Consider the following 81,490-nt stretch of genomic DNA (forward strand, 5'->3'; position numbering starts at 1 on the left):
CCCCCCCCCCCCCCCCCCCCCCCCCCCCCCCCCCCCCCCCCCCCCCCCCCCCCCCCCCCCCCCCCCCACTCCTACAGAGGTTTGTGTCTGGCCTGAAGACCTGTTTAAAAACGACCTCCATCTGTACTGAAAGCGCTACAGCGGAACGATATCGCTACACCCTCCCCTGATCACCGCTGTGCAAGGCTTTGATCCACTTAGGCTTTTTTCTTCGCCTCTTGCTGTAGCGATTTCGCTACAGTCATCAATCTATCGTGCTTCGCAATACCAACTAAACCATTGATTTATAACGATAAAAAAACATTGGCCGCGAAATTGCTTAGTAACCCGCCATAAAGCAGGGCTTTAGCCCAAGCATTCCATCGCGTCCACCAGACAAGTCTGGCCCCCTTAGGAGTTTCCATGAGCGAGTTGCGTTTTACTGAAGATCACGAATGGCTGCGCACCGAAGCTGACGGCAGCGTCACTGTCGGCATCACCGCCTTCGCACAGAACGCCTTGGGCGACGTGGTTTTCGTACAACTGCCTGAGCTGCAGTCCTACGACAAAGGCGCCGAAGCCGCCACCGTGGAATCGGTAAAAGCCGCCAGCGGCGTGTACATGCCACTTGACGGCGAAGTGCTGGAAGTGAACCCGGCACTCGACACCAGCCCTGAACTGGTCAACGAAGATCCGCTGGGCGAAGGCTGGTTCTTCCGCTTTAAGCCAACCGACGCCTCGGCTGTCGCCAAACTGCTGGATCAGGACGCTTACGACCGTCTGATCAAAGCCAACGCCGAAGCCTGAGGAGCGCTGACATGACTCAAGTCAACCTGACGACCGCCAACGAATTTATCGCCCGCCACATCGGCCCGCGTTCCGGCGACGAGCAAGCCATGCTCAACAGCCTCGGTTTTGACTCTCTGGAAGCCCTGAGCGCCAGCGTCATCCCGGAAAGCATCAAAGGCACCAGCGTCCTCGGTCTCGAAGACGGCCTGAGCGAAGCCGATGCCCTGGCCTTGATCAAGTCCATCGCCGGCAAAAACCAGCTGTTCAAGACCTTCATCGGCCAGGGTTACTACGGCACCCACACGCCGTCGCCGATCCTGCGCAACCTGCTGGAAAACCCGGCCTGGTACACCGCGTACACCCCGTACCAGCCAGAAATCTCCCAGGGTCGTCTCGAAGCGCTGCTGAACTTCCAGACCCTGATCAGCGACCTGACCGGCCTGCCGATTGCCAACGCATCCTTGCTCGACGAAGCCACCGCCGCCGCCGAAGCGATGACCTTTTGCAAACGCCTGAGCAAGAACAAGGGCAGCCACGCCTTCTTCGCGTCCGTGCATTGCCACCCGCAAACCCTCGACGTGCTGCGCACCCGTGCCGAGCCGCTGGGTATCGACGTGGTCGTTGGTGACGAGCAGGCACTGACTGACGTGACACCGTTCTTCGGCGCCTTGCTGCAATACCCGGCGAGCAATGGTGACGTCTTCGATTACCGCGAACTGACCGAACGCTTCCACGCCGCCAACGCGCTGGTCGCCGTCGCCGCCGACCTGTTGGCCCTGACCGTGCTGACCCCTCCGGGTGAGTTCGGCGCCGACGTGGCCATCGGCAGCGCGCAACGCTTCGGCGTGCCGCTGGGCTTCGGTGGCCCGCACGCGGCTTACTTCTCGACGAAAGATGCGTTCAAGCGCGACATGCCGGGCCGTCTGGTCGGTGTCTCCGTGGACCGTTTCGGCAAACCGGCCCTGCGCCTGGCGATGCAAACCCGCGAGCAGCACATCCGCCGCGAGAAGGCCACGTCGAACATCTGCACCGCGCAGGTTTTGTTGGCCAACATCGCCAGCATGTACGCCGTGTACCACGGCCCGAAAGGCCTGACGCAGATCGCCAACCGCATTCATCACCTCACCGCGATTCTGGCCAAGGGCTTGAGCGCACTGGGGCTGACGGTCGAGCAAGAAAGCTTCTTCGACACGTTGACCATTAAAACCGGCGCCAACACTGGCGCGTTGCACGACAAGGCTCGCGCCCAGCAGATCAACCTGCGCGTCGTGGATGCCGAGCGTCTGGGCCTGTCCCTCGACGAAACCACTTCGCAAGCCGACGTGGAAACCCTGTGGGGCCTGTTCGCCGACGCTAAGGCGCTGCCAGACTTCGCCGCCCTCGCCGGTTCCGTGGTCAGCACCCTCCCGGCCGCGCTGGTTCGCCAATCTCCGATCCTCAGCCACCCGGTGTTCAACCGTTATCACTCGGAAACCGAGCTGATGCGCTACCTGCGCAAGCTGGCCGACAAGGACCTGGCCCTGGATCGCACCATGATCCCGCTGGGTTCGTGCACCATGAAACTCAACGCCGCCAGCGAAATGATCCCGGTCACCTGGGCCGAGTTCGGTGCCCTGCACCCGTTCGCCCCGGCCGAGCAAAGCGCCGGTTACCAACAGCTGACCGACGAACTGGAAGCGATGCTCTGCGCCGCCACCGGTTACGACGCGATCTCCCTGCAACCGAACGCCGGTTCCCAAGGTGAATACGCCGGCCTGCTGGCAATTCGCGCCTATCACCAGAGCCGTGGCGAAGACCGTCGCGACATCTGCCTGATCCCGTCCTCTGCCCACGGCACCAACCCGGCCACCGCCAACATGGCCGGCATGCGCGTAGTCGTCACCGCGTGCGATGCCCGCGGCAACGTCGACATCGAAGACCTGCGCGCCAAGGCCATCGAGCACCGCGAACACCTCGCAGCATTGATGATCACTTACCCGTCGACCCACGGCGTGTTCGAAGAAGGCATCCGTGAAATCTGCGGCATCATTCATGACCACGGCGGCCAGGTGTACATCGACGGCGCCAACATGAACGCGATGGTCGGCCTCTGCGCCCCGGGCAAGTTCGGCGGCGACGTGAGCCACCTGAACCTGCACAAAACCTTCTGCATTCCCCACGGTGGTGGCGGCCCGGGCGTTGGCCCGATTGGCGTGAAATCGCACCTGACCCCGTTCCTGCCGGGTCACGGCACCATGGAGCGTAAAGAAGGCGCGGTCTGCGCGGCACCGTTCGGCAGCGCGAGCATTCTGCCAATCACCTGGATGTACATTCGGATGATGGGCGGCGCCGGCCTCAAGCGCGCTTCGCAGCTGGCGATCCTCAATGCCAACTACATTTCCCGTCGCCTCGAAGAGCACTACCCAGTGCTGTACACCGGCAGCAACGGTCTGGTGGCGCACGAATGCATCCTCGATTTGCGTCCGCTGAAAGACAGCAGCGGCATCAGCGTCGATGACGTCGCCAAGCGCCTGATCGACTTCGGTTTCCACGCCCCGACCATGTCCTTCCCGGTCGCCGGCACGCTGATGATCGAGCCGACCGAAAGCGAATCCAAGGAAGAACTGGACCGCTTCTGCGACGCCATGATCCGCATCCGCGAAGAAATCCGCGCGGTGGAAAACGGTACGCTGGACAAGGACGACAACCCGCTGAAAAACGCCCCGCACACCGCCGCGGAAATCGTTGGCGAGTGGACGCATCCGTACAGCCGTGAGCAAGCGGTATACCCGGTTGCGTCGCTGATCGAAGGCAAGTACTGGCCACCGGTCGGTCGCGTCGACAACGTGTTTGGCGATCGCAACCTGGTTTGCGCTTGCCCGTCGATCGAAAGCTACGCTTGATCCATAGGGGGCGGTTCACTGCCCTCACAAGGACACACCGGTTCTGTAGGAGCGAGGCTTGCCCGCGAAGAGGCCATCACGGCCGCTAAAAGCTTCGCGGGCAAGCCTTGCTCCTACAGGTCGTGTGGTGCTCCTCATAACAAGAAACCGGAGAACAACCATGTCGTTAAGCGTGTTCGACCTGTTCAAGATTGGCATCGGCCCTTCCAGCTCCCACACCGTCGGCCCGATGCGCGCTGCTGCGCGTTTTGCCGAAGGCTTGCGCCGTGAAGGGCTGCTGACTGCAACCGCCTGCGTCAAAGTCGAGCTCTACGGCTCGCTCGGCGCCACCGGTAAAGGCCACGGCAGCGACAAGGCCGTGTTGCTCGGCCTGGAAGGCGAACACCCGGACACCGTGAACACCGAAACCGTCGCCGCCCGTCTGCAAGATATTCGCGGCAATGGTCGCTTGAACCTGCTCGGCGAACACAGCATTGCGTTCAACGAGAAAGAACACCTGGCGATGATCCGCAAACCGCTGCCCTATCACCCCAACGGCATGATCTTTCGTGCGTTCGACGCGGCGGGCCTACAGGTCCGCAGCCGCGAGTACTACTCGGTCGGCGGCGGATTCGTGGTCGATGAAGACGCCGCTGGCGCCGACCGCATTGTCGAAGACGCCACGCCGCTGACCTTCCCGTTCAAAAGCGCCAAGGACCTGCTCAGTCATTGCGCCACGTACGGCTTGTCCATCAGCCAGTTGATGCTGACCAACGAAAGTGCCTGGCGCCCGGAAGCGGAAACCCGCGCCGGCCTCCTGAACATCTGGCAAGTGATGCAGGATTGCGTCGCCGCCGGTTGCCGCAATGAAGGAATTCTGCCCGGTGGCTTGAAGGTCAAACGTCGGGCCGCTGCGCTGCATCGGCAACTGTGCAAGAACCCGGAATCGGCGCTACGTGATCCGCTGTCGGTGCTGGACTGGGTCAACCTCTACGCTTTAGCGGTCAACGAAGAAAACGCCAACGGCGGGCGCGTCGTCACCGCGCCCACCAACGGAGCAGCGGGCATCGTACCGGCGGTGCTGCATTACTACATGCGCTTCATCCCCGGCGCCAACGAAGACGGCGTCGTGCGCTTTCTGCTGACCGCCGCCGCCATCGGCATTCTCTATAAAGAAAACGCCTCGATCTCTGGCGCCGAAGTCGGTTGTCAGGGTGAAGTCGGCGTCGCCTGTTCCATGGCGGCCGGCGCGCTGTGCGAAGTGCTTGGCGGCACGGTGCAGCAAGTGGAAAACGCAGCGGAAATCGGCATGGAACACAACTTGGGCCTGACCTGCGACCCGATTGGCGGGCTGGTGCAAGTGCCTTGCATCGAGCGCAACGCCATGGGTTCGGTGAAAGCCATCAATGCCGTGCGCATGGCCCTGCGCGGCGACGGTCAGCACTTCGTCTCCCTCGACAAGGTCATCCGCACCATGCGCCAGACCGGCGCCGACATGAAAAGCAAATACAAGGAAACCGCCCGTGGCGGTTTGGCGGTCAACATTATCGAGTGCTGATGCCCACGCGCATCCGCACACTTTTTCAGGAGCTGAATATGTCCACCGAACAATTGCTGAAAACCCCGCTGCACGCACTGCACATCGAACTCGGCGCGCGCATGGTGCCGTTCGCCGGGTACGACATGCCGGTGCAATACCCGTTGGGCGTGATGAAAGAACACCAGCACACCCGTGATCAGGCCGGGCTGTTCGATGTCTCGCACATGGGCCAGATCCGCCTGACCGGCGCCAATGCCGCCAAGGCCCTGGAAACCCTGGTGCCGGTGGACATCATCGACCTGCCGGTGGGCATGCAGCGCTACGCGATGTTCACCAATGAAACCGGCGGAATCCTCGACGACCTGATGGTCGCCAACCTGGGTAACGACGAACTGTTCCTGGTGGTCAACGCCGCCTGCAAGGATCAGGACCTTGCGCATCTGCAAAAGCACATTGGCGACCAGTGCACAATCGAACCGCTGTTCGAAGAACGCGCGCTGCTGGCCCTGCAAGGCCCGGCCGCCGTGACCGTGCTCGCTCGTCTGGCGCCTGAAGTCGCGAAGATGACTTTCATGCAGTTCACCCGAGTGAAACTGCTGGGTGTCGAATGCTTTGTCAGCCGTTCGGGCTACACCGGTGAAGACGGCTTCGAAATCTCCGTACCGGCCGCCAACGCTGAAGCCTTGGCGCGCGCGCTGCTGGCTGAGCCTGAAGTGGCGGCCATCGGCCTCGGCGCTCGCGACTCCCTGCGCCTGGAAGCCGGCCTGTGCCTCTACGGCCACGACATGAACACCGAGACCACTCCGATCGAGGCCAGCCTGCTGTGGGCCATCTCCAAGCCACGTCGCGCCGATGGCGCACGGGCCGGCGGCTTCCCTGGCGCAGAGACTGTGTTCGCGCAACAACAAGCCGGCGTCAACCGCAAGCGTGTGGGCCTGTTGCCTCAGGAACGTACACCGGTGCGTGAAGGCGCGGAAATCGTCAACGAAGCAGGCGACATCATCGGCGCTGTGTGCAGCGGTGGTTTCGGCCCGACTCTGGGCGGACCTTTAGCCATGGGCTACCTCGACAGCGCTTATATCGCTATTGATACACCCGTATGGGCGATTGTTCGTGGGAAAAAGGTGCCTTTGCTTGTAAGCAAAATGCCATTTGTTCCACAACGCTACTATCGCGGCTGATTGACTGTTTCTATAAGTAACGCGGTTGCGTTAACAGTGCACTAATGTGTAACGCAACCGCCATAAAACAGTGCATGTCTTTGGCTCTAAGCTTCGTTTATGAACGTTGCTTATAACGTTCGAAAACAATTGAACAACCCGATCGAATAAGCCCGCACTAGTGGACACGCTATCGCCATCAACCTGAGCAAAACCGGGGCTCTCACAGGGCTTGTTTTTTCTCACGTAGTTGGCGTAGAGTTTGTTCACTGTGTTTGCATGGGTCGCTTGGAATCGTGACCTGGGCAGTAGCCTACAAGTTAGCTACATCCCGTTCGACGTCTTCTTACTCTCCTGCAACCAGCCCCAGTACTCTTTCATGAGAAGGAGACTGTCATTAATTTTTGCGTCAAAGGAAATAAGAAATGTCCCAACGTCAGAGCGGTACCGTCAAGTGGTTTAACGACGAGAAAGGTTTTGGTTTTATCACTCCAGAAAGCGGTCCGGATCTGTTCGTGCATTTCCGCGCTATTCAGGGCAACGGCTTCAAAAGCCTGAAAGAAGGCCAGAAAGTGACTTTCGTTGCTGTGCAAGGCCAGAAAGGCATGCAGGCTGACGAAGTACAAGCAGAAGCCTAATCTTCTGTAACGAAAAAGCCCCTGATGCTGACATCAGGGGCTTTTTTGTGCGCGTAAATCCGTAAAATAGCTTTTTTTCCGTCCAGAGGCTGTCATGTCGAAACACCTGCTCAACCCCCAGGGCGACTTTCCCGCCGCCACCCTGGGCCGTCGCCTGGCAGCGATGTTCTATGACTTCCTCTTGTGCACCGCCCTGCTGATCGTCACCAGCGGCATTTACAAGATGATCCAGATGGCGATCATCGGCGAAGACAAAATGCGCACATTGACCGAATCCGGCGCGCTGGACGGTGATCCGCTGCTATCGACGGTGTTGCTGTTTGTGTTGTTTGGTTTTTTTGCCAAGTTCTGGACCTGGTCCGGTCAGACGCTGGGTATGCAGGTGTGGTGCATTCGCGTGCAGAACGCGGATGGTTCGTCCATCAGCCTGTGGCAGGCGCTGCTGCGGTTTGTCGTGTCGATCGCATCGCTGTTGTGCGTTGGCCTTGGGTTCTTCTGGTCGCTGTTCGATAAACAGAAACGCAGCTGGCATGACATGTACTCGAACACGCAGCTCGTGCGCATTCCGAAGAAGAACAAGTAGCTGCGGGAAGCAAAAACCACTGTGGGAGCGAGCCTGCTCGCGATGGCGGTGCCTCAGTCAACATACATGTGACTGACGGACCGCCATCGCGAGCAGGCTCGCTCCCACAGTTTTTATCCCACAGTTTTTGCGAGTACTTAAGCGTTACCGGCCAGTTTCATCCGAGCAGCCTGGGTGAAGTCGAGCATCCGCTTCAACGGCCGAATCGCCTGCGGAATCAACGCCGGATCCACAAAGATCTCGTTCGTCCCCTCCTTCAAGCACTTCAGCGTGCGCTCAAGGGTGTTCATCGCCATCCACGGGCAATGTGCGCAACTGCGGCACGCTGCGCCGTTACCAGCCGTTGGGGCTTCGATGAAGACCTTGTCCGGGCACAGCTGCTGCATCTTGTAGAAGATGCCGCGATCGGTGGCGACGATCAGGGTCTTGTTCGGCAGGCTCTGTGCCGCCGCAATCAACTGACTGGTGGAACCGACGGCGTCCGCCAGCTCGATCACCGAGGTCGGCGACTCCGGGTGCACCAGAATCGCGGCGTCCGGGTACAGCGCCTTCATGTCTTCGAGCTGCTTGGACTTGAACTCTTCGTGAACGATGCAGGCACCGTCCCACAGCAGCATGTCCGCATCGGTCTGGCGCTGGATATAAGTGCCCAGATGCTTGTCCGGGCCCCAGATGATGGTTTCGCCGTTATCCATCAGGCTTTCGACGATCTCCAGCGCGCAGCTGGACGTTACCACCCAATCCGCCCGGGCTTTGACCGCCGCCGAGGTGTTGGCATACACCACCACCGTGCGTTCCGGATGCTGATCGCAGAACGCCGAGAACTCATCCACCGGGCAACCCAGGTCCAGCGAGCAGGTCGCTTCCAGGGTTGGCATGAGAATGCGTTTTTCAGGATTGAGGATTTTCGCGGTTTCGCCCATGAACTTCACACCGGCGACCAGCACAGTCTTGGCCGGGTGAGCACTGCCGAAGCGCGCCATCTCCAGTGAGTCGGAGACGCAACCACCGGTTTCTTCGGCCAGGGCCTGAATCACCGGATCGCAATAGAAGTGAGCAACCAGCACTGCGTCCTGAGCCTTGAGCTCGGCAGCGATGGCGGCACGGTAAAAAGCTTCCTCCTCAACGGTCAGCGGCTTGGGCTGCTTGGCGTCGAGGTGGGCTTGAACCAGAAGGCGTTCGGAAATTTGCGTCATGTTCGCAAGACCTGCAGGCGCTTTCGCGCGAAAGTCGAGTATACACCCGGCTCCGGACCCTTCAGGGTACCGCCGGGAGAGTGAGTATCATCAGGCACGGACAGCGGTGAAGCTGCGCAAGGCTACAGAATATCGCTCGGAGACAAAAGACCATTTCAACCAGAATCCGATATTTAACAGGGTGTTACTCAAATCCCGAAACACGTAAAAATTGCCAACACTGACAGTGTGCAATGCTGATCCGCCAAAACCCCCAGCTGCTTATTAAAAAACCAGGGGTGCAATAAGATAAAGCCACAGAGCAGAAGGTACGCATACGCAATCCCCACATAAAAATACAGCAACAGCAAACAAACAAACAAACAAACAAACAAACAAACAAACAAACAAACAAACAAACAAAGCATGCGCCTCGTTTTGACATAGGCCGCAATAGCCAACATAACAAAAAAGTATGACAACTGAGATTCCGGCGTTCTCAATGCCGATTGTTAATATACCCAACCATAGCCCCAAAGCCATACTCTCTGGTCGGATGCGCTAGAAGCGGATTACCGAAATTAAAAAAATCGGAGCGAACAAAATGATAACACCATATATCAATGCACGCCCACATTCAACTTACAGCTCACGAAGAATAAAAACAATTAGAAAAAATGTGAGTGGCGTTAAAACAAAACCAAAAGAATATTGACTTCGCCCCCACTTAACCCCAAATACTGGAGGGTATACACAATCGCACCGGATGCCCAGCAACCGGGCACCGTCAACGACCCCAAAGCTCCTTAATAACTGAGGTAGGTTTCTTCATCCCAAGCGTTAACATAGATGAAATTTACAGACTCAAAGTAGGCGTAAATCATAGGGAAGGCGTAAGACAGATATGCCAACACCACAAAAAGCACGCTCAGCCCCCCCCCGGATACTTTCTTTGATGCCTGCTTCAATGCTACGAAAACATAATGCAAAAATCCCATATCAGGAAAGCAAACCTTAATACGCCAGTTTTGGAGACACTTACTTCAACATACTACTTACTTTTATCATAGGTGCCATATACCCGCCTCATTAACATAACCGTGCTGCACTCACTGTCGAGAAGATTACCCAACAGCTCGCGCCAAAACCTCCACCACTTTATCTTGCTGCTCGGACGTCAGGCCAACCCAAAGAGGCAAACGCAACAAGCACTCTGACAGTGCGTTGGTGACCTCCATGGAACCATGAACTCTTCCGTAGCGCTGCCCCGCCGGTGATGAGTGAAGAGGCACATAGTGGAATACGGCATAGACATCGTTACGCTTAAGCTCTTCCAGAACAGCTTGTCGATCAACACTTGGTGCCAGCAACACGTAATACATGTGCGCATTGTGCTGACAATCATCCGGGACGATTGGACGACGCAACAATCCCTTCCGCTCCAGTGGAGCAAGTGCAGTATGGTAATAGTCCCAGATCGCCAAACGTCGATTGGTGATGCTGGTAGCTTCTTCAAGTTGTGCCCAAAGAAATGCAGCGATCAACTCTCCAGGCAAAAAGGAAGAGCCTACTTCTTGCCAAGTATATTTATCTACCTGACCACGAAAGAAACGACTGCGATCAGTGCCTTTCTCTCGAATGATTTCTGCGCGTAACGACAGTTGCGGCTCATTTACCAAAAGAGCACCGCCCTCGCCCGAAATAACGTTCTTCGTTTCGTGAAAACTAAAAGCACCAAGATCACCGATGCTTCCAAGAGCCCGTCCTTTATAGGCAGACATCACACCTTGAGCAGCATCCTCAACGACTTTGAGTCCATGTTTACGAGCGATGTGCATGATCGTGTCCATCTCACAGGACACACCCGCATAATGAACAGGAACAATCGCCTTGGTGCGTGGAGTAATAGCCGCTTCAATCAGCGTTTCATCCAGATTCAATGTGTCTTTACGAATATCTACAAATACAGGAATAGCACCACGCAGCACAAAAGCATTGGCGGTTGAAACGAAGGTATAGGAAGGCAAAATCACTTCATCACCAGGTTGTACATCAAGTAACAACGCGGCCATTTCAAGTGCAGCGGTACAAGAGTGAGTAAGCAGCGCTGTATTACAGCCGGTGGCCTGTTCAATCCAATGATGACAGCGCTTGGTAAAAGATCCATCACCAGCCAGCATATTCCCGAACTTGGCCTCTGCTATGTAGTACAGCTCTTTACCCGTCATATAGGGACGATTGAATAGTATCTTTTCAGTGCTCATGCCTGCTCCGACTAGGTAAGTCTCTGCCACTTCCACTTTGTCTCAGTATGTCAGATGAGCCTGCCATTACGAACGGCCACGTCAAAAAATAGCCCAGCCATGGTCTGCATGGATTACGCGCCTGCCAAAGCCATGTACCACCGCCCGCATCGCGCCGCGCACTTTCTTCCGGACAAAAAAAAATCCGGAAATCCTCACTTGCGTGGGCCTTCCAGACTTTTAAAACTGCTACAAAAATGGTGGGTCGTGTGGGATTCGAACCTACGACCAATTGGTTAAAAGCCAACTGCTCTACCAACTGAGCTAACGACCCGCTGTGTGGTGGCGCGTATAATACTGATTTTTAAGGACTATTCAACACCTAATTTGAAATAAATCAAAAATAAGGTGTTGGGTCGCTCACGCCGGCCGCTGCAAAGCCTTCTGCACGCAGTCGGCAGCTGTCGCATTTACCGCACGCACGACCATTATCGTCCGCCTGATAGCAGGAAACGGTCAGCCCGTAATCGACCCCCAGCTTCACGCCTGCCTGGACGATCTGTGCCTTGCTGAGGTTCTGCAGTGGCGCCTGGATGCGGAAGCCATTGCCCTCTACACCGGCCTTTGTCGCCAGATTGGCCATGCGCTCGAAGGACTCGATGAATTCGGGACGGCAGTCCGGGTAACCGGAATAATCCACCGCGTTCACGCCGATGAAGATGTCGCGCGCGCCGAGCACTTCAGCCCAACCCAGCGCCAGAGACAGAAACACCGTGTTGCGCGCCGGCACATAAGTGACTGGAATGCCTTCCCCCAGCTCTTCAGGAATGTCGATGCTGCTGTCGGTCAGTGCCGAGCCGCCCATACCGTTCAAATTGAGGCCGATCACCTTGTGCTCGACCACGCCCAGGTCGCGGGCAACTCGTTCTGCGGCGTACAACTCTGCTTGTGACCGCTGACCGTAGTCGAAGCTCATGGTGTAGCAGCTGTAGCCTTCAGCGCGGGCCATGGCCACGACCGTCGCGGAGTCGAGACCGCCGGACAGCAGGATGACCGCACGTTTTTCAGCAGTGTTCAGTTGTTCAGTCATCTCAGCGCCCCGGCTCGTCATTCCAAAGATATTTATGCAGCTGCAATTGCAAACGCACTGGCAGGTTGTCCGCCACCACCCAGTCAGCCAGATCCCGCGCATTCAGGTCATGGTGGCTTGGCGAAAACAGCACTTCGCCCGCACGCGTGTCCAGGCCGTACTGAATCAGCTTGGACACCGCCCAGTCGTAGTCTTCCCGCGAGCAGATGACAAACTTCACCTGGTCATTGGGCGTGAGCAGTTCGATGTTTTCGTAGCGGTTGCGGTGTGCTTCTTTCGACCCTGGGGTTTTCAGGTCGACAACGCGACTGACCCGGGAATCTACCGCCGAGATATCGAGAGCACCACTGGTTTCCAGTGACACTTCGTAACCGGCGTCACACAACTGCTTGAGCAATGGGATGGCATTGGGTTGCGCCAGCGGCTCGCCACCGGTGACACAGACGTAACGCGGACGGAAACCGGCCACTTGCTCGAGGATGTCGTCGAGGGGGCGAATGGTGCCGCCGGTGAACGCGTAGGCGCTGTCGCAGTATTGGCAACGCAATGGGCAACCGGTCAGGCGCACAAAAACTGTGGGCAGCCCGGCAGTCCGCGTTTCACCCTGCAACGAGTAGAAAACTTCGGTGATTCTCAATGTGTCTTGCATAGTCGCCACGGGCATAACAGCTAAACAGGCTGTCCGCCTCCGTCAGGCACTTCAAGGAACCCCGCCAACGCGCAGATCCCAAAAAGCGTGTTTCAGAAAAAGGGCGTGAATTCTAACGAAAAAACCCGCGACAGGCGCGGGTTTCTTCAAAACGGGTAAAGCAGCCCTTACATTTTTTGCAGATCACGCTGGGCCAGCTGCGCAGCGGAAGTGCCCGGATACTGGGACACAACCTGTTGCAGAATGCCTTTGACCTTGTCGGTGTGACCGAGGCGGCGTTCTACATCAGCCAGCTTGTACAGCGAATCAGGCACTTTGGGGTGCTTGGGGTATAGCTGCGAAACCTTGGCAAATGCCTGACCTGCACCTTGCAGATCGCCTTTGGCCAAATTGACTTCGCCCAACCAGTATTGGGCATTGCCCGCGTACTGGCTGTTCGGGTACTTGCGCAGGAATGCGGCAAAAGCCTGACTGGCCTTGTCGAAGTCCTTGGCTTTGATCAGGTCGAAGGCTGCATCGTAATACAGTTTTTCCTTCGCCGGATCAGCCGGTTCGCTACCCGCAGCAGGTGCTTGAGCGGCGGCCGCTCCTGCACCTGCGCCAGCGGCGGCACCGGGGGCATTCAAACTGCCACCGGTGGAAGAATTATCAGGAGTCGCGGCTGGTGCAACGCCGGTTCCTATGCGCCGATCAAGATCCTGATATCGCTCCAGGCTCTCTTGCTTCATGCGCGCTACATCATTCTGCAGAACTTCGATCACACCCTGTTGGCGTGAAATCTGCTCCTGCATGGATTGCAATTGGTTGAACAGCTCGCCCTGTGCCGAGACAGGGGTCGAAACCCCTCCCCCGGCATAGGCGCCGTTCGTACCGTAACCCGCAGGCGGATTGCTACTCCCGCTATTGTTATAGCCGGAGTCGTTATCGACCACAGGAACCGCAGCCCACACCGCAAGCGGTGCGAGGCTGAGAGCCAAAACAGTTACAGCACGACGGCACGTTCGCATGACGAATTACTTACGCAGTTCGACGCGACGGTTTTGAGCCCAGGACTGCTCGTCGTTGCCGGTAGCAACTGGACGCTCTTCGCCGTAGGAAACCAGTTCCAGCTGAGCTGGGGAAACACCTTGCAGTACCAGGTAACGCTGAACGGCTTTCGCACGACGCTCGCCCAGTGCCATGTTGTACTCACGAGTACCACGTTCGTCGGTGTTGCCTTCCAGAACAACGCGAGCGCCGTTTGCTTTCAGGTCTTTGGCGTGAACGTCCAGAGCGCGCATGGCTTCTGGCTTCAGGTCCGAGCTGTCGTATTCGAAGTAGAAGGTAGTGATTGCGCGCAGAGCAGCTTCTTCGCTCAGGGAGCCATCAACGGCACCAGTGTTTGCGCCGTAACCAGCGTTTGGATCAACAGCGCCTTCACCGGCATTGTCGCCGCCTTTGGACGAGCAACCTACAGCTACAGCCATGGCCAGAGCCAGCGCAGCAAATTTACCAAACTTCAGCATTTCCATCGTGAAACTCCTAATGAACCCCAGTGTGTTAAGTAAAACGTGTAGCGCCGCGTCAGTTCAGGTAAGGGGACCAGGAAGGTTCTCTGACTTCGCCTTGTGCGGTAGGAAGCGGGAGCCTTACGCGTCCATTAATGGACACGAGCATCAAGACTCCCCGGCCCTGCTGGCGGGTGGCGTAGATTACCATGGTGCCGTTGGGCGCAACAGTAGGCGACTCGTCCAGAGTGCTATCAGTGAGGATCTTTACACTACCGCGCTGCAAATCCTGGGCCGCCACCTTGAAATTAGTGAAGCCATCCTGGCGGTGAATCATCACCAGGGTCTTTTCATCAGCCGAAAGTTTAGGGTTGGCGTTGTAGTTACCAATAAAGGTCACGCGTTCCGCACCGCCACCACCGACGCTGGTTTTGTAGATCTGTGGCTTGCCGCCACGGTCGGAGGTGAAGTAGATGGTCGAACCATCCTTGCCCCAGAACGGTTCGGTGTTGATGCCGGGACCATTGGTGACGCGAGAGATCTGACGCGAGCCCAGGTTCATCACGTAGATGTCCGGGTTACCGTCTTTCGAGAGTACGAATGCCAGGCGATTGCCATCCGGCGACCAGGCAGGCGCGCCATTGAGGCCTTCGAAGTTGGTGATCTGCTCACGGCGACCGGTGTCGATGTTCTGCATGAAGATACGCGGACGCTTCTGCTCGAACGAAACGTAAGCGATGCGCTTGCCGTCCGGTGCGAAACGCGGCGACAGGATCGGCTCGCGCGATTGCAGCAGAGTCACGGCGCGGGCACCGTCATAGTCCGAGCGTTGCAGCGTGTAGCGCGTGTTCTTCTCGGAGAAACGTTCGGCCGTCACGTACAGCAGGCGTGTCGAGAACGCACCTTTGATACCGGTGAGTTTTTCGAACGACTGATCGGCGATGTAGTGCGCCATGTCACGCAGTTGATCGACGCTGCCCGACACGCTGCCGGTCAGCACTTGCTGTTCGGTGGCGACGTTGAACAGAGCGTATTGAACCTGCAGGCGACCGCCCGCTGGAACGATGCTGCCGACCATAATGTACTGAGCGTTGATCGCCTTCCAGTCACGGAAAATGATTTCGCTGGCCTGGCTCGGCTGGCTGATCATGTTCTGCTTTGGAATCGGCGCGTAGTAACCCGAGTTGCGCAGGTCGTTGCCGATGATTTCGGCCATGTCATCCGGCAGCACGGCGCCGCCCTGGAAACCGAATGGCACTACGGCAATTGGAGTTGCCTGGGAGCTACCACTGCTGACCAGGATATTTTTTTCATCTGCTGTGGCCAGTCCTGCAAAGCAGAACATGACGACAAGCAGTCCTCGAAGAAGGTTTCTCACAAGGCTAGATCCTCAGGTGTGAATGTCATCTTGAATGAACGATAGGGTGCGAAATCAGCTGGCTTCAGACCCTGCATTTCGGTCAATCGACCAATATTTTTTACCGCCGCTACCGCTGAACTGTCGAACGGTACATCACCGCTGGACTTGGCAACCGATACGCCGGAGATTGTTCCATCAGGCAGCATGTTGATTTGCAGAATCACTTTCATGCCCTTGCGGGCCGACGGTGGCTGCGCCCAACCTTCGGAAGCACGCGAGCGAATCAAATCGTCGAAGTTACCCGCGACTTCATCACCCGTTTCATCCGCCAAGGCCTGCTGACGCTCCGTCGTGTCGGAAAGCAGATCGGCCAGGGCCTGAGCTTTTTTCTCATCGACGGATTTACGCGCCGCTTCCTGCGATTTTTTCTTCGCAGCATCGGCAGCAGCTTTCTTCTTCGCGTCTTCGGCGACTTTCTTCTTCGCCTCTTCAGCTTCGGATTTCTTCTTGGCGTCTTCCGCGGCTTTCTTCTTCGCGTCTTCGACAATCTTTTTCTTGGCTTCTTCAGCGGCCGCTTTCTTGGCCTCTTCTTCAGCCGCTTTCTTGGCTTCTTCTTCAGATTTCTTCTTGGCTATATCAGCCAATTGTTTCTCTTCGGCCTTTTTGGCTTCGGCGGTCTTCTTCGCTTCATCGGCTTTCTTGGCTTCATCAGCCTTTTTTGCCTCTTCCGCTTTCTTGGTCTCGTCGGCCTTCTTGGATTCTTCGGCTTTTTGAGCCGCATCTTCCTTCTTTTGTTCCGCGGCCTTGATCGCTTCCTGTTCGATCTTTTTCTGTTCCATCTGTTCGACTTCGGTCTGACGCGCGGCGGATTTCTTCGCCTCACCCGCAATCTTCTGATTGGTCTGGGTGGTCGCCTGACTTTTCGATTTCAGTTGGTACAAGGTCGCCTGGACAATCGGCTTGGCCGGCGGCAACTCCGGTGTGAAGGCGAAACTGACGAACAGCATGCCGAACACCAGCACGTGCAAGACAATCGCCAGGACACTAGGCCAGAAGTAGCTTTCCGAGGCGGACGGCTCTCGCATTTGCTGCATCAGGGTGCCTCGGTAATCAAGCCAACATTACCGACCCCGGCTTTCTGCAACCCGCCCATGGCGCCCATCACGGAACCGTAATCGACGGTCTTGTCACCGCGGATGAACACCTGGGTGCGCTTGCCGCCTTCAGTACCGGCGCGAATGATCTTGGTCACCGCGTCAGTCATCTGCGGCAAGGTCATGGCCTTGTCCTGTTGCTTTTCAGTGTCGACTTCGCTGCCAAGGTTCCAGTAGTAGGTCTTGTCAGCCTTGATCGAAATGGTCAGGACCTGGGTGTTGTTGTCCTGCGGCAAGGCTTCGCTGGAAACCTTGGGCAGATCAACTTTCACGCCCTGATTGAGCATCGGAGCGGTCACCATGAAGATGACCAGCAGCACCAGCATCACGTCGATGTAAGGCACCACGTTCATCTCGGCAACCGGCTTGCGCTTTTTGCGAGCTCGAGCGATTAAAGCCATTGGAAATTACCTGCTTATTCTTCGCTGGTGTGCACTTTGCGGTGCAGGATCGCCTGGAATTCATCGGCGAAGGTGTAGTAACGGCCCAGCAGGGTTTCACTGCGAGCAGCGAAACGGTTGTAAGCGATAACGGCCGGGATGGCTGCGAACAGGCCGATCGCGGTAGCAATCAGTGCTTCGGCGATACCCGGAGCCACGGTGGCCAGGGTCGCTTGCTGGGCAGTGGCCAGGCCACGGAAGGAGTTCATGATCCCCCAGACCGTACCGAACAGACCGATGTACGGGCTGACGGAACCGACGGTAGCGAGGAACGGCAGGCTCTGTTCGAGCTTTTCTTCTTCGCGGGAAATGGCGACGCGCATGGCACGGGCCACGCCTTCCATGACCGCTTCCGGGTCAACGCCTGGCTGCTGACGCAGACGGGAGAATTCCTTGAAACCGGCACGGAAGATCTGCTCGACGCCCGAATCCGGGTCCGGGTTGCTACCGGCCTGACGGTAGAGTTTGGACAGGTCGATGCCGGACCAGAAGCGCTCTTCAAAGCTCTCCAGGGCACGTCGACCGGCGCGCAGCAGGTTGCTGCGCTGAAAGATCATGATCCATGAGGTCACCGATGCGGCTACCAGGATCAGCATTACCAGTTGCACCACGATACTGGCATTGCTGACCAGGCTCCACATGGAGGAATGGTCGACGACGTTAGCTTCCACGCTTTATCTCCTGCTTTGAGTGTGTACCCGCGCCGCTCACGTCGGCAAAGGCCGCACGTAGAGCTTCGGGAATGGCCCGGGGTTTTAAACTTTCAGTGCGCACACAGGCCACCAGAAACTGCCCTTCGCAGAGCAGCGCATTATCCGTGGCTCGCCTGACCTGCTGTTTGAAGCGCAGGCTGACACGGTTCAATTCGATTACTTCAGCGCTTACCAGAAGTTCGTCGTCCAGTCGCGCCGGCGCGTGATAACGCGCTTCGCTGGAATGCACGACAAACAACAGGTCCTCTCCTGCCAGCTGGGACTGGGCAAAGCCCAGATCCCGGAGCCGCTCGGTTCGAGCCCGTTCCATAAACTTGAGGTAATTGACGTAATACACGATGCCGCCCGCATCGGTGTCCTCGTAATAAACGCGACAACGAAGTGCGAAAGGCTCAAGCCCGTTTTGCGCGCGCATACTCTAGTGCTTACTCCTCAGGTTGCCAATCCGGCCAGGCAACTGTTTTTCATTGATTCGCGGCTTTCTGGCAAAAGCACGGTCCTAGGACCGCGCAAATCCCGAATAAATCGGCCCGAAAGGTGATTAATCGTCTACCGCATCGAGGAACTCGTCTACAACGGGCATCTCGCCCAATCGTGACGGAATGTTTAAACCGAAGTGCAGATACGCGTGCCGAGTGACCACTCGCCCCCGCGGCGTGCGCATGATGTAGCCCTGCTGGATCAAATATGGCTCCAGCACGTCTTCAATGGTGTGACGCTCTTCGCTGATCGCAGCGGCCAGACTGTCCACACCCACCGGCCCACCGTCGAACTTCTCGATCATGGTCAACAGCAGGCGCCGGTCCTGGTGATCGAAGCCACGCTCGTCGACGTCCAGCAGGTTCAAGGCCAGGTCGGCGATCGGTTTGGTGATGTGGCCCTTGGCACGCACTTCGGCGAAATCCCGAACCCTGCGCAACAAACGGTTGGCGATCCGCGGCGTGCCACGGGCACGACGGGCGATCTCAAAGGCGCCCTCCGGGTCCAGCGGCAAGCCGAGGATGTTCGCCGAACGACTGACAATCGTCGCCAGGTCGGCGGTGTTGTAGAACTCCAGGCGCTGGACGATGCCAAAGCGGTCGCGTAACGGGTTGGTCAGCATGCCGGCCCGCGTCGTCGCCCCCACCAGGGTGAACGGCGGCAGATCCAGTTTGATCGAGCGCGCAGCCGGCCCTTCACCAATCATGATGTCGAGCTGGAAATCTTCCATGGCCGGGTACAGCACTTCCTCGACGATCGGTGAGAGCCGATGGATTTCATCGATAAACAGCACGTCGTGGGGTTCAAGGTTGGTCAACAGCGCCGCCAGATCACCCGGGCGCTCAAGCACCGGGCCCGAAGTGCTCTTGATCGACACGCCCATTTCCTGGGCGATGATGTTGGCCAGGGTGGTTTTACCCAGACCCGGCGGGCCGAAAATCAGCGTGTGATCCAGGGACTCGTTACGCCCGCGTGCGGCCTGGATGAACAACTCCATTTGCTCGCGAACGGTCGGCTGGCCAATGTACTCGGCCAGGCTGACGGGGCGAATCGCCCGGTCCTGGACTTCCTCGCGGTCGCGAGGGCCGGGCGTGGCGGCAATCAGACGATCAGCTTCAATCACTTAGATCATTCCCTTCAGGGCACGACGAATCATGTCTTCACTGCTCAAACCTTTCTCCTTGATCGCGGAAATCGCCTTGCTGGCTTCCTGCGGCTTGTAGCCCAGGGATATCAGCGCGCTGACCGCGTCATTTTCGGCGGTGGCAACCGGCGCCACATCAGGCCCGCCCGGCTGGTTCGGCACCAGGGCGAACATCGCCGGCACGGTTTCCCAAGCCTTGAAGCGGTCCTTGAGTTCCACCAGTAAACGCTCGGCCGTCTTTTTGCCCACGCCCGGCACCTTGGTCAGCGCCGAGGTGTCCTGGGATTGCACGCAACGCACCAGCTCATCCACTTCCAGGCTCGACATCAATGCCAGGGCCAATTTCGGCCCCACACCATTGAGACGGATCAACTCGCGAAAAAAGTCTCGCTCACGCTTGCCGAAGAAGCCATAGAGTAACTGCGCGTCTTCACGTACGACCAAATGGGTGTGCAAGGTCAGCGGTTCACCGACCGACGGCAAGCGATAGAGCGTGGTCATGGGCACTTCCAGCTCATACCCCAGACCGTTTACATCCAGAATCAGGTGCGGCGGCTGTTTCTCAGCCAGTGTGCCGCGCAAGCGTCCAATCACGTTTCAGATCCTTGAGCGTTGGCCAGATCAATGACTGGCGACTGACAGAACAAGGGGTTTGCGCCGACAACACAGGCGCAAAACCCTCATTCGCTAAAAATGATTGCTGATGCTATCAGAGACGCAGGCGCCCGCCACGACTGCGTGCCGTTCCCAGGCCATGGGGCAACAGGCTGGAACGGGTATGCGCGTGGCAAATGGCAATGGCCAGGGCATCCGAAGCATCGATTTGCGGCTTGCTGGTCAATTTCAGCATGTGCATGACCATCATCTGCACCTGCTCTTTATTGGCGGCACCGGTGCCGGTCACTGCTTGTTTGACCTGGGTTGCGGTGTACTCAGCGATTTCCAGGCTTTCTTCGGCACCCGCCACGATCGCGGCGCCCCGGGCCTGACCAAGCTTGAGGGCAGAGTCGGCATTGCGCGCCATAAAGACTTTTTCGATGCCCATGGTCACCGGGCCGTAGGTCTGGATGACTTCACGCACACCGCGATAGACGATTTGCAGACGCTCATGCAGTTCGCCGGACCCGGTGCGAATGCAGCCCGACGCCACATACACGCAACCACGCCCGGTATCGCGTACCACGCCATAACCGGTGATGCGCGAACCGGGGTCGATACCAAGAATTAAAGTCATAACGCCTGCAGCTCAAAAATGATGCCTGCCGGCAATTGCTTGCTCGGCGTAAAGGCAGAAGCCGGACATGCCTGGCGGTGAAACATCACCGCCTGCACTTCCGGCTTCAAGAGTATTGCAGATCAATCAACCCAGCTGTGCGGCCACAGACTCTGGAATATCCGCGTTGGAGTAGACGTTCTGCACGTCATCCAGGTCTTCAAGCATGTCGATCAGCTTGAGCACCTTCTCGGCGCCTTCCAGGTCCAGTTCAGCGCTGGTGGTCGGCAGCATCACGACTTCCGCATCATCACCTTTGAAACCTGCCGCTTCCAGTGCGTTACGCACGGAATAGAAGCCGGCGAACGAGGTGAACACGTCAATCGAACCGTCTTCATGGGTGACCACGTCATCGGCGTCAGCTTCCATGGCCGCTTCCATCAGCGCGTCTTCATCGACACCTGGCGCGAAGGAAATCTGCCCCTTGCGCTCAAACAGATAAGCCACCGAACCGTCAGTCCCCAGGTTGCCACCGCACTTGCTGAACGCATGGCGAACAGCAGCTGCGGTGCGGTTACGGTTATCGGTCATGCACTCGACCATCACCGCCACGCCACCCGGGCCGTAGCCTTCGTAGGTCAGTTCGACCATGTCGTCGGTATCGGCTGCACCGGCACCGCGGGCGACTGCGCGATCAATGATGTCGCGGCTCATGTTCGCACCAAGCGCCTTGTCCAGCGCCAGGCGCAGGCGCGGGTTGGAACCCGGATCACCGCCGCCCTGACGGGCCGCAACGGTCAGCTCACGAATCCACTTGGTGAAAATCTTGCCCTTCTTGGCATCCTGACGTTCTTTGCGGTGCTTGATGTTCGCCCACTTGGAATGACCCGCCATATCTCGCTCCGAATTTCTCTTTGAAACATCGCCCGCCGCGCACGTTGTGTCGGCCAGCAACAAAAAATCTCGACCTAAAGAAAAGGCGCATCCCGGAAGGATGCGCCTTTGCGGTCAGCTTTACTCAGCCTTTGGTGTTTCGCGCAGACGAATGTGCAGTTCGCGCAATGCCTTGGCATCTACAGCACCCGGTGCCTGAGTCATGACGTCAGCCGCGCTCTGGGTTTTCGGGAAAGCGATCACTTCACGAATCGACTGGGCGCCGGTCATCAGCATGACCAGACGGTCCAGGCCGAAAGCCAGGCCACCGTGCGGCGGCGCGCCGTATTTCAGGGCGTCGAGCAGGAAGCCGAACTTCTCTTCCTGTTCCGCTTCATTGATACCCAACAGGCGGAACACGGTCTGCTGCATTTCCTTGCGGTGGATACGGATCGAACCGCCACCCAGCTCGGTGCCGTTCAGAACCATGTCGTAGGCACGGGACAGAGCGATCGCCGGGTTGGCTTCCAGTTCTTCCGGGGTGCACTTCGGCGCGGTGAACGGATGGTGCAAGGCGGTGAAGCTGCCGTCGTCGTTCTCTTCGAACATCGGGAAGTCGACAACCCACATCGGCGCCCACTTGCAGGTCAGCAGGTCCAGGTCGTTGCCGACCTTGATCCGCAGCGCGCCCAGGGCTTCGCTGACGATCTTGGCTTTGTCGGCGCCGAAGAACACGATGTCGCCATCGACCGCGCCAACACGATCGAGGATCACGTTGAGGTTGGCTTCAGGGATGTTCTTGACGATTGGCGACTGCAGGCCTTCAACACCTTTGGCGCGCTCGTTGACCTTGATGTACGCCAGGCCCTTGGCACCGTAGATGCCGACGAACTTGGTGTAGTCGTCGATCTGCTTGCGCGGCATGCTCGCAGCGCCTGGAACGCGCAGGGCGGCAATACGGCACTTCGGGTCGTTGGCCGGGCCGCTGAACACCTTGAAGTCGACGTCTTTCAGCTGGTCTTCAACGTCAACCAGTTCCAGCGGGTTGCGCAGGTCAGGCTTGTCGGAACCGTAACGACGCATGGCTTCTTCGAAGGTCATGTGCGGGAAGTCGCCGAACTCCAGGTCCAGCACTTCCTTGAACAGGTTGCGGATCATTTGTTCGGTGATGGCCATGATCTCTTTTTCATCGAGGAAGCTGGTCTCGATGTCGATCTGGGTGAATTCCGGCTGACGGTCGGCGCGCAGGTCTTCGTCGCGGAAGCACTTGGCAATCTGGTAGTAACGGTCGAAGCCGGCGACCATCAACAGTTGTTTGAACAGCTGCGGCGATTGCGGCAAGGCGAAGAAGCTACCGGCGTGGGTACGGCTCGGCACCAGGTAGTCGCGAGCGCCTTCTGGCGTGGCACGGGTCAGGATCGGCGTCTCGACGTCGAGGAAGCCGTTTTCGTCGAGGAAGCGACGGATGCTGGTGGTCATGCGCGAACGCAGACGCAGCTTCTCGAGCATTTCCGGGCGGCGCAGGTCGAGGAAGCGATAGCGCAGGCGGGTTTCTTCACCGACATCGGAGAACTCGTTCAGCGGGAACGGCGGGGTTTCCGACTCGTTCAGCACTTCCAGTTCATAGCCCAGCACTTCGATCATGCCCGACGCCATGTTGGCGTTGGTGGCACCCGCCGGACGCAGGCGAACCTTGCCGGTGATCTTCACGACGTATTCGCTGCGCACGCGATCGGCGGCGGCGAAGCTCTCGGCGCGGTCCGGGTCGAACACCACCTGGGCCAGACCATCACGATCACGAATATCGAGGAAAATCACCCCACCGTGGTCACGGCGACGGTGCACCCATCCGCAAAGGGTAATTTCCTGGCCTTCCAGGGCTTCGTTCAGTTGGCCGCAATAATGGCTGCGCATCATGGTAGTGGTTTCACTTCTCGTAATCGAAATTCGGTTGGAGGCCTTGCAGGTGTTGCAAGAGCTCGCGCGTGTCGTTCAACTCAGGTTCCAGACCTTAGTCAGCTTTGTCGCCGCCGGCCAGATTCTTCTTGGAACCGGTCTTGAAATCGGTTTCGTACCAGCCGGTGCCGCTCAGTCGGAAGCCCGGCATGGACAGCATCTTTTTAAGCTCTGGCGCCTGGCAGGCAGGGCAGTCGACCAGCGGTGCTGCGCTGATCTTTTGAATGGCTTCCAACTGATGACCACAGGAAGCACATTGATAGTCGTACATCGGCATGGGGGTTGTCTCGGCGATCAGATTGCTACCGCGCACGCTGGGTTTTGCGGCAAAGAGCGGGATTATATCCATTAAATGCAGCCTGTGCAGCCGTAAGACTGCACAGACTGACACTCTGTCCGATCACCTGCGTGGCTAGGGCATTGCGACGCTGCCCCCTTCTTTCAGGCTGTGCACGACGCAGACAACCCGCACCAGCCCGGTAAAGTTCTTGACCCCGCCATGACGCAAGTGCACTTCGCGATCCACATGGGACAGCAGCGCACTGACCGTACAACAATTGACCTTGGCCATATCGCCCAGAATATCCCAGTACACCTGCTCAAGCCGCAAGCAGGTGGCAAAGCCGTTCAACCGCACCGACCGGGATAAAGGCCGGGCCAGCCCCATATCAAATTCGCTGACAAATGGATCAATCCTTATCTCCTTGACCGGACTGACCCTCCCCTCGCTTCGCCTGTCTTCGTAATCCATATCGTTGACACTCCTTTGTCATCCTTGCCTTCTGTAAGAGCACTCTCCGTGGCCCTATAAAAGCGCAGGCGCAAAGGTATATCCAGATGACTTTATGACCATCGACGTAGGATAAGCCAACAACTGAAGGGCGATCATGGAGAGCGTCCTAGGCCGGCTATTTTCCTACGCCGCCAGACGATTTTTAACGAGCTTAAAAGCGATTTGAAGAAGGCAAAAGACCGCGAATAACACCCGACGGGCGTCATTCGCGTAGTGACGATATTACTGATCCAGCAGAGACCGCAGCATCCATGCGGTTTTTTCGTGGACTTGCATGCGCTGGGTCAGCAGATCAGCCGTCGGCTCGTCGCTGACTTTTTCCAGCAGCGGAAAGATTCCGCGGGCGGTACGGGTGACCGCCTCTTGCCCATCGACAAGCTGCTTGATCATGTCTTCAGCGCTCGGCACACCGGCTTCTTCTTTAATAGAAGACAGCCGCTCATAAATCGAATAGGCGCCGGGAGCAGGAAACCCAAGGGCGCGAATGCGCTCGGCAATCGAATCGACGGCCAGGGCCAACTCGTTGTATTGCTCCTCGAACATCAGGTGCAGGGTCCGAAACATGGGACCGGTGACGTTCCAATGGAAGTTATGGGTTTTCAAATACAGCACATAAGTGTCCGACAGCAGACGCGAAAGCCCGTCAACGATGGACTTGCGGTCCTCTTCACTGATACCGATATCGATTGCCATGTTTTTCCCCTAAAGGTGATGAGTTCATCCAACAGGTGCAGGACCACTCTAGCAAGCCTGCCACCCCCTCGCCGCCCGGGATTGCACAATGACCTGCGACAAATCGCCCCGCGAAGCACCGCTGGACTGCCTGATTTGAGTAGCTGCAGGCTTTGCTGTTAAATAGACCGTGTGTCGCGACCGCCTATTTTTCGGGGGCTGCGCATAGGCTGGTACCGGGTACGTGTCCAACGCCTCTTATTGTTCTGAAGCGAACCGTGCTCCATCAGCTCTTCCTTGTGATCCGTCTTAACGTGAGTTAATCAAAATGTTGAAAATCGTCCACCTGCTAATGGGCGCAGCAGCTTTGCTGCTGTCCTTCATCCCTAGCCTGCAACCCGAAGCTGCTCCTTACCTGCAACAACCCGCTGCGCTGTACCTGGCCTTTTTCGGCCTGCTTAACCTGACCCTCGCTCCGGTTATCCCTTACTGGAACAAAGGTCCTCGTCACCAACTGCAAAACCTGGTCAGCGCCCTGCTGGTCCTGGCCGTCGTCCTGCAAACCCTGACGTTGCTCGCGCCGATGCCTGTCATCGCCGGTCAACCTGCCGTCCTGTTCAGCCTGGTGGCTGCACTGATCGCCGTTCTCCTGCACCTGGCTATCAGCTTCTACAAATCCTCGCCGGCCGCCGCCTCGCCAAGCTACGACATGAGCAACCGCGATACCGGCACCGTCAAGTGGTTCAACACCTCCAAAGGCTTCGGCTTTATTTCCCGTGATTCCGGCGATGATATTTTCGTGCATTTCCGGGCCATTCGTGGCGAAGGTCACCGTGTACTGGTTGAAGGCCAGCGCGTGGAGTTCTCTGTCATGAATCGTGACAAAGGGCTGCAAGCCGAAGATGTGATCGCTGCATTGCCGCGTCGCTGATTCAAGGCTAAAAAAAACCGCGAGCAGCTGAGCTGTTCGCGGTTTTTTATTGCCTGCGGTTTCAATAATGAGGCGGAGGTGCTTCTTCTTCGAAGGTTTCGAACTGCCCGGCCATTTCTTCCTGGCGCTTGAGCAATGCAGCCATCTGCAATTGCAGGCGTTCAACGGCGCGCTGCTGCGTTGCCAGCACATCACTCAATGACTGGATGGTGTCATCCTGAAACGCCAGTTGGCTCTCCAGATCGGTAACGCGATCTTCCAGGCTCATGATTCAACCCTCCAGAAACGTGAAATGTTCGGTTAACAGCAGACGCAGGCGCTCGCGAATGGCCGCAATTTGCGCTGCGCTGTAAGGCACGGCCGGGTGTTTGCCCCAGACCGGGGCTGGCCAGGCGGCGTCCTCACGCTTGCGCACAATGACATGCATGTGCAACTGACTGACGACATTACCCAGCGCCGCGACATTCAGCTTGTCGGCGTCGAACGAATCCTTGAGCAGTTCCGCCAGCGCGGTCGTTTCCTGCCACAGCTGCTGTTGATCTGCGACACCTAACTGAAATATCTCACTGATATCTTCACGGCGTGGCACCAGGATGAACCAGGGGTAGTTCGAATCATTGGATAACAGCAACCGGCAAAGCGGGAAATCGCCAATCGGTAGCGTGTCTTGTTGAAGTCGTGGATCTAAAGCGAACACCGCGCGCACTCCCGCCAGGTCATCATTTTCAGCTTAGCGCCCATCCTGACAGACTGCGCACCAAGCGACAGGACGCCAGCATACCCGTGAACGCCACTGCCTTCACGCCGCACGAGCGCCCCTAAATGGGCCTTTTTTGCTCACGGCGCACCATTACAGAACCGCAGACCACGCCAAAAATGCTGAAATGACTGATAACCAATGAAAAGTTCCAGATGAGTCCGTTACCGCACTGTTTGATATCAGCACAGTGATTAAGATTTTTTGCACCAAAACCGCACAGTGCGTCTACGCTGAGTGCGTCAGCATCCGAGAATTACTCAACGAGGGGTGAACCGGTAACATTTTTCGTTGTCACGCTTTCCGTTTCAGTGGTGCAACACCATGCAATGCACGGCGTCAAGCGTACAAAAAACACGCTTGAAGCCCCCGGTTTCATGAGGTTTTTATAGCGACAGGCAGGTTTCCAGAAAAAAACAGCTACAGAATTCTGGTTTGTGCACGCTTGTTGCATTCACACCCACATAGCTTTGGAAGCCTCCGCTGGAAGTGGAAGCCTCAAGGCCAATAAAAATAGCGGCAGGGTTGCCCAATGGAGATTCAAACGTTTCACCAGGGACTCTTTTTAGCGATGCACAAGCCTTGGAAAACAACGTTAAAGTTGCCAATCCGCTTGCGTCGAGGCAGTAAATTTGCGACATCTACCAAGCTGTTTGCGACAGGGTCGTAAAGAAGCTGAAAGGTTAGATACGCAAGTATCGCCAACATGGTCGGCGTGATATAAGTTTGCGCCGACACAAAAAGAAAGAGCCGCCCAGATAATAAAACAGGTGGGACGGCAGTACTCTTCTAAAAACCAAAGGAGCAAATCACGATGCGCGTGATGAAGTGGAGCATGATCGCACTGGCTGTTTCGGCTAGTACCTCGCAGTTCGCAATGGCGTCTTCTCAAGAGGAATCCAAGGGCTTTTTTGAAGATCAGAGCCTGAATGTCAAAAGTCGCATGCTGTACATGAACCGCGATTTCAAGAACGGTGCCTCCAACAACCAAAGCACCGCAAATAAACAACGTATCACAGGCTACCGCGAAGAAACCGGCCTGGGCGTCCAAGCTGTTTATGAGTCGGGCTTCACCCAAGGTACTGTTGGTTTCGGTTTAGACGCCTTGGCCAATGGCATGATCAAACTGGACAGCGGTCCAGGCCGCACCGGTAACGGCATGTTCGGCAAGGACAGTGATGGCACGCCAGAAGACACCCAATCCAACGCTGGCGGCGCAGTTAAATTCCGCTTGTCCGACACTGTTCTGAAATACGGTAACCAATACGTTGCCAGCCCTGTCTTCTCTACTGACGACAGCCGTTTGCTGCCAGAAGTTGCTACCGGTACTTTGATCACCAGCAAAGAAATCAAAGGCCTTGAATTGAGTGCTGGTCATTTCACCGCGATGCGGGCGCAGAACCAAATGGGGCGCGATAGCCTTGGTCTGAAAGCCGCAGATATTGCCGGTGCAACCTACCAGTTCACCGACAATTTTGTTGCCGGCGTAGCTGCTTCCGATGTTGACGACCATTTCAAGAAGCAATACATCAACGCCAACTACACCCTGCCGATCAACGAAGATCAGTCCTTGAACTTCGACTTCAACGGCTATCGCTCCAAGAGCCAGGGTCAAGAGCTGAGCGGTGACGTTGACAACCGCATCTGGTCCCTCGCAGCGGCCTATAGCCTTGGCGCACATAAATTCACCTTGGCTCACCAGCGTTCGACCGGTGACACCGGTTATGTTTATGGCGTTGACGGCGGCGGTACTATCTTCCTCTCCAACTCCGTTCAATACTCCGACTTCAACGGTCAAGACGAGCGCTCCTGGCAGGCTCGCTATGACCTGAACATGAAGAGCTACGGCGTTCCTGGCTTGAGCTTCATGACTCGTTACATCCGTGGCGACAACATCACCACCGGTGACACTGAGTCCAAAGAACACGAATGGGACTTCGAGACCAAGTATGTTCTGCAAAGCGGCCCAGCCAAGGACCTGTCTTTCCGCGTACGTAACGCGGTCTATCGTGCAAACTCCGCATACGATAGCGACAAAGTTGACACCCGTCTGATCATTGAATATCCGCTGAGCATCTTGTAATTCAGCGCTAATTCGACAGCTACACAGCACGGCAACAAAAAAAACGCTCACCTGAATCAGGTGAGCGTTTTTTTGTGCCTGGTTTCCATACCGTCTTTTGATTGTTGCCAGTTCGATAGCAACCTAACAGTACAATACTGACAACCTCCAAGTGACAACGAAGACGTTATTGCGGCACAGTCTCCTGAACCACACGAATAACCCGCTGTGGAAACGGAATATCGATACCCGCCGCTTTCAAACGATCCCGGGACTGTTCATTGAACATGAACATCACATCCCAGTAATCCGCGGTCTTCACCCAAACACGCAGCGAAACAGTAATCGAACTGTCTCCCAGGGTCGAAATAACGGCTTGTGGTGCAGGTTCTGCCAGGATGCGTTCATCTTTGGCCAAATCCAGCAACACTTCACGGGCCTTCTGCAAGTCCGCTTCGTAGTCCACGCCCACATCAAATACAACTTTGCGGGTTGGCTGACGATTTGTATTGGTAATGATACCGTTCGACAAGTTGCCGTTAGGCACAATGATGGTCTTGTTATCGCCAGTGCGCAGTACGGTGTGGAAAATCTGGATACTGTCGACCGTACCGGCAACGCCTTGGGCTTCGATCCAGTCACCGATGCGGAACGGACGGAACAACAGAATCAGCACGCCGCCAGCGAAGTTCGCCAGACTGCCCTGCAAGGCCAGACCGATGGCCAGACCCGCCGCACCAATGGCCGCCACGAACGAAGTGGTTTCCACGCCGATCATTGATGCCACGCTGACTACCAGCAAAACCTTGAGAATAATGTTCGCCAGACTGCTGATGAAACCTTGCAGCGCGAGGTCGGCATTACGCAACGCCAGCAGGCCGCCAAGTTTTTGCGCCACCTTGCTGATCAACCACCATCCGACTGCCAGCGTGATGACTGCCAGTAGCACGCGGCTGCCGTACTCCATGATCATCGGGATCCAGGCTTGGGATGCCTTGACCAGGTTGTCCACTTCGGTATTCAAATCCATCTACTTTCTCCTGGGTTAAGCACAATCCGGGTGGGAGCGACGGTGCGGCGATCCGACCTGCTCGCGAAGAGGGCAGATCAGTCGACATCACCAATGAATGACCCACCGCTTTCGCGAGCAGGCTCGCTCCCACAGGGTTCCCGCATTGCTAGGTCAGTCGCGGAAGTTGTTGAACTGCAGCGGCATATCGAAAGTTTTGGCGCGCAGAGCTGCAATCGCCTCCTGCAAATCATCACGTTTCTTACCGGTGATGCGCACTTGCTCGCCCTGAATGGCGGCCTGAACCTTGAGCTTGGCGTCCTTGACGTGAGCGACGATTTTCTTCGCCAGCTCTTTGTCGATGCCCTCCTTGAGGACGGCTTCCTGTTTCATCAGCTTGCCCGACGCGTAGGCATCCTTGACTTCAAGGCACTGCACGTCGATCTTGCGCTTGACCAGGGCCAGCTTGAGGATCTCGATCATCGCCTCGAGCTGGAAGTCAGCCTCGGCGGTCAGGTTGACGGTCAGGTCCTTTTCCTTGAATTCAAAGGTGCCCTTGCCTTTCAGGTCATAACGGCGATCGAGTTCCTTGACGGCGTTCTCGACCGCGTTGGTGACTTCGTGTTTGTCCAGTTCGGATACCACGTCGAACGACGGCATGTAATCTCTCCAATAAAAGGCGCGCTCGATAGCGATGGCGCGCGCTTGGCTTGCGGTTAAAATCGGGCTCATTATAACGGGTCTTTTCCAACCGATACTGCGAGCCTCACATGCCTGTGCCAAACCGAGCAAAAAGCTGATGTCCACCACCTGGCATGTATTGGGCGCCGGCAGCCTCGGCACCTTGTGGGCCACCCGCCTGGCGCGGGCCGGGGTGCCGGTCCGGTTGATCCTGCGCGATGAGCAACGCTTGCAGGCATATCAGGCGGCCGGAGGGTTGACGCTGGTGGAACACGGAGAAGCCAGCACCTATGACATCCCCGGTGAAACACCCCACGGCAACGAGCCGATCCACCGTCTGCTGGTGGCGTGCAAAGCCTACGATGCCGAAAAGGCCGTGGCGCAACTGGCGCCGCGCCTGGCGCCTGATGCCGAACTGATCCTGTTGCAGAACGGCCTCGGCAGCCAGGACGCCGTCGCCGCGCAGGCTCCCCAAGCGCGTTGTGTATGCGCCTCAAGCACCGAAGGCGCGTTTCGCGATGGCGACTGGCGTGTGGTGTTCGCCGGTCACGGCTACACCTGGCTGGGGGATGCCGGTCATCCGGTCGCGCCGATCTGGCTGGACGACTTGACTGCCGCCGGTATTCCTCACGAATGGAGCACCGACATTCTCACGAGGCTGTGGCGCAAACTGGCGCTCAACTGTGCGATCAATCCGCTGACCGTGCTGCACGATTGCCGCAACGGCGGCTTGCAGGAACACCATTGCGAAGTCGCCACCCTTTGCGTCGAACTGACCGACTTGCTGGAACGCTGCGGTCAGCCGGCAGCCGCCGAGGACCTGCAACAGGAAGTCGAACGGGTGATCCATGCCACCGCGGCCAATTACTCCTCGATGCACCAGGACGTCGCAAGCCAGCGCCGAACCGAAATCAGCTATCTGCTGGGCTATGTCTGCAAAGTGGCCTCGCGGCACCAGTTGAACCTGCCCCACCTCAATCAATTACAGCAGCGGCTGATTGCCCATCTTCAAAGCCTTGGATTGCCCAGCGACTGAGCAGCGGCTACGCTGGCCACTTGTTCCTTTTCAGCGATGAACCTGATGCCATTGCGCCAGCGTCTCGAAAACCTTCCGGTCGGCCAGAAACTGCTGGCCGCCCTGCTCGTGCTGTTGATCACCATCCTGCTGGTCGCCAACCTGACCTTTATCAGCGCCGCGTATTACATCTCTCAGGAAAGCATGGCGCCCCAGGCCTTGCAGACCATCGGCCGACTGGTGTCCAACCCGAGCCTGGTGGCCGACGCCTTGAAGTCGCCGCAAAGCGCGGAACGCCTGCTCAACGAACTCAATAGCTATTCACCGCTGCGGGCGGCGGCCCTGTATGACGGCAAGGGTGAGCGATTGGCGCAATTGCAACATGGCGAGAAGCTGCAACTGCCAGAACGCTATCGGCATATCGAAGCCTGGCAGGCCACCGAGTTTCGCAGCAATCAGATCATCACCCTGCCCCGCCCTGGCACCGCGCCGGGCCACCTGTTGTTGGTGGCCAGCAGTGAACTGCCAATGGCGTTCTACACCGGGACCCTGACTGCCAGTCTCGGCATTCTGATCTTCAGTGTGCTGTTATGGCTGGTGATCGCCCGGCAAATCAAGCGCCTGATTACCCGGCCGATCCATCAGCTCGAAGAACTGTCCCGGCAAGTGACCCGCGAAGAGAACTACGCCCTGCGCGCCTCCCGTGGCAACCACGACGAAATCGGCAGCCTCGCCGAGGCCTTCAACACCATGCTCTCGCGGATCGAAGCCCGGGAGCAGCAGCTCAAACGGGCCCGGGACGATTCCCAGGCGGCTTACGATCAGGCGCAAGGCCTGGCCGAAGAGACCCGCCACACCAATCGCAAGCTGGAACTCGAAGTCCAGGTGCGCAGCAAGATCGAGAAAAAACTTACCGGTTTCCAGAACTACCTCAACAGCATCATCGACTCCATGCCGTCGGCCCTGATCGCCCTTGATGAGCAGCTCTACGTGACCCAGTGGAATCAGGAAGCCAGTGCGCTGTCCGGCACGCGTCTGGACGAAGCCTTGAACCAGCCGATCTTCCTCGCCTTCGAACCCTTGAAGCCATTTCTGCCGCAGCTCAAGCAAACCGTCGAGCAGCACACCGTGGCGAAGATCGAGCGCGTGACCTGGTTCAAGGACGATGAACCCAAGCATTACGCCCTGACCTTCTACCCGCTGATGGGCGGCGCCGGGCGCGGCGTGGTGATCCGGATCGATGACATCACCCAGCGTCTGTCGCTGGAAGAGATGATGGTGCAGTCAGAAAAAATGCTCTCGGTCGGTGGCCTCGCCGCGGGCATGGCCCACGAGATCAACAATCCGTTGGGCGCGATCCTGCACAACGTACAGAACATTCGGCGACGCCTGTCACCTGACTTGCCGAAGAACCTCGAACAGGCTGAGCTAGCCGGCATTTCCCTGGACACGGTCAACAAATACCTGCAATTGCGCGAAGTACCGCAGTTGCTTGATGGCATTCAACAGGCTGGCGCCCGGGCGGCGAAGATTGTCACGCACATGCTCAGCTTCAGTCGCCGCAGCACCCGGCAAATGGCCCCGTGCGACCTGCCGGCGCTGATCGATCAGGCGGTGGAAATCGCCGGTAACGACTTCGACCTGGCCATCGGTTTCGACTTCAAGGGCCAGGCGATCATCCGTCAGTTCGACCCTGCGCTGGGCCCGGTGCCCGGCACGGCCAACGAACTGGAACAAGTGCTGCTCAATTTGTTGAAAAACGCCGCTCAGGCCATTCACCAACGTGAAGACGACAGTGAACCTGGGCGAATCATTCTGCGCACCCGGCTGAATCCGCCGTGGGCCGAAATCCAGGTCGAGGACAACGGTATCGGCATGAGCGAGAACGTGCGCAAACGCACCTTCGAGCCGTTCTTCACCACCAAGGAAATCGGTCAGGGCACAGGCCTTGGCTTGTCGGTCTCGTATTTCATCATCACCAATAACCACAAGGGGCAGATGGAGGTGCAATCGACGCCGGGCCAAGGCACCTGTTTTACCTTGCGCCTGCCGCTGGCCGGCTCCCCCGTCATCTCTCAAGAACTCAATCAGCTATCGAGGTAACCCATGGGCTTTCGCTTGTCGAAGATTTACACCCGCACCGGCGACAAAGGCGAAACCGGACTCGGCGATGGTCGCCGCGTGCCCAAGGACCACCCGCGGATCGAGGCCATTGGCGAAGTCGACACGCTGAACAGCCAAGTGGGCGTGCTGCTGGCCGGATTGGCCGCAGAAAGTGCTGCGAATCCGGGTTTGAACGAGGTGATTGAGGTTTTGGCGCCTTGCCAGCATCGGTTGTTCGACCTCGGCGGCGAGTTGGCGATGCCGGAGTATCAGGCGTTGAATGCAGCGGAAATCGAACGACTGGAAACGGCGATCGATCTGTGGAATGAGGAGTTGGGGCCGCTGGAGAATTTCATTCTGCCGGGAGGTTCAGCGCTGATTGCCCAGGCCCATGTGTGCAGAAGCCTGGCGCGCAGCGCGGAGCGGCGGTGTCAGCAGTTGAATGCGATTGAACCGTTGGCTGGGGTTGGCTTGGCGTATATCAATCGGCTGTCGGATGTGTTGTTTGTGGTGGCGAGGGTGATAGCCAAGCGGCAGGGGGTTGCCGAGATTCTTTGGCAGGCGGCTGCTAAACCTCAGGAATAATTGGCGTATTCGAGGACGCTATCGCGAGCAGGCTCGCTCCCACAGTTGACCGAGTTCCTCCAGAAGGAATGCGATCAAAGGTGGGAGCGAGCCTGCTCGCGATGAGGCCGGTGGCTACATCACAGAATCAGGCCAAAACGCCCGAATCCCCGCCACTCCCTGCGCCCCCGCCTCCCAAGCCTTTTGCTGTTCCGCCGGGCCAACACCACCGAGCAAGAACACCGGTTTGCTGAAACCGTCGATCAACGCCGCCACCTGCTCCCAGCCCAACGGCAGCGCATCCGGATGAGTCTGGGTCGGCTGCACCGGTGACAAGGTCACAAAATCCACGCCCATCTGCTCGGCCAGCGCCAGCTCTTCAGCGTTGTGGCAAGACGCCGCCAACCAGCGCGACGCCGGTAACGGTCGACCCGCCGCTGCATATTTGCGCAACTGCGCTGACGTGATGTGCCAGCCGGCGGACGGGAAGTCGCCCAGCCACTCGAACGGGCCCTTGATCATCAACTGCGCCTTGCCAGCACACAGCCCCGCCGCATCCACCGCCAGATCGCGGTATTTCGGATCGTAGCCGTTGGGTGCCCGCAGCTGGATCAGCTTGATGCCGCCAGCGATGGCTTTCTGGATTCCACGCAGCAAGGCCGGGGTTTCCAGGTCTTCAGGCGTAATCAAATACTGCGCAGGCAAACGTGCAGCCGCCACGATCGGCTGGTTGGCTGCCGGGAACTCATAGCTCAGCAGATCACGCTGGCCCACCCATTCCAAAGGCTGGCCTTCGGCGCCATGAGGCTCGCCGGTAAAGGACGAAACTTCCCAAACGTCCAGCAACACTTGCTTGTCCGGGTAATCGTGGCGGACTTTGATCAACGGACGCGCGGCGCTGACCACAATGCCCAACTCTTCCTGGAGTTCGCGAGCCAATGCGCTTTCGACGGATTCGTCATCCTCGACCTTGCCCCCGGGGAATTCCCACAAGCCGCCCTGGTGCTGGGTGTCGGCACGGCGTGCGATAAGGATCTTGCCGCTGCTGTCGCGGATAACGGCGGCGGCTACGTGTACTCGTTTCACTGCCCAATCTCCTCCAGGCCAGCCTTCTGCCAGGCCTTGAACGATGGCCATTGATAGACGGTTTCAACGTAGGCTTCGTCCACCGCCGGCAATTTCACCTGATAGGTGCGCAGGCGCACGGCAATCGGGGCGAAGAAGGCATCGGCGAGGGTCGCGCCACCGAACAGGAACGGACCGGTTTCAGTGGCGACCGCACGGCATTCAGCCCACAACGCCAGCATGCGCTCGATGTCTGCCTGAACCTCAGGAGGCGTCGGCGATAGCGGTGCGTCGCGGCTCAGGTCGAACGGCATGTTGCCGCGCATGGCAAAGAACCCGGCGTGCATCTGCGCACAGGCCGAACGGGCCTGGGCACGGGCGGCGGTGTCTTTGGGCCAGAGGCCAGCGTCGGGGAATTGCTCGGCCAGGTATTCGGCAATCGCCAGAGAATCGGCGATGGTGCCGTGCACGGATTTCAGCAGCGGGACTTTGCCGGTCGGCGAATGCTTGAGCAGGCGTTCGCGGGTGTCCGGCTGGCCCAGCTTGATCAGTTCTTCGGTGTACGGGGCGCCAGTGAGGTCAAGGGCCAGTGCGCCGCGCAGGGACCAGGAGGAAAGCAGTTTGTCGCCGATGATCAGGTGGAGGCTCATGTTCGGGACCTTTTGAGAAGGGAAGCGGGCCAGCATTTGCAGTGTCTGGTCGGCCGTCTTCGCGGGCGATCCGACGTGCCCGCGAAAGCGATCTATCTTATGTGCGGTATTCGGCGTTGATCTTCACGTATTCGTGGGACAGGTCGGTGGTCCAGATGGTTTCGCTGCAATCGCCGCGACCCAGTTCGATACGGATGGTGATCTCTTCCTGCTGCATCACCGCCGCGCCCTGGGCTTCGGTGTAGGTCGCGGCGCGGGCGCCACGGCTGGCGATGCAGACTTCGCCGAGGAACACGTCGATCTTGCTGACGTCCAGGTTCGGCACGCCGGCACGGCCAACGGCAGCAAGGATGCGGCCCCAGTTCGGGTCGGACGCGAACAGCGCGGTCTTGATCAGCGGCGAGTGCGCCACGGTGTAACCGACGTCCAGGCATTCCTGATGATTGCCGCCGCCGTTGACTTCAACGGTCACAAATTTGGTCGCGCCTTCGCCGTCACGCACGATGGCCTGGGCCACGTCCATGCACACTTCGAACACGGCCTGTTTCAGCTTGGCAAACAACTCGCCTTCGGCGCGGGTGATTTCCGGCAGCGCGGCCTGACCGGTGGCGATCAGCATGCAGCAGTCGTTGGTCGAGGTGTCGCCGTCGATGGTGATGCGGTTGAACGACTTGTTGGCACCGTCCAGCAGCAGATTCTGCAACACGTCGCGGGAAACTTTGGCGTCGGTGGCGATGTAGCCGAGCATGGTCGCCATGTTCGGACGGATCATGCCCGCGCCTTTGCTGATGCCGGTGACGGTGATGGTCACGCCGTCATGCTGGAACTGGCGGCTGGCACCTTTGGGCAAGGTGTCGGTGGTCATGATGCCGGTGGCGGCAGCTTCCCAGTTATTCACTGACAGGTCGTCAAGGGCGGCTTGCAGCGCACCTTCGATTTTCTCGACCGGCAGCGGCTCACCGATCACACCGGTGGAATACGGCAGCACCAGGCTGGCGTCAACGCCGGTCAATTCAGCCAGTTTCGCGCAGGTGCGCTCGGCGGCGGCCAGGCCAGGTTCGCCCGTGCCGGCGTTGGCATTGCCGGTGTTGGTCAGCAGGTAACGTACCGGGCCTTGCACTCGTTGCTTGGCCAGAATCACCGGAGCGGCGCAAAAGGCGTTCAGGGTGAACACGCCCGCGACCGTGGAGCCTTCGGCGCAGCGCATGACCACAACATCCTTGCGCCCCGGGCGCTTGATGCCGGCCGAGGCGATACCGAGTTCAAAACCGGCAACCGGGTGCAACGTTGGCAAAGGACCAAGACCAACAGCCATGAATGCGCTCCTTAATAAATGATGTCAGCACCGCTCTCAGGAAGAACGGTGGTGTAAATGGCAAAACGCCGCGACGGCTGATGCCGGTCGCGGCGCGGGTATTTCAGCGTATGAAACGGGTTTACTGGATCTGCCCGTGGCAATGCTTGAATTTCTTGCCCGAACCGCAGTAGCACAGTTCGTTACGGCCCAGCTTCTGTTCGTTGCGAACCGGTGCAGTGGCGAGGGCGACATCGACCTCTTCACCGAGCAGTTCCGGTTGCTCAAGACCTGGCGCTTCGTCGTGCAGGAACTGCATGCGCGCCGCCAATGCCTCGGCTTCCTGACGCAGGCGTTGCTCTTCTGCTTCCGGATCTTCGCGGCGAACCTGAACGTGCGACAGCACACGGATCGAGTCGCGCTTGATCGAATCCAGCAGCTCGGAGAACAGCGTGTACGACTCGCGCTTGTACTCTTGCTTCGGGTTCTTCTGTGCATAACCACGCAAGTGGATGCCGTGACGCAGGTGATCCATGGTCGACAGGTGGTCTTTCCACAGGTCGTCGAGCACGCGCAGTACGATTTGCTTCTCGAAGGTGCGCAGTGCATCGGCACCGGCCTGATCTTCTTTCTCGTTGTAGGCAGCGATGAGCTCCTGCATCAGCTTCTCGCGCAGGGTTTCTTCGTACAGGTGATCGTCTTCGTCGAGCCATTTCTGGATCGGCAGCGCCACACCGAAGTCGCTCTGCAACGCAGCTTCCAGACCGGCCACGTCCCACTGCTCTGGCAGCGATTGCGGTGGAATGTGCGCACTGATGGTCGCGTTGAGCACGTCCTGACGGAAGTCGGCGATGGTTTCACCGATGTTGTCGGCGGCCAGCAACGTGTTACGCATGTGATAGATCACTTTACGCTGTTCGTTGTTGACGTCGTCGAACTCGAGCAGTTGCTTGCGAATGTCGAAGTTACGACCTTCAACCTTGCGCTGAGCCTTCTCGATGGCGTTGGTCACCATACGGTGCTCGATCGCTTCACCGGACTGCATGCCCAAGGCTTTCATGAAGTTCTTCACCCGGTCAGAGGCGAAGATGCGCATCAGGCTGTCTTCCAGCGACAGGTAGAAACGGCTGGAACCGGCGTCACCCTGACGACCGGCACGACCACGCAGCTGGTTGTCGATACGGCGCGATTCGTGACGCTCGGAAGCGATCACCTGCAAGCCACCCGACTCCAGCACTTGCTGGTGACGTTTCTGCCAGTCGGCCTTGATCTGGGCAATCTGCTCAGGGGTCGGATTTTCCAGGGTCGCAACTTCCACTTCCCAGTTGCCGCCCAACAGAATGTCGGTACCGCGACCGGCCATGTTGGTGGCGATGGTCAGCGCACCCGGGCGACCGGCCTGGGCAATGATCTCGGCTTCTTTTTCGTGGAACTTGGCGTTCAGGACCTTGTGTTCGATGCCTTCCTTCTGCAGCAACGCAGACATGTGCTCGGACGTTTCGATGGTTGCAGTCCCCACCAGCACCGGACGGCCCAGGGTCATGCATTCCTTGATGTCGTTGATGATCGCCGCGTATTTCTCTTCGGCGGTCAGGAACACCAGGTCGTTGTAATCTTTACGCGCCAGCGGTTTGTTCGGTGGAATGACCATCACCGACAGACCGTAGATCTGGTGGAATTCGAACGCTTCGGTGTCCGCAGTACCGGTCATGCCGGACAGCTTGTTGTACAGACGGAAGTAGTTCTGGAACGTGGTCGAGGCCAGGGTCTGGCTTTCGGCCTGGATGTTCAGGTTTTCCTTGGCTTCGATGGCCTGGTGCAGGCCTTCGGACAAACGGCGACCCGGCATGGTGCGGCCGGTGTGTTCGTCGACCAGGACGACCTGGCCATCCTGCACGATGTATTCGATGTTGCGATTGAACAGCTTATGAGCGCGCAGACCGGCATAAACGTGGGTCAGCAGGCCCAGGTTGTGCGCCGAATACAGGCTCTCGCCTTCAGCCAGCAGGCCGACGCGGGTCAGCATGTCTTCGATGAACTGGTGACCGGCTTCGTTGAGCTCGACCTGACGGGTCTTCTCGTCAACGGTGTAGTGGCCAGCCTTGGTGACTTCGCCTTCCACTTCTTCGACGTGCAATTCCAGCTGCGGGATCAGTTTGTTGATCTCGATGTACAGCTTGGAGCTGTCCTCGGCCTGACCGGAAATGATCAGCGGGGTACGGGCTTCGTCGATGAGGATGGAGTCGACTTCGTCGATCACGGCAAAATTGAGTTCACGCTGGAATTTTTCTTCCATGCTGAACGCCATGTTGTCGCGCAGATAGTCGAAACCGAATTCGTTGTTGGTGCCGTAGGTGATGTCGGCGGCGTAAGCAGCGCGCTTCTCTTCCGGCGGCTGGAATGGGGTGACCACACCGACCGTCATACCGAGGAATTCGTAGAGCGGACGCATCCAGTTGGCGTCACGACGGGCCAGGTAGTCGTTCACCGTCACAACGTGCACGCCCTTGCCGGACAGCGCGTTGAGGTAAACGCCCAGTGTTGCCACCAGGGTCTTGCCTTCACCGGTACGCATTTCCGCGATCTGGCCTTCATGCAAGGTCATGCCGCCAATCAGCTGGACATCGAAGTGGCGCATACCCATGACACGCTTACCGGCTTCGCGGGCGACCGCAAAGGCTTCTGGCAGCAGCTTGTCGAGGGTTTCCCCTTTGGCGATGCGGGCCTTGAACTCGTCTGTCTTGGCACGCAATTGATCGTCCGAAAGGGCCACCATTTGCTCTTCGAAGGCATTGACGAGTTGCACCGTCTTGAGCATGCGTTTGACTTCACGCTCGTTCTTGCTTCCAAAAAGTTTCTTTAACAAAGGCGCAAACATATCGGCAGGATCTTCCACACTAAAGGGATGGAGGGCGGCCCCGTGAGTCGCCCGTGCAGCCCTCATGGCCGCATGCGAACGAGCATTCTACCCGGAAACGATGGTGAGGAAAGTGGCGTTGTTCCACGATGCATGCACTGCGCTGTGACGGGGCTCACTTAAAATAAGGGCTTTTTGCGCAACTTCAAGCCATTCGCGGCAGAAGTTACTTGTTGATTTAATGGGTAAAGCGCTCGCAAAGCAATGGGTCGGGCGCATGTGATGCTTTCTGCTACCATGGCGGCTCTGTTACTTCAGGTGTCTGATCATGGCATTTCGCCCTCTCACGGCCAGAGCACCCGCCGTTCTGCTTCGCGAAGCCAAGCCGCTGAAAGCCATTTTTGGCCATGCTCAACGCCTGGGTCATCTGCAACGTCTGCTCGAAAGCCAGTTGCAGCCTGCTGCGCGCGAGCATTGCCATGTGGCCTCGTGGCGAGAAGGCAGTTTACTGCTGATCGTCACTGACGGTCATTGGGCCACCCGCCTGCGTTACCAGCAAAAACGCCTGCAACGCCAGTTACAGATGTTCGACGAGTTCGCCAGCCTGACGCGGATTCTGTTCAAAGTGCAGCCCCCCACCGTTCAGCAAGGGGCGGCGGGGCATACCATCAGTTTGTCGACGGATGCCGGCGCAACCATTCAGGCCACGGCCGATGGCATCAGCGATCCGAATCTGCGAGCGGCGCTGGAACGCCTTGCGGCCCACGCCAAACCCAAAACCTGAAATTGATGTTTCACCTGTAGGATCGCCGCACCGCTCGCTCCTACAGGGTTGTGTCCAGCCAGTGGTTGTCAGCGGCGTTTACTGCCACCGAGCAGCGAGCCCATCAGTCCGCGTACCAGCTGCCGGCCCAATTGATTGGCCGCCTGGCGCATCGCCGATTTCAGCGCCTGCCCCGCCGCCGTGCCGAGGAATTCCCCGGCCTTGTCGGTGAAACTCGGCTCTTCGGCGGCCGGTTTACCCGGAACGGCCTCAGGCTCCGGCGCCAACCCTTTACGACCCATCAATATTTCATACGCCGATTCCCGATCAACCGGCTTGTCATACCGCCCCTTGAACGGCGACCCGGCGATCAGCATCGTGCGCTCGGTTTCGGTCAACGGCCCGATCCGCGATTGCGGTGGGGCGACCAAGACACGCTGAACCATCTCCGGCGTGCCCTTGTCCTGCAAGGTGCCGACCAGCGCCTCGCCGATCCCCAGTTCGGTCAACACCGACAGGGCATCAAACGCCGGGTTCGGCCGGAAGCCTTCGGCCACCGCTCGCAGGGATTTCTGCTCCTTGGCGGTGAAAGCGCGCAAACCATGCTGGATGCGCAGGCCAAGCTGAGCCAGCACGTCATCCGGCAAGTCGCCCGGTGATTGCGTGACGAAATACACGCCCACGCCTTTGGAACGAATCAGCCGCACCACCTGCTCCAGGCGATCCTGCAAAGCCTTGGGCGTGTCGGCGAACAATAAATGCGCTTCGTCGAAAAACAGTGCCAGCAGCGGTTTGTCCGAATCGCCACGCTCCGGCAGCTGCTCGAACAACTCGGCCAGCAACCACAGCAGGAATGTCGCATACACCTTCGGCGCTTCGTGGACCAGACGACTGGCATCCAGCAAATGAATGCGCCCACGGCCGTCAGCCGTCGGTTGCAGAATGTCTTCAAGTTGCAGCGCCGGTTCACCGAACAGCGCTTCGGCACCTTGTTGCTCCAGGGTCGCCAGACGCCGCAACAGCGCCTGACTGGAACCGGTAGTCATCAACGCCGCGTCGTCCCCCAGCAACTCAGGGTTGTCACGCAGGTGATTGAGCAGCGCCTTCAGATCCTTGAGGTCCAGCAGCAACAACCCTTCGCGGTCCGCGACCTTGAACGCGGCATACAGCGCCGACTGCTGGCTGTCGGTCAACTCCAGCAGACTGCCGATCAGCAACGGCCCCATTTCGCTCAAGGTGGTGCGCAATGGATGACCGGACTCACCGTGAATGTCCCACAGGGTGACCGGGTAAGCCGCAGGCTTGTGGTTGAGCCACGGCATCCCGGCGATCCGCTCGGCGATTTTGCCTTGAGGGTTGCCGGCGGCACCCAGGCCACACAGGTCGCCCTTGATGTCTGCCGCGAACACCGCCACGCCCGCGTCGCTGAAGGCTTCGGCCAGTCGCTGCAACGTGACGGTTTTACCGGTCCCGGTAGCGCCCGCAACCAGGCCGTGACGGTTCGCCAGGCGCATGGCCTGGGAGATAGGCTGGCCGGCAAGGTCAGCGCCGATAACGAGTTGCGATGAGTCAGGCATTTTGTCACCCATGGTTAATCTTTGATCCTGCACGGCCGATACAAATAGTTGTGAGACCAATCCGAAAATAGCGTCGGTAATTCCCTAAGGAGAGGATGGAAATATCAGCTTTTTTTCAACATTGCCCATTTTGCGTGCCTTTATAAAAGCACGCTCAGGACATTAAGACCTTAGCGGAACCCCAAGCCATGAACAAAAACCTGCGTTTCAGCCATAAAATCTTGCTTGCCGCCGCCCTCATCGTCATTGCCGCCTTCGCCTCGTTCACACTGTACAACGACTACCTGCAGCGCAACGCCATTCGCGAAGACCTGGACAATTACCTCAACGAGATGGGAGACGTCACCGCCAGCAACATCCAGACCTGGCTGACTGGCCGTATCCTGCTGATCGACAACCTCGCTCAAAACATAGCCGTCAATCCTGAACAGGCCAACGTCGCGAGTCTGCTTGAGCAGAAAGCCCTGACGTCGACTTTCATGGCGTCCTACCTGGGCGACTCCACCGGCAGCTTCACGATTCGTCCCGACGCCAAAATGCCTGCCGGTTTCGATCCGCGGGTACGTCCTTGGTACAAAGGCGCCGAAAGCAGCAGCACGGCCACCGTGACCGAACCTTACATCGATGCGGCCACCGGCCAGACCATCATCTCCATCGCCACCGCCTCGAAAAAGGCCGGGCAAAGCGTGGGTGTGGTGGGCGGCGACTTGAGCCTGCAAACCCTGATCGACACCCTCAGCGCCCGTGATTTCGACGGCATGGGTTACGCCTTCCTGGTCAGCGCCGACGGCAAGATCCTGGTGCACCCGGACAAAGCCCTGGTGATGAAGTCCCTGAGCGAGGCGTACCCGAACAATACCCCGCGCATCAGCAGCGACTTCAGTGAAGTCGAAGTGGACGGCAAGACTCGCATCGTCACCTTCACGGCGATTAAAGGCCTGCCATCGGTCCACTGGTACATCGGCCTGTCGGTCGATAAAGACAAAGCCTTCTCGATGCTCAGCGAATTCCGCGCCTCGGCGGTCGTCGCGACGATCATTGCCGTGGCGATCATCATCGCGTTGCTGGGCATGTTGATCCGCATCCTGATCCAACCGCTGCACGTCATGACCCGCGCCATGGAAGACATCGCCGACGGTGAAGGCGACCTGACCAAACGTCTGACCATCGTCAATAACGACGAATTCGGCGTTCTAGGCACAGCGTTCAACCGTTTTGTCGAACGTATTCACGGTTCGATCCGTGAAGTGTCCTCGGCCACCGGCCAGGTCAACGAAGTCGCGCTACGTGTGGTCGCCGCGTCGAATTCGTCGATGTTCAACTCCGACCAGCAAGCCTCGCGCACCAGCAGCGTGGCCGCCGCGATCAACCAGCTCGGCGCCGCCGCTCAGGAAATCGCCCGCAACGCTGCCCAGGCGTCCAGCCAGGCCAGCGATGCCCGCAGCCTCGCCGAAGATGGCCAGCAAGTGGTGGATCGCAGCATCAAAGCGATGAATCAGCTGTCGAGCATGCTCAGCGCTTCGAGCACCAACATCGAATCGCTGAACAGCAAAACCGTGAACATCGGGCAGATTCTCGAAGTGATCACCAGCATCTCCCAGCAAACCAACCTGCTGGCGCTCAACGCAGCCATCGAAGCGGCCCGCGCCGGTGAAGCCGGGCGTGGTTTTGCCGTGGTGGCTGACGAAGTACGCAACCTGGCGCACCGCACACAGGAATCGGCGCAACAGGTGCAGACCATGATCGAGGAGCTGCAAGTCGGCGCCCGTGAATCCGTCAGCACCATGAGCGACAGCCAGCGCCACAGCCAGGACAGCGTGGAAATCGCCAATCTGGCGGGCGAGCGCTTGAACAGCGTGACGTTGCGTATTGGTGAGATTGACGGGATGAACCAGTCGGTGGCGACCGCGACCGAGGAACAGACGGCGGTGGTGGAGTCGATCAACGTCGACATTACCGAGATCAACACGCTGAATCAGGAAGGCGTGGAGAACCTGCAATCGACGTTGCGGGCGTGTTCGGACCTGGAGCAGCAGGCGGCGCGTCTTAAGCAGTTGGTGGGCAGTTTCCGTATTTGATGCGGCATTGAGGTCCTCTTCGCGGGCAAGCTTCGCTCCTACACGGATTAGCGTTAACGTGTAGGAGCGAGGCTTGCCCGCGAAGGCGTTTTGAAATACACCGCAAAAACCTCGCTGATCTGCGCGCCACAAAACCCCGACCGAACATCTATCCTTCATAAAGGTCAACCAAGGGAGAACAACGGACCGGAGGGATGCTCACTGTGCATATCGCGGACATCACCATGTTCTACGCCCCGGCCAGCGGTGGCGTGCGCACGTATCTGGATGCCAAGCACCGTCGCCTGAGCATCAAGCCAGGCATTCGCCACAGTTTGCTGATTCCAGGGGCACACCTGAGTGAGCATGACGGCGTCTACTCAGTTCCAGCCCCGGCCCTACCTTTCGGCAAGGGTTATCGTTTTCCTCTCCGCTTGGCGCCATGGCGAAATGTCCTGCATGATTTGCAGCCTGACCTGATCGAAGTCGGCGACCCTTACCTCACCGCATGGGCAGCTCTGGATGCGCGCCGGCAACTGGATGTGCCGGTGATCGGCTTTTATCACTCGGACCTGCCACTGCTGGTCAGCAATCGAATGGGCAATTGGGTGACCCCGAATGTCGAGGCCTATGTCCGCAAGCTGTATGGCAACTTCGACCGGGTGCTGGCACCGAGTCAGGTCATGGCCGACAAGTTGATCGGTCTTGGCGTGAAGAATGTGTTTGTCCAGCCGTTGGGGGTCGACCTGCAAACGTTCAATCCCCAAGCAAGGGACAGCGGCTTGCGGGCCGAGTTAGGCATTGATGAAAACACCCATCTGCTGATTTTTGCCGGCCGTGGCTCCAAGGAAAAAAACCTGCCGGTCTTGCTCGGTTGCATGAAACGTCTGGGGCCTCGTTATCATTTGTTGCTAGTCGGTTCTTCCATGCCCGCTGTGGTGCCGGACAACGTGACTGTCGTCGATGAGTTCTGCCCGGCCACGCAAGTCGCGCGCTTGATGGCCAGCGCTGACGCGTTGCTGCATGCCGGCGATCAGGAAACCTTCGGCCTGGTGATCCTCGAAGCCATGGCCAGCGGTATTCCGGTGGTGGCGGTAGCCGCCGGGGCCTTTCAGGAAATCGTCACCGATCAATGCGGCTTGCTCTGCGCGCCGAACAATCCCCTGGCGATGGCCAATGCCGTCCGCGAGCTGTTCAGCCACGACAGCGCCGCCCTGGGTATGCGCGCCCGCAGCCATGTCGAACAGCATTACGCCTGGGACACCGTGGTCGACAGCCTGCTGGGGCACTATCACGCAGTGCTCGGCAGCCAATGGCCGCTGACCGCCAATGGTTGAGCCCATGAACCTGCCCAGCCTGGTACTCGTGCTGCATGACGTTGCGCCGCAGACCTGGGCCGATTACCAGCCTTTTGTCGAGGCTGTCGATGCCCTGGGCGAGGTGCCGATGACCTGGCTGGTGGTGCCGAACTTCCACAAGCACAACGACCTGGACGAGCATCCGGGATTTCGCCGATGGCTGACCAGCCGAGTTGCCCTAGGTGACGAACTGGCATTGCACGGCTACTTTCATTGCGACGAAAGCCCTCCTCCCAGCAATCCCAGAGACTGGTTCATGCGCCGGATCTATACCCACGAAGGCGAGTTTTACAGCTTGTCGCAAGCCGCCGCCCTCGCCCGCCTGCGTGCCGGAATCGAAGTGTTCCATCGTTATCACTGGCCACTGGAAGGCTTTGTCGCCCCGGCATGGTTGATGAGCGAAGGCACTCGGCAGGCGTTACGCCAGTTACCGCTGGGCTACACCAGCGATTCACAGCATCTCTATCGGCTGCCGGACTTCAAGGCCATCGATGCGCCGGGACTGGTCTGGAGTGCGCGCAGTGCCTGGCGCCGGGGGCTGTCGAAAATCATCAGCGACCAGCGTGAACAGCGCTGGCGGCACGCGCCGGTGATTCGCCTTGGACTGCACCCGGTGGACATGCGTCATGGATTTTCGCGCAACTATTGGATGCAAACCCTCAAGCGCTTGCTCGATGAGGGGCGAGTGCCAATGACCAAGGCCCAGTGGCTCTCTTTTCACAGTGATCGTCTCGGTCGCGCCGCATGAGCCGGGGCATTCTGCTGTTTATCGCCCTGCTCGCCGCGGTGCTGATTCCATTGCTGCTGGGCGGCAACGAGACGTGGTCGCGGCTGCAAAATTTCCCCTTGAATGAATTGCTGATCATGTTCGGCATGATCTTGCTGTGCTGGGTGGTGAACACCCTGCGCTTGCGCCTGTTGCTGGGCGATCAATGCGACAAGGTCGGCCGGGTCAAGAGTCTTGGCGTAGTGATGGCCGCCGAGTTCGCCTACTGCGCCACCCCAGGCGGCAGCGGCGGCCCGCTGACCATCATGGCGCTACTGGCGCGCAATGGCGTGCGCCCGGCACGGGGCAGCGCGGTGTTCGCCATGGACCAACTCAGCGATCTGCTGTTTTTCCTCTGCGCGCTGAGCGGGATTCTGATCTATGCGTTGTTCCAGCACCTCAGCGAACGCCTGGAATGGCTGCTGATCGTCAGCGCCGTCTCCATGTTTGGCGGGTTGCTCAGTTGCGTGGTGGTGGCGCGCTACCATCGACTGCTGATTCGCCTGAGCGGGCGACTGCTCGTTCGCCTCAACGTCAAAGGCACCACGCGCCTGCGCTGGGCACGCAAGCTCCTGCACTTCCTGGCGGCGTTCACTGACACGCTGAAGTTGCCCGTTCTGACGTTGATCAAGGTGTTTGCCCTGACCTGCGTGCATTGGCTCCTGCGGTATAGCGTGCTGTATCTGGCGTTGCGCGGGCTCGGGGCCGACTTGCAGTGGGCCTGGTGCTTTCTGATCCAGATGCTGTCGCTGAGTGCAGGGCAATTCAGTCTGCTGCCGGGCGGTGCGGGGGCGGCGGAGTTGACTTCAGCGGCGCTGTTGGCGCCCATGGTGGGGAAATCCACCGCCGCGGCGGCGATTCTGATCTGGCGGACGGTGACGTATTACTTCTACCTGGTAGTGGGCGGCCCGGTGTTTCTGCTGATGCTGGGGCGGCCGCTGCTGAAGAAACTGATGAAGTTCAAGCAGGCTTAGGCTTGTCTTCGGGTTGCTGCTGCAACTGCTCCCACAACTCGGCGGCACCGGGAAACTCCGTGCCGTCTTCAGGGCTCATCTCATCCGGGTCGTAGCGACTCAAACAGCCCTCCCCCAACGTGGCGGGGGCCTTGGAAGTGGCTTTGTCGAGTGGATCGGCCATGGTCATGTCCTCAGTGCAGAAACGGCGAAGGGCCTGAAGCGATTGAACGCCCAGGCCCTTCGAATTTCAACCGTGATGTGCGGCGATCAGAACACTACGGTCTTGTTGCCATGCACCAGCACCCGGTCTTCCAGGTGATAACGCAGACCACGGGCCAGCACCATTTTCTCGACGTCACGGCCGAAACGCACCATGTCTTCAATGCTGTCGCTGTGGCTGACGCGCACCACGTCCTGCTCGATGATCGGACCGGCATCCAGCTCTTCGGTCACGTAGTGACACGTCGCACCGATCAACTTCACGCCACGCATCGAGGCCTGGTGATACGGCTTGGCGCCGACGAACGACGGCAGGAAGCTGTGGTGAATGTTGATGACCTTGTGCGCATATTCCCTGCACAACGCGGGCGGCAGGATTTGCATGTAACGGGCAAGTACCACCACTTCGGCATCGTGATGTTTGACCAGGCGCGAGACTTCGGCGAAGGCCGGCTCTTTGTCCTGTGGATTGACCGGCACGTGGTAATAAGGAATGCCGTGCCACTCGACCATGCTGCGCAAGTCGTCGTGGTTGGAAATCACACAGGAAATTTCGCAATCCAGTTCATCACTGTGCCAGCGGTGCAGCAAGTCGGCCAGACAGTGGGACTCACGGCTGGCCATCAACACAACGCGCTTTTTCTGCGCGGTGTCGGTAATGCGCCAGTTCATCGAGAACTCTTCGGCAATGGGTGCAAACGCTTCGCGAAAGGCCTCAATACCGAAAGGCAGCGAGTCGGCACGTATTTCGTGACGCATGAAGAACCAGCCATTCTGATTGTCCGAGTGATGGCTCGCTTCAGTGATCCAGCCGTTATGTGACGCCAGAAAGTTACTGACTTTAGCAACGATGCCGACGCGGTCCGGGCAAGCAATCACCAGCCGAAAAGTGCGCATGAGGGGGAAACTCCAGAACTTCGCAAAGGCCGCCATTCTAGCGATTGCGCAGCAAAACTGCAGTATCGATGACACATTGACCTGCACGCGGGTCAGTGGAACAGATTCCGGCAACCCCTCACCACCCGCGCGATGGTGTTCTTGTAGTCAATCTTCAAGCGCTCAATTGTGAATATCTGTGATGACTGCATCACACTTTTAACTCTGCGTTGAATTGACGCCCTATTCATCGCAACTAATTTAAATAAAAAGCCGGTTAAATGTTTACTTGATGAAACACCCTGACTATTATTGCGGCACTGTCACCCTGCCATCCAGCGCCCAACATAAGGTAGTCCTCATGTCCTTGATCAACGAATATCGCGCCACCGAAGAAGCTATCAAAGAGCTGCAAGCCCGTTTGAAGAACCTGTCCCAAGACGACAAACTGCAAACCGAGCTGGAATTCGAAGGCAAACTGCGCACCCTGATGGGCGAATACTCCAAGTCCCTGCGTGACATCATCGCGTTGCTGGACCCAGAGTCCAAGACCAAAGCACCACGTGGCGGCGCAGTAAAAACTACTGGCACCAAGCGTGCTCGCAAAGTTAAACAATACAAAAACCCGCACAACGGCGAAGTCATCGAAACCAAAGGTGGCAACCACAAGACTCTGAAAGAGTGGAAAGCCAAGTGGGGCGGTGACGTGGTTGAAGGCTGGGCTACCCTGTTGGGCTAAGCCCAATAGGTTGTCAAAGACTTATCCGTGACAAAAAATAACGCCAGCTGATGCTGGCGTTTTTTTATGCCCGGAATACAGCCCGGGCATTTTTCGTTTTCAAAGATTCAAACGTTTGCGTAATTCCTGGACATAATTCTGCCATTCACTCAGTACCTCTCGCTGAAACGTTGTAGCAGTAACGCTCAATTGGGCTGCGGCTTCTACGAAACTTTCAAGCGTATTGGGCGCCCCCCACTCCGGGGTCGACAAACGTTGCTGACAGAATGTTTGCCAGCGCTCTTGCTCCTCGGAATTCAACGTATCGGGGAAGTTGCGTGCGCGATAACGAAACAATAATTCAGGTAAACGTTCGTCATCGAAAGGCCATTGCTGTTGTGATAATTGGGCTGGGTCGGCGGCCCTGACTTGCTCACATAGACGACGATCCCGATCACCGATAAAACCATCGTATAACTGTTGTTCGGGGTCCCGGCTCGGAGTGAAATCTTCGCTGGCATAAATAGCCAACACTTTATCTCGCCAAACTTGTTGTGCGTCACTTAGCCGCAGTACGCGATCCTGATAAAGCGCCATGTCCAGCCCCAGGCGTTGCTGATCGTCAGGACGAAGTACCGACAGCGGCGCCACCACCGGGCACTTGTTGATATGAATGAGCTTGAGCGGCACCGGCAATTCGCCGTCGGCCAGGTCATCACGGCGGGTATACAGGCGCTGACGCAAGGTTTCTGCTTCCAGATCAAGCAACCCCTGGGGATCCAGATGCAGGTCACAGACAATCAGGGCGTTCTTGTTGCGTGGATGCCAGGCCAGTGGCAACACCACACCGACATAACTGCGAGCCGCCGAGAATCGTCCGGAAATGTGCACCATCGGCTGTAACAGCCGAATCTGATCCATCACCTTTTGTTTGCCGCGCAACTGGAACAACCAGTCATACAACTTCGGCTGCTTCTCGCGAATAAGCCGAGCCAGGGCGATGGTGGCGCGAACGTCCGACAGCGCCTCGTGGGCATTGCCGTGGTCAATGCCATTGACGGCGGTCAGCCGTTCGAGTTTAAGCGTCACCCGCCCTTCATCATCGGTTGGCCAGACAAGGCCATCGGGGCGCAAGGCGTAGGCCGCACGTACCACATCAATCAGGTCCCAGCGGCTGTTGCCGCCCTGCCACTCGCGCGCATACGGGTCGAAAAAGTTTCGGTACAGGCTGTAACGGGTCATCTCGTCATCGAAGCGCAACGTGTTGTAACCCGCGCCGCAGGTCCCCGGTGCCGCCAGTTGAGCGTGCACCCGGGTCATGAAGTCGGCTTCGCTCAAACCGTGTTCGGCCAGCTGGCTGGGCGTAATACCGGTGATCGCGCAGGCTGCTGGATGCGGCAGGATGTCGTCGCTGGGCTGACAGAAGAGGTTGACCGGCTCGTCTATTTCATTGAGATCGAAGTCGGTGCGAATTCCCGCCACCTGGAGGGGGCGGTCGCATCGGGGATTGATGCCGGTGGTTTCGTAGTCGTACCAGAAGATCGAGGTCACGGGCTGTTCCTGAACTGAAGATCGGCAAAGTCTAGGCGTTCACATCCCGCCCCGGCCAGTAACTTGTCATTCAATCACTTCTGGTTTCGCAACGTGCAATACATAGTTATGTCGTTTTCCCCCGAGAGGCTGCTAGCATCGGACAGATATCGAATCCCGAACAGGCCACATCAAGGTTGCCCATGCTCGAGACCACAGCACTGCCAAGGAATGCGACGCTGCCCCCACCACTGGACACGCGGTATCAAGTCGAAACGCCCGAAGGCATCGACTTGCCACTGCGCCCGGCCGGGTTGATGGTTCGTGCGCTGGCGTTCTCCATCGACCTCGGGTTGCGCGGGCTGATACTCGGCGTGCTGTTTATCGTGTTGGCGTTTCTGGGAAAACTCGGTGCCGGGCTGGGCTCGATCCTGCTGTTCGGGGTCAGCTGGTGGTACATGGTACTGTTCGAGGTCCTCAATCAGGGCCGTTCGCCGGGCAAACAATGGATGGGGTTGCGCGTGGTACATGACGACGGCACCCCGATCGGATGGTCCGCCTCGCTGTTGCGTAACCTGTTGCGATTCGTCGACCTGTTGCCGTTTGGCTACTTCCTCGGCGCCATCAGTTGCCTGCAACACCCCTCCTTCAAACGCCTCGGTGACCTGGCCGCCGGCACGCTGGTGATCTACCGCGAACAGCCATTGACCCGACCGCAACTGCCCGACGTCCAGCCTCGGCGCCCGGCCTTTGCCCTGACGCTACCCGAGCAACGTGCCGTCCTCGGGTTTGCCGAGCGCCAAGGCGAACTTTCCGAGGCGCGCAGCCATGAACTCGCGTCCATCCTTGCCCAACCCTTGCAGGTTCCCGCGCCACGCGCCGTGACGGAACTTAACGCCATCGCTCGTGGTTTGTTGGGGCCCGCATGAATCAAAGCCTTTTCGAAAATCGCCACAAGGCCGAATGGGCGAGGTTTTCCCTGGTGCTTGAACAACTGGAGCGCGGCAAGGACGCTTCCGGTATCGCCACTTTCCCGAAAGACTATCGACGGCTCTGCCAACAACTGGCACTGGCTCAGGAACGGGGCTACAGCAGTTTCCTGATCGACTCGTTGCAGCAACAAGTGCTGCGCGGGCATCAACAGCTTTACCGGCATCGCAGTCGACTGGGCACCAACATACTGAGCTTTATCCTTGCCGGCTTCCCGCGGCTGGTGCGCGAACAATGGCGCTTTGTGCTCGCCGCCAGCCTGATGTTTTTTGGCAGTCTGATCGGCTTCGCGCTGCTGGTGTATCTGTTCCCGGACCTGGTCTACAGCCTGATCCCGGCCGAGCAGGTCAGTGAGATGCAAAGCATGTACGACCCGGTCGCCGGCCACTTGGGCCGCTCGGCGGAACGCGCCGCCAGCGAAGACTGGGTGATGTTCGGTTACTACATCATGCACAACATCGGCATCGCCTTTCAGACCTTCGCCAGCGGGTTGCTGTTTGGTCTGGGCAGCGCATTTTTCCTGCTGTTCAATGGCTTGATGATCGGTGCGGTGGCGGGACACTTGACGCACATCGGTTTCGGGCAAACCTTCTGGTCCTTCGTGATTGGTCACGGCGCGTTCGAACTGAGCGCCATCGCCCTGGCCGGTGCCGCCGGCCTGCAACTGGGCTGGGCGTTGATCGCGCCGGGACGCCTGCCCCGCGCCGAAGCGTTGCGACTGGCAGCGCGCAAAAGCGTGTTGCTGATCTGCGGCGTCATGCTGTTTCTGCTGATTGCCGCGTTTATCGAAGCCTACTGGTCGTCGATGACCGCGCCGGCCCCCATGACCAAATACCTGGTCGGCGCCGCGCTCTGGTTGTTGGTGGCGACTTACTTGCTGTTTGCCGGACGGACCCGCCATGCGCCTGAGTGATGCCACGGTCGTCATCCGCCCGCGCAACTCCTGGGAAGCCATGGACCTGGGCGTGCTGCTGAGCCAGCGCCATCGACGGTTGCTGATGACCAGTTGGGCCATCATCACCTTGCCGATCTTCGCGCTGCTCAGCTTTTTCCTGTGGGATTCACCCTCCCTCGCCGTGTTTATCTTTTGGTGGTTGAAACCGGCATTCGAGCGCTTGCCGCTGTATATCCTGTCCAAAGCCATGTTCGGCGAAACGCCCACCTTGAAACAGGCGCTGCGCCAATGGCCGAACCTGCTCAAGCCACAACTGTTGGCCAGCCTGACCTGGCGACGCCTGAGCCTGAGCCGCAGCTTTCTGATGCCGGTGGTGCAACTCGAAGGCCTGGCGGGTGATGAACGACAGCAGCGCTTGCGGGTGTTGCTGCAGCGCAACGCCGGTGCAGCGCAGTGGTTGACGATCATTGGCGTGCACCTGGAAAGTGCGCTGTGGATTGGCCTGATGGTGCTGTTCTATATGTTCCTGCCACAGCAGGTTGAACTCGACTGGAGCTGGCAGACCTTGATCGACGTGGCCAGCCAGGACTGGCGCTGGCTGGAACACCTGACGAATTTCTTTTACGTGCTGGTGCTGATTGTCTGGGAACCGATCTACGTGGCCTGCGGTTTCAGCCTTTATCTGAATCGACGCACGGTGCTGGAAGCCTGGGACATCGAACTGGTGTTCCGCCGATTGCGCCAACGCCTCAACACCATGGCGGTCACTCTGCTGCTGGCAGCGATAATGCTGGTGCCGACCACGCAAAACGTCTGGGCCGCCGAGCCGGTCATTACCCCGGACAGCCCACGTCTGCTGGACCAACCACTGACCAGCCAGGCCTCTAGGGACACCATCCAAACAATCCTCGATCAGCCGCCGTTCACGAACAAGGAAACGGTGACCCGCTATCGATTTGGCGAAGACAAACCCGACACCAAAACCCCGGACGACGGGAAAACACCCGAATGGCTGAAGGCTTTGGCCAGTCTGCTCGACAGCCAGCGTTTCGGCTTTATTGCCAACCTGATTGAAGTTCTGCTCTGGGCCGCCGTAATGAGCGCCATCGGCGTGTTGATCTGGCGTTACCGCGACTGGTTGCAGGCATTCGTCAGTCGTCGGCCGGTGTTGAACCGACGAGCCGCGCGTCCGTTACCGCAGCAAGCATTCGGCCTGGACCTGAGCCGCGAAACCCTGCCCGCCGACATTGCCGCCAGCGCTGAAAGTCTCTGGCAAACCAACCCGCGCGCGGCCCTTGGGTTGCTCTATCGCGCCCTGCTCAGCCATTTGTTGCACGACCACAACATGGCACTGAAACCCGCCGACACCGAAGGCGAGGTGCTGCAACGCGTCGAACAACTGCACCAACCGGCCTTGCTCGCTTTCAGCAAAACCTTGACCGGGCACTGGCAAAACATGGCCTACGGGCATCGATTGCCACCCGCGCATTTGCAACAGGAACTGTGTGACGGCTGGCGAACCTTGTTCGGCCCGGGAGCCGTCCGTTGAACCGGCGCTGGTGGCTTTCGGTCGGCGTGTTCATCACTGTACTGGTGGGCGCGCTGAGTGTTTATCTGTACCTGAAAGCCACGCCGTATCAGGCCGAAATCGATCACGGCCCCACGCCCGAAGCCCAGGCCAATCCCTATCTGGCCGCCGAGCATTTCCTGCGCAAACAGGGTCTGACCGTCGGCCATGCCAACAGTCTCGACGTGCTGCCCAGCCTCGATCCGCATCAGCACAGCCTGTTGTTGCTCGGTGATCGCTACAACATGACCCCACGCCAGATTGATCAAGTGATGAACTGGACCCGGGCCGGCGGGCGCCTGTTGTTTGTCGCCCAGTCGCTGTGGGATGAAAAGACCGGCCAGAGCAATGACCTGCTGCTCGATCGCGTGCAGGTGCATCAGTCGCTGAGCAAAGACCTCAAGGAGCCTCCACCGGACATCCTTGACGACCCGTTCCCCAAACTGACCAAGCTGTACCTGGAAGACGAGAACGCGCCGGCCTACGCCAGTTTCGATACGGCGTTCCATCTTGAAGACCCGAATAACCTCGCGCAAGCCTGGGCCAACAGTGGCAAGGCCACGCACATGATGCAGTTGAAACACGGGCTCGGCTCGATCATCGTCGTCACCGACGCCGACCTGTGGAAAACCCCGGCCATTGCCCAATACGACAATGCCTGGCTGCTCTGGTACCTGACCGCCGACACGCGCGTGACCCTGCTATTCAATACCGACCACGACAGTCTGCTGACCTTGCTGCTGCGCAACTTCCCTCAGGCGTTGGTCGCCCTCATCGCCCTGATCGGTCTTGCGCTCTGGCATGTCGGGGTACGCCAGGGTCCGCTGCTGGCACCGGCGTCGAAAGGTCGCCGGCAACTTCAGGAACACCTGCGCGCCAGCGCCGATTTCATGCTGCGCCGCAGCGGTCAGCACAGCCTGTTGCAAGCCTTGCAGCAAGACATCCTGCGCCGTGTCCGCCACCGACACCCCGGCTTTGAACAACTCGGCGTCGCCGAACAATGGCTGGTGCTCGCGCGCCTGACCGGCCAGCCCACACGCGCCATCAGCCAGGCGATGAGCCCGCGACCGAAACAGCGGCTGTCCAGCGCTGAGTTCAGTCGACAGGTCGCCCACCTGCAAACCTTGAGGAACACGCTATGAGTCAACAGATCGAGCCCGGCAGCGCGACCCACGCCGCCCAGCAACGCCAGCGCGCCAGTCAGTTGGCCCAGGCCGTGCGCAATGAGTTGCAAAAAGCCGTGATCGGACAGAACAGCGTGATTGACGACGTTCTCACTGCACTGATCGCCGGCGGCCACGTGTTGCTCGAAGGTGTGCCGGGGTTGGGCAAAACACTGCTGGTACGTGCCCTCGCCCGCTGCTTCGGCGGCGAATTTGCGCGCATTCAGTTCACCCCGGACCTGATGCCCAGCGACGTCACCGGGCACGCGGTCTACGACCTGAACACCGAGCAGTTCAAACTGCGCAAGGGTCCGATATTCACTAACTTGCTGCTGGCTGACGAGATCAACCGTGCGCCGGCGAAAACCCAGGCCGCGTTACTTGAGGCCATGCAGGAACGCCAGGTCACTCTGGAAGGCCGCGCCTTGGCCATCGTGCAACCGTTCATGGTGCTTGCCACGCAAAACCCGATCGAACAGGAAGGCACGTATCCACTGCCCGAAGCTGAACTCGACCGCTTCATGCTCAAGGTGCGCATGGATTACCCCGACGCCGATCAAGAGCTGAACATGGTCCGCCAGGTCAGCCGCTCGACCCGCGCCGACATGCTCGACGTGCAACCGCTGCGCACCGTGCTGCAAGCCAAGGATGTGATGGCCTTGCAGCGCATCGCCAGCGACCTGCCGCTGGACGATCAGGTCCTCGATTACGCCGTGCGCCTGGCCCGCACTACTCGCACCTGGCCAGGCCTGACCCTCGGCGCCGGGCCACGCGCTTCCATTGCCCTAGTGCGTTGCGCCCGCGCCCGCGCGCTGCTGCGTGGCGGCGACTTCGTGATCCCGGATGACATCAAGGGTTGTGCCTTGTCGGTGCTGCGCCATCGCGTCCGGATCGCCCCCGAGTTCGACATCGAGGGGCTGGATGTCGATCAGGTGCTCAAGCAGTTGCTCGATCAAGTGCCGGCGCCGCGTCTGTGAAACCGTCGCGCCTGTTGCTGATCTGGCTCGCCATCTTGCTCGCCATCGGCATCGTGCTGGGCATGTTGCGGGCACTGGACATCGACATGCCCTCAACCCTGTTGTCGATCAACTGGGGATTGTTGCTGGCGCTGCTGGCCCTGGCCGTTCTCGACGCCGTTCGCCTCAAGCGTTTGCCCTCGCCACGCCTCCAACGCCAGATGCCCGGCAGCCTTGCACTCGGCCGTTGGAGCGAAGTGCGGCTGGAGGTCGAGCATGACTTTGATCAACCACTGAACATCCAGATCTTCGACCATGTTCCGGAAGGCCTGAGCTTCGAAAACCTCCCGCTGCTGGCAGCACTGCAACCCGGTCAACAGAGCCTTGTGGGCTATCGATTGCGCCCCCTCAAGCGCGGCCACTTCACCTTCGAACATTGCGAAATCAACCTGCCGAGTCCAATGGGCCTGTGGTCCGGCAAACGTCTGCTGAAAGTGAACGACAGCACCCGCGTCTACCCCGACTTCGCCCGTCTCTATGGCGGTGAACTGCTGGCGGTGGACAACTGGCTCAGCCAGCTCGGCGTGCGCCAGCGCCAGCGTCGCGGCCTGGGCCTGGAATTCCATCAACTGCGCGAATTCCGTGAAGGCGACAGCCTGCGCCAGATCGACTGGAAAGCCACCGCCCGCCAACGTACACCGATCGCCCGTGAGTACCAGGACGAGCGCGACCAGCAAATCATCTTCATGCTCGATTGCGGCCGCCGGATGCGCAGCCAGGACGGCGAACTCGCCCATTTCGATCACGCACTCAATGCCTGCCTGTTGCTCAGCTACATCGCCCTGCGCCAGGGTGATGCCGTGGGCCTGAGCACGTTCGCCAGTGATCGCGCGCACTACCTCGCCCCGGTCAAAGGCACGGGGCAGCTCAATGTGTTGCTCAACACCGTCTATGACCTCGACAGCACCCAACGCCCCGCCGACTACCAGGCTGCCGCCACCCAGCTACTGGCCCGCCAGAAACGCCGGGCGCTCGTGGTGCTGGTCACCAACCTGCGTGACGAAGACGACGACGAACTGCTCACCGCCGTCAAACGCCTGAGCAAACTGCATCGGGTGCTGGTGGCGAGTCTGCGCGAAGACGTGCTCGACGATTTGCGGCACGCGCCAGTGCAAACCTTGCCGGAGGCGCTGGCCTATTGCGGGACGGTGGATTACCTGAATGACCGGGCGCAACTCCATGAGCAGTTGAGTGCTCATGGAGTGCCGGTGGTGGATGCCCGGCCCTCAGAGTTGGGGGCCGGGTTGGTGACGCGGTATTTGGGGTGGAAGAAAGAAGGTGCTATGTAATAGCGATAAAAAAGGTGGCGATGTCCGGTCTCAGCAATGCAGCAAAGCTGAAGTTAATAATTTCAATGACAATCCGAAATACCAAATAGCTAGCAAGGAATAAATCATGGACGATAAATATCTATTCGCGTCAGTGCTAATCAAGATCAACCAGAACCAACTAGCGTTGGGTGCGGCTATGGATGAGCTCACTATCTGGGCTGAGAAGCAAGGTGCGAGCGATGTCGCTGGCCACATAAGAGATGCACTAGAAACGCTGGATCAAAATCAAGAGTTTATCTCGTTGGCTCTTCTCTCTGTGTCAACTGACTTCAAAGGAGAATAGGTATCCCCGCTTTATAGTCCCTTTACCCGAAGCGAAGAGTGACGGAGTGGAGAGACTCGCTTTGCTGTGGCCAATGGTCATGACCATTGGCCAAGCCTGCATTCACCCTGGTCCTACACGTATATACAAGAAGCCGTACAACGGCTACATAATCAGTTGCTTCTGCCTACAACCTGCGGTGCCCCCGACTGACTTCGGGCGAGAGTCACCCCGATTAAGGTTCTCCTATCGCTACTTATCAGCGATCCAATAAGGAGTTAACCCCATGTCGAAGGCTACACCTGCCCCTTCCGAGCCTACGTGCTCAGCCTATGCCACTTTCGATCCAAAAAAACTTCATACCGCCGCCCAAAAAGCGCTGAACCACCATCTCGCTCAAAAAAAAACCAAATCGTGCTTTGCTAACGAACGCACCACCGAGGAACGCGCCATGAAGATGTTCACCGTTGTCCCTGATGCCAACCCCGAAGCCTTGACCATCGAGACCTACGAAACATTCTCGACGGTCAGCATTCTGCTACTCGACCTGGCGGAAAGTCTGGACGACAAGCCGCGGCATCTGGCGATGGCGATTTATCGGATGAGTGAGTTGGGGTTGATGCTGGTGGAGCGGTCGCTGGATAACGAAAAGGCGATCAAGACGACCTGAGCTTGATTATCAGGCGCCTGAGCTGACGTCATCGCGAGCAGGCTCGCTCCTACAGGGGATTTTCAGTGACCACAAAATTTATGGACAGCCGATACCCCTGTGGGAGCGAGCCTGCTCGCGATGGCCATTGCCGATGCATCACAACACTCAGGCAGACGCCGGCATCGGCTGAAAACTGAAGTACTGCGTCAACGCCTCCACCAATTGCCCATACTCCGGCGGTGCCCGTTGCAGGCTGAACCCGGCGTCGTAATGGTGGGGGGTTTCGTCTTCGTGGCACCACAAACAACAGGCCGTCAGGTCAATAACCTGCTGGCAGCCGTCGCTGGCGGGGATTTTCAATCGCAGGTCAAAGTCGACGCCCACCATCATGGGCAACTGACTGATGAGCATCAGCCCGTCGGCGGACACGTTGCCCAAAAAGCCGATGGGTTTGTCGGTGACGCTGTTGAATACTTTCAGAAAATACGGCAGTTGATGCCGCTCGATCCGGCGGTCGGTAAACATGCGCAGTTGGCCCAGCAAGGCCCTTAAGCAGGGCCGCACTAATGCTTCGGAACGTGCCGTTTTTGCTTTTGTTGAAAAGCCTGGCGCGCTCTCCCCGTTCCCGGTGCGTCAGTCCATGAATCCGCTGACGCTTACGGCTGCCGGTCACAGGTATGACCTCGGTCTAGAGACATGGCTCTAAAACCGATCCATTCGACTATAGCTCACCACCGCCGGGCGGCCAGCCTTTGCACGACAACGGCAATCAGAACCGCGTCGGGCGCACGGCGGCCGCGGCGCTGCGAGTCGGGTAATGTCCCAGGCTCTGCAAGGTTTCCAGACGGGCGCGGGCGCGGTAGGCGTATTCGCTTTGCGGGTAGGACGCCATGATGAACTGATAAGTCTGCGCCGCATCGATGAACAGCTTCTGCCGTTCCAGGCACTGGCCACGCATCATCGACACTTCCGGCCACACATAAGGCCGCGCACGGCTGGAGCGTTCGACTTTGGACAATTCGAGCATCACCTGCTCGCAATTGCCGCGATCGTAAGCGCTGTAGGCATTATTCAAATGATGGTTCATAGACCAACGGGCGCAACCCGTCACACTGAGGGCAAGAGCGGCAATGAGCACGAATCGCATGGGGGATCTCCTGTCTTGAGCTCTGTATCGACCCGTGAGCAGAAATCTTCAGGAATGTTCGGTTAAAGAAACAAACGAAAAAGTAGTGCAAACGAACAATGACTACACCCGCTGACCATAGTAGCCTCACTCAGCGCTTGAACTCAGGAGTCTTTGCATGTCCGTCCGTCGTACCAAAATCGTCGCTACCCTTGGCCCGGCCAGTAACTCGCCGGAAGTTCTCGAACAGCTGATTCTGGCTGGCCTGGACGTCGCCCGCCTGAACTTCTCCCACGGCACCCCCGACGAGCACAAGGCTCGCGCGAAGCTGGTGCGTGACCTCGCGGCCAAGCACGGTCGTTTCGTGGCCCTGCTGGGTGACCTGCAAGGCCCGAAAATCCGGATCGCCAAATTCGCCAACAAGAAGATCGAGCTGAAGATCGGTGATCAATTCACCTTCTCCACCAGCCATCCTCTGACCGAAGGCAACCAGCAAGTGGTCGGCATCGACTACCCGGATCTGGTCAAGGATTGCGGCGTGGGCGACGAGCTGCTGCTCGACGACGGCCGCGTGGTGATGCGCGTCGATACCGCCACCGCCACCGAACTGAACTGCACCGTACTGATCGGCGGCCCGCTGTCCGACCATAAAGGCATCAACCGTCGCGGCGGTGGCCTGACGGCGCCGGCCCTGACCGAGAAAGACAAGGCCGACATCAAGCTCGCCGCCGAGATGGAAGTGGACTACCTCGCCGTGTCCTTCCCGCGCGACGCTGCCGACATGGAATACGCCCGTCAACTGCGCGACGAGGCCGGCGGTACGGCCTGGCTGGTGGCGAAGATCGAACGCGCCGAAGCCGTGGCCGACGACGACACCCTCGATGCACTGATCAAAGCCTCCGACGCCGTCATGGTGGCCCGTGGTGACCTCGGTGTGGAAATCGGCGACGCCGAGCTGGTGGGCATTCAGAAGAAGATCATTCTGCACGCACGCCGCCACAACAAGGCTGTGATCGTGGCGACCCAGATGATGGAGTCGATGATCCAGAACCCGATGCCGACCCGCGCCGAAGTGTCCGACGTAGCCAACGCCGTGCTCGACTACACCGACGCCGTGATGCTCTCGGCGGAAAGTGCTGCCGGCCTGTACCCGCTGGAAGCCGTGCAAGCGATGGCGCGCATCTGCATCGGCGCGGAAAAGCATCCGACCAGCAAGACCTCCAGCCACCGCATCGGCAAAGTGTTCGAAAGCTGCGACCAGTCCATCGCCCTGGCGGCCATGTACACCGCCAACCACTTCCCGGGCGTGAAGGCGATCATCGCCCTGACCGAAAGTGGCTACACGCCGTTGATCATGTCGCGCATCCGTTCTTCGGTGCCGATCTACGCGTTCTCCCCGCACCGCGAAACCCAGGCCCGCGCGGCGATGTTCCGTGGCGTCTACACCGTTCCGTTCGACCCGGCATCGCTGCCGCCTGAGCAAGTCAGCCAGGCCGCGATCGACGAGTTGCTCAAGCGCGGCGTTGTCGAGAAAGGCGACTGGGTCATCCTGACCAAGGGCGACAGCTACCACACCATCGGCGGCACCAACGGGATGAAAATCCTGCACGTTGGCGATCCGATGGTCTGAGTGATCAGAACCGCTGAAACAGAAAACCGCCATGTGAATGGCGGTTTTTTTTCGCCTGAAGAACGGCGCCCTGGACAATGACAGACCTGTCTACTGTCAGGTTTGACAGTAGACAGGTCTGGCCCCGTGACCGTCCAATCAAGCCTGGGCCACGAATTCGCCTCCCAACTGGACATGAGGAAAGCGTCTTCATCTTCTGGTCTGCGGCAGCCGGCCTCATCGTACCCACCACGGAGATCGATAAATGAAGACTCAACGCACCGCCGAGGCCGGCATGCTGGACGAAAGTTTTGCGGACAAGGGCATTGCCTGGATTGGTTTTGGCCAATACGCGATGGCCAGAATTGAAAGTATCAAAAGCGTCGGGGAAGGTACTGAAGGCAAAATCTATTTCGCGGGCTGGTACCACGACAACAACATGGCAACGTCTTTGTACTTGTTGGGTCGACTGAATGCCGACGGCTCTGTCGATAAAACGTTTGGCGAAGAAAGTGATGACGGTGTCGTCGTGCGGCGCTTCAAGGGCCTCAGTTCAACCGTAAAGTCGCTGGCGATTCAACCTGACGGCAAAATTCTTTTATTTGGTAGCGCCACCGGCAGTGAGTTTCTTCAGGCACCGGCCTTTGCGCGTTATAGCGCTGATGGAAAGCTTGACCGCAGTTTCGGCGAAAACGGCGACGTGGTTCACAACATTATTGTGCACCCCCCAGCTCGTACCGCTCGCCAGAATGAATTGCAATCAGCCACCGACAGTTCCTCAAACCCCTTCGGCGTAGAAATCCTGCCCGATGGAAAAATACTTGCGTTCAAGCATCATGCGTTTGACGACTGGAATACAGCGGTAGGTCTGATTATTCGACTCGACGATAGAGGATCGCTGGACCTGGATTTTAATCAAATTGGCCATATCGTTGTCTCCCATCCCGACTATTTGTTTAACCACACACAACTCATGAGCATCATGGTGCAGGCCGACGGCAAGTACCTGGGGTGTGGAGCGGTCTGGGATGAACGTGAACCTCACGCTGCCATGTTTGCGCGCTACCACCCGCAGGGTACTCTCGACGACTCGTTCGCAGATTGTGGATTTGCCATTATCAAAGGCCCGGCCGACATGGGCGGATTACGCCTCGAGGCGATGGCTCAACAGCCCAATCAACGTATTTTGGGAATTGGTGCGACCATCACGCCTTCAAACGACAGGGGCCTGTTGCTGAGCATCGAACCCGACGGCTCGCCCAATATTCAGTTCAACCGGGGATTGCCCTTGTTTACCGAGCTGGAGCCCGACGCCTTGACCGCGTGGACAGCGGGCGCCATTCAAGAGGATGGGAGAATTGTGGTGGTGGGAGGCGTCGGGACTGCCAATGGCGAAGTCGATATCGTTGTTGCACGGTTTATCGATGAACAATTTGATCCCGAATTCAATGGCACAGGCTATGTCCGCACCGAGGTGGAGCCTGGGACTGAAGTCGCGACAGGCATGGCGTTGCAGAGCGACGGTAAAATAGTGGTCGCCGCCTACACCGGGAGCAAAAAACTCATCATTTTGCGTTACCTGTCGTAGTGGTCAGCAACGTCAGCCCCGCCATGTGAATGACGGGTTTTTTTGGTGATCGTTCCCACGCTCCGCGTGGGAATGCCTCTACGGACGCTCCGCGTTCGGCTCTTGATGGGACGGGGAGCGTCCCGGGCTGCATGATCGGTGTCAATGCCGTTTGATAAAAGCCGACAATGCCGCCAACGCTTCCGGCGAACGCAACCTTTGGGTGAACAACGCGCCCTCTTCTTCGATCACTGTGCGCAGCTGCTCCCGGTCCGGCGCTTTCATCAATTGCTTGCTGATCCGCACCGCTTCCGGTGGCAATGACTCAAACCGCAACGCCATCTCCCGCGCCTTGGCCAACGCCGCTTCGCCACTGCCCAACGCTTCGGTGGCAATGCCCCACGCCGCAGCCTGCTCACCGCTAAACCCTTCACCCAACAGCAACAGCTCCGCTGCTTTGGCATGCCCGAGCAATCGCGGCAGGATCAGGCTCGAACCAAACTCCGGGCACAACCCGAGGTTCACGAACGGCATGCGCAACCGCGCATCACGGCTGACATACACCAGATCGCAATGCAGCAACAGCGTCGTGCCGATCCCCACCGCCGCGCCCGCCACGGCGGCGATCACCGGTTTGCGGCATTCCAGCAAGTTGAGCATGAAGTGGAACACCGGGCTGTCGAGGTTGCTCGGCGGTTGCTGGATGAAATCGGCGATGTCGTTGCCGGCAGTGAAGCACTCGGCGCTGCCGGTGATCAGCACGGCGTTGATGTCGGGGTCGATGTCGGCCTGTTTCAGCGCGTCGGCCAAGTGGCTGTACATGGCGCGGGTCAGGGCGTTTTTCTTGTCGGGGCGGTTCAGGCGCAGGGTCAGCAGGCCGCGTTCGCGTTCAAGCTGGATGGCATCGGTCATGGCGAGTCTCGCGTCGTTAAACGATCAGCGCTCAACCACGGGGAACAAAGACATCCGCCAGCAGTTGGTTGCGCGGCAGTCCGGCCAGGTACAAACGCCGAGCAAAGGCGTCGACACTGTCGGGGGCTCCGCAGACTAAGGCCAGGGTTTGCCGGGAAACAAGCCGCAGTTGCGCCAACGCCTGCGGCAACTCGGCCGGGGTCCAGCATTCAATGCTGAGGTTTTCACGCACATCGGCCATGGCTTGCAGGGGCTTGGCCAGGTAATGCTCGCTGGCGTCATGGGCGAGGTGAATGACGCGTATGGCGCCTTGGTGATCCTGACGCAACGCTTCGCGTAACACGCCGAACAACGGCCCCAGTCCCGTACCGGCAGCCATCAGCCACAGCGGTCGAGTGCTCCAGTCCGGGTCATATTGCAACGCTCCGCCACGCAGTTCGCCGAGGCGGATCGGGTCGCCGATTTTCAGCTGACGGGCCGCGTCGCTGAATTCACCCCGCTGTCGACAATCGAGGTGGAACTCCAAAAAGCGGTCCTCTTCCGGCAGACTCGCCAAGGAGTAGGGCCGTGCCACGTTGCCCGCCCACAACACCAGATGCTGCCCGGCGCTGTAGCGTAACGGTCGCTCGGTGGTCAGGCGCAACCGCAATACGCTGGCGCTCAACCAATCAACGGCGACGACTTGCGCGGGGCGGCCGTCGACGTGTGGATCGAAGGCATGCACCTGCAAGTCCTCGACCACCTGGCACTGACACGCCAGACGCCAACCTTGCTGACGCTGTTCAGCGCTCAAGGCATCGGGACGGCTGTCGCTGGGCAAGCCTTGAACGCATTGCACCAGGCACGCATGGCAACTGCCGGCGCGACAACTGTAGGGCACGGCCACGCCGTTCTGATTCAGGGCATCGAGCAGGTTGCTGCCCGGGGCCACGGACCAATGGCGCTCGCCGACGCGCAACTCAGGCATCGACGTTCTCCCATGCCGCCGCGCAGCGATTGCGCCCGTCACGCTTGGCGCGGTAAAGCGCCTGGTCGGCGCGCTGCAAGGCGTCGTCGAGATCATCGCCCAACTCCAGCAACGTCATGCCGGCGGACAAACTGAGGTGGGCGACGTTGAGTCCGATCAACTCGACATCGGTAAAGGCGATGCGCAGCCGCTCGCAACAAGAGGTCAGGCGTTCGGCGTTGCAGTCGGGCAGCAACACCACGAACTCCTCGCCACCATAACGGGCCAGCACATCGCCCTCTCGCAGGCAGGCGGTGGCCACGCCGGCAAAGGCTTGCAGCACCTGATCGCCAGCAGCGTGGCCATGAACGTCATTGATGCGTTTGAAGTGGTCGAGGTCGATCAACGCCAGGCCATGCACCACGCCCGCCTCCATCGCGTTCAGCTCGCGAGAAGCCAGGCGCAGGAAATGCCGGCGGTTGAACAGCCCGGTCAGTTCGTCGGTGGCGACCAGGTCTTCGAGCTGGCGCATCATCCCGCGCAGGGTGTCCTGGTGCGCCTGCAAGGCAAACCGTCGTTGGCGCATACGTTGACGCGAGGCCTGGACGTAACGGGCATAAAGCTCCAGCCACACCAACACGATAAACAGCACGCACACCTGCAACGCGGCCAGCGCCGGGTCGTGCAACTGGAAGTGGTAGCCCTCCCATAGCGTGATCGCACTGAAACTGAAAAACACCAACAGGGCACAGCGCACAAACGCACGGCGCGAAAGATGGAACAGCCCGAACAACATGATCAGCAGGTAGAACACCAGGAACGCGCCGCGCGCCTCATCCAGATTGGCAACCAGCCATGTCTGCCACCCCAGGCCCATCAATACTTGTGCTTCGGTCAGGCTCGGGTCGGAAAAGCGCAGGTTGCAGCCGCTGTAAAACACCGCGAACAACGTCCCCTGGGTGATCACCACCAGCGCGCTGCCGATGGCCACGCTGGTCAGCGGCTCATCGTAATGCCCGGTGAAAAACGCCATCCACAGCAAGACCAAAGCCAGGGCGTAGGTGCCGGCTGCGAGGGCGAAGCGTTTGAGCAAAAGCCGTTGGATGGCGTTATGGGTCAATCGTTGACTCACCGTGCGAAAGGAGGCTGATCGAGTGTCCTACTCTACAGACCGAATGCCACTTTAGTGGGGTGTCTGATAAATGACCATTCAATTTTCGGGGCAGAAAACTGGCGTCAAAAGCATGTCCCTGAATGACACAAAACCTGTGGTGAGGGAGCTTGCCTGTGGCGAGGGGATTTATCCCCGTTCGACTGCGAAGCAATCGCCCATCCGACACACGGGGTATACCTGTCTCACCGAGGTGTAGCTATCGGGGGCGGCTTCGCCACCCAACGGGGCGGGGCGACGTTTCGCTAAATCCCCACACCGCAGATAAATCCGCCTGCCGCAAGATTGACTTTCGGCGGGTGTGCCCGGAACCGAGGCGCGGTATACTGCCGCGCCTTTTTAGCGTCGCGCCAGCAGCCCCGGCGTGCCCTGACTCTTCGAGCCAGCTTCAAGTTGCAAGCTCCAAGCAGCAAGCTCAAAGCAGTACACACACTGCCCTTACTTGCCGCTTGTAGCTCAAAGCTTGAAGCTGGCTCGAAGAGCTATTGAATGTTCCCGTCTTTTAGAGGAGCGCGACTCATGACCGTGATCAAGCAAGACGACCTGATTCAGAGCGTTGCCGACGCCCTGCAGTTCATTTCCTATTACCACCCCGTTGACTTCATCCAGGCGATGCACGAGGCCTACCTGCGCGAAGAATCGCCGGCAGCTCGTGATTCGATGGCGCAAATCCTGATCAACTCGCGCATGTGTGCCACCGGCCACCGCCCGATCTGCCAGGACACCGGCATCGTCACCGTCTTCGTCCGCGTGGGCATGGACGTGCGTTGGGATGGCGCCACCATGGGCCTGGACGACATGATCAACGAAGGCGTGCGCCGGGCTTACAACCTGCCGGAAAACGTCCTGCGTGCCTCGATCCTCGCCGACCCGGCGGGCGCTCGTAAAAACACCAAGGACAACACCCCGGCCGTTATCCACTACTCCATCGTTCCGGGTAACACCGTGGAAGTGGACGTGGCAGCCAAGGGCGGCGGCTCCGAGAACAAGTCGAAAATGGCCATGCTCAACCCGTCCGACTCGATCGTCGACTGGGTATTGAAGACCGTTCCGGAAATGGGCGCCGGCTGGTGCCCACCGGGCATGCTCGGCATCGGCATCGGCGGCACCGCCGAGAAAGCCGCGGTCATGGCCAAGGAAGTGTTGATGGAATCCATCGACATTCACGAGCTGAAAAAGCGCGGCCCGTCCAATCGCATCGAAGAGATGCGCCTGGAACTGTTCGAGAAAGTCAACCAACTGGGCATCGGCGCCCAGGGCCTCGGTGGCCTGACCACCGTGCTCGACGTGAAGATCATGGATTACCCGACCCACGCCGCTTCGCTGCCGGTGTGCATGATCCCGAACTGCGCCGCCACCCGTCACGCGCACTTCGTATTGGATGGCTCCGGCCCGGCGACCCTGGAAGCGCCACCGCTGGACGCCTACCCGGAAATCGTCTGGGAAGCCGGCCCGTCGGCCCGTCGCGTCAACCTCGACACCCTGACCCCGGAAGACGTGCAGAGCTGGAAGCCGGGCGAAACCGTCCTGCTCAACGGCAAGATGCTCACCGGTCGCGACGCCGCGCACAAGCGCATGGTCGAGATGCTGAACAAAGGTGAAACCCTGCCGGTCGATCTGAAAGGTCGCTTCATCTACTACGTCGGCCCGGTTGATCCGGTGCGCGAAGAAGTGGTGGGCCCTGCCGGTCCGACCACCGCCACGCGGATGGACAAGTTCACCCGTCAGATCCTCGAGCAAACCGGCCTGTTGGGCATGATCGGCAAATCCGAGCGCGGCCCGACCGCGATCGAAGCGATCAAGGACCACAAAGCCGTGTACCTGATGGCAGTGGGCGGCGCGGCTTATCTGGTGGCGCAAGCCATCAAGAAATCCCGTGTCGTGGCATTCGCCGAACTGGGCATGGAAGCGATCTACGAGTTCGACGTCAAAGACATGCCGGTGACTGTTGCAGTAGACAGCAAGGGCGAGTCGGTACACATCACCGGTCCTGCCATCTGGCAGAAAAAGATCAGTGAAAGCCTGGCGGTCGAAGTGCAATAAGCACTGCGACTTTGCCAAAACGGCCGGCTCGTCTGAATGGACGACCCGGCCGTTTTTTTTGCTTGCGAATAATGCCGATGGCATTAAAAGCGATCCGCTTACAGCTATTTGATCTAGAACCCCCCTCCTGATCTGTCAGATCTGACAGGTTACGCAAGACTCCCATCTTGTTAGCGTCTGATCCATCAAGCGACACCGTTGCCACGGGCGAACGCCAGGCCAAAACAGGATCAGCCCCATGGAAGACCAAGCGTCCCTGAATATCGTCGCACCCGCGATTGCCAAGAGCACTTCGATCGCCAGCATCGGTAATGATTGGGCTAAAGTCGGTTGGACGGGAGGCGCGTCTTTCGCGCTGTCGCTGCCGATTTCAGCGGGACGCGGCTGCGACCCCCAACTCTCGTTGAGTTACAGCAGCCAGTCGGCGAACGGACCGTTCGGCATCGGCTGGCAGTTGAACCTCGGCGCCATCACTCGCCAGACCAGTAAAGGTGTGCCGCGCTATACCGGCGATGATGTGTTCATCAGCCCTCTGGGTGAGCAGTTGATGGCCGAGCGCAACGCCAGCGGTGAGATCGAGGAACGTGAAGTCTCTGAATACCGTGGCCTGTCTGTCGGCAAGCACGCTGTGCTGCGCTATCGGCCACGGGTCGAAAGCACGTTCGATTTGATCGAATTCTGGTATTCCGATTCGAACCCGGAAGGGTTCTGGCTGGTGCACGGAGCTGATGGCAGCCTGCACCTGTTCGGCAAGATCGAAAGTGCGCGCAAGGCAGACCCGCTGGACTCGAAGCGAATTGTTGCCTGGTTGTTGCAGGAGAGCATGAATGCCTGGGGCGAGCATATCCGCTACGAATACCTGAAAGACCAGGCCCCTGGAGAAGAAACCGTCCCGCATGACTACCGCGCACAACGCTACGTCCATCGCGCGTTGTATGGCAACGTTGACGCGTATGACCAGTTGTACGGCTGGGACTTGCCGCAGACACCGACGCCTGCATGGCATTTCCACTTGGTGTTCGACTACGGCGAGCGCACCCGGGAGCTGACTGAAAAACCGGTGTATGACGGCCCGACGCTCAAGCCCTGGCTGACTCGTGAAGACCCCTTTTCGTCCTATCGACAGGGCTTTGAAGTGGGCACTCGCCGCCTTTGCCAGCAAGTGCTGATGTTTCACAGTTTTCCGGAATTGGGCAGCGAACCCGTGCTGGTCCGGCGCTTGCTGCTGGAGTACGCGGCCAACACAACCCCCTGGTCTTACAGCCAGATCGCGGCGGCGCATTATCAGGCGTATGACGCCGACGGCACCGTGGAAAACATGCCCCCGGTGGAGTTCGACTATTCGGCGTTTGAACTCAATAAAGAGCCGGTTGCCTTCTTCCCGTTCGAGAACATGCCGGGCATTGAAGACAGCGGACTCTATCAATGCGTCGACCTGTTCGGCGAAGGCCTGCCGGGCTTTCTGTGTCGCCATGACCAATGCTGGTACTACCGCGAGCCCTTGCGTGCCACCACGGGCCCTGACCACATTGACTACGGCCCGTGGACAGCGCTGACGAAAATCCCGGTGGCCGACCGCAATAAACCTGCGCATCAAGCCCTGATGGACATGACCGGCGACGGGCGTCTGGACTGGATTGTCGCCCAACCCGGCATGTGTGGTTTTTACACGCTGAACCCGGATCGGAGCTGGTCAACCTTCATCCCCTATTCGGCCTTCCCGGTGGAGTTTTTCAACACCCTTTCGCAGCTGTGCGATTTGACCGGCGACGGGCTCAGCTCGCTGGCGCTGATCGGCCCTGACGCCGTGCGCTTCTACGCCAATCAGCGTGAAGACGGTTTTGCCAGGGCCGAAGATGTCCTGCATGACCCCGACCGTTTGCCCATCTTCAGCAACTCAAGCAGCGAACTGGTGCTGTTGAGCAATCTGCTGGGCAGCGACATGACCGAGTTGTGCCGCATTCGGCACAACGAAATCAAATGCTGGCCAAATCTGGGGCACGGACAATTCGGCAGCGGTTTTGTCATCAGCGGCCCTAGTTTCGAGTACGCCGCGTTCGACGCCGCGCGGGTGCGAATCGCCGATCTGAATGGCTCCGGTGCCCCGGCGCTCATTTATCTGAATTCCGCTGGCTTTGACATTTACCTCAACCACGGCGGCAATGGTTTTGCACAAACGCCCATCACGGTCCCCTGGCCCGAGGGCGTGCGTTACGACAACCTGTGTCAGGTCACCTTCGCCGACCTGCAAGGACTCGGCTGCGCCAGCCTGATCCTGACCGTGCCGCACATGAAGCCCCGACACTGGCGCTACGACTTTGTCGGCGCCAAGCCCTACTTGATGATCGCCAGCAACAACAACATGGGGTGCAGCACGCAGGTGGTGCATCGAAGTTCTGCGCAGTTCTGGCTGGACGAAAAACAGCAGCTTCTCCAGCTTGAGCGCCCTCCCGTCTGTTACCTGCCTTTTGCTGTGCAGGTCGTGAGTCAACAAACCCAGCGGGATGAAATCACCGGTAATTGCCTGAATCAGTTTTTCCGGTATTTCGAGGCCTGGTATGACCATCAGGACCGGGAGTTCCGTGGCTTCGGAAGGCTGGACCAAACCGACAGCGAAACCGGTTCGGACGAAGACGAAAGCTTCACCGCCCCGGCATTGGTCCGCACCTGGTTTCATACCGGCATGCAGATCAATATGCCTCGCGACGGTTATTTCAATCGAGATGATCAGGCACATCCGTTGGGTGACATGCTGTTTTGTCGGTATCACCCGGGCGACGAGTACGAAGAACTCATGACGCCCGGGGATGAAGCCACCGTTCACGAAATCGCCCGCAGCCTGTCGGGTGTCGTACTCAGGGTGGAAACCTATGCGGCGACCGACCAGCTCCCGGAGACGCCTTTTCTGGCGGTCCAGAATCGATACATCGTCCGTAACGTGCGTGAGCGTGGCGACCACTACCCCGACACGGTGTTGATGACGTCGCTGCTGGAAGAAATCCACTATCACTATGAGCGTTTCGTCGAAGACCCCCTGTGCCGCCATGTCATCAACTTGAGCCGGGACGAGTTTGGGCTCACCACTCACAGCATCACGGTCAGCTACGCACGGCGCCTGACAGAGCAAGACGAACCGCCATTTACCGATATCGATGAACGGCAATGGTGGAAGGACGCCCATGATCCGGCGCAGCAGTCCTACTACTTGAGCGAAACCCGCGCCGGGTTTATTCACCAGGTCGATCCGCAAGGCTGGAGGCTCGGCCTGCCCTATCGGCAACGGGGCAACGCCTTGGTATTGCCCAAGAAGCCAGCCGCTGAAGGGCTTGATCCCAGCGTGATTTCTTATGAGCAGTTCCTCGAGCTGTTCGACTCTCCCGAATGGGCGGCCCGGCGGGAATTGACGTCACAATCGGTGCAGCGCTACGTCTCTACAGCGAATGAAACATTGCCGGAGGGCACGGCCGGGTTCGAAGCCCTGACGGGGCCGATGGAAATCGCACAACTGAACAAGGCAGCGCTGGAGGTCTACGGCGATGTGCCAGATCCGTCGTTCGATATCCGGGCAGAACTGGAGCGTATCGGTTATCTGTGCATGAAGCTGTTTCTGGGCACGGACGCAGAGGCCGACGAAGAAGAGGATCAACAGAGAAATCTTTGGTCCGCCCTCCACAACTTTGCCCGATATGCAGACCTCGATCACTTCTACAAGGTCGAGGGGGTCAACGAAACGCTAAGCCACGGCATCACCAAGGTTCAATACGACAGTTACTGCCTGCTGATCAACCGCTTCGAGCTGCCGGATGGCTGCACCACTCTCGCCGAGCATGACTATCACGCGTTGACAACGTTGCGCACCACCGATGCCAACGACAACGTTGAAGAAGTCCTCAACGATCCGTCCGGTCCGCACACGGTCACCTTCTATGGAACAGAAAACGCTGTGCGTGCCGGCTTTGACGCCATCGCCGACTATGTCCGGCCCGTTGACGCCAGCCCGGTCACAGCCATCGAATCCCCCGAGGACGCGCTACAAAAAGCCGCCAGTACCTTTCGCAAAGACTTGCTCAGCTGGATGGGTCAGCTCACCCATCCCGTCGAGCAGACACCCGACTGGCTGGCTGAGGGGATCGCCAAAGGTTACGTGTTGCCAAGCCTGCACATCCGCGCCAGTGCGCGCCTGCTCCTGAGCCGGCTCAAGTCCCGGACAACGGCGGAGCAGGCACTGTGGGACCTGCTGCTCAGCGTCCCGCGCATTCCGCTGCACAGCGTCGTCATTTCCGCTGACCGGTACCCGGATGATGACCAACCCGCGAACTTCCAGATCATCCTGTCGTTGATCGACGGTTTCGGACGCCCCCTGCAAACCCAGCAACGGGTTGAGCCCGGTGATGCCTATGTCGTGGAAAACGGCAAACTGGTGATCGAAGACGGCAAGCCCAAGGTGGCACACGCCGACCAGCGCTGGCGCATCAGCGCACGTGTTGAATACAACAACAAGGGACTGCCGGTACGCACCTATCGCCCCTATTTCGCCAACGCTTACGGCTACATTGATGACGATTGCTTCAAGGAATATGGCCATCACGATAAAAGTTTCTACGATGTGCTGGGTCGTCTGATCAAGGTCATCAACGCCAAGGACGATGTCGCCTACACCCTCCTCCACCCCTGGTACAAAACTGTCCTGGACTTTAATGACACCTACAGTGAGCCTGCTTCGAAAGCGAGCAAGGTGGACATGCAATGAGCAACGCCGCCCACTGGAACACCGCCGCAATAGAGTCAAATGATGCGCGTGGATTGGCAGCGCGCCATATCGCCTACCTGCGCAAGACGCCCGAGGACGCGCTTGAACCGCTGATCACCCGGCAACGCCATGACGTTATCGGCCACCTGGTGGAGCAACGGGACCCGCGCCTGGCCGATGCGCTCAAGCCCAACCTGGCCACGGTTTATGGACTTGCCGGGCAACCCGTCTTGGTCGACAGCGTTGACGCCGGCTGGCGGATCAGCCTGCCGGGGCTGGCCGGAGAAATCCTCCAGCGCTGGGACGCACGCGGCAGCCATTGGCGCACCGTGTACGACGAGCAGTTGCGCCCCGTTGCCATCGATGAAAACGACCAACCGAACGTCGAAATCTTCAGCTACGCCGATGCCAGCGCCGATAAAGCTTTTAACCTCTGCGGCCAGTTGATCAGCCAGGTCGACCCCTCGGGCACCGTGGAATGGCTCAGCTTCGGCCTGCAGGGCCAAGCGCTGAATGACAGCCGGACGATCACCGGTGCCGGCACGTTCCCAAGCCACCGGACCTACAGCCCGCTCGGTGCGCTGCTGACCCAGACCGATGCCGGCGATCACCGACAACGGATGGTTTACGACCGCGCCGGACAACTGCAACAGGTGCAGTTGCGGCTAACTCCCGCCGAGGCCTGGCAGTCTGTGCTGGAAGACGCGCGCTACAACGCCGCCGGCCAGATCATCGAGCAGCATGCCGGCAACAAGGTGCTCAGCATCTGGGCTTACGATGACGCCGATGGCCGTCTCACCACGTTGAAGGCGGGTGTGCCCGGACAGGGCCTGCTCCAGCATTTTCAGTACGCCTATGACCGTGTCGGTAACGTGCTGCGCATCGACGATCTCACCTTCAAACCGGTGTACTTCGCCAATCAGCTCATCGACGGCCACCGCGGATTCATCTACGACACGTTGGAACGATTGATTTGCGCCAACGGCCGTGACACCGCCCCGAGCACCGGCCTGCCTGGCCGCCCTTCGCCGACCGATCCCGACCACCTCCTCAACTACACACAGAAATACGAGTACGACGAAGGCAACAATCTGATCAAACAGGTCCATGAACGTGCCGTGGGCAATTACACCCAACAGATGCGCATCGACCCGACCAGCAACCGCGGGGTGCGCTGGAAACCGGGTGACCCCGAGCCGGTGTTCGACACCCTGTTCGACGCCCACGGCAACCAACACGCCTCGGCCCCCGGAAGGCCCCTGGACTGGAACAGCCGCGATGAACTGGCCCGGGCGGTGTTGGTTGAACGTGACGACGGCCGCCACGATACCGAAGTCTTTCGCTACAGCCAGGGCGTGCGGGTGTTCAAGCGCCATGAATGGCAAGCCGCGACGTTCACCCACTTTCATCAAGTGCTGTACTTGCCGGGGCTGGAAATCCGCACCCGCGACAATGGCGAAACGCTGCACGTCATCACCGTGCCGGGGGGCCGTGGCAGCGTGCGTTGCCTGCATTGGGTCAGCAACAAACCGGACGGCATCGAACAGGATCAGTTGCGCTACACCCTCGACGACGAGTTGGGTTCATGCCTCATGGAACTGGACCAGGCCGCCCGGCTGATCAGCCACGAAGGCTATTACCCGTTCGGCGGCACGGCCTGGCTGGCGGCGGCGTCCCTGCTGGAAGTCGGCTACAAAACCCTCCGTTATTCGGGCAAGGAAATGGATGAATGCGGGCTTTATTACTACGGCGCTCGATACTACGCGCCATGGTTGCAGCGTTGGGTGAGTGCCGATCCGGCGGGGGAAGTGGATGGGCTGAATCTCTACAGATTTGTAAGGAATAATCCGTTGCGCTATGTCGATAACGACGGCGAGGCAAGCGGCGAAGCGGTCATTCGCAACTATTCAAATTTCATTTCTGTCCTGGTCGCTTACGCCACTCAAACGCTCGAGCAAATCGACAACATAATCAATGAAACCAACATCGAAAAAGACCTGCTGAAAAACCTGGCCGGGGAATCGATAAATGCAGTCATCGGCTTTGCAGGCGGGTATTACGGGGCTGGAGAGGTCGGCATCGTGTTGCCGGACAAGCCACACATTGCATTCCTCACCAAGCAAAGCAAACCGCCTTTTTCAGAAGGTCTGACCGGTGGCAATCTGGGCGGTGAGCTGGCTGGCTCAGCGGGTGGGGCTATTTTGCCGACCTCCGGCCTGATCAGGCCTCTCATCCCGCAGACATCCACGATGTCCATCAAGGAAATTGATCGTCAAGTCGGCGTCCATGTGGCGGATGATTCGTATGACTGGCTGGGAAGCGGTATCAGTATTGCCCTGAACAATGTCATCGGCTCGGTGGTACCCGGGGTCAGCGCGTTCCTCGCCATGGGGTCCAGGGTTCAGGAAGCTGAAGACATCAAAAACCGACTGGACCCCGTCAAGATCAACAAAATAGAGCGGATGCTGGATGAGTGGGAAAGCGTCGACAATGAACGCTTCGCTCAATTCGAAAAAGCGTTTGACGCGGCGGGCGTCGATACTATCTACCCGCAGCGTACAACCCTCAATGTCAGTGGCTCGGCCCCTGAAGCCATACACCGTATCGATGTGCAACGCGCTCATCACAAGACACAAGATCTTATTCGCCGAAGCAAAGCGGGTATGGCGCGATACAGGGAAATGGGCACGACAGACAACCAATTCCTGGCAAGGCAAGCACGCACTGCGAGTCGTCACCATGCGCCGGCCTGAGCGACCAGCAACACGTTGCGCGCCGCCCTATGACATTGAAATCGGGAGCTGCTGCCCGTGAACACCGCTATCCATAGGGGCACCGCCAATCTTCAAGCCACTGATGCTAGAAGCCTGCCGATTCGCCAGGTGGCTTATCTGCGCAAGAACGCCGGTGACGTCGCGCAATCACTCATCTCGCGGGGCGTTCATAACCTCGCCGGCCACCTGATCGAGCAATGGGATCCGCGGCTCTCCATCCAGTCTTTAAGCAACGTCCATCGCCTCTCCGGCGACGCCATCCAGACTCACAGCGTGGACGCCGGCAAACGCTTGATCCTGCCGGGGCTGGCGGGCGAAGAACTCCGGCGCTGGGACGCACGCGGCAATCATTGGCGCACCCGGTACGACGATCAATTGCGCGCCGTTGCCATCGACGAAAACGACCAGGAGAATGTCGAAACCTTCACCTATGCCGACCCATCGGCCAATCCCGCCTTCAACTTGCGTGGTCAGATGATCAAGCAAGTCGATCAATCAGGCACACTCGAACCGGGAAGTTTCAGCCTCCAGGGATCGCCGCTGAGTGAAAGCCGAACGATTGCGGGTGCCGGCATTTTCAGTAGCAATCGGCGCTACAGCCCTCTGGGCGACCTGCTGATTCAAACCGACTCGGGAGGCCATCGGCAGCGCTTGCACTACGACATCGCCGGGCAGCTCAAGCAGGTTGTTCTGCAACTCAGCGCCGGCGAATCGCAAACCGTCCTGCAGGATGCGCAGTACAACGCCGCCGGCCAGATCTTGATGCAAACGGCCGGTAATGGTGTGATCAGCCGATGGACCTATTGCCCGGCCGACGGGCGCCTCACCACCCTCAAGTCGGGTAAACCCGACGAAGCCTTGCAGCAAAATCTCCACTATTTCTACGACCGGATGGACAACATCCTGCGTATCGAAGACCACACCCTCGCCCCGGTGTACTTCGCCAACCAGCGCGTCGATGGCCATCGGGAGTTTATCTACGACTCGTTGTACCGAGTGACCTGCACCCGGGGTTTCGAGGGCGAAGTCCCTAATCTGGAGTCCGGTTTGCCGGAGCTGATCAAGCCGGTCGACCCCGGTCGCCGCTATGGCTACGTCGAAGACTTCACCTACGACGATGGCAACAATCTGATCGAACTGCGCCATCAGCGTGAGGGTAATAATTTCACCCTGCGCATGCGCATCGACCCTGAGAGCAACCGTGGCGTGCGCTGGAAAACAGGTGACCCGGAGCCGGATTTCAAGACCCTGTTTGACCCGCATGGCAATCAGTCATCTCTGCAAGACGGCGCGCAAGCCCTGATCTGGAACGCCTGGGATCAATTGGAGAAAGTGACCTTGCTCACCCACAGCAACGGCCTGGCGGATGATGGGGAAAGCTACCTCTACAGCCAGGGTGAAAGGGTTTGCAAACGCCACGTCACCCACACCCGGTCAATGACCCACAGCCGCGAGGTCCTTTACCTGCCAGGGCTGGACATTCACACCCGCGACGACGGTCGGGTGTTGCACGTCATTACCCTGCCACTGGCCTTCGGCAGCGTTCGATGCCTGCACTGGGCCAGCGGGGGGCCGGGAGATCTGGAACCTGATCAGCTGCGTTACAGCCTCGACGACCATCTGGGCTCCTGCACGCTGGAACTGGATCGCCATGGCGCCTTGATCAGTCTTGAGTTCTATTACGCGTTTGGCGGCACGGCGTGGTGGGCCGCCCGTTCAGAGGTGGAAGCCGATTACAAAACCATTCGGTACTCCGGCAAGGAAATGGATTGCAGCGGACTTTATTACTATGGCGCCCGGTATTACGCGCCGTGGTTGTGGCGCTGGATCAGTCCCGACCCGGCAGGCGATGTGGACGGGCTGAATCTGTATGCGATGGTGAACAACAACCCGATTGTCTTTACCGATTCCGATGGCCGTATGCGGGAAACCCCGGAGGAACGGGCCGTTAGAAAAACCAGGAGCGAGGAGAGACAAAGAGCGAGGGCCGCCCGATCCGCTTTGAATCAGGCGGCTTACAAACACACCCAGATCGTAAAACTCTCGGCACATAGAGCCCGGGACGCACAACGTCAGATTCTCAACCACGGTTCGGCAGCGGCCCTGGGTTCCTCTACCGCGATCAGAGTCGGGACACATGTTGCAGGCCAGGTTTTTTCCTATGGGGTTGGAATCGGGATCGGGATCGGGACGGCGGCGTTAGGGGTCGCCGCAGGGCCGGTGGGCGTTGCAGCAGGTCTGGCGACAGGCATTGCGGCAAAAAAAGCGGTGAGTTTCGGTGTCGACTGGGCATCGGAGCGAGCAGGTCTGAGTACCTCGGTCAAACTGAAATCAGGGAAGCTGGACCCTCAGCGAATTATCAGCAAAGGTGAATACAAGACCATGGACCTGGTTCCCTATGCCAGCGGCAAACTCAAAGGCGTCGTGAAAGGCGTCATGGATATGAACAGAAAAGGCCTGTTAAAAGGCGGCAAGGAAGGTGGGAGCCTGGCCGTTTCCGTAGGTCTGAAAGTGGCGGGTGCGCCGATGGCCAGTGAAATGAGTGGCGGACTGTCGGTGCTCCTGGGGTTACCTGAGATCTTTCATGAGGTCATGGGGGCGGCAGGGGAACTGACGCCCGAGAAGATTGCAAAGCTGGACGCGAACATCAATGGTCTGATTGGCGTATTGCAAGACAGTATGAACAACGTTGCAGCAATGTTCGCAGCCCACGGCGTCGAGGCGATCAATACATTCAGCTACATTCCGAGCAAATTTCACAAGGCGTCCGGCGATACGGTTGAGAGCCTGACCCGGATGACCGACAGCGCCATCAATGAACTGCGCAATACCCAGAAACTACTGCACGCGCAGCCGTCCAGAGTCGCCCCTCAATGAGCGGCCACTGTGGCAAAAGCCAGGAAACCGGGCGGCATGCTATGGTGCGCGCCCGTACCTCTTCCTGTTTCCTACCGCATGCTGCCGACTTCTCGCACGTTACGCCTGACGCTGTACACCTTGCTGATCGTTGCCGGTGCCGCACTGGCGGCCGGAATTGCCCTGCGTCACACCGAACGCCAAGCGCTGGTCGAGGACGCTGCGCGGGCCAATCAGCAACTGGCGCTCTACGCCAATTCCCTGCACACCCTGATTGATCGCTACCGCGCCCTGCCCGCCGTGCTGGCGCTGGACCCGGAGTTGCGCGCCGCGCTCAACGGTCAGGTCACGGCGGAACAACAGGACGCGTTGAACCGCAAACTGGAAAAAATCAACGGCGCCGCGCAGTCCTCGACCCTGGAACTGCTCGACCGCACCGGCCTCGCCGTGGCGGCCAGCAATTGGCGCTTGCCCAGCAGTTACGTCGGCCACAACTATGGTTTTCGCCCCTACTTCAGCCAGACCCGCACCCAGGGCACCGGGCGCTTTTACGCGGTGGGGGTGACCAGCGGCATTCCGGGCTATTTCCTGTCCAGCGCGGTCACCAGCGACAGCGGCGAGTTCCTCGGCGCGATGGTGGTGAAGCTTGAGTTTCCGGAACTGGAGCGCGAATGGCGTCAGGGCAGCGACACGCTGCTGGTCAGCGACGCACGCGGCATTATCTTCATCGCCAATCAGCCGGGCTGGCGCTACCGCTCGTTGAAACCCTTGAGCGACAGCGATCACGCTGAGCTCAAGGCCACCCGCCAATACGACAAACAACCGCTGACCCCGCTGGACTACCAATCGCTGCAGCGCTTTGACGACAACAGCGATCTGGCGCGGGTCGTCGGTCCTGATGGCACGGCCAATTACCTCTGGGAATCACTGCCGCTGAGCACGGAAGGCTGGACCCTGCACCTGCTGCGCCGCCCGCACGTCGCCTTCGAAGACAGCCGCAATGCCGCACTCGCCGCTGCCGGGCTGTGGCTGGCGCTGGTGTTTCTGTTGCTGTTCCTCAACCAGCGCTGGCGCCTGGCGAAAATGCGCCAGCGCAGCCGTGAAGAACTCGAACAATTGGTCGAAGAGCGCACCCGCGACCTGCGCACGGCTCAGGACGGTCTGGTGCAATCGGCCAAACTCGCGGCCCTCGGCCAGATGTCCGCCGCCCTCGCCCATGAAATCAATCAGCCACTGACCGCCCAGCGCATGCAACTGGCGACCTTGCGTCTGCTGCTCGATCACGGTCGGGTCGACGATGCCTACAAGGCGTTGAAACCGGTGGACGACATGCTGACGCGCATGGCCGCCCTCACCGGCCACCTGAAAACCTTCGCCCGCAAAAGCCCCAGCGGCTTGCGCGAACGTCTGGACCTGGCGGCGGTGGTGGACCAATCGCTGCAATTGCTCGACGCGCGCCTGCGTGATGAGCAGGTCAGCACCGTGCAGCACCTGACGCGTCCGGCGTGGGTGCGCGGTGATGCGATTCGTCTGGAACAGGTGTTGATCAATCTGCTGCGCAATGCGCTAGATGCGATGCAGGACAAACCCTGCAAACGCCTGGAAATCCGCCTCGAAGCCGACGAGCAACTCTGGCGCCTGACCGTCACCGACAATGGCGGCGGCATCGCCGAAGAGCATCTGCCGAACGTGTTCGATCCGTTCTTCACCACCAAACCGGTGGGTGATGGCCTGGGTCTTGGCTTGGCGGTATCGTTTGCCATCGTGCACGAATCGGGCGGTCGCCTGAGCGCCGACAATCATGCCAACGGCGCCGTGTTCACCGTGACTTTACCCATCGACCTGGAGGCCCACAGTCCATGCTGAATTCCGTGATGGTGGTCGACGACGAAAGCAGCATTCGCAGCGCCGTCGAGCAATGGCTGAGCCTGTCGGGTTTCGAGGTGCAACTGTTCAGCCGCGCCGATGAGTGCCTGGCGCAATTGCCGGGGCACTTCCCGGGCGTGATCCTCAGCGACGTGCGCATGCCCGGCATGACCGGCCTTGAGTTGCTGGCCGAGGTTCAGCGTCGTGATGCCGACTTGCCGGTGATTCTGCTGACCGGCCATGGCGATGTGCCGATGGCGGTCGAAGCCATGCGCGATGGCGCCTACGACTTTCTGGAAAAACCCTTTAGCCCGGAAACCCTGCTGAGCAGCTTGCGCAGGGCGCTGGACAAGCGCCGGCTGGTGCTGGAAAACCGCGCCTTGCATGAGTTGGCGGACAACCGCGCCAAACTCGACGCGACGCTGCTGGGCGTGTCCCGTGGTTTGCAGACGTTGCGCCGACAGGTGCTGGATCTGGCGACGCTGCCGGTCAACGTATTGATTCGTGGTGAAACCGGCAGCGGCAAAGAGTTGGTCGCCCGCTGCCTGCACGACTTCGGGCCGCGCGCGGACAAACCGTTCGTGGCGCTCAATTGCGCGGCGATTCCCGAGCAGCTGTTCGAGGCGGAATTGTTCGGCCATGAGAGCGGCGCGTTCACCGGCGCCTCGGGTAAACGTATCGGCAAGCTTGAATACGCCGATGGCGGCACGCTGTTTCTCGATGAAATCGAAAGCATGCCCCTCGCCCAGCAGGTGAAATTGCTGCGGGTGTTGCAGGAGCAGAAGCTTGAGCGGTTGGGGTCGAATCAGAGCATTCGCGTGGATTTGCGGATCATCGCCGCGACCAAGCCTGATCTGCTGGACGAGGCACGGGCCGGGCGTTTTCGCGAGGACCTGGCGTATCGCTTGAACGTCGCTGAGTTGCGCCTGCCGCCCTTGCGCGAGCGACGTGAAGACATTCCGTTGTTGTTCGAATCGTTTGCGCAGAAGGCCGCCGAACGTTTGGGCCGCACGTTTCCACCGTTGAGCGGCCCGCAGTTGAGCCATCTGCTGAGCCACGACTGGCCGGGCAATGTGCGCGAATTGGCAAACGTGGCCGAACGTCAGGTGCTGGGGCTGGGCGAGCCGGAACCGGTCGGCATCGATCCCGGCCAGTCGCTGGCGGCGCAGGCCGAAGCGTTCGAAGCGCATTGCC

Annotated in this window: 69 protein-coding genes, 1 tRNA gene and 1 pseudogene; 34 read left to right on the forward strand and 37 right to left on the reverse strand. The window is 58.9% G+C overall.

What is annotated here, in order from left to right:
- Window positions 1-402 precede the first annotated feature (402 nt).
- The 6 genes from gcvH to AC1ROI_RS07785 all read left to right on the forward strand — a co-directional run bounded on the left by gcvH (window position 403) and on the right by AC1ROI_RS07785 (window position 7,550).
- A complete protein-coding gene (gene gcvH, locus AC1ROI_RS07760; RefSeq protein ID WP_102595465.1) occupies window positions 403-786 on the forward strand; it encodes a glycine cleavage system protein GcvH in 384 nt (127 codons plus the stop codon).
- A gap of 11 nt (window positions 787-797) precedes the next feature.
- Complete coding sequence (gene gcvP, locus AC1ROI_RS07765) at window positions 798-3,650, forward strand: aminomethyl-transferring glycine dehydrogenase (RefSeq protein WP_102595464.1); 2,853 nt, start codon at window positions 798-800, stop codon at window positions 3,648-3,650.
- Window positions 3,651-3,810: 160 nt separating this feature from the next.
- Window positions 3,811-5,187, forward strand: a complete 1,377-nt coding sequence (locus AC1ROI_RS07770; RefSeq protein ID WP_010457430.1) for an L-serine ammonia-lyase — start codon at window positions 3,811-3,813, stop codon at window positions 5,185-5,187.
- Between the two features lie 38 nt (window positions 5,188-5,225).
- On the forward strand, window positions 5,226-6,350 hold the full coding sequence (gcvT, locus tag AC1ROI_RS07775; protein WP_083375885.1) for a glycine cleavage system aminomethyltransferase GcvT: 1,125 nt from the start codon (window positions 5,226-5,228) through the stop codon (window positions 6,348-6,350).
- 404 nt (window positions 6,351-6,754) lie between these two features.
- A complete protein-coding gene (locus AC1ROI_RS07780) occupies window positions 6,755-6,967 on the forward strand; it encodes a cold-shock protein (RefSeq protein ID WP_003175786.1) in 213 nt (70 codons plus the stop codon).
- A gap of 94 nt (window positions 6,968-7,061) precedes the next feature.
- Window positions 7,062-7,550 carry an RDD family protein gene (locus AC1ROI_RS07785; protein ID WP_077748705.1) on the forward strand — a complete coding sequence of 163 codons (489 nt, stop codon included), beginning with the start codon at window positions 7,062-7,064 and terminating at the stop codon, window positions 7,548-7,550.
- Window positions 7,551-7,687: 137 nt separating this feature from the next.
- On the opposite strand, the gene nadA is transcribed toward AC1ROI_RS07785, so the two are convergent.
- The 20 genes from nadA to AC1ROI_RS07885 all read right to left on the reverse strand — a co-directional run bounded on the left by nadA (window position 7,688) and on the right by AC1ROI_RS07885 (window position 25,013).
- Entirely contained in the window at window positions 7,688-8,746 is a 1,059-nt protein-coding gene (gene nadA / locus AC1ROI_RS07790; RefSeq protein WP_102595468.1) for a quinolinate synthase NadA, read from the reverse strand.
- 1,103 nt (window positions 8,747-9,849) lie between these two features.
- Window positions 9,850-10,989: a dTDP-4-amino-4,6-dideoxygalactose transaminase gene (rffA, locus tag AC1ROI_RS07795; RefSeq protein ID WP_102595471.1), complete on the reverse strand. Its 1,140-nt coding sequence runs from the start codon at window positions 10,987-10,989 to the stop codon at window positions 9,850-9,852.
- 237 nt (window positions 10,990-11,226) lie between these two features.
- Window positions 11,227-11,302: transfer RNA gene (locus tag AC1ROI_RS07800), tRNA-Lys, on the reverse strand.
- A 63-nt stretch (window positions 11,303-11,365) separates the two neighbouring features.
- Entirely contained in the window at window positions 11,366-12,058 is a 693-nt protein-coding gene (gene queC / locus AC1ROI_RS07805) for a 7-cyano-7-deazaguanine synthase QueC (RefSeq protein WP_010457444.1), read from the reverse strand.
- Between the two features lies 1 nt (window position 12,059).
- Complete coding sequence (gene queE / locus AC1ROI_RS07810; protein ID WP_010457446.1) at window positions 12,060-12,707, reverse strand: 7-carboxy-7-deazaguanine synthase QueE; 648 nt, start codon at window positions 12,705-12,707, stop codon at window positions 12,060-12,062.
- A 167-nt stretch (window positions 12,708-12,874) separates the two neighbouring features.
- A complete protein-coding gene (gene ybgF / locus AC1ROI_RS07815; RefSeq protein ID WP_077748707.1) occupies window positions 12,875-13,714 on the reverse strand; it encodes a tol-pal system protein YbgF in 840 nt (279 codons plus the stop codon).
- Window positions 13,715-13,720: 6 nt separating this feature from the next.
- A complete protein-coding gene (gene pal / locus AC1ROI_RS07820; RefSeq protein ID WP_003178634.1) occupies window positions 13,721-14,218 on the reverse strand; it encodes a peptidoglycan-associated lipoprotein Pal in 498 nt (165 codons plus the stop codon).
- A gap of 52 nt (window positions 14,219-14,270) precedes the next feature.
- Entirely contained in the window at window positions 14,271-15,539 is a 1,269-nt protein-coding gene (gene tolB, locus AC1ROI_RS07825) for a Tol-Pal system beta propeller repeat protein TolB (protein ID WP_218263615.1), read from the reverse strand.
- Between the two features lie 29 nt (window positions 15,540-15,568).
- On the reverse strand, window positions 15,569-16,648 hold the full coding sequence (gene tolA / locus AC1ROI_RS07830; protein WP_010457470.1) for a cell envelope integrity protein TolA: 1,080 nt from the start codon (window positions 16,646-16,648) through the stop codon (window positions 15,569-15,571).
- Entirely contained in the window at window positions 16,648-17,100 is a 453-nt protein-coding gene (gene tolR / locus AC1ROI_RS07835; RefSeq protein WP_161807482.1) for a protein TolR, read from the reverse strand. The genes tolA and tolR overlap by 1 nt, the downstream gene beginning before the upstream one ends.
- A 23-nt stretch (window positions 17,101-17,123) precedes the next feature.
- Window positions 17,124-17,819 carry a protein TolQ gene (tolQ, locus tag AC1ROI_RS07840; RefSeq protein ID WP_008147369.1) on the reverse strand — a complete coding sequence of 232 codons (696 nt, stop codon included), beginning with the start codon at window positions 17,817-17,819 and terminating at the stop codon, window positions 17,124-17,126.
- On the reverse strand, window positions 17,809-18,276 hold the full coding sequence (gene ybgC / locus AC1ROI_RS07845) for a tol-pal system-associated acyl-CoA thioesterase (RefSeq protein ID WP_010457477.1): 468 nt from the start codon (window positions 18,274-18,276) through the stop codon (window positions 17,809-17,811). The genes tolQ and ybgC overlap by 11 nt, the downstream gene beginning before the upstream one ends.
- A 126-nt stretch (window positions 18,277-18,402) precedes the next feature.
- Window positions 18,403-19,464, reverse strand: coding sequence for a Holliday junction branch migration DNA helicase RuvB (gene ruvB / locus AC1ROI_RS07850; RefSeq protein WP_008147374.1), 1,062 nt, complete (start codon window positions 19,462-19,464; stop codon window positions 18,403-18,405).
- A complete protein-coding gene (ruvA, locus tag AC1ROI_RS07855; protein ID WP_077748709.1) occupies window positions 19,465-20,079 on the reverse strand; it encodes a Holliday junction branch migration protein RuvA in 615 nt (204 codons plus the stop codon).
- Window positions 20,080-20,194: 115 nt separating this feature from the next.
- Window positions 20,195-20,719 (reverse strand): crossover junction endodeoxyribonuclease RuvC, encoded by a 525-nt coding sequence (gene ruvC / locus AC1ROI_RS07860; protein ID WP_008147379.1) that lies wholly within the window; start codon window positions 20,717-20,719, stop codon window positions 20,195-20,197.
- 126 nt (window positions 20,720-20,845) lie between these two features.
- Complete coding sequence (locus AC1ROI_RS07865) at window positions 20,846-21,592, reverse strand: YebC/PmpR family DNA-binding transcriptional regulator (protein ID WP_102595472.1); 747 nt, start codon at window positions 21,590-21,592, stop codon at window positions 20,846-20,848.
- 120 nt (window positions 21,593-21,712) lie between these two features.
- Entirely contained in the window at window positions 21,713-23,488 is a 1,776-nt protein-coding gene (aspS, locus tag AC1ROI_RS07870) for an aspartate--tRNA ligase (protein WP_042932630.1), read from the reverse strand.
- A gap of 94 nt (window positions 23,489-23,582) precedes the next feature.
- On the reverse strand, window positions 23,583-23,804 hold the full coding sequence (locus AC1ROI_RS07875) for an FmdB family zinc ribbon protein (protein ID WP_010457489.1): 222 nt from the start codon (window positions 23,802-23,804) through the stop codon (window positions 23,583-23,585).
- A 135-nt stretch (window positions 23,805-23,939) separates the two neighbouring features.
- Complete coding sequence (locus AC1ROI_RS07880) at window positions 23,940-24,278, reverse strand: ribbon-helix-helix domain-containing protein (RefSeq protein ID WP_010457491.1); 339 nt, start codon at window positions 24,276-24,278, stop codon at window positions 23,940-23,942.
- Window positions 24,279-24,542: 264 nt separating this feature from the next.
- Complete coding sequence (locus AC1ROI_RS07885) at window positions 24,543-25,013, reverse strand: Dps family protein (RefSeq protein ID WP_010457493.1); 471 nt, start codon at window positions 25,011-25,013, stop codon at window positions 24,543-24,545.
- Between the two features lie 307 nt (window positions 25,014-25,320).
- Here AC1ROI_RS07885 and AC1ROI_RS07890 point away from each other — a divergent pair, with 307 nt between their 5' ends.
- Window positions 25,321-25,923, forward strand: coding sequence for a cold-shock protein (locus AC1ROI_RS07890; protein WP_010457494.1), 603 nt, complete (start codon window positions 25,321-25,323; stop codon window positions 25,921-25,923).
- Window positions 25,924-25,984: 61 nt separating this feature from the next.
- Here the strand turns inward: AC1ROI_RS07890 and AC1ROI_RS07895 are convergent, their stop codons facing one another.
- Together AC1ROI_RS07895 and AC1ROI_RS07900 are read right to left on the reverse strand one after the other, a co-directional pair.
- Window positions 25,985-26,191: a SlyX family protein gene (locus AC1ROI_RS07895; RefSeq protein ID WP_010457497.1), complete on the reverse strand. Its 207-nt coding sequence runs from the start codon at window positions 26,189-26,191 to the stop codon at window positions 25,985-25,987.
- A gap of 3 nt (window positions 26,192-26,194) precedes the next feature.
- Entirely contained in the window at window positions 26,195-26,620 is a 426-nt protein-coding gene (locus AC1ROI_RS07900) for an HIT domain-containing protein (protein WP_042933027.1), read from the reverse strand.
- A gap of 874 nt (window positions 26,621-27,494) precedes the next feature.
- Here AC1ROI_RS07900 and AC1ROI_RS07905 point away from each other — a divergent pair.
- Complete coding sequence (locus AC1ROI_RS07905; protein ID WP_010457501.1) at window positions 27,495-28,763, forward strand: OprD family porin; 1,269 nt, start codon at window positions 27,495-27,497, stop codon at window positions 28,761-28,763.
- Between the two features lie 166 nt (window positions 28,764-28,929).
- On the opposite strand, the gene AC1ROI_RS07910 is transcribed toward AC1ROI_RS07905, so the two are convergent.
- Together AC1ROI_RS07910 and AC1ROI_RS07915 are read right to left on the reverse strand one after the other, a co-directional pair.
- A complete protein-coding gene (locus AC1ROI_RS07910; protein WP_010457503.1) occupies window positions 28,930-29,772 on the reverse strand; it encodes a mechanosensitive ion channel family protein in 843 nt (280 codons plus the stop codon).
- Between the two features lie 153 nt (window positions 29,773-29,925).
- Window positions 29,926-30,411, reverse strand: a complete 486-nt coding sequence (locus AC1ROI_RS07915) for a YajQ family cyclic di-GMP-binding protein (RefSeq protein ID WP_007906601.1) — start codon at window positions 30,409-30,411, stop codon at window positions 29,926-29,928.
- 139 nt (window positions 30,412-30,550) lie between these two features.
- Here AC1ROI_RS07915 and AC1ROI_RS07920 point away from each other — a divergent pair, with 139 nt between their 5' ends.
- Genes AC1ROI_RS07920 through AC1ROI_RS07930 form a run of 3 tightly spaced genes read left to right on the forward strand, consistent with a single transcriptional unit; the run spans window position 30,551 to window position 34,135 of the window.
- Window positions 30,551-31,468: a putative 2-dehydropantoate 2-reductase gene (locus AC1ROI_RS07920; RefSeq protein ID WP_010457507.1), complete on the forward strand. Its 918-nt coding sequence runs from the start codon at window positions 30,551-30,553 to the stop codon at window positions 31,466-31,468.
- Window positions 31,469-31,513: 45 nt separating this feature from the next.
- Window positions 31,514-33,550: a sensor histidine kinase gene (locus AC1ROI_RS07925; RefSeq protein WP_042933026.1), complete on the forward strand. Its 2,037-nt coding sequence runs from the start codon at window positions 31,514-31,516 to the stop codon at window positions 33,548-33,550.
- A 3-nt stretch (window positions 33,551-33,553) separates the two neighbouring features.
- Window positions 33,554-34,135, forward strand: coding sequence for a cob(I)yrinic acid a,c-diamide adenosyltransferase (locus AC1ROI_RS07930; RefSeq protein ID WP_010457512.1), 582 nt, complete (start codon window positions 33,554-33,556; stop codon window positions 34,133-34,135).
- 114 nt (window positions 34,136-34,249) lie between these two features.
- On the opposite strand, the gene AC1ROI_RS07935 is transcribed toward AC1ROI_RS07930, so the two are convergent.
- The 4 genes from AC1ROI_RS07935 to secA all read right to left on the reverse strand — a co-directional run bounded on the left by AC1ROI_RS07935 (window position 34,250) and on the right by secA (window position 40,001).
- Complete coding sequence (locus tag AC1ROI_RS07935; protein ID WP_010457514.1) at window positions 34,250-35,200, reverse strand: Nudix family hydrolase; 951 nt, start codon at window positions 35,198-35,200, stop codon at window positions 34,250-34,252.
- A complete protein-coding gene (locus AC1ROI_RS07940) occupies window positions 35,197-35,829 on the reverse strand; it encodes a glutathione S-transferase family protein (RefSeq protein ID WP_010457515.1) in 633 nt (210 codons plus the stop codon). The genes AC1ROI_RS07935 and AC1ROI_RS07940 overlap by 4 nt, the downstream gene beginning before the upstream one ends.
- Window positions 35,830-35,926: 97 nt before the next feature.
- Entirely contained in the window at window positions 35,927-37,144 is a 1,218-nt protein-coding gene (gene argJ / locus AC1ROI_RS07945; RefSeq protein WP_010457517.1) for a bifunctional glutamate N-acetyltransferase/amino-acid acetyltransferase ArgJ, read from the reverse strand.
- Window positions 37,145-37,265: 121 nt separating this feature from the next.
- On the reverse strand, window positions 37,266-40,001 hold the full coding sequence (secA, locus tag AC1ROI_RS07950; protein ID WP_010457520.1) for a preprotein translocase subunit SecA: 2,736 nt from the start codon (window positions 39,999-40,001) through the stop codon (window positions 37,266-37,268).
- 307 nt (window positions 40,002-40,308) lie between these two features.
- Here secA and AC1ROI_RS07955 point away from each other — a divergent pair, with 307 nt between their 5' ends.
- The gene (locus tag AC1ROI_RS07955; RefSeq protein ID WP_008147416.1) at window positions 40,309-40,764 is read left to right on the forward strand and encodes a DUF721 domain-containing protein; all 456 of its coding nucleotides are present in this window, start codon (window positions 40,309-40,311) and stop codon (window positions 40,762-40,764) included.
- A 68-nt stretch (window positions 40,765-40,832) separates the two neighbouring features.
- Here the strand turns inward: AC1ROI_RS07955 and AC1ROI_RS07960 are convergent, their stop codons facing one another.
- On the reverse strand, window positions 40,833-42,320 hold the full coding sequence (locus AC1ROI_RS07960; protein ID WP_010457524.1) for a helicase HerA-like domain-containing protein: 1,488 nt from the start codon (window positions 42,318-42,320) through the stop codon (window positions 40,833-40,835).
- A 188-nt stretch (window positions 42,321-42,508) separates the two neighbouring features.
- On the opposite strand from AC1ROI_RS07960, the pseudogene AC1ROI_RS07965 reads away from it, so the two are divergent.
- The 5 genes and pseudogenes from AC1ROI_RS07965 to gpgF form a co-directional block, all read left to right on the forward strand.
- Window positions 42,509-43,540: pseudogene (locus AC1ROI_RS07965) on the forward strand (HAMP domain-containing protein); the annotation flags it as partial.
- Between the two features lie 93 nt (window positions 43,541-43,633).
- Window positions 43,634-44,398, forward strand: a complete 765-nt coding sequence (locus AC1ROI_RS07970; protein WP_427701491.1) for a methyl-accepting chemotaxis protein — start codon at window positions 43,634-43,636, stop codon at window positions 44,396-44,398.
- Window positions 44,399-44,592: 194 nt separating this feature from the next.
- Window positions 44,593-45,714, forward strand: a complete 1,122-nt coding sequence (gpgS, locus tag AC1ROI_RS07975) for an N-acetylglucosaminyl phosphatidylglycerol synthase (protein WP_102594735.1) — start codon at window positions 44,593-44,595, stop codon at window positions 45,712-45,714.
- On the forward strand, window positions 45,707-46,483 hold the full coding sequence (gene gpgD, locus AC1ROI_RS07980) for an N-acetylglucosaminyl phosphatidylglycerol deacetylase (protein ID WP_102594734.1): 777 nt from the start codon (window positions 45,707-45,709) through the stop codon (window positions 46,481-46,483). Before gpgS ends, gpgD begins: the two co-directional genes overlap by 8 nt.
- Window positions 46,480-47,475, forward strand: a complete 996-nt coding sequence (gene gpgF / locus AC1ROI_RS07985) for a glucosaminyl phosphatidylglycerol flippase (protein WP_102594733.1) — start codon at window positions 46,480-46,482, stop codon at window positions 47,473-47,475. Before gpgD ends, gpgF begins: the two co-directional genes overlap by 4 nt.
- Here gpgF and AC1ROI_RS07990 read toward each other — a convergent pair.
- Window positions 47,462-47,638 carry a hypothetical protein gene (locus AC1ROI_RS07990; protein WP_010457533.1) on the reverse strand — a complete coding sequence of 59 codons (177 nt, stop codon included), beginning with the start codon at window positions 47,636-47,638 and terminating at the stop codon, window positions 47,462-47,464. The two genes, gpgF and AC1ROI_RS07990, sit on opposite strands and share 14 nt — an antisense overlap.
- An 86-nt stretch (window positions 47,639-47,724) precedes the next feature.
- Complete coding sequence (purU, locus tag AC1ROI_RS07995) at window positions 47,725-48,573, reverse strand: formyltetrahydrofolate deformylase (protein ID WP_102594732.1); 849 nt, start codon at window positions 48,571-48,573, stop codon at window positions 47,725-47,727.
- Window positions 48,574-48,913: 340 nt separating this feature from the next.
- Here purU and mvaT point away from each other — a divergent pair, with 340 nt between their 5' ends.
- Complete coding sequence (gene mvaT / locus AC1ROI_RS08000; protein ID WP_007933316.1) at window positions 48,914-49,291, forward strand: histone-like nucleoid-structuring protein MvaT; 378 nt, start codon at window positions 48,914-48,916, stop codon at window positions 49,289-49,291.
- Between the two features lie 99 nt (window positions 49,292-49,390).
- Here mvaT and sbcB read toward each other — a convergent pair whose 3' ends face one another.
- Window positions 49,391-50,821 (reverse strand): exodeoxyribonuclease I, encoded by a 1,431-nt coding sequence (gene sbcB, locus AC1ROI_RS08005; RefSeq protein WP_102594731.1) that lies wholly within the window; start codon window positions 50,819-50,821, stop codon window positions 49,391-49,393.
- Between the two features lie 182 nt (window positions 50,822-51,003).
- Here sbcB and AC1ROI_RS08010 point away from each other — a divergent pair, with 182 nt between their 5' ends.
- From AC1ROI_RS08010 to AC1ROI_RS08045, 8 genes are all read left to right on the forward strand, one after another.
- Window positions 51,004-51,729: an RDD family protein gene (locus AC1ROI_RS08010; protein ID WP_102594730.1), complete on the forward strand. Its 726-nt coding sequence runs from the start codon at window positions 51,004-51,006 to the stop codon at window positions 51,727-51,729.
- Entirely contained in the window at window positions 51,726-52,703 is a 978-nt protein-coding gene (locus tag AC1ROI_RS08015) for a stage II sporulation protein M (protein ID WP_102594729.1), read from the forward strand. The genes AC1ROI_RS08010 and AC1ROI_RS08015 overlap by 4 nt, the downstream gene beginning before the upstream one ends.
- Window positions 52,690-54,234: a DUF4129 domain-containing protein gene (locus AC1ROI_RS08020; RefSeq protein ID WP_102594728.1), complete on the forward strand. Its 1,545-nt coding sequence runs from the start codon at window positions 52,690-52,692 to the stop codon at window positions 54,232-54,234. The genes AC1ROI_RS08015 and AC1ROI_RS08020 overlap by 14 nt, the downstream gene beginning before the upstream one ends.
- A complete protein-coding gene (locus AC1ROI_RS08025) occupies window positions 54,231-55,394 on the forward strand; it encodes a DUF4350 domain-containing protein (protein ID WP_102594727.1) in 1,164 nt (387 codons plus the stop codon). The genes AC1ROI_RS08020 and AC1ROI_RS08025 overlap by 4 nt, the downstream gene beginning before the upstream one ends.
- Window positions 55,391-56,392: an AAA family ATPase gene (locus AC1ROI_RS08030; RefSeq protein WP_010457549.1), complete on the forward strand. Its 1,002-nt coding sequence runs from the start codon at window positions 55,391-55,393 to the stop codon at window positions 56,390-56,392. Before AC1ROI_RS08025 ends, AC1ROI_RS08030 begins: the two co-directional genes overlap by 4 nt.
- Window positions 56,389-57,720, forward strand: coding sequence for a DUF58 domain-containing protein (locus AC1ROI_RS08035; RefSeq protein ID WP_102594726.1), 1,332 nt, complete (start codon window positions 56,389-56,391; stop codon window positions 57,718-57,720). The genes AC1ROI_RS08030 and AC1ROI_RS08035 overlap by 4 nt, the downstream gene beginning before the upstream one ends.
- Window positions 57,721-57,826: 106 nt before the next feature.
- Window positions 57,827-58,045, forward strand: coding sequence for a hypothetical protein (locus AC1ROI_RS08040; RefSeq protein WP_010457552.1), 219 nt, complete (start codon window positions 57,827-57,829; stop codon window positions 58,043-58,045).
- A gap of 265 nt (window positions 58,046-58,310) precedes the next feature.
- Window positions 58,311-58,694, forward strand: coding sequence for a DUF6124 family protein (locus tag AC1ROI_RS08045; protein ID WP_010457553.1), 384 nt, complete (start codon window positions 58,311-58,313; stop codon window positions 58,692-58,694).
- A 147-nt stretch (window positions 58,695-58,841) separates the two neighbouring features.
- Here the strand turns inward: AC1ROI_RS08045 and AC1ROI_RS08050 are convergent, their stop codons facing one another.
- Window positions 58,842-59,201: a PilZ domain-containing protein gene (locus AC1ROI_RS08050; protein WP_010457554.1), complete on the reverse strand. Its 360-nt coding sequence runs from the start codon at window positions 59,199-59,201 to the stop codon at window positions 58,842-58,844.
- Between the two features lie 244 nt (window positions 59,202-59,445).
- A complete protein-coding gene (locus tag AC1ROI_RS08055; RefSeq protein ID WP_010457555.1) occupies window positions 59,446-59,823 on the reverse strand; it encodes a tetratricopeptide repeat protein in 378 nt (125 codons plus the stop codon).
- 157 nt (window positions 59,824-59,980) lie between these two features.
- On the opposite strand from AC1ROI_RS08055, the gene pyk reads away from it, so the two are divergent.
- Window positions 59,981-61,432, forward strand: a complete 1,452-nt coding sequence (gene pyk / locus AC1ROI_RS08060) for a pyruvate kinase (protein ID WP_010457556.1) — start codon at window positions 59,981-59,983, stop codon at window positions 61,430-61,432.
- Between the two features lie 244 nt (window positions 61,433-61,676).
- Window positions 61,677-62,999, forward strand: coding sequence for a hypothetical protein (locus AC1ROI_RS08065; protein WP_102594725.1), 1,323 nt, complete (start codon window positions 61,677-61,679; stop codon window positions 62,997-62,999).
- 141 nt (window positions 63,000-63,140) lie between these two features.
- Here AC1ROI_RS08065 and AC1ROI_RS08070 read toward each other — a convergent pair whose 3' ends face one another.
- From AC1ROI_RS08070 to AC1ROI_RS08080, 3 genes are read right to left on the reverse strand one after another with little or no spacing between them, the layout of a single operon-like run.
- A complete protein-coding gene (locus AC1ROI_RS08070; protein WP_102594724.1) occupies window positions 63,141-63,890 on the reverse strand; it encodes an enoyl-CoA hydratase-related protein in 750 nt (249 codons plus the stop codon).
- A 31-nt stretch (window positions 63,891-63,921) separates the two neighbouring features.
- Entirely contained in the window at window positions 63,922-64,857 is a 936-nt protein-coding gene (locus tag AC1ROI_RS08075; protein ID WP_102594723.1) for an iron-sulfur-binding ferredoxin reductase, read from the reverse strand.
- Window positions 64,850-65,956 carry a GGDEF domain-containing protein gene (locus AC1ROI_RS08080; protein WP_010457559.1) on the reverse strand — a complete coding sequence of 369 codons (1,107 nt, stop codon included), beginning with the start codon at window positions 65,954-65,956 and terminating at the stop codon, window positions 64,850-64,852. The genes AC1ROI_RS08075 and AC1ROI_RS08080 overlap by 8 nt, the downstream gene beginning before the upstream one ends.
- Window positions 65,957-66,526: 570 nt before the next feature.
- Here AC1ROI_RS08080 and AC1ROI_RS08085 point away from each other — a divergent pair.
- The 6 genes from AC1ROI_RS08085 to AC1ROI_RS08110 all read left to right on the forward strand — a co-directional run.
- Window positions 66,527-68,050, forward strand: a complete 1,524-nt coding sequence (locus AC1ROI_RS08085) for a fumarate hydratase (protein ID WP_010457560.1) — start codon at window positions 66,527-66,529, stop codon at window positions 68,048-68,050.
- A 238-nt stretch (window positions 68,051-68,288) separates the two neighbouring features.
- A complete protein-coding gene (locus tag AC1ROI_RS08090) occupies window positions 68,289-72,800 on the forward strand; it encodes a SpvB/TcaC N-terminal domain-containing protein (RefSeq protein ID WP_102594722.1) in 4,512 nt (1,503 codons plus the stop codon).
- A complete protein-coding gene (locus AC1ROI_RS08095; protein ID WP_102594721.1) occupies window positions 72,797-75,553 on the forward strand; it encodes an RHS repeat-associated core domain-containing protein in 2,757 nt (918 codons plus the stop codon). Before AC1ROI_RS08090 ends, AC1ROI_RS08095 begins: the two co-directional genes overlap by 4 nt.
- A gap of 57 nt (window positions 75,554-75,610) precedes the next feature.
- Complete coding sequence (locus tag AC1ROI_RS08100; RefSeq protein ID WP_102594720.1) at window positions 75,611-78,451, forward strand: RHS repeat-associated core domain-containing protein; 2,841 nt, start codon at window positions 75,611-75,613, stop codon at window positions 78,449-78,451.
- A gap of 78 nt (window positions 78,452-78,529) precedes the next feature.
- On the forward strand, window positions 78,530-80,296 hold the full coding sequence (locus AC1ROI_RS08105; protein ID WP_102594719.1) for a sensor histidine kinase: 1,767 nt from the start codon (window positions 78,530-78,532) through the stop codon (window positions 80,294-80,296).
- Window positions 80,290-81,490, forward strand: a 1,201-nt coding sequence (locus AC1ROI_RS08110) for a sigma-54-dependent transcriptional regulator (protein ID WP_492573976.1), incomplete at its 3' end; no start/stop codon positions are given. The genes AC1ROI_RS08105 and AC1ROI_RS08110, both read left to right, overlap by 7 nt.

The organism is Pseudomonas sp. GW823-FHT02C02, assembly GCF_058797635.1.

What these genes read in the sequence shown, in the direction of transcription:
- secA (WP_010457520.1), bottom strand. Translation starts at nt 40,001, where the DNA reads ATGTTTGCGCCTTTGTTAAAGAAACTTTTTGGAAGCAAGAACGAGCGT.
- gpgS (WP_102594735.1), top strand. Translation starts at nt 44,593, where the DNA reads ATGCTCACTGTGCATATCGCGGACATCACCATGTTCTACGCCCCGGCC.
- aspS (WP_042932630.1), bottom strand. Translation starts at nt 23,488, where the DNA reads ATGATGCGCAGCCATTATTGCGGCCAACTGAACGAAGCCCTGGAAGGC.
- tolA (WP_010457470.1), bottom strand. Translation starts at nt 16,648, where the DNA reads ATGCAGCAAATGCGAGAGCCGTCCGCCTCGGAAAGCTACTTCTGGCCT.
- ybgC (WP_010457477.1), bottom strand. Translation starts at nt 18,276, where the DNA reads ATGCGCGCGCAAAACGGGCTTGAGCCTTTCGCACTTCGTTGTCGCGTT.
- AC1ROI_RS07865 (WP_102595472.1), bottom strand. Translation starts at nt 21,592, where the DNA reads ATGGCGGGTCATTCCAAGTGGGCGAACATCAAGCACCGCAAAGAACGT.
- AC1ROI_RS08010 (WP_102594730.1), top strand. Translation starts at nt 51,004, where the DNA reads ATGCTCGAGACCACAGCACTGCCAAGGAATGCGACGCTGCCCCCACCA.
- gcvT (WP_083375885.1), top strand. Translation starts at nt 5,226, where the DNA reads ATGTCCACCGAACAATTGCTGAAAACCCCGCTGCACGCACTGCACATC.
- ybgF (WP_077748707.1), bottom strand. Translation starts at nt 13,714, where the DNA reads ATGCGAACGTGCCGTCGTGCTGTAACTGTTTTGGCTCTCAGCCTCGCA.
- queC (WP_010457444.1), bottom strand. Translation starts at nt 12,058, where the DNA reads ATGACTGAACAACTGAACACTGCTGAAAAACGTGCGGTCATCCTGCTG.
- AC1ROI_RS07895 (WP_010457497.1), bottom strand. Translation starts at nt 26,191, where the DNA reads ATGAGCCTGGAAGATCGCGTTACCGATCTGGAGAGCCAACTGGCGTTT.
- ruvC (WP_008147379.1), bottom strand. Translation starts at nt 20,719, where the DNA reads ATGACTTTAATTCTTGGTATCGACCCCGGTTCGCGCATCACCGGTTAT.
- AC1ROI_RS08105 (WP_102594719.1), top strand. Translation starts at nt 78,530, where the DNA reads ATGCTGCCGACTTCTCGCACGTTACGCCTGACGCTGTACACCTTGCTG.
- gcvH (WP_102595465.1), top strand. Translation starts at nt 403, where the DNA reads ATGAGCGAGTTGCGTTTTACTGAAGATCACGAATGGCTGCGCACCGAA.
- AC1ROI_RS07925 (WP_042933026.1), top strand. Translation starts at nt 31,514, where the DNA reads ATGCCATTGCGCCAGCGTCTCGAAAACCTTCCGGTCGGCCAGAAACTG.
- AC1ROI_RS07885 (WP_010457493.1), bottom strand. Translation starts at nt 25,013, where the DNA reads ATGGCAATCGATATCGGTATCAGTGAAGAGGACCGCAAGTCCATCGTT.
- AC1ROI_RS07785 (WP_077748705.1), top strand. Translation starts at nt 7,062, where the DNA reads ATGTCGAAACACCTGCTCAACCCCCAGGGCGACTTTCCCGCCGCCACC.
- AC1ROI_RS07930 (WP_010457512.1), top strand. Translation starts at nt 33,554, where the DNA reads ATGGGCTTTCGCTTGTCGAAGATTTACACCCGCACCGGCGACAAAGGC.
- pal (WP_003178634.1), bottom strand. Translation starts at nt 14,218, where the DNA reads ATGGAAATGCTGAAGTTTGGTAAATTTGCTGCGCTGGCTCTGGCCATG.
- mvaT (WP_007933316.1), top strand. Translation starts at nt 48,914, where the DNA reads ATGTCCTTGATCAACGAATATCGCGCCACCGAAGAAGCTATCAAAGAG.
- gcvP (WP_102595464.1), top strand. Translation starts at nt 798, where the DNA reads ATGACTCAAGTCAACCTGACGACCGCCAACGAATTTATCGCCCGCCAC.
- AC1ROI_RS07920 (WP_010457507.1), top strand. Translation starts at nt 30,551, where the DNA reads ATGTCCACCACCTGGCATGTATTGGGCGCCGGCAGCCTCGGCACCTTG.
- AC1ROI_RS08065 (WP_102594725.1), top strand. Translation starts at nt 61,677, where the DNA reads ATGAAGACTCAACGCACCGCCGAGGCCGGCATGCTGGACGAAAGTTTT.
- argJ (WP_010457517.1), bottom strand. Translation starts at nt 37,144, where the DNA reads ATGGCTGTTGGTCTTGGTCCTTTGCCAACGTTGCACCCGGTTGCCGGT.
- purU (WP_102594732.1), bottom strand. Translation starts at nt 48,573, where the DNA reads ATGCGCACTTTTCGGCTGGTGATTGCTTGCCCGGACCGCGTCGGCATC.
- AC1ROI_RS07915 (WP_007906601.1), bottom strand. Translation starts at nt 30,411, where the DNA reads ATGCCGTCGTTCGACGTGGTATCCGAACTGGACAAACACGAAGTCACC.
- gpgF (WP_102594733.1), top strand. Translation starts at nt 46,480, where the DNA reads ATGAGCCGGGGCATTCTGCTGTTTATCGCCCTGCTCGCCGCGGTGCTG.
- AC1ROI_RS07990 (WP_010457533.1), bottom strand. Translation starts at nt 47,638, where the DNA reads ATGGCCGATCCACTCGACAAAGCCACTTCCAAGGCCCCCGCCACGTTG.
- AC1ROI_RS08045 (WP_010457553.1), top strand. Translation starts at nt 58,311, where the DNA reads ATGTCGAAGGCTACACCTGCCCCTTCCGAGCCTACGTGCTCAGCCTAT.
- AC1ROI_RS08070 (WP_102594724.1), bottom strand. Translation starts at nt 63,890, where the DNA reads ATGACCGATGCCATCCAGCTTGAACGCGAACGCGGCCTGCTGACCCTG.
- nadA (WP_102595468.1), bottom strand. Translation starts at nt 8,746, where the DNA reads ATGACGCAAATTTCCGAACGCCTTCTGGTTCAAGCCCACCTCGACGCC.
- AC1ROI_RS08075 (WP_102594723.1), bottom strand. Translation starts at nt 64,857, where the DNA reads ATGCCTGAGTTGCGCGTCGGCGAGCGCCATTGGTCCGTGGCCCCGGGC.
- AC1ROI_RS08085 (WP_010457560.1), top strand. Translation starts at nt 66,527, where the DNA reads ATGACCGTGATCAAGCAAGACGACCTGATTCAGAGCGTTGCCGACGCC.
- AC1ROI_RS07890 (WP_010457494.1), top strand. Translation starts at nt 25,321, where the DNA reads ATGTTGAAAATCGTCCACCTGCTAATGGGCGCAGCAGCTTTGCTGCTG.
- AC1ROI_RS08030 (WP_010457549.1), top strand. Translation starts at nt 55,391, where the DNA reads ATGAGTCAACAGATCGAGCCCGGCAGCGCGACCCACGCCGCCCAGCAA.
- AC1ROI_RS08040 (WP_010457552.1), top strand. Translation starts at nt 57,827, where the DNA reads ATGGACGATAAATATCTATTCGCGTCAGTGCTAATCAAGATCAACCAG.
- AC1ROI_RS07780 (WP_003175786.1), top strand. Translation starts at nt 6,755, where the DNA reads ATGTCCCAACGTCAGAGCGGTACCGTCAAGTGGTTTAACGACGAGAAA.
- AC1ROI_RS07960 (WP_010457524.1), bottom strand. Translation starts at nt 42,320, where the DNA reads ATGCCTGACTCATCGCAACTCGTTATCGGCGCTGACCTTGCCGGCCAG.
- AC1ROI_RS07880 (WP_010457491.1), bottom strand. Translation starts at nt 24,278, where the DNA reads ATGGATTACGAAGACAGGCGAAGCGAGGGGAGGGTCAGTCCGGTCAAG.
- AC1ROI_RS08055 (WP_010457555.1), bottom strand. Translation starts at nt 59,823, where the DNA reads ATGCGATTCGTGCTCATTGCCGCTCTTGCCCTCAGTGTGACGGGTTGC.
- AC1ROI_RS08095 (WP_102594721.1), top strand. Translation starts at nt 72,797, where the DNA reads ATGAGCAACGCCGCCCACTGGAACACCGCCGCAATAGAGTCAAATGAT.
- AC1ROI_RS07940 (WP_010457515.1), bottom strand. Translation starts at nt 35,829, where the DNA reads ATGAGCCTCCACCTGATCATCGGCGACAAACTGCTTTCCTCCTGGTCC.
- AC1ROI_RS07970 (WP_427701491.1), top strand. Translation starts at nt 43,634, where the DNA reads ATGTTCAACTCCGACCAGCAAGCCTCGCGCACCAGCAGCGTGGCCGCC.
- AC1ROI_RS07875 (WP_010457489.1), bottom strand. Translation starts at nt 23,804, where the DNA reads ATGCCGATGTACGACTATCAATGTGCTTCCTGTGGTCATCAGTTGGAA.
- rffA (WP_102595471.1), bottom strand. Translation starts at nt 10,989, where the DNA reads ATGAGCACTGAAAAGATACTATTCAATCGTCCCTATATGACGGGTAAA.
- AC1ROI_RS08020 (WP_102594728.1), top strand. Translation starts at nt 52,690, where the DNA reads ATGCGCCTGAGTGATGCCACGGTCGTCATCCGCCCGCGCAACTCCTGG.
- AC1ROI_RS08015 (WP_102594729.1), top strand. Translation starts at nt 51,726, where the DNA reads ATGAATCAAAGCCTTTTCGAAAATCGCCACAAGGCCGAATGGGCGAGG.
- AC1ROI_RS07955 (WP_008147416.1), top strand. Translation starts at nt 40,309, where the DNA reads ATGGCATTTCGCCCTCTCACGGCCAGAGCACCCGCCGTTCTGCTTCGC.
- gpgD (WP_102594734.1), top strand. Translation starts at nt 45,707, where the DNA reads ATGGTTGAGCCCATGAACCTGCCCAGCCTGGTACTCGTGCTGCATGAC.
- pyk (WP_010457556.1), top strand. Translation starts at nt 59,981, where the DNA reads ATGTCCGTCCGTCGTACCAAAATCGTCGCTACCCTTGGCCCGGCCAGT.
- AC1ROI_RS07905 (WP_010457501.1), top strand. Translation starts at nt 27,495, where the DNA reads ATGCGCGTGATGAAGTGGAGCATGATCGCACTGGCTGTTTCGGCTAGT.
- AC1ROI_RS08090 (WP_102594722.1), top strand. Translation starts at nt 68,289, where the DNA reads ATGGAAGACCAAGCGTCCCTGAATATCGTCGCACCCGCGATTGCCAAG.
- tolB (WP_218263615.1), bottom strand. Translation starts at nt 15,539, where the DNA reads ATGTTCTGCTTTGCAGGACTGGCCACAGCAGATGAAAAAAATATCCTG.
- AC1ROI_RS07910 (WP_010457503.1), bottom strand. Translation starts at nt 29,772, where the DNA reads ATGGATTTGAATACCGAAGTGGACAACCTGGTCAAGGCATCCCAAGCC.
- AC1ROI_RS07770 (WP_010457430.1), top strand. Translation starts at nt 3,811, where the DNA reads ATGTCGTTAAGCGTGTTCGACCTGTTCAAGATTGGCATCGGCCCTTCC.
- queE (WP_010457446.1), bottom strand. Translation starts at nt 12,707, where the DNA reads ATGCAAGACACATTGAGAATCACCGAAGTTTTCTACTCGTTGCAGGGT.
- AC1ROI_RS08050 (WP_010457554.1), bottom strand. Translation starts at nt 59,201, where the DNA reads ATGTTTACCGACCGCCGGATCGAGCGGCATCAACTGCCGTATTTTCTG.